General features: G+C 71.4%; 102 protein-coding genes, 3 rRNA genes and 4 pseudogenes (2 of these 109 only partly in view). 66 read left to right on the top strand and 43 right to left on the bottom strand.

Annotation, left to right across the window (positions count from 1 at the left end; all coding sequences use genetic code 11):
• Positions 1-900, top strand: partial view of an FUSC family protein gene (locus D6270_RS14750; RefSeq protein WP_109164975.1) — the 3' end only. It extends 1,239 nt beyond the left edge of the window; 900 of the gene's 2,139 nt are visible here — the last part of the coding sequence; its start codon lies off the left edge, out of view; the stop codon is at positions 898-900.
• Positions 901-912: 12 nt separating this feature from the next.
• On the opposite strand, the gene D6270_RS14745 is transcribed toward D6270_RS14750, so the two are convergent.
• Complete coding sequence (locus D6270_RS14745; protein ID WP_109164976.1) at positions 913-1,431, bottom strand: hypothetical protein; 519 nt, start codon at positions 1,429-1,431, stop codon at positions 913-915.
• Between the two features lie 263 nt (positions 1,432-1,694).
• Between D6270_RS14745 and D6270_RS14740 the strand changes: the two genes are divergently transcribed.
• The gene (locus D6270_RS14740; RefSeq protein WP_031123986.1) at positions 1,695-1,931 is read left to right on the top strand and encodes a DUF397 domain-containing protein; all 237 of its coding nucleotides are present in this window, start codon (positions 1,695-1,697) and stop codon (positions 1,929-1,931) included.
• Between the two features lie 86 nt (positions 1,932-2,017).
• On the opposite strand, the gene D6270_RS14735 is transcribed toward D6270_RS14740, so the two are convergent.
• A complete protein-coding gene (locus D6270_RS14735; protein WP_109164977.1) occupies positions 2,018-2,524 on the bottom strand; it encodes an ATP-binding protein in 507 nt (168 codons plus the stop codon).
• A 348-nt stretch (positions 2,525-2,872) separates the two neighbouring features.
• On the opposite strand from D6270_RS14735, the gene D6270_RS14730 reads away from it, so the two are divergent.
• The 4 genes and pseudogenes from D6270_RS14730 to D6270_RS14715 form a co-directional block, all read left to right on the top strand.
• Positions 2,873-3,754, top strand: a complete 882-nt coding sequence (locus tag D6270_RS14730) for a Sco1979 family transcriptional regulator (RefSeq protein WP_202419447.1) — start codon at positions 2,873-2,875, stop codon at positions 3,752-3,754.
• Positions 3,755-3,812: 58 nt separating this feature from the next.
• On the top strand, positions 3,813-5,270 hold the full coding sequence (locus D6270_RS14725) for an aldehyde dehydrogenase family protein (RefSeq protein ID WP_109164979.1): 1,458 nt from the start codon (positions 3,813-3,815) through the stop codon (positions 5,268-5,270).
• An 89-nt stretch (positions 5,271-5,359) separates the two neighbouring features.
• Positions 5,360-6,001: a PadR family transcriptional regulator gene (locus tag D6270_RS14720; RefSeq protein ID WP_109164980.1), complete on the top strand. Its 642-nt coding sequence runs from the start codon at positions 5,360-5,362 to the stop codon at positions 5,999-6,001.
• 24 nt (positions 6,002-6,025) lie between these two features.
• Positions 6,026-6,280: pseudogene (locus D6270_RS14715) on the top strand (ABC transporter permease); the annotation flags it as partial.
• Positions 6,281-6,286: 6 nt separating this feature from the next.
• Here D6270_RS14715 and D6270_RS14710 read toward each other — a convergent pair.
• The 4 genes from D6270_RS14710 to D6270_RS14695 all read right to left on the bottom strand — a co-directional run bounded on the left by D6270_RS14710 (position 6,287) and on the right by D6270_RS14695 (position 10,413).
• On the bottom strand, positions 6,287-7,714 hold the full coding sequence (locus tag D6270_RS14710; RefSeq protein WP_109164981.1) for a glutamate decarboxylase: 1,428 nt from the start codon (positions 7,712-7,714) through the stop codon (positions 6,287-6,289).
• 38 nt (positions 7,715-7,752) lie between these two features.
• Entirely contained in the window at positions 7,753-8,376 is a 624-nt protein-coding gene (gene wrbA, locus D6270_RS14705) for an NAD(P)H:quinone oxidoreductase (RefSeq protein ID WP_109164982.1), read from the bottom strand.
• A 123-nt stretch (positions 8,377-8,499) separates the two neighbouring features.
• Positions 8,500-9,786 carry an ion channel protein gene (locus D6270_RS14700; protein ID WP_109164983.1) on the bottom strand — a complete coding sequence of 429 codons (1,287 nt, stop codon included), beginning with the start codon at positions 9,784-9,786 and terminating at the stop codon, positions 8,500-8,502.
• A gap of 261 nt (positions 9,787-10,047) precedes the next feature.
• Positions 10,048-10,413 carry a YbjQ family protein gene (locus D6270_RS14695; RefSeq protein ID WP_018514299.1) on the bottom strand — a complete coding sequence of 122 codons (366 nt, stop codon included), beginning with the start codon at positions 10,411-10,413 and terminating at the stop codon, positions 10,048-10,050.
• A gap of 150 nt (positions 10,414-10,563) precedes the next feature.
• Between D6270_RS14695 and D6270_RS14690 the strand changes: the two genes are divergently transcribed.
• Complete coding sequence (locus D6270_RS14690; protein ID WP_109164984.1) at positions 10,564-11,274, top strand: DedA family protein; 711 nt, start codon at positions 10,564-10,566, stop codon at positions 11,272-11,274.
• A gap of 81 nt (positions 11,275-11,355) precedes the next feature.
• Here D6270_RS14690 and D6270_RS14685 read toward each other — a convergent pair whose 3' ends face one another.
• Both D6270_RS14685 and D6270_RS14680 read right to left on the bottom strand, forming a co-directional pair.
• A complete protein-coding gene (locus tag D6270_RS14685) occupies positions 11,356-13,059 on the bottom strand; it encodes a threonine/serine exporter family protein (RefSeq protein WP_109164985.1) in 1,704 nt (567 codons plus the stop codon).
• Between the two features lie 176 nt (positions 13,060-13,235).
• Entirely contained in the window at positions 13,236-13,730 is a 495-nt protein-coding gene (locus D6270_RS14680) for an inorganic diphosphatase (RefSeq protein ID WP_018514302.1), read from the bottom strand.
• 86 nt (positions 13,731-13,816) lie between these two features.
• Between D6270_RS14680 and dacB the strand changes: the two genes are divergently transcribed.
• The 6 genes and pseudogenes from dacB (at position 13,817) to folE (ending at position 21,440) form a co-directional block, all read left to right on the top strand.
• Complete coding sequence (gene dacB, locus D6270_RS14675; protein ID WP_109164986.1) at positions 13,817-15,301, top strand: D-alanyl-D-alanine carboxypeptidase/D-alanyl-D-alanine endopeptidase; 1,485 nt, start codon at positions 13,817-13,819, stop codon at positions 15,299-15,301.
• Between the two features lie 39 nt (positions 15,302-15,340).
• Positions 15,341-16,477 (top strand): zinc-dependent metalloprotease, encoded by a 1,137-nt coding sequence (locus tag D6270_RS14670; protein WP_109164987.1) that lies wholly within the window; start codon positions 15,341-15,343, stop codon positions 16,475-16,477.
• Between the two features lie 187 nt (positions 16,478-16,664).
• Positions 16,665-17,786, top strand: coding sequence for a tRNA lysidine(34) synthetase TilS (tilS, locus tag D6270_RS14665; RefSeq protein ID WP_109164988.1), 1,122 nt, complete (start codon positions 16,665-16,667; stop codon positions 17,784-17,786).
• A gap of 98 nt (positions 17,787-17,884) precedes the next feature.
• A complete protein-coding gene (hpt, locus tag D6270_RS14660) occupies positions 17,885-18,424 on the top strand; it encodes a hypoxanthine phosphoribosyltransferase (protein WP_032754715.1) in 540 nt (179 codons plus the stop codon).
• A 186-nt stretch (positions 18,425-18,610) separates the two neighbouring features.
• A pseudogene (ftsH, locus tag D6270_RS14655) lies at positions 18,611-20,670 on the top strand (ATP-dependent zinc metalloprotease FtsH).
• Between the two features lie 164 nt (positions 20,671-20,834).
• Complete coding sequence (gene folE / locus D6270_RS14650) at positions 20,835-21,440, top strand: GTP cyclohydrolase I FolE (RefSeq protein WP_109164990.1); 606 nt, start codon at positions 20,835-20,837, stop codon at positions 21,438-21,440.
• A gap of 71 nt (positions 21,441-21,511) precedes the next feature.
• Here folE and D6270_RS14645 read toward each other — a convergent pair whose 3' ends face one another.
• The 3 genes from D6270_RS14645 to folB all read right to left on the bottom strand — a co-directional run bounded on the left by D6270_RS14645 (position 21,512) and on the right by folB (position 23,107).
• Positions 21,512-22,003: a DUF3180 domain-containing protein gene (locus D6270_RS14645; protein WP_109164991.1), complete on the bottom strand. Its 492-nt coding sequence runs from the start codon at positions 22,001-22,003 to the stop codon at positions 21,512-21,514.
• A gap of 136 nt (positions 22,004-22,139) precedes the next feature.
• A complete protein-coding gene (gene folK / locus D6270_RS14640) occupies positions 22,140-22,751 on the bottom strand; it encodes a 2-amino-4-hydroxy-6-hydroxymethyldihydropteridine diphosphokinase (protein WP_109164992.1) in 612 nt (203 codons plus the stop codon).
• A complete protein-coding gene (gene folB / locus D6270_RS14635; RefSeq protein WP_093690373.1) occupies positions 22,748-23,107 on the bottom strand; it encodes a dihydroneopterin aldolase in 360 nt (119 codons plus the stop codon). Before folB ends, folK begins: the two co-directional genes overlap by 4 nt.
• A gap of 165 nt (positions 23,108-23,272) precedes the next feature.
• Here folB and D6270_RS14630 point away from each other — a divergent pair, with 165 nt between their 5' ends.
• The gene (locus tag D6270_RS14630) at positions 23,273-23,461 is read left to right on the top strand and encodes a hypothetical protein (RefSeq protein WP_109164993.1); all 189 of its coding nucleotides are present in this window, start codon (positions 23,273-23,275) and stop codon (positions 23,459-23,461) included.
• A 16-nt stretch (positions 23,462-23,477) separates the two neighbouring features.
• Here the strand turns inward: D6270_RS14630 and D6270_RS14625 are convergent, their stop codons facing one another.
• From D6270_RS14625 to D6270_RS14615, 3 genes are all read right to left on the bottom strand, one after another.
• Positions 23,478-23,951, bottom strand: coding sequence for a nuclear transport factor 2 family protein (locus tag D6270_RS14625; protein WP_109164994.1), 474 nt, complete (start codon positions 23,949-23,951; stop codon positions 23,478-23,480).
• On the bottom strand, positions 23,948-24,745 hold the full coding sequence (folP, locus tag D6270_RS14620) for a dihydropteroate synthase (RefSeq protein WP_202419461.1): 798 nt from the start codon (positions 24,743-24,745) through the stop codon (positions 23,948-23,950). Before folP ends, D6270_RS14625 begins: the two co-directional genes overlap by 4 nt.
• 94 nt (positions 24,746-24,839) lie before the next feature.
• A complete protein-coding gene (locus tag D6270_RS14615; protein WP_109164996.1) occupies positions 24,840-26,663 on the bottom strand; it encodes a phosphatidylglycerol lysyltransferase domain-containing protein in 1,824 nt (607 codons plus the stop codon).
• A gap of 174 nt (positions 26,664-26,837) precedes the next feature.
• Here D6270_RS14615 and D6270_RS14610 point away from each other — a divergent pair, with 174 nt between their 5' ends.
• On the top strand, positions 26,838-27,959 hold the full coding sequence (locus D6270_RS14610; RefSeq protein WP_109164997.1) for an alpha/beta hydrolase: 1,122 nt from the start codon (positions 26,838-26,840) through the stop codon (positions 27,957-27,959).
• Between the two features lie 9 nt (positions 27,960-27,968).
• On the opposite strand, the gene D6270_RS14605 is transcribed toward D6270_RS14610, so the two are convergent.
• Positions 27,969-29,135 (bottom strand): ABC transporter ATP-binding protein, encoded by a 1,167-nt coding sequence (locus D6270_RS14605; protein WP_109164998.1) that lies wholly within the window; start codon positions 29,133-29,135, stop codon positions 27,969-27,971.
• A 168-nt stretch (positions 29,136-29,303) separates the two neighbouring features.
• Here D6270_RS14605 and D6270_RS14600 point away from each other — a divergent pair, with 168 nt between their 5' ends.
• The 4 genes from D6270_RS14600 (at position 29,304) to D6270_RS14585 (ending at position 33,143) form a co-directional block, all read left to right on the top strand.
• Complete coding sequence (locus D6270_RS14600) at positions 29,304-30,104, top strand: ABC transporter permease (protein WP_109164999.1); 801 nt, start codon at positions 29,304-29,306, stop codon at positions 30,102-30,104.
• Between the two features lie 3 nt (positions 30,105-30,107).
• Complete coding sequence (locus D6270_RS14595) at positions 30,108-30,782, top strand: ABC transporter permease (protein ID WP_109165000.1); 675 nt, start codon at positions 30,108-30,110, stop codon at positions 30,780-30,782.
• A 78-nt stretch (positions 30,783-30,860) separates the two neighbouring features.
• Positions 30,861-31,832: an ABC transporter substrate-binding protein gene (locus D6270_RS14590; protein WP_109165001.1), complete on the top strand. Its 972-nt coding sequence runs from the start codon at positions 30,861-30,863 to the stop codon at positions 31,830-31,832.
• A gap of 141 nt (positions 31,833-31,973) precedes the next feature.
• Complete coding sequence (locus D6270_RS14585; RefSeq protein WP_225976850.1) at positions 31,974-33,143, top strand: coiled-coil domain-containing protein; 1,170 nt, start codon at positions 31,974-31,976, stop codon at positions 33,141-33,143.
• A gap of 16 nt (positions 33,144-33,159) precedes the next feature.
• On the opposite strand, the gene D6270_RS14580 is transcribed toward D6270_RS14585, so the two are convergent.
• Together D6270_RS14580 and D6270_RS14575 are read right to left on the bottom strand one after the other, a co-directional pair.
• Positions 33,160-34,302 carry an NADH-quinone oxidoreductase subunit D gene (locus tag D6270_RS14580; RefSeq protein WP_109165003.1) on the bottom strand — a complete coding sequence of 381 codons (1,143 nt, stop codon included), beginning with the start codon at positions 34,300-34,302 and terminating at the stop codon, positions 33,160-33,162.
• Between the two features lie 50 nt (positions 34,303-34,352).
• Complete coding sequence (locus tag D6270_RS14575) at positions 34,353-35,339, bottom strand: SAM-dependent methyltransferase (protein ID WP_109165004.1); 987 nt, start codon at positions 35,337-35,339, stop codon at positions 34,353-34,355.
• A 96-nt stretch (positions 35,340-35,435) separates the two neighbouring features.
• Here D6270_RS14575 and D6270_RS14570 point away from each other — a divergent pair, with 96 nt between their 5' ends.
• The 3 genes from D6270_RS14570 to D6270_RS14560 are packed head-to-tail and all read left to right on the top strand — an operon-like array spanning position 35,436 to position 37,988.
• Entirely contained in the window at positions 35,436-36,638 is a 1,203-nt protein-coding gene (locus D6270_RS14570) for a sensor histidine kinase (RefSeq protein WP_109167441.1), read from the top strand.
• Between the two features lie 56 nt (positions 36,639-36,694).
• A complete protein-coding gene (locus D6270_RS14565) occupies positions 36,695-37,369 on the top strand; it encodes a response regulator transcription factor (RefSeq protein ID WP_109165005.1) in 675 nt (224 codons plus the stop codon).
• Between the two features lie 10 nt (positions 37,370-37,379).
• Positions 37,380-37,988, top strand: a complete 609-nt coding sequence (locus D6270_RS14560) for an AAA family ATPase (RefSeq protein ID WP_204117117.1) — start codon at positions 37,380-37,382, stop codon at positions 37,986-37,988.
• A gap of 25 nt (positions 37,989-38,013) precedes the next feature.
• On the opposite strand, the gene D6270_RS14555 is transcribed toward D6270_RS14560, so the two are convergent.
• Positions 38,014-39,126 carry a DUF5937 family protein gene (locus tag D6270_RS14555; protein WP_109165006.1) on the bottom strand — a complete coding sequence of 371 codons (1,113 nt, stop codon included), beginning with the start codon at positions 39,124-39,126 and terminating at the stop codon, positions 38,014-38,016.
• A 104-nt stretch (positions 39,127-39,230) separates the two neighbouring features.
• Here D6270_RS14555 and D6270_RS14550 point away from each other — a divergent pair, with 104 nt between their 5' ends.
• The gene (locus D6270_RS14550) at positions 39,231-39,413 is read left to right on the top strand and encodes a hypothetical protein (RefSeq protein ID WP_109165007.1); all 183 of its coding nucleotides are present in this window, start codon (positions 39,231-39,233) and stop codon (positions 39,411-39,413) included.
• A 126-nt stretch (positions 39,414-39,539) separates the two neighbouring features.
• On the opposite strand, the gene D6270_RS14545 is transcribed toward D6270_RS14550, so the two are convergent.
• A complete protein-coding gene (locus D6270_RS14545; RefSeq protein WP_109165008.1) occupies positions 39,540-40,790 on the bottom strand; it encodes a threonine aldolase family protein in 1,251 nt (416 codons plus the stop codon).
• Between the two features lie 168 nt (positions 40,791-40,958).
• Between D6270_RS14545 and D6270_RS14540 the strand changes: the two genes are divergently transcribed.
• The 10 genes from D6270_RS14540 to D6270_RS14495 all read left to right on the top strand — a co-directional run bounded on the left by D6270_RS14540 (position 40,959) and on the right by D6270_RS14495 (position 49,273).
• Positions 40,959-41,900, top strand: a complete 942-nt coding sequence (locus D6270_RS14540; protein WP_109165009.1) for a Rossmann-like and DUF2520 domain-containing protein — start codon at positions 40,959-40,961, stop codon at positions 41,898-41,900.
• The gene (gene panC / locus D6270_RS14535; protein WP_109165010.1) at positions 41,897-42,955 is read left to right on the top strand and encodes a pantoate--beta-alanine ligase; all 1,059 of its coding nucleotides are present in this window, start codon (positions 41,897-41,899) and stop codon (positions 42,953-42,955) included. The genes D6270_RS14540 and panC overlap by 4 nt, the downstream gene beginning before the upstream one ends.
• The gene (locus D6270_RS14530; protein WP_109165011.1) at positions 42,952-44,637 is read left to right on the top strand and encodes an L-aspartate oxidase; all 1,686 of its coding nucleotides are present in this window, start codon (positions 42,952-42,954) and stop codon (positions 44,635-44,637) included. Before panC ends, D6270_RS14530 begins: the two co-directional genes overlap by 4 nt.
• Positions 44,638-44,706: 69 nt before the next feature.
• A complete protein-coding gene (gene nadC / locus D6270_RS14525; RefSeq protein WP_109165012.1) occupies positions 44,707-45,762 on the top strand; it encodes a carboxylating nicotinate-nucleotide diphosphorylase in 1,056 nt (351 codons plus the stop codon).
• Positions 45,762-46,559, top strand: coding sequence for a type III pantothenate kinase (locus D6270_RS14520; protein WP_109165013.1), 798 nt, complete (start codon positions 45,762-45,764; stop codon positions 46,557-46,559). Before nadC ends, D6270_RS14520 begins: the two co-directional genes overlap by 1 nt.
• A gap of 174 nt (positions 46,560-46,733) precedes the next feature.
• A complete protein-coding gene (locus D6270_RS14515) occupies positions 46,734-47,327 on the top strand; it encodes a hypothetical protein (protein WP_109165014.1) in 594 nt (197 codons plus the stop codon).
• Positions 47,328-47,420: 93 nt separating this feature from the next.
• A complete protein-coding gene (locus tag D6270_RS14510) occupies positions 47,421-47,600 on the top strand; it encodes a hypothetical protein (protein WP_093693369.1) in 180 nt (59 codons plus the stop codon).
• A gap of 145 nt (positions 47,601-47,745) precedes the next feature.
• The gene (locus tag D6270_RS14505; RefSeq protein WP_239476954.1) at positions 47,746-48,204 is read left to right on the top strand and encodes a BlaI/MecI/CopY family transcriptional regulator; all 459 of its coding nucleotides are present in this window, start codon (positions 47,746-47,748) and stop codon (positions 48,202-48,204) included.
• Between the two features lie 9 nt (positions 48,205-48,213).
• Entirely contained in the window at positions 48,214-48,783 is a 570-nt protein-coding gene (locus D6270_RS14500; RefSeq protein WP_202419443.1) for an amino-acid N-acetyltransferase, read from the top strand.
• 154 nt (positions 48,784-48,937) lie between these two features.
• Positions 48,938-49,273, top strand: a complete 336-nt coding sequence (locus tag D6270_RS14495; RefSeq protein ID WP_003968298.1) for a histone-like nucleoid-structuring protein Lsr2 — start codon at positions 48,938-48,940, stop codon at positions 49,271-49,273.
• Here D6270_RS14495 and D6270_RS14490 read toward each other — a convergent pair.
• Positions 49,252-49,875 carry an SCO3374 family protein gene (locus D6270_RS14490; protein ID WP_109165016.1) on the bottom strand — a complete coding sequence of 208 codons (624 nt, stop codon included), beginning with the start codon at positions 49,873-49,875 and terminating at the stop codon, positions 49,252-49,254. The genes D6270_RS14495 and D6270_RS14490 overlap by 22 nt on opposite strands.
• A 450-nt stretch (positions 49,876-50,325) precedes the next feature.
• Between D6270_RS14490 and D6270_RS14480 the strand changes: the two genes are divergently transcribed.
• Complete coding sequence (locus tag D6270_RS14480) at positions 50,326-52,854, top strand: ATP-dependent Clp protease ATP-binding subunit (protein ID WP_109165017.1); 2,529 nt, start codon at positions 50,326-50,328, stop codon at positions 52,852-52,854.
• Positions 52,855-53,392: 538 nt separating this feature from the next.
• Here D6270_RS14480 and D6270_RS33815 read toward each other — a convergent pair.
• Both D6270_RS33815 and D6270_RS14470 read right to left on the bottom strand, forming a co-directional pair.
• A complete protein-coding gene (locus D6270_RS33815) occupies positions 53,393-53,713 on the bottom strand; it encodes a hypothetical protein (RefSeq protein ID WP_318780019.1) in 321 nt (106 codons plus the stop codon).
• Positions 53,710-53,937: a hypothetical protein gene (locus D6270_RS14470; protein WP_109165018.1), complete on the bottom strand. Its 228-nt coding sequence runs from the start codon at positions 53,935-53,937 to the stop codon at positions 53,710-53,712. The genes D6270_RS33815 and D6270_RS14470 overlap by 4 nt, the downstream gene beginning before the upstream one ends.
• A gap of 458 nt (positions 53,938-54,395) precedes the next feature.
• Between D6270_RS14470 and D6270_RS14465 the strand changes: the two genes are divergently transcribed.
• On the top strand, positions 54,396-55,112 hold the full coding sequence (locus D6270_RS14465; protein WP_109165019.1) for a M23 family metallopeptidase: 717 nt from the start codon (positions 54,396-54,398) through the stop codon (positions 55,110-55,112).
• 341 nt (positions 55,113-55,453) lie between these two features.
• On the opposite strand, the gene cseC is transcribed toward D6270_RS14465, so the two are convergent.
• The 5 genes from cseC to D6270_RS14440 all read right to left on the bottom strand — a co-directional run bounded on the left by cseC (position 55,454) and on the right by D6270_RS14440 (position 60,273).
• Complete coding sequence (gene cseC / locus D6270_RS14460; RefSeq protein WP_109165020.1) at positions 55,454-56,791, bottom strand: two-component system sensor histidine kinase CseC; 1,338 nt, start codon at positions 56,789-56,791, stop codon at positions 55,454-55,456.
• Between the two features lie 157 nt (positions 56,792-56,948).
• Positions 56,949-57,662 (bottom strand): two-component system response regulator CseB, encoded by a 714-nt coding sequence (cseB, locus tag D6270_RS14455; RefSeq protein WP_109165021.1) that lies wholly within the window; start codon positions 57,660-57,662, stop codon positions 56,949-56,951.
• An 18-nt stretch (positions 57,663-57,680) separates the two neighbouring features.
• The gene (locus D6270_RS14450) at positions 57,681-58,334 is read right to left on the bottom strand and encodes a hypothetical protein (protein ID WP_109165022.1); all 654 of its coding nucleotides are present in this window, start codon (positions 58,332-58,334) and stop codon (positions 57,681-57,683) included.
• Between the two features lie 107 nt (positions 58,335-58,441).
• On the bottom strand, positions 58,442-59,203 hold the full coding sequence (locus D6270_RS14445) for a SigE family RNA polymerase sigma factor (protein ID WP_109165023.1): 762 nt from the start codon (positions 59,201-59,203) through the stop codon (positions 58,442-58,444).
• 155 nt (positions 59,204-59,358) lie between these two features.
• Complete coding sequence (locus tag D6270_RS14440) at positions 59,359-60,273, bottom strand: iron-sulfur binding domain-containing protein (RefSeq protein WP_109165024.1); 915 nt, start codon at positions 60,271-60,273, stop codon at positions 59,359-59,361.
• Between the two features lie 241 nt (positions 60,274-60,514).
• On the opposite strand from D6270_RS14440, the gene D6270_RS14435 reads away from it, so the two are divergent.
• Positions 60,515-61,351, top strand: coding sequence for a hypothetical protein (locus tag D6270_RS14435; RefSeq protein ID WP_225977055.1), 837 nt, complete (start codon positions 60,515-60,517; stop codon positions 61,349-61,351).
• 15 nt (positions 61,352-61,366) lie between these two features.
• Here the strand turns inward: D6270_RS14435 and D6270_RS14430 are convergent, their stop codons facing one another.
• The 3 genes from D6270_RS14430 to radA all read right to left on the bottom strand — a co-directional run bounded on the left by D6270_RS14430 (position 61,367) and on the right by radA (position 64,906).
• On the bottom strand, positions 61,367-62,029 hold the full coding sequence (locus D6270_RS14430) for a double zinc ribbon domain-containing protein (RefSeq protein ID WP_109165026.1): 663 nt from the start codon (positions 62,027-62,029) through the stop codon (positions 61,367-61,369).
• Between the two features lie 249 nt (positions 62,030-62,278).
• Positions 62,279-63,403, bottom strand: coding sequence for a DNA integrity scanning diadenylate cyclase DisA (gene disA / locus D6270_RS14425; RefSeq protein WP_073874337.1), 1,125 nt, complete (start codon positions 63,401-63,403; stop codon positions 62,279-62,281).
• An 81-nt stretch (positions 63,404-63,484) separates the two neighbouring features.
• Positions 63,485-64,906 carry a DNA repair protein RadA gene (radA, locus tag D6270_RS14420; protein ID WP_109165027.1) on the bottom strand — a complete coding sequence of 474 codons (1,422 nt, stop codon included), beginning with the start codon at positions 64,904-64,906 and terminating at the stop codon, positions 63,485-63,487.
• Positions 64,907-65,103: 197 nt separating this feature from the next.
• Here radA and D6270_RS14415 point away from each other — a divergent pair, with 197 nt between their 5' ends.
• A complete protein-coding gene (locus D6270_RS14415; RefSeq protein ID WP_109165028.1) occupies positions 65,104-66,984 on the top strand; it encodes a BACON domain-containing protein in 1,881 nt (626 codons plus the stop codon).
• 95 nt (positions 66,985-67,079) lie between these two features.
• On the opposite strand, the gene D6270_RS14410 is transcribed toward D6270_RS14415, so the two are convergent.
• The gene (locus tag D6270_RS14410; protein WP_109165029.1) at positions 67,080-67,922 is read right to left on the bottom strand and encodes a DUF3109 family protein; all 843 of its coding nucleotides are present in this window, start codon (positions 67,920-67,922) and stop codon (positions 67,080-67,082) included.
• Between the two features lie 39 nt (positions 67,923-67,961).
• Between D6270_RS14410 and D6270_RS14405 the strand changes: the two genes are divergently transcribed.
• The 4 genes from D6270_RS14405 to ilvD all read left to right on the top strand — a co-directional run bounded on the left by D6270_RS14405 (position 67,962) and on the right by ilvD (position 72,506).
• Positions 67,962-68,912, top strand: a complete 951-nt coding sequence (locus D6270_RS14405) for a Ppx/GppA family phosphatase (protein WP_109165030.1) — start codon at positions 67,962-67,964, stop codon at positions 68,910-68,912.
• Positions 68,913-69,008: 96 nt separating this feature from the next.
• Positions 69,009-69,842 carry a sugar phosphate isomerase/epimerase family protein gene (locus D6270_RS14400; protein ID WP_204117215.1) on the top strand — a complete coding sequence of 278 codons (834 nt, stop codon included), beginning with the start codon at positions 69,009-69,011 and terminating at the stop codon, positions 69,840-69,842.
• Positions 69,843-69,891: 49 nt separating this feature from the next.
• Positions 69,892-70,512 carry a TetR/AcrR family transcriptional regulator gene (locus tag D6270_RS14395; RefSeq protein WP_109165032.1) on the top strand — a complete coding sequence of 207 codons (621 nt, stop codon included), beginning with the start codon at positions 69,892-69,894 and terminating at the stop codon, positions 70,510-70,512.
• Between the two features lie 143 nt (positions 70,513-70,655).
• Positions 70,656-72,506: a dihydroxy-acid dehydratase gene (gene ilvD / locus D6270_RS14390; RefSeq protein ID WP_109165033.1), complete on the top strand. Its 1,851-nt coding sequence runs from the start codon at positions 70,656-70,658 to the stop codon at positions 72,504-72,506.
• Between the two features lie 175 nt (positions 72,507-72,681).
• Here ilvD and D6270_RS14385 read toward each other — a convergent pair whose 3' ends face one another.
• On the bottom strand, positions 72,682-74,862 hold the full coding sequence (locus D6270_RS14385) for a protein kinase domain-containing protein (protein WP_109165034.1): 2,181 nt from the start codon (positions 74,860-74,862) through the stop codon (positions 72,682-72,684).
• A gap of 134 nt (positions 74,863-74,996) precedes the next feature.
• Between D6270_RS14385 and D6270_RS14380 the strand changes: the two genes are divergently transcribed.
• From D6270_RS14380 to D6270_RS14300, 16 genes are all read left to right on the top strand, one after another.
• Positions 74,997-75,335, top strand: a complete 339-nt coding sequence (locus tag D6270_RS14380; RefSeq protein WP_109165035.1) for an SH3 domain-containing protein — start codon at positions 74,997-74,999, stop codon at positions 75,333-75,335.
• 56 nt (positions 75,336-75,391) lie between these two features.
• On the top strand, positions 75,392-75,925 hold the full coding sequence (locus D6270_RS14375) for a hypothetical protein (protein WP_109165036.1): 534 nt from the start codon (positions 75,392-75,394) through the stop codon (positions 75,923-75,925).
• 299 nt (positions 75,926-76,224) lie between these two features.
• Positions 76,225-77,028, top strand: coding sequence for an ABC transporter ATP-binding protein (locus tag D6270_RS14370; RefSeq protein ID WP_109165037.1), 804 nt, complete (start codon positions 76,225-76,227; stop codon positions 77,026-77,028).
• Positions 77,025-77,828, top strand: coding sequence for an ABC transporter permease (locus D6270_RS14365; RefSeq protein ID WP_109165038.1), 804 nt, complete (start codon positions 77,025-77,027; stop codon positions 77,826-77,828). Before D6270_RS14370 ends, D6270_RS14365 begins: the two co-directional genes overlap by 4 nt.
• A 100-nt stretch (positions 77,829-77,928) precedes the next feature.
• Entirely contained in the window at positions 77,929-78,738 is an 810-nt protein-coding gene (gene proC / locus D6270_RS14360) for a pyrroline-5-carboxylate reductase (RefSeq protein WP_109165039.1), read from the top strand.
• 735 nt (positions 78,739-79,473) lie between these two features.
• A 16S ribosomal RNA gene (locus D6270_RS14350) occupies positions 79,474-80,999 on the top strand.
• Positions 81,000-81,297: 298 nt separating this feature from the next.
• Positions 81,298-84,422 (top strand): 23S ribosomal RNA (locus D6270_RS14345).
• Positions 84,423-84,499: 77 nt separating this feature from the next.
• Positions 84,500-84,616, top strand: a 5S ribosomal RNA gene (rrf, locus tag D6270_RS14340).
• The 16S, 23S and 5S rRNA genes sit together here, the layout of an rRNA operon.
• A 71-nt stretch (positions 84,617-84,687) precedes the next feature.
• Positions 84,688-85,332, top strand: coding sequence for an HAD family hydrolase (locus tag D6270_RS14335; protein WP_109165040.1), 645 nt, complete (start codon positions 84,688-84,690; stop codon positions 85,330-85,332).
• A 57-nt stretch (positions 85,333-85,389) separates the two neighbouring features.
• Positions 85,390-86,595 carry an MFS transporter gene (locus tag D6270_RS14330; protein ID WP_109167445.1) on the top strand — a complete coding sequence of 402 codons (1,206 nt, stop codon included), beginning with the start codon at positions 85,390-85,392 and terminating at the stop codon, positions 86,593-86,595.
• Positions 86,564-87,736 (top strand): acetoin utilization protein AcuC, encoded by a 1,173-nt coding sequence (locus tag D6270_RS14325; protein ID WP_109165041.1) that lies wholly within the window; start codon positions 86,564-86,566, stop codon positions 87,734-87,736. The genes D6270_RS14330 and D6270_RS14325 overlap by 32 nt, the downstream gene beginning before the upstream one ends.
• Before the next feature lie 102 nt (positions 87,737-87,838).
• Positions 87,839-88,654: a phosphatase gene (locus tag D6270_RS14320; RefSeq protein WP_109165042.1), complete on the top strand. Its 816-nt coding sequence runs from the start codon at positions 87,839-87,841 to the stop codon at positions 88,652-88,654.
• 129 nt (positions 88,655-88,783) lie between these two features.
• Positions 88,784-88,996, top strand: a complete 213-nt coding sequence (locus D6270_RS14315) for a helix-turn-helix domain-containing protein (protein ID WP_015609302.1) — start codon at positions 88,784-88,786, stop codon at positions 88,994-88,996.
• Positions 88,997-89,148: 152 nt separating this feature from the next.
• A complete protein-coding gene (locus D6270_RS14310) occupies positions 89,149-89,247 on the top strand; it encodes a 30S ribosomal protein bS22 (RefSeq protein WP_003948845.1) in 99 nt (32 codons plus the stop codon).
• Between the two features lie 171 nt (positions 89,248-89,418).
• Positions 89,419-90,507 (top strand): NAD-dependent epimerase/dehydratase family protein, encoded by a 1,089-nt coding sequence (locus D6270_RS14305; RefSeq protein WP_109165043.1) that lies wholly within the window; start codon positions 89,419-89,421, stop codon positions 90,505-90,507.
• 15 nt (positions 90,508-90,522) lie between these two features.
• Positions 90,523-91,620: a lysophospholipid acyltransferase family protein gene (locus tag D6270_RS14300; protein ID WP_109165044.1), complete on the top strand. Its 1,098-nt coding sequence runs from the start codon at positions 90,523-90,525 to the stop codon at positions 91,618-91,620.
• Positions 91,621-91,684: 64 nt separating this feature from the next.
• Here the strand turns inward: D6270_RS14300 and D6270_RS14295 are convergent, their stop codons facing one another.
• From D6270_RS14295 to D6270_RS14285, 3 genes are all read right to left on the bottom strand, one after another.
• The gene (locus tag D6270_RS14295) at positions 91,685-92,911 is read right to left on the bottom strand and encodes a DUF5667 domain-containing protein (RefSeq protein ID WP_109165045.1); all 1,227 of its coding nucleotides are present in this window, start codon (positions 92,909-92,911) and stop codon (positions 91,685-91,687) included.
• A gap of 250 nt (positions 92,912-93,161) precedes the next feature.
• The gene (locus tag D6270_RS14290; protein ID WP_026241604.1) at positions 93,162-93,938 is read right to left on the bottom strand and encodes an ECF subfamily RNA polymerase sigma factor, BldN family; all 777 of its coding nucleotides are present in this window, start codon (positions 93,936-93,938) and stop codon (positions 93,162-93,164) included.
• 276 nt (positions 93,939-94,214) lie between these two features.
• Complete coding sequence (locus D6270_RS14285; RefSeq protein ID WP_109165046.1) at positions 94,215-95,159, bottom strand: HAD family hydrolase; 945 nt, start codon at positions 95,157-95,159, stop codon at positions 94,215-94,217.
• A gap of 136 nt (positions 95,160-95,295) precedes the next feature.
• Here D6270_RS14285 and D6270_RS14280 point away from each other — a divergent pair, with 136 nt between their 5' ends.
• The 6 genes from D6270_RS14280 to hemB all read left to right on the top strand — a co-directional run bounded on the left by D6270_RS14280 (position 95,296) and on the right by hemB (position 101,878).
• Positions 95,296-95,571, top strand: coding sequence for a glutaredoxin family protein (locus tag D6270_RS14280; protein WP_109165047.1), 276 nt, complete (start codon positions 95,296-95,298; stop codon positions 95,569-95,571).
• Between the two features lie 272 nt (positions 95,572-95,843).
• The gene (locus D6270_RS14275) at positions 95,844-96,611 is read left to right on the top strand and encodes a redox-sensing transcriptional repressor Rex (RefSeq protein ID WP_109165048.1); all 768 of its coding nucleotides are present in this window, start codon (positions 95,844-95,846) and stop codon (positions 96,609-96,611) included.
• Complete coding sequence (locus D6270_RS14270; protein WP_109165049.1) at positions 96,608-98,092, top strand: glutamyl-tRNA reductase; 1,485 nt, start codon at positions 96,608-96,610, stop codon at positions 98,090-98,092. Before D6270_RS14275 ends, D6270_RS14270 begins: the two co-directional genes overlap by 4 nt.
• Positions 98,089-99,075, top strand: a complete 987-nt coding sequence (gene hemC, locus D6270_RS14265) for a hydroxymethylbilane synthase (RefSeq protein ID WP_109165050.1) — start codon at positions 98,089-98,091, stop codon at positions 99,073-99,075. The genes D6270_RS14270 and hemC overlap by 4 nt, the downstream gene beginning before the upstream one ends.
• Complete coding sequence (locus D6270_RS14260) at positions 99,072-100,742, top strand: bifunctional uroporphyrinogen-III C-methyltransferase/uroporphyrinogen-III synthase (RefSeq protein ID WP_109165051.1); 1,671 nt, start codon at positions 99,072-99,074, stop codon at positions 100,740-100,742. Before hemC ends, D6270_RS14260 begins: the two co-directional genes overlap by 4 nt.
• A 128-nt stretch (positions 100,743-100,870) precedes the next feature.
• The gene (gene hemB, locus D6270_RS14255; RefSeq protein WP_109165052.1) at positions 100,871-101,878 is read left to right on the top strand and encodes a porphobilinogen synthase; all 1,008 of its coding nucleotides are present in this window, start codon (positions 100,871-100,873) and stop codon (positions 101,876-101,878) included.
• A 6-nt stretch (positions 101,879-101,884) separates the two neighbouring features.
• Here the strand turns inward: hemB and D6270_RS14250 are convergent, their stop codons facing one another.
• The 4 genes and pseudogenes from D6270_RS14250 to D6270_RS14235 form a co-directional block, all read right to left on the bottom strand.
• A complete protein-coding gene (locus D6270_RS14250; protein WP_109165053.1) occupies positions 101,885-102,361 on the bottom strand; it encodes a hypothetical protein in 477 nt (158 codons plus the stop codon).
• An 18-nt stretch (positions 102,362-102,379) separates the two neighbouring features.
• Positions 102,380-102,721 carry a hypothetical protein gene (locus D6270_RS14245; RefSeq protein ID WP_109167446.1) on the bottom strand — a complete coding sequence of 114 codons (342 nt, stop codon included), beginning with the start codon at positions 102,719-102,721 and terminating at the stop codon, positions 102,380-102,382.
• 48 nt (positions 102,722-102,769) lie between these two features.
• Complete coding sequence (locus D6270_RS14240; protein WP_109165054.1) at positions 102,770-104,839, bottom strand: serine/threonine-protein kinase; 2,070 nt, start codon at positions 104,837-104,839, stop codon at positions 102,770-102,772.
• Positions 104,818-105,659, bottom strand: a pseudogene (locus tag D6270_RS14235) (DUF4253 domain-containing protein). The gene D6270_RS14240 and the pseudogene D6270_RS14235 overlap by 22 nt, the downstream one beginning before the upstream one ends.
• 995 nt (positions 105,660-106,654) lie before the next feature.
• Here D6270_RS14235 and D6270_RS14225 point away from each other — a divergent pair.
• Positions 106,655-107,221, top strand: coding sequence for a dihydrofolate reductase family protein (locus D6270_RS14225; RefSeq protein WP_109167447.1), 567 nt, complete (start codon positions 106,655-106,657; stop codon positions 107,219-107,221).
• Between the two features lie 16 nt (positions 107,222-107,237).
• Here D6270_RS14225 and D6270_RS14220 read toward each other — a convergent pair.
• Both D6270_RS14220 and D6270_RS14215 read right to left on the bottom strand, forming a co-directional pair.
• Positions 107,238-107,351: pseudogene (locus D6270_RS14220) on the bottom strand (DUF397 domain-containing protein); the annotation flags it as partial.
• Positions 107,352-107,365: 14 nt separating this feature from the next.
• On the bottom strand, positions 107,366-108,055 hold the full coding sequence (locus tag D6270_RS14215) for a DUF4232 domain-containing protein (RefSeq protein WP_109165056.1): 690 nt from the start codon (positions 108,053-108,055) through the stop codon (positions 107,366-107,368).
• A gap of 198 nt (positions 108,056-108,253) precedes the next feature.
• Between D6270_RS14215 and D6270_RS14210 the strand changes: the two genes are divergently transcribed.
• Positions 108,254-109,606, top strand: coding sequence for a helix-turn-helix domain-containing protein (locus D6270_RS14210; protein ID WP_109165057.1), 1,353 nt, complete (start codon positions 108,254-108,256; stop codon positions 109,604-109,606).
• 63 nt (positions 109,607-109,669) lie between these two features.
• Here the strand turns inward: D6270_RS14210 and D6270_RS14205 are convergent, their stop codons facing one another.
• Positions 109,670-110,815 carry an acyl-CoA dehydrogenase family protein gene (locus D6270_RS14205; protein ID WP_109167449.1) on the bottom strand — a complete coding sequence of 382 codons (1,146 nt, stop codon included), beginning with the start codon at positions 110,813-110,815 and terminating at the stop codon, positions 109,670-109,672.
• A gap of 200 nt (positions 110,816-111,015) precedes the next feature.
• Entirely contained in the window at positions 111,016-112,923 is a 1,908-nt protein-coding gene (locus D6270_RS14200) for a CoA transferase (protein WP_109165058.1), read from the bottom strand.
• Between the two features lie 312 nt (positions 112,924-113,235).
• Here D6270_RS14200 and D6270_RS14195 point away from each other — a divergent pair, with 312 nt between their 5' ends.
• Positions 113,236-114,296: the 5' portion of a phospholipase D-like domain-containing protein gene (locus D6270_RS14195; RefSeq protein ID WP_202419498.1), read on the top strand. The gene runs 187 nt beyond the window's last position; only the first 1,061 of its 1,248 coding nucleotides appear in the window; the start codon lies at positions 113,236-113,238; its stop codon lies beyond the right edge, outside the window.

Below are 114,296 nucleotides of genomic sequence, written 5' to 3'. Positions count from 1 at the left end.
TACGGCCGCTCCGTGGCCCGCTTCTGCGGCACCCTGATCGGGATCGGCCTCGCCACCGCCATCGTGCAGACCGCCCACCCCGACGCCCGGCTCTCCGCGCTCCTGGCGGTGGTCTGCGCCGGGCTGATGTACCTGCTGATGCGGACCGGGTACGCCGTCGGCCAGGTCTGCGTCTCCGGCTACGTCGTCTTCCTGCTCGGCATGGCGGGCGACGACTGGTCCCAGACCGTCACCGAACGCATCGTGCTCACGCTGGTCGGCGGGCTCCTGGCGATGATCTCGTACGCCCTCTACCCGGCCTGGGAGACCCCGCGGCTGCGCAACCGGCTGGCCGAGTGGCTGGTGGCGGACGGGCGGTACGCGGCGACGGTGGTCGACCGCTACGCCGATCCGGCCCACCGCGACCTGGACGAGGTACGGGACGCCCTGATCGCGACCCGGGAGGCCAGGGTCGCCTGGCAGGAGGCGCTGGCGACCGCCCAGCACGAACCCGTACGCCACCGGGGCATCTCCCGGGCCGCCGCCACCGACGCCCAGCACGCCCTGGCCCAGCTCGGCCGCTCCGCGATGGTGCTGGAGGCCCACCTCCCGGCCCGCTCGGCCGACCCGGTGCCCGGCGCCGCCCAGCTGGCCGAGGCGCTGCGCCGGGCCACCGAGAGGGGCGCCAAGGCGGTACGGGAGCGGCGGCTGCCCGACTGGCAGCCGGTGGTGGACGCGGTGGCCCACTGGGATGTGCCGACGCCGGCGCGGGACGGTACGGCACTGGCCGGCGACCCGGTGGTGCGCCGGGGCGCGGCGCTGCTCCTGGAGGCGCTGGAGGAGTTCACCCGCGCCCTGGACGAGCGGGGCGGCTCCACCCGCGTGAGCAGCACCCTCGCGGAGAACCGGGAAGAGGGCTGAGACGCCCGGGCCTCAGGACGCCGGGGGCACCTCGGGCAGCTCCGGCAGCTCGGGCAGCGACGGCAGGTCTGAGGGCAGCGACGGCAGATCCGTCGGCAGCTTGCCTGATTCGGCCTTGGACAGGGTGTCCTTGGCACCGCCGTCCCACGAGACGACCAGCTTCTTCCCGTCGTTGGACTCGATGGAGCCCATGGTGCGGTCGTCGGACCCGCCGGTGCACTTCAGCGCGAGCATCATCTCGCCCATGTCCTTGACGTCGCCCTGGCAGACGGACTGGTCGGCGACGAGGGCGACCTTGCCCGCGGTGATGGAGACGGTGACGTTCTTGCCGTCCGTCAGCCCCACCCAGGTGCCTTCCAGTGCCGCCGCGTCCACGCCGGTGCTCTCCGAACCCTGGTCGCCGCCGGGCGTCGCGGTCGACCCGCCGCCGGAACCCTTGCCCGCGTCGTCGTCACTGCCGCACGCGGTCAGTGCCAGTGCGGCGGCCATGGCGGCGACCACGACACCACCGGTGCGTACAAAGCTGGTCACGTGGAGTTCCCCCTTGCTGTTTTCCGGTCGAAAGACCGCGTCACGTTACCAAGGTTCGTATCCTCAACTCCGTTAAGGGGGAGCGAAATGGGCGTGCTGTTCGTCTCTCCTTCGAGGCATCCTTCAGGGTGTCGTCCCGGAAGGAATACCTGTAGTCAAAGCAACACCCCGTGTGCACGTGCATCTGCTCATGCATCGGCATATGAACAGAGCTATGATCCGACTTAGTTGACACTTGCACCTTGCAACTCGGGGAGCGTCCTGTGCACCACGTGTACAACGGCATGGCGGCCACAGAGCTTCGCGGAGTCGTCTGGCAGAAGAGCAGGCACAGCAACTCCCAGGGATCCTGCGTGGAGTTCGCGAAACTGCCCGGAGGGGATGTCGCGATGCGGAACTCCCGCCATCCCGACGGGCCCGCGCTCGTCTATACGCCGGCCGAGATCGAGGCGCTGCTGCTCGGCGTCAAGGACGGCGAGTTCGACCACCTGACAGCCTGAGGCCATCTGACGGCTGGAGGCTGACTCCGGCGGCCAGTCGGACGGATGATTCCCCTGGCCCCTCGCGGGGCCCAAGTCGCCTTCGCTCACTGTCCGTTCTTCGCGCAGTCCGAGAGCCGGAACAGTGCCCAGACCACCTTGCCGTGCAGGGGCGCGGCCGGGAACTCACCGGCCGGTGCGGGTGAGGGGTGCCAGCCCCAGCTGTCGCTGACGCACTCCACCAGGAACAGGCCGCGGCCCGACTCGGCGGAGTCCGCCGCCTCGCCCGCCACCGGGCTGTCCCGGCTGGGATCGCGCACCGCGCAGACCAGCCGCGAGCTCGAGCGCATCAGATGCAGCCGCACCGGCGGGTCCTGGAACTCCCGGGGCGGATCGCTCGGCAGTGCGTGGCGCAGGGCGTTGGTGACGAGCTCGGACACCACCAGGGCGACATCGTCGAAACGGTCGCCCAGCTCCCACCGGTCCAGGGTGGACCTGGTGAACTGCCGTGCTCCGCCGACCGCTTCAAAACGGGCGGGCAGAGCGCAGGAGGCTGAGCCGGCGACCCCTGAGGGATCGGTCGGGGGAAGCCCCTGCCGTAACGGCTCGAGCATCGTCGATCCATTCGTCCCCATACGAGGCACTCCCGGGATTCGCGGCTGTAGCGGCACTGCCTGTAAGCGGTACTGCGGGGGTACAGCGGCACAACACGAGCACGCAGGTGCGCAGGGGTCATGCTTCCCAATGCGTAGAGCAGATGCAAGGGCAGATGCACGTGCACGCGCCGGACCTGCCCGGTACCGTGGTGATTCCGGCGTATTTCTTCCGTCGGGCAGTTTCGGAGCTTTCCGGACGTCTTCTCATTTCCGTAATCGAATGAGTACGGGCTGAAGCGTTTTGGTGGCAGAATCCTGGCTTCGGGGTCGAGGGGTTCTGGGGGCGCCCCGAGTGCCCGGTAGGCGATGGGGAGGGTTGGGCCAGTGTCGGCAGGCGAGTCGAGTGGATCGGTGGTGCGGCGCATCCTGCTGGGCTCTCAGCTCAGAAGGCTGCGGGAGTCGCGCGGTATCACCCGTGAGGCGGCCGGCTACTCCATCCGAGCCTCCGAATCGAAGATCAGCCGCATGGAGTTGGGACGGGTGAGCTTCAAGGCCAGGGATGTCGAGGATCTGCTCACGCTCTACGGTGTCGCGGACGACGCGGAGCGCGACCCGCTTCTCGGTCTGGCGCGCGAGGCCAATGTGGCGGGCTGGTGGCACAGTTACGGAGATGTGCTGCCCGGCTGGTTCCAGACCTATGTAGGGCTGGAGGGGGCGGCCTCGCTCATCCGTATCTATGAAGTCCAGTTCGTGCACGGCCTGTTGCAGACCGAGGCCTATGCCCACGCCGTCGTCTCCCGTGGAATGCGCGGCGCGTCCGCCGCCGAGATCGACCGCCGCGTCGCCCTGCGGCTGGAGCGCCAGAAGGCCCTCGTATCCGAGCGGGCCCCGGTCTTCCACGCCGTTCTCGACGAAGCCGCGCTGCGCCGTCCGTACGGCGAACGCGAAGTGATGCGCGCCCAATTGCGGCATCTGATCGACATGTCGGAGCAGCCGAACATCACGCTTCAGGTCATGCCCTTCAGTTACGGAGGGCATGCGGGTGAGAGCGGTTCGTTCACCATGCTCCGATTTCCGGAATCCGATCTGTCGGACATTGTCTATTTGGAGCAGCTGACAAGTGCGCTCTATCTGGACAAGGCGGAGGAAGTCGCGCAGTACGAAAAGGCCATGGGCTGCCTGCGCAAGGACAGTCCCGGTCCCGAGGAGAGTCGGGATCTCCTGCGCGGACTCCTCCAACTGACGTGATTTCTCGTTACGATGACGCCACATCAGGAGTCTGCGAACGCCTGCAGTAAGGGATTGCATGTCCTTCTTCCGTGAACTGGCCCACCAGTACATCGACGGCGAGTGGCTGGACGGCAGCGGCTCGTGGGACATCATCGATTTCAATCCCTACAACGGTGAGAAACTCGCCGCCGTCACTGTGGCCACCGCGCTGGAGGTCGACCGCGCCTACCGGGCGGCCGAGCGGGCGCAGCGGGAGTGGGCCGCCGTCAGCCCGTACGTGCGGCGCGCTGTCATCGAGCGCGCGCTCCGGATCACCGAAGAGCTCGCCGAGGAGATCACCGAGGCGATCATCGACGAACTGGGCGGCATCCGGTCGAGGGCGGCGCACGAGGTGCACGCGGCGTCGGAGTTCCTGCGCGAGGCGGTCCGCCAGACTGTGCGGCCCACCGCGAGGCTGCTGCCGGCCGTGGGGGACGGCCGGGAGAACCGGGTCCACCGGCTGCCCGTCGGTGTCGTGGGCGTCATCAGCGCCTTCAACTTCCCTTTCCTGGTGGCGATGAAGTCCGTCGCACCCGCCCTGGCACTCGGCAACGCGGTCGTCGTCAAGCCCCACCAGAACGCGCCCGTCGTCGGCGGCGGGCTGATCGCGAAGATATTCGAGGACGCCGGGCTGCCGGCCGGGCTGCTCAACGTCGTCATCACCGACAGTGCCGAGATCGGCGACGCGTTCATCGAGCACCCCGTGCCCAAGGTGATCTCGTTCAGCGGCTCCGAGCGGGTCGGCCGGCACATCGCCGCCACCGCGGCCGGGGCCTTCAAGCGGACCGTTCTCGAACTGGGCGGCAACAGCGCCCTCGTGGTGCTGGCGGACGCCGACGTCGACCACGCGGTCCGGGCGGCTCTCTTCAGCCGCTTCGTCTATCAGGGGCAGACCTGCCTGGCCGCCACGCGCATCCTGGTGGACCGGGCGGTGGCGGGGGAGTTCGCCGAGGAGTTCACCGCCCGGGTGGCCGCCCTCAAGGCCGGCGACCCGAGGGACCCGGAGACCACCGTCGGGCCCGTCATCAACGCCTTCCAGGCCGATGCCCTGGACGCCCTGGTGGACCGGGCCATCGAGGACGGCGCGACGGCTCTCGTACGCGGCCGGACCGTCGGCAACGTCGTCGCGCCGACCGTTCTCACCGGCCTCGCGGAGGACTCCCCGCTGCTCCGGCAGGAGATCCTCGGCCCGGTGGCCCTGCTGGTGACGTTCGACGGCGAGGACGACGCCGTACGGATCGTCAACGACGGCCCCTACGGACTGAGCGGCGCCGTTCACACCGGGGACGTGGAGCGCGGGGTGCGGTTCGCGCGGCGGATCGACAGCGGGATGTTCCACGTCAACGACTCCACCGTCCAGGACGACCCGCTGGTCCCCTTCGGCGGGGAGAAGGCGTCAGGGACGGGGCGGCTGAACGGCGAGGCGGCGGTGGATGCGTTCACGACGCAGCGCTGGATGTCGATCCAGCACGGCCGCTCGGTCTTCCCCTTCTGAGCCCCTGGAGGTCCGGGGCCCCGGCGGACTCTTCCCTTCCGATCGGCCGGGCTACCCTAGTCAAAGTTGAGTAGGAAGGGGTGGGTGCCATGTCCGCGATCCGGCTGCTGGTCCTCGGCGCTGTGCGCATGCACGGCCGCGCGCACGGCTACCAGGTCCGCAACGACCTGGAGTTCTGGGGCGCCCACGAGTGGTCCAACGCCAAGCCCGGGTCGATCTACCACGCCCTGAAGCAGATGGCGAAGCAGGGCCTGCTCCTGGCGCACGAGACGGCCCCCTCCACGGCCGGGGGCCCGCCGCGTACCGAGTACGAGGTGACGGAGGACGGCCTCGCCGAGTACCGCACCCTCCTGCGCGACGCCATCCGCTCCTACGACCAGAGCCTCGACGTCCTCTCGGCGGCGATCGGGTTCATCGTCGACCTGCCCCGCGAGGAGGCGGTGACGCTGCTCAAGGAGCGGGTGGAGGGCATCAAGGAGTGGCGGGACTCGGTCACCGGGTACTACACGCCCGAGGACGGCCCCGAATCCCTCGGCCACATCGGCGAGATCATGAACCTGTGGGTGCACTCGGCCGACGCGGGCGCGGAGTGGACCCGGGGCCTGATCGCACGGATCGAGGGCGGCGCGTACACCTTCGCGGGCGAGGGCGACCCGTTCGTCGGAGTGCTGGCGGAGGGCGAGGAGAACCCGTACGCGACAGGTGTCCCGGATCCCGGGGACGACGAGTGATCAAGTTTGGCGCATAAGTGAGCCGTCTGGCCGGTCGGCTTCCTCTCCGACGTGTTCGCCGCACCGGCGTCGATGCCGGGCCGGCTGGGCGCGGTGGTCGAGTGGAATCCGATGTCCGCGACCGCCACCGCCGTACGGGAGTTGTTCGGCAACCCGGGCGGCGCCACCGGATCCTGGGCCGCCGAACACGCCCAACTCCTCGCCGTGCTCTGGCCGGTGGCGATCATCGTGGTGTTCTTCCCGCTGGCGATGGGCCGGTTCGCGCGGCTGAGCCGGTAGCGGGCCCTAGTGGTGGAACGCCGTCGGGGCCGCCCGGTCATGGCTCAACGGGTGCTTCTGCGCCCGCAGTTCGGGCAGCAGCAGTTTGAGGTCCTCGATCAGCAGGGCGGCCAGGTCCGAGGAGAACCCGTTGCGGCACACCACCCGCAGCACCGACAGGTCCTGCCGGTTGGCGGGGAACGTGTAGGCCGGGACCAGCCAGCCGTGTTCCCGCAGCCGGCGGGAGACGTCGAACACGTCGTACGCGTGGACCTCCGGCTTGGTCGTGAAGGCGAAGACCGGCAGCTCGTCGCCCCGGGTCAGGAGCCGGAAGTCGCCCAGCTCCTCGATCTCCCGGGCCAGCCCGCAGGCCACGTCCCGGGAGGCCTGCTGGACCGCCCGGTAGCCGTCGTGCCCGAGGCGCAGGAACGTGTAGTACTGCGCGACCACCTGGGCCCCGGGCCGGGAGAAGTTCAGCGCGAAGGTCGGCATGTCGCCGCCCAGGTAGTTGACCCGGAAGACCAGGTCCTCCGGCAGCTCGTCCGCCGTACGCCACAGCGCCCAGCCGACGCCCGGGTAGACCAGCCCGTACTTGTGGCCCGAGGTGTTGATCGAGGAGACCCTCGGAAGCTGGAAGTCCCACACCAGGTCCGGGTCGAGGAAGGGTGCCACCATCGCGCCGGAGGCGCCGTCGACGTGGACGGGGACATCAAGGCCGGTGCGCTCCTGGAGGGCGTCCAGGGCCGCGCAGAGATCGGCGATGGGCTCGTAGGATCCGTCGAAGGTGGAGCCGAGGATGCCGACGACGCCGATCGTGTTCTCGTCGCAGAGCTCGGCGGCGGCCTCCGGGTCGAGATGGAAGCGCTCGCCGTCCATCGGGACCTGCCGGGCCTCCACCTCCCAGAAGTTGCAGAACTTCTCCCAGCAGACCTGCACATTGACGCCCATCACCAGATTGGGCCGGGCGGTCGCCGGATAGCGGTCGGCGTTCCGCTTGGCCCAGCGGCGCTTCAGCGCGAGCCCGGCCAGCATGCACGCCTCACTCGACCCGGTGGTCGAACACCCCACGGCGGTCGCCGGATCGGGCGCGTTCCACAGGTCGGCGAGCATCGCCACACAGCGCCGCTCCAGCTCGGCGGTGCGCGGGTACTCGTCCTTGTCGATCATGTTCTTGTCGCGGCACTCACCCATCAGCACCCCGGCCTGCGGCTCCATCCAGGTGGTGACGAAGGTGGCCAGGTTGAGCCGGGAGTTGCCGTCCAGCATCAGCTCGTCATGGACCAGCCGGTACGCCGTCTGCGGGGGCAGCGGCCCGTCGGGGAGCCGGTGCCGGGGCGGCGCCGTGTTCATCGCGGCCGTCGGATCGGCCTCGCCGAAGAAGGGGTTGAGGGCGAGCCTGCGCCGCTCCTCGGAGTGTTCGTCCCGCTGCGGATGGGCGCCTCGGTGGAGCGGCATGGGGGAGCAACCTTTCTCCGGTCTCGTCTTCTCGTCTCTCAGCTCTCGGCGGCGAGGCCGGCCTTCAGCGCCCGGGTGAACTTCACGACGCGCTCGGCCTGCACACGGGCGGCGGTCAGTGTCACGTCACCGACGGGGAGGTCGCCCTGCCCGGACACGTGCGAGGTGCCGTACGGGTTGCCGTCGACGAACTTCGACGGGTCGGTGTAACCGGGGGAGACGAGGATGCCGCCGAAGTGGTGGATCGTGTTGTAGAGCGCGAGCAGCGTGGACTCCTGGCCGCCGTGGGCGGTGGCGCTGGCGGTGAAGCCGCTGTAGACCTTGTCGGCCAGCTGCCCGGACTGCCAGAGCCCGCCCAGGGCGTCGATGAACTGCTTGAGCTGCGCGGCGACGTTCCCGTACCGGGTCGGCGAACCGAAGATCACCGCGTCCGCCCAGACCATGTCGTCCGGCGAGACCTCCGGGACGGAGGCGGTCGCCTCCAGGTTGGCGGCCCAGGCCGGGTTGGAGTCGATGGCCGCCTGCGGGGCCAGCTCGGCGGCCTTGCGCAGCCGCACCTGGGCCCCGGCCCGCTCCGCGTCCTCGGCGATGGCCCGGGCGATGGTGGCGATCGTGCCGGTGGACGAGTAGTAGATGACGGCGACGTTGACGGGCGTGGACATACGGGACCTCCGTCGGGACAGCATCAGGTCGAAACGGCACACAGCTGTACCAAGCTGACGATACGGATATCCGCCGCACCCGGCGCGCCGGGCGGACCCGCCTCCGTACGCATCACCGTCGTCTCACCGCAGCGCCTTGCCCGCCCCGTCCAGCTGCATCTGCGCCCGCCCGGTCACCAGCAGCCAGGCGGGCAGGGTGGCGGCACAGAGCAGCGGCAGTACGGACGCGTCGCTGACCAGCACCGCCGCCGTGAACAGGCTCACCCACCCCTGCCGGGTCACGGCGAGGAGCACGCCCAGCACCGCGCAGGAGACCGCGAGCGCCGGCGGCACGGCGTCGACCAGGGCGTGGGCGCAGAGGCCGAGCGCCGCCCCCGCGAAGACCGCCGGGAAGATCCGCCCGCCCCGGAAGCCGCACGTCGCCGCGATGACCAGCGCGGCCATCTTCACCACGGCCATCCCGGCGAACTCCCCGGCCGACCACCCGTTCGGGTCCCCGGCGATCTCCTTCACCTCGTCCAGCCCCTTGAAGAGGGTCAGATGGCCGCCCAGCGCCCCGAGCAGCCCCAGCACCAGCCCGCCGAGGGTCAGCGCGAGCACCGGGTACCGCAGCGCGCGGAAGGCCCGGTGCGCCAGCGGGAACACGTACACCGCCGCCAGGCCGAGGAGCGCGCCCGCCGAGGCGATCAGGAGGGCGGAGAGCAGGTCACCCCAGTGCGGTCCGGTGTACGCGGGGAGCGAGAGGTCGAAACTGGGCTCCGCGATCAGCGACATGGTCAGCGCCCCCGCCGTACCGGCCGCGAGCGGCGCGAAGAGCCGGTCCCAGAACGCCCCGGGCCCCGGCTGCGAGGCCAGCGACTCGGAGAGGATCAGCGCGGCGGCGATCGGGGTGCCGAAAAGGGCGCCGACCGTCCCGGCGGCGGCCAGCGCCACCCAGAGCTCGGCAGGCGCGCCTGGAGCGGCCCGCCGGCCGATCCAGTAGGCGAGGGCGATGTTGGCGGCGGTGATCGGGTTCTCCGGTCCGAGGCTCACCCCGCCCGCCAGCGCCAGCACGGTCACCAGGAGCAGTCCGGGGACGATGCCCGGCCGCATCGGCGCGTCCACCAGCCCGGTGGTGGCCGGGTCGGCCCCGCCGTGCCCGGGCACCGCCCGCAGGACCAGCCCCACCGCGAGGCCGGTCGCGGTGAGCATGACGATCATCCAGAGCGAGGAGAACCGCCCTACGCCGAGCGCGTCCGGCAGGGTCTGCCAGAGCGCGTCCTGGAGCCGTTCCGCCAGCAGGCTGACCGCGAGCAGGATCAGCGCGCAGACGATACCGACGGCGATGGCGGGCACCACGAGCGGCAGGAGCCGCCGGGCGGGGGCGGCCGAGGGGTGGGGGTGCGCAGGCGCGGGGGATTCGGGGGCCACCGGCACACCCTAGGGTGACGAAACAGATAAACCAGACCATTGCGCCCTCCAGTGGCACCGCGTCCCGGTGCGCGTCCCGCCCGTGCCACTTCGGTCCGCGTCTCGTCCGCGCCTCCGACCCGAGCCCCCGGCCCGCGCCCCGACCTGGGCCCCGCCCCGAGCCCCCGACCCGCGCCCCGCCCCGCGCACCGGTCCGCGTCTCGTCCGCGCCTCCGGCCCGCGCCACCCCGGCCGCCCCCCCGGGGGTCCACCGGACCCGCCTCACACCTTGCTGATCACCGCCGCCGTCCCGTATGCGCAGACCTCCGTGCCCACGTCCGCCGCCTCCGAGACGTCGAACCGCATCATCAGAACCGCGTTGGCGCCCCGCGCCCTGGCCTGTTCCACGAGCCGCTCCATCGCCTGGTTACGGGTCTCCACCAGGGTCTTGGTCAGCCCCTTCAGCTCGCCGCCGATCATCGACTTCAACCCGGCGCCGATCTGGCTGCCGAGGTGGCGCGACCTCACGGTGAGTCCGAAGACCTCACCGATGACCTGTGTCACCTGATAGCCGGGTACGTCATTCGTGGTGACGACCAGCACGTCCGCCTGGGCCGTCTGGCCGCCGCCGAAATCCTCAATGCCCATGTTTGTGGCACCTCCTGTGGTCAGCCTCGTGCTGCTCCGTAAGATGCGCATTCCCGCCGTCCGCCACTGGAACCAAGGACGTTCACCGGGCGTTGATAGCTTGGGGCGGCCTACAGAGCCCCCACCGCACACATCCTGGAGCCCGGACCCTTGAATACGCTTGCGCTCGGCCCGAGCTGGCTGGACCCGGACTATCTGCTCAATACGTTCGGCCTCCCCGGCCTTCTTCTCATCGTCTTCGCCGAGTCCGGACTCCTGATCGGCTTCTTCCTGCCCGGCGACTCCCTGCTGTTCACCACGGGGCTGCTGGTGACCACGGGACAGCTGAAGTACCCGCTCTGGCTCGTCTGCACGCTGATCGCCGTCGCCGCGATCGTCGGCGACCAGGTGGGCTATCTCTTCGGCCGCAAGGTCGGCCCGGCCCTCTTCAAGCGCCCGGACTCCCGCCTCTTCAAGCAGGAGAACGTCGAGAAGGCCCACGAATTCTTCGAGAAGCACGGGCCGAAGTCGCTGGTCCTGGCGCGGTTCGTGCCCATCGTGCGCACGTTCACACCGATCATCGCGGGCGTCAGCCGGATGAACTACCGCTCCTTCATCACGTACAACATCGTCGGCGCGATCCTCTGGGGCGTCGGCGTCACCGTGCTCGGCGCGATGCTCGGCAAGATCGACTTCGTGCACGAGAACATCGAGATGATCCTCATCCTGATCGTGCTGATCTCGGTGGTGCCGATCGTGGTCGAGGTCCTGCGGGCCCGCAGCCAGGGCAAGAAGGCCGCCGCCGCCGAGGCCGCGCAGAACCCGGACGGCCCCCCGGCCCCCCCGGCCTCCGGCCAGCGCGGCCGCCACGCCAAGCGCTGACCCGTTCCCGTACGGACGCGTACGGAAAGCGCCCCTCCCCGAGTCTCCGGGGAGGGGCGCTTTCCGTGGGCCGGGACAGGCCTAGAACCCCCTGGTCCGCTTCGCCGCCCGGCGGCTCGCCCCGCCGACCGCGCCCGGCACCCCCATGAACAGCCGCGAGATCTCGCTCCCCAGGTTCACCCCGATCGCGATGGCCAGCGCCGTCGCGACCGCCGTGGACAGCGAGGCGAGCCCGGTGTCCAGCTCGTTCTGCGCCACGCCCAGCAGACCGAAGTACGTCGCCGAACCGGGCAGCAGCGGCCCGATCGCCGCCGTGATGTACGGCAGCGAGGAGGTGAACCGGTAGCGCGAGAACAGCTGGCCGAACAGCCCCACCAGACCGGCCGCCACCGCCGTCGCCGCGACCGGCGAGATCTCCCCGGTCCGGGCCATCGCCGCGAAGATGATCCAGGCGACACCACCGTTCAGGGTGACCGCCAGCACGGTCGAGCGCTCCTGCTGGAGCAGCACCGCGAAGGCCAGGCTCAACGCCATCGAGGCGAGGATCTGCACCACCGGTTCGTTATACGCCACGAACCGGGCCTCGGGGTTGAGCTGAGCCCCCAGTTGCAGCCCCAGGTACAGCACGATCAGCACGCCGGCGACGATACCGATGAAGAAGTACATGACCTCCAGCAGGCGGGCGGAGGCGGTGATGTAGTAGCCGGTCAGCCCGTCCTGCACCCCCGCCACCAGCGCCCGCCCCGGCAGCAGCGCGAACAGCCCACCGGTGATCACCGCGGACGGGCGGATGTCCGTCGAATGGGTCAGCGTCAGCGCCACCCCCATCGCGGCGGGCGGCATCGCGGCCACCGTGAACTGGTAGAACTCCGGCAGCCCGCGCCCGGCGCACAGCCAGGCCAGCCGGTCGCCGAGCATCGCGCCCGCCGCCGCCACCAGGAACACCAGCGGCCCACCGCCGACCAGCACGGAGGCCGAACCGGCCAGCAGCCCGGCGGCCGCCGTCAGCACCCAGCCCGGGTACGGGTGCCGGTTACGCCGGATCTCCGCAAGCCGCCGGTAGGCCTCCTCCAGGGAGACCTCGGCGTCCTCGCTGGTGATGTCGTCGACCAGCCGGAAGACCGCCGCCAGCCGGGTGTAGTCGGTGCCCCGGCGGCGTACGGTACGGCTCGCCGTCACCGGGTCGTCGACCAGTGAGGGCTGGTGCGAGATGGACAGCAGTGTGAACGTGACGGTCGGCTCGCTGCGGTCCAGCCCGTAGGAACGGGTCACCGCGAACATCGCCGCCTCGACGTCCTCGGCGCCCTCGCCGCCCGCCAGCAGCAGCTCCCCGATACGCAGCGTCAGGTCCAGGACGCGCGGCACGGCGGGCCCGGTCTCGTCGTCGGTGCGCTGGACGGTCTCCGGGGCCGGGCGCTCGGTCACCGGCATCCGGAGCATCGTGCGCATCCGGTCCTGCCAGGGCGCCTCCTTGGTCAGCTTGACCATCGGAATGCCCTGCGCCGGGGTGAAAGCGGGCGGCGCCTGCTGGGCGTTGTACGAGCTCGGCGGGGTGAAAGCGGAACTCAGCGTGTCCGAGTTCGGGCCGCCCGTGGAGCCGCCGCCGGAACCACCCGAGCCGCCCGCCTCGTGGTGCACCCCGGTCGGGATCGCGAACTCCGATGTCGGGTGGTCCTCCTCGGGCGGCGACACCGGCTGCATCGTCCCGGCAGGCGGGGCGAAAGCGCTCCGCGCCTCGTCGGACTGGGGCTTCTGGTCCTCCGGACCGCCCGATTCCGCCACCACTCGACCTCGCTCCTCCTCGGCTGATCTTCCGGGCGCACGTGTGCCCAGTATGGCCACCGACATGACCCCCGCATGACGAGGCGGTGCGCACAGCGGAACGGGCGGCACACCGGTGAAGGTGTGCCGCCCGTTCGCGTACGGCCGTCCGGCTCACAAGCGGAACCGGAAGAGGTACGTCAGTGCTTGCCGCCCTGGGCCTCAAGACGCTTGTACGAGGCCTCGATCTCGGCCTCCGCCTCGGTACGGCCGACCCAGTCGGCACCCTCGACGGACTTGCCCGGCTCCAGGTCCTTGTAGACCTCGAAGAAGTGCTGGATCTCCAGGCGGTCGAACTCCGACACGTGGTGGATGTCGCGCAGGTGCTCCACCCGCGGGTCCGACGCCGGGACACACAGCAGCTTGTCGTCGCCGCCGGCCTCGTCCGTCATCCGGAACATGCCGATGGCACGGCACTTGATGAGGCAGCCGGGGAAGGTCGGCTCGTCCAGGATGACCAGCGCGTCCAGCGGGTCGCCGTCCTCGCCGAGGGTGTTCTCGACGAAGCCGTAGTCGGCCGGGTAGCTGGTCGAGGTGAAGAGTCGACGGTCCAGGCGGATCCGACCGGTCTCGTGGTCCACCTCGTACTTGTTCCGCGAACCCTTCGGGATCTCGATGGTGACGTCGAACTCCACGGGTGGCTCCTCCATGATCAACACATACGACTGGTGGTTAAGTGTCCCCCACGCAGAAGAGTGCTCGCGAAAGGGGCTGGTCAACGGTGGCCGAGCCGGTGGAAGAACCGTCGAACCGCCCGTCGGACCCCTGGGGCCGGATCAAGAACCTGAAGAGCAAGCGCAACGGGTCCAACACCTGGCAGGTCGTCGCAGGCTCCGCCGTGCTCGGCCTGGTCGTGGCCACCGGCGCCGTCCTCGCCGCCGGTCCCTGGGACAACGGTCAGCGTAAGGCCGAGCGGCAGCTGGCAGCCGCCACGGACCGTACAGGTGGCGTACATCACGGTCGTACGCTGCCCGGCGCCCCGGAACCGGCCCCCAGCGCCGCCGCCGTCCTCGCCGCCCTCGACACGGCCCACACCCGTTCGGCCCCCCAGGACCCCGCGAGTCTGCGCACCGCCCTCGCCCCGCTCATCGGCGCACCCGAACTGGGTACGAGGACGGCCGCCTCCGTCATCGACACCGCCACCGGCAAGGAGCTGTACGGGCGCGGCGCCGCCACCCCGATGACCCCGGCCTCCACCGTCAAGATTGCCACCACCGTCGCGGCGCTCTCCGCCCTGGGCCCCGACCACCGCATCGCCACCACGGTCCGGCTCTCCGAGGACGCCCGCACCCTCACCCTCGTCGGCGGCGGCGACCCCACCCTGAGCAAGGCCGCCCTGAAGTCCCTGGCGGTCTCCGCGGCCAAGGCCCTGGGCGAGGACGGCAAGGAGCCCGTACGGCTCACGTACGACACCTCCCGCTACACCGGTCCCGTGCTCCACCCGATCAGCCCCAACACGAACATCGCCCCCGTCACCGCCCTGATGGTCGACGAGGGCCGCGTCGACGGCACGGACCGCGGACCCGCCACCCGTACGGAGGACCCGGCCCAAGACGCCGCCCGCGCCTTCGCCGCCCAGCTGGAGAAGGCGGGCGCCGAGGTCACCGGCGCCCCCCGTGAGGCCCGGGCGGCCGCCGGGGCCCGTACGGTCGCCACCCACCACTCCGCCCCGCTCTCCGCCCTCGTGGAGCGCACCCTCACCAACAGCGACAACGACATCGCCGAGGCCCTCGCCCGGCAGACCGCCATCGCCAAGGGCGAGAGCGCCGACTTCGCGGGCGCCCGCCGCGCCGTCACCGCCGAACTCAGGAAGCTCGAAGTGCCCACCGACGGGGCCCGCCTCGCCGACGGCAGCGGACTCGACCGCGAGGGCCGCGTCACCCCCGCCCTCCTCACCACCCTCCTGGCCCGCGCCGCCGACCCGGAGCGGCCCGGACTGCGCCACGTCCTCACCGGCCTCCCCGTCGCCGGCTTCAACGGCACCCTCAGCACCCGCTACCGGGACGACACCGGCGCGAGGGGCCTGATCCGCGCCAAGACCGGCACCCTCAGCCGCGTCAACGCCCTCGCCGGAACCGTCGTCGACCCCCAGGGCCGGCTGCTCGCCTTCGCCTTCCTCGCCTCCGGCTCCGAGAACCCGTCCGCGGCCGAATCCGCCCTCGACGCCCTGGCCGCCGCCCTCGCCGGGCCGGTCGACAGGCCCTGAACCCCACCACCGGGCGAATCGCTCACGTACGGTTGACGCATGACGAGCATCGGTGGTGCAGAGATGGTCGACTGGAACCTCGCGGTCGCGACCGCGACCCGACTGGTGCGGCCCGGGCCCGAGATCAGCCGCGAGGAGGCCCGTGCCGTCGTCGCGGAGCTCCGCCGGCACGCCAAGGCCTCCGAGGAACACGTCCGCCTCTTCACCCGGATGATCCCCGAGGGCATCGAGCCGGAGGACACCCCGGTCCTGGTCGTCGACCGGGCCGGCTGGATCAAGGCCAACGTCGCCGGCTTCCGCGAACTGCTGCGCCCGCTGCTCGCCAAGATGGAGAGCCGCCGCTCCGGCGGACCCGGCGGAGCCGTGCTCGGCGCGGTCGGCGGCAAGGTCACCGGTGTGGAGCTGGGCATGCTGCTCTCCTTCCTCGCCTCCCGGATCCTCGGCCAGTACGAGACGTTCGCCCCCGCCACCCGGGAGCTGCCCGGCTCCGCCGACGGCGGCGGACGGCTGCTCCTGGTCGCGCCCAACATCGTCCACGTGGAGCGGGAACTCGACGTCGACCCGCACGACTTCCGGCTCTGGGTCGCCCTCCACGAGGAGACCCACCGCACCCAGTTCACCGGCGTCCCCTGGCTCCGCGACCACCTCCAGGGCGAGATCCAGTCATTCCTGGACGAGACCGACGTCGACCCGATGACCTTCCTGGAGCGGCTCCGCGAGGCCGCCCAGTCCCTCTCCGGGGCCGGCCGCCCCGAGGGCGAGCGCGGCGACGACGGCGGACGCAGCCTCGTCGACGTCGTCCAGACCCCCGCCCAGCGCGAGGTGCTCGGCCGCCTCACCGCCGTGATGTCCCTCCTGGAGGGCCACGCGGACTTCGTGATGGACGGCGTGGGCCCCGAGGTCGTCGGCTCCGTCGCCGAGATCCGGGAGAAGTTCCAGAAGCGCCGGGCCCAGGGCGCCGGCCGCCTCGACCAGGCGCTGCGCAAGCTGCTCGGCCTGGACGCCAAGCTCCGGCAGTACAAGGACGGCGAGAAGTTCGTACGATCGGTCGTCGAAGAGGTCGGCATGGACGGCTTCAACCGGGTCTGGACCTCGCCCAACACCCTCCCGACCAAGGCGGAGATCGCCAAACCCGCGGAGTGGGTCGCGCGGGTGCACCGTAAGGCCGAATCGTGACCCTTCCCCGGCCCAGGACCGGGAAAGTGCCCTCCAATCACCCATCCGAGGGACCATGAGGGCATGGGAAGGCGTGCAATGCTCGAAGGACAGCTTGCCTCTGTCACCATCGACGCACTCTGAGTGACGGGACTTACGCGTTCCGGCGCTCGGCGCTCCTCCCGAACCTCCACGAAGGGCACCGGACATGGGTCCCCATCCTGCGGTCGCGGCGATACGCCTGGCGGTCCGCCGCGTACTCCACGACGTCCTCACCGAATTCCACCGGCACGACGGCCCCGGCCGCCCCGCCGCAGAGGCCCGGCGCACCGCGCCCGCCTCCGCCGCCCCCCGCTACGCCGAAGCCGGTACGGCGGGCAGCCGCCCCCGCACCGCCGCCCTCACCGAACGGCCCGCCGCCCCCCTGGTCCTCGTCGCCTGCTCCGGCGGCGCCGACTCCATGGCGCTCGCCTCGGCCCTCGCCTTCGAGGCCCGCAAACTCGACGTCCGGGCCGGCGGCATCACCGTGGACCACAACCTCCAGTCGGGATCCGGCCTCCGCGCCGCCGAGGTCGTCACCCGGCTCGCCGCCATGGACCTCGACCCCGTCGAGGCCGTCGCCGTGCACGTCGGACGCGAGGGCGGCCCCGAGGCCGCCGCCCGCGATGCCCGCTACGCCGCGCTGGACGCCGCCGCCGAGCGCCACGGAGCCGCCGCCGTGCTCCTCGGCCACACCCGCGACGACCAGGCCGAGACCGTCCTCCTCGGCCTCGCCCGCGGCTCCGGCATCCGCTCGCTCTCCGGTATGGCCGCCGCCTCCGGACCCGCCGGCCGCTACCGCCGCCCCTTCCTCCAACTCGACCGGCAGACCGCGCGCAAGGCGTGCCTGGTCCAGTCGATCCCCGTCTGGGACGACCCGCACAACATCGACCCCGCCTACACCCGCTCCCGCCTCCGCCACGAGGGCCTGCCCGCCCTGGAGAAGGCGCTCGGCAAAGGCGTCGTCGAAGCCCTCGCCCGGACGGCCCAGCTCTCCCGCGACGACGCCGACGCCCTGGACACCTGGGCCGCCGAGGCCGAGCTCGCCGTACGCGACGAGACCGGCCAGCTGGAGTGCGCCAAGCTCTACGTCCTGCCCCCTGCCGTCCGCCGCCGGGTGCTGCGCCGGGCCGTCATCGAGGCCGGTGCGCCCGCCGGCTCCCTCTTCGCCCGCCACCTCGAAGAAGTCGACCGCCTGATCACCGGCTGGCGCGGCCAGCGGGCCATCAACCTGCCCGGCCGCGTCGAGGCCCGACGGCAGGGTGGCAGACTGGTCATTCGGCAGAGCTGACGCGCGAGCGGCCAGCCTCAGGCGAACAGCCGGGCCGGGCCCAGGGCACACCCCCGGGCCCGGCAGGCGAGAAAGAGACGCGGGTGAACGAGAAGGACATGGGCAGCGACCTCCAGTCGGTGCTCCTCACCAAGGAAGAGATCGACGCGAAGCTCGTCGAGCTGGCCGCGAAGATCGACGCGGAGTACGCGGGCAAGGATCTGCTGATCGTCGGCGTCCTCAAGGGCGCGGTGATGGTCATGGCGGACCTGGCGCGCGCGCTGTCCACCCCCGTCACGATGGACTGGATGGCCGTCTCCTCGTACGGGGCGGGCACCCAGTCCTCCGGCGTCGTCCGGATCCTCAAGGACCTGGACACCGACATCAAGGGCAAGCACGTCCTGATCGTCGAGGACATCATCGACTCCGGCCTGACGCTGTCCTGGCTGCTGTCCAACCTGGGCTCCCGGGAGCCGGCCTCGCTGGAGGTCTGCACGCTGCTGCGCAAGCCGGACGCCGCGAAGGTCGCCATCGACGTGAAGTGGATCGGCTTCGACATCCCCAACGAGTTCGTCGTCGGCTACGGGCTGGACTACGCGGAGAAGTACCGCAACCTCCCCTTCGTCGGCACGCTCGCCCCGCACGTCTACGGCGGCTGACCGGCGGGGAACCCTGGCCGCCCGCGGGCCGTTGAAGCTTCGAAAGCGGGTTTCTCCGCCGCAGGCAGCGGTCGCGGGCCCTCTCGCTGGGGTACCGTCCGAAGAGCACTCTTTTCCAACAGAGCTTTCAAACACAGCAGCATTTACCTACGGGCAGGAGGGACGGGGCGTCTTCGCTCCGTATGGATGGACGTGAAGCGATACTTCCGTGGGCCGGTCATGTGGATCGTGCTGGCCGTCCTCGCCGTGGTCGTGTTGATGCAGGTCGTCGGCTCGTCGGGCGGCTACAAGACGGTGGACACCGCGAAGGTGATCCAGGCGATCAGCAAGGACCAGGTGGAGCAGGCCAAGCTGACCACCGGTGACGAGCAAATTCTCAAGATCGAGCTGAAGAAGGGCCAGAAGCTTGCCGGCGAGTCCGGCACCAAGTTCCAGGCGAGCTACATCGGCAACCAGGGCGTCCAGCTCGCCGACACGCTCCAGAAGAAGTTCGAGGCGGGTGACATCGAGAAGGGTTACACCGTCTCGCCGTCGAAGCAGTCCCCGTTCGTCTCGATCCTTCTCTCGCTGCTGCCCTTCGTCCTGATCGTCGTCGTCTTCCTGTTTCTGATGAACCAGATGCAGGGTGGCGGCTCCAAGGTCATGCAGTTCGGCAAGTCCAAGGCCAAGCTGATCACCAAGGACACCCCGAAGACGACCTTCGCCGATGTGGCGGGGTCCGAAGAGGCGGTCGAGGAGCTCCACGAGATCAAGGAGTTCCTCCAGGAGCCGGCGAAGTTCCAGGCCGTCGGCGCCAAGATCCCCAAGGGCGTCCTGCTCTACGGGCCGCCCGGTACGGGCAAGACGCTGCTCGCTCGCGCCGTCGCCGGCGAGGCGGGCGTGCCGTTCTACTCGATCTCCGGCTCCGACTTCGTCGAGATGTTCGTCGGTGTCGGTGCCTCCCGGGTGCGCGACCTCTTCGAGCAGGCCAAGGCGAACGCCCCGGCGATCGTCTTCGTCGACGAGATCGACGCCGTCGGCCGGCACCGCGGTGCGGGCATGGGCGGCGGTCACGACGAGCGCGAGCAGACGCTCAACCAGCTGCTCGTCGAGATGGACGGGTTCGACGTGAAGGGCGGGGTCATCCTGATCGCCGCCACCAACCGCCCGGACATCCTCGACCCGGCCCTCCTGCGCCCGGGACGCTTCGACCGGCAGATCGCCGTCGACCGCCCGGACATGCTGGGCCGGCTGGAGATCCTCAAGGTCCACCAGAAGGGCAAGCCGGTCGCGAAGGACGTCGATCTAGGCGCCGTCGCCCGCAGGACGCCCGGCTTCACCGGTGCCGACCTGTCGAACGTGCTGAACGAGGCCGCGCTCCTGACGGCGCGCAGCGACAAGAAGCTCATCGACAACGAGAGTCTCGACGAGGCCATCGACCGCGTCGTGGCGGGCCCGCAGAAGCGGACCCGGATCATGTCCGAGAAGGAGAAGAAGATCACCGCGTACCACGAGGGCGGACACGCCCTGGTCGCGGCGGCTTCCCCCAGTCGGACCCGGTCCACAAGATCACGATCCTCTCCCGCGGTCGCGCCCTCGGTTACACGATGGTGCTCCCGGAGGAGGACAAGTACTCCACGACGCGCAACGAGATGCTCGACCAGCTGGCGTACATGCTGGGCGGGCGCGCGGCCGAGGAGCTGGTGTTCCACGACCCGACCACCGGCGCGGCGAACGACATCGAGAAGGCCACGGCGACGGCCCGCGCGATGGTCACGCAGTACGGCATGACGGAGCGGCTCGGCGCCATCAAGTTCGGCGGCGACAACTCGGAGCCCTTCCTGGGCCGCGAGATGGGCCACCAGCGCGACTACTCGGAAGAGGTCGCGGCGCTGGTCGACGAAGAGGTCAAGAAGCTCATCGAGACCGCCCACAACGACGCGTGGGAGATTCTCGTCGAGAACCGCGACATCCTCGACGCCCTCGTGCTCGAACTCCTGGAGAAGGAGACGCTCGGCAAGGACGAGATCGCGGAGATCTTCGCCCCGATCGTCAAGCGTCCCGCCCGCCCGGCATGGACCGGCTCCGCCCGGCGCACCCCGTCGACGCGGCCTCCGGTGCTCTCGCCGAAGGAGCTGGCCCTCACCAACGGCGCTTCCACCGCCAACGGCTCGGCCACCCCGCCGGAGATCGCCCCGAAGACGGACCTCACCAAGGACATCGCCCCCTCCACGGAGGCGATCCCCGAGGACCGTCCCGAGAGCTAGCCCCGCACCGCACCCCGGTGAGACCTCCGTCACGGCGGTCCCACCAGGTCCGGAATGGATGCCGCGCCCCCCAGGTTTTAGCCTGTGGGGGCGCGGCTTTTCCGTATGCCTGCGATGTCCACGTGCGAACCGCGCACGGGGCAGCCATGAGGAACGAGGCACAGATGACCGACCCGGTGACGCTGGACGGCCAGGGATCGATCGGCGAATTCGACGAGAAGCGGGCCGAGGCGGCCGTACGTGAACTGCTCATCGCGGTCGGCGAGGACCCGGACCGGGAGGGCCTCAGGGAGACACCGGGGCGGGTGGCGCGGGCGTACAAGGAAATATTCGCCGGTCTGTACCAGCAGCCCGAGGATGTCCTGACGACCACGTTCGACCTGGGTCACGACGAGATGGTGCTGGTCAAGGACATCGAGGTGTTCTCGACATGTGAACACCACCTGGTGCCTTTCAGGGGCGTCGCGCACGTCGGTTACATCCCGGCGGCCACCGGCAAGATCACCGGGCTCTCCAAGCTGGCCCGCCTGGTGGACGTCTACGCCCGCCGCCCGCAGGTCCAGGAGCGGCTGACCACCCAGATCGCCGAATCCCTCATGTCGATCCTGGAGCCGCGCGGAGTCATCGTCGTCGTCGAGTGCGAGCACATGTGCATGTCCATGCGGGGAATCCGCAAGCCCGGCGCGAAGACGCTCACCTCCGCGGTGCGCGGTCAGCTCCGGGACCCCGCGACGCGTGCCGAGGCGATGAGCCTCATCATGGCGCGCTGACGATGAGCCTCACCGTGGCCCGCTGACACGGGCCTGCTCCGCGAACCGACGGCACGGGCGCGGCAGCCGCTCTAGGCGGCGGCCGCGCCCGTGCCGTCGTGGTTGTTCTCGCCGTCCTCGGGGAGGCGGCAGACGCGCTCCAGGAAGAAGGCGGCCGCGATGACGCCGATACCCGCCACCACGGCCGCGCCCGCGTAGATGGCCTGGTCGCGGCGGGGTGGGACGTCGAGGAAGCTGAGCAGGAAGACGCCCGTGCCGCCGTACATCCCGGCGACCAGGGCGGTGACCAGGGCGCTCGCCTGGCCGAAGACGACCGCCCGCGCAGCCATCAGGGGTTCGACGCCCTTGGCGCCGGGGCGGCGCTCCCGCTGGGCGCGGAGACGGGTGCGGATGGAGAGGGCGGTGGCCAGGAGGATCACCGCGATCACGGCGAGCACGATCGAGGCGGCCAGCGGGACGCTCGGGAGGGTGCCGAGGGAGTCCCAGAGGCGGGCGCCGCCCCAGGAGAGGACGCCGGCGGCGGTGAAGAGGCCCGCCAGTACCCCGAGCCGTAGTTGCTTCACCGCGTGAGCCGCCCTTCGTCGCCTGTGTTCCCGAACCCGCTTGCTGGCGAGCCCGTGGGCCCCGGGCCCCTGAGCCGACAGGGCCCTGAGCCCCTGGCCCGCCTGTTCCTGAGCTGGTGCCCGTCGAGCCTAACGATTACTCCGGCAGGCGCAGTTCCAGATCGGCGCGGGCCAGGACGCCTGCGCGGCCGACACCGACGAGGAGGTCGGCGACCGGGCCCGCGCCGGGCAGCTGGGCCTCGGGGTCCATGTCGTGCCAGGGGGCGAGGACGAAGGCGCGCTCGTGGGCGCGGGGGTGGGGGAGGGTGAGCACCGGGTCGTCGGAGAGGACGTCGGCGTACGACACGATGTCGACGTCGATCGTGCGCGGGCCCCACCGCTCCTCGCGGACCCGGTCGAAGGCCTCCTCGACGGCCTGGCCGCGCTCCAGCAGGGAGGCCGGGGGCAGCGTGGTCTTCACGAGGATGACCGCGTTGAAGTAGGAGGGCTGGCTGTCGGCGGCGACGCCCCAGGGCTCCGTCTCGTAGACCGGGGAGACGGCCTTGACCCGCAGGCCCGGGGTGTCCTCCAGCGCGTCGACGGCGCCCTGGAGGGTCTCCAGCCGGTTGCCCAGGTTGGAGCCGAGGGCGATCACGGCCATCTTGGGGTTGGAGAGGGTGATGTCGGCGGCGTCCACCTGCTTGACGACGGCGGTGGGCACCGGCTGGACGGTCGGGTCGCTCTGCCCCTCGGTGGAAAAAGCGGTCATGCTCGGCTCCGGGTGATGGTGATGGTCACGTCGTCGAAGGGGACGGTGATCGGTGCGTCCGGCTTGTGCACCACGACCTCGACCTCCTGGACACCTTCGTGCTTCAGGCACTGCTGGGCGATGCGCTCGGCGAGCGTCTCGATCAGGTCGACCGGTTCGCCCGTCACCACCTCGACGACCTCCTCGGCCACCACGCCGTAGTGCACGGTGCGGGCCAGGTCGTCGGTGGCTGCCGCGGGGCGGGTGTCGAGGCCGAGCACCAGGTCGACGATGAAGGTCTGGCCCTCTTCCCGCTCCCGGGGGAAGACGCCGTGGTGCCCACGGGCCTTGAGGCCGCGCAGCGCGACACGATCCACGCGAATCACTCCTGCTGTCGTTGGTCCAAGAGGCACCCGGCCGCGTGCGGGCGACGAAGTGCCTTCTTCCGAATCTACCTGCGGGCACCGACAGCGCGGGCAGGTAGGGGCCCTGGAGGAGCCCAGGGGGTTGATACCCGCCCGACGTCCTGCGCACCTGTGCGAGTGGATCCGGTCTTCACCATCGGCACCTCGCTGAACTGGACCGGTCTCCTCGCGCCGGACGGCACCGCGACGACCGCGCCGTCGAGGCTCCCGTGGCGGACGCCTGCGAGAAGCCCCACGCGCTCCCAGCCCTTCGTGGACGAACTCCCCGCCAGGAAGCCGCTGATCGTGCCCGGCCCGGTCCGCTGAGCCTGCCCGCCGCCGGTCAGGACGACGGTTCCTCGCCGTCGTCCTCGTCGGTCTCCGCCAGGACCGGCGAGCCGTGGTGGGACCAGAGCTTCCACCCCTCGGGCGTGCGCCGGAACACGTTCGTGGCGACGACCAGCTGGCCCACCAGCGGCCCCAGGTCGTTGCCCTCCTCGGCCGGGCCGCCGCTGAGGATGTTCTCGGTGCAGGTCACCAGGGCGGTGTCACCGGTCATCGCGACGTTGACGTCGGTGAGGAAGAACTGGATGTACTCGGTGTTCGCCATGATCAGGGCGTAACTCCGCAGCACGTCGCCCCGGCCGGTGAGCACCGGCCACCCCGGGTGGACGCAGGAGACGGTGAGGTCCTCGCCCGGCAGCCACCGGTCGGCGAGCGCCGTGTGGTCGCCGCGCTCCAGCGCCTCGTAGAAGGCGGTGTTGGCGGCCTCGACCTCCGCGATGTCGGCGGCGGCCGCCGCGTGGTCCTCGTTCACGCGGCTCCCTCGACGGCGCGGGCGACCCGTACGGCGTCGGCGGTGGCCCCCACCTCGTGGACGCGGACAGCCCAGGCCCCGGCCCGGGCGGCGAGGGCGGAGACGGCGGCCGTCGCCGCGTCACGTTCGCGGGCGGGCGGCAGGGTGGCACCGGGGCCGGCCAGTACGTGGCCGAGGAAGCGTTTACGGGAGGCGGCCACCAGCAGCGGTTGGCCCAGGGCGTGCAGCTCGTCCAGGTGCGCGACGAGGGCCAGGTCGTGCGGGGCCAGCTTCGCGAAGCCGAGGCCGGGGTCGATCACGACCTGGCCCGGGTCGAGACCGCCCGCGATCACCGCGTCCATCCGCTGCCGCAGCTCCGCGAGGACTTCGGCGACCACGTCCCCGTAGACCGCGAGGCTGTTCATCGACTCGCTGAAGCCGCGCCAGTGCATCACGACGAACGGCACCTCGGCGGCGGCGACGGCCGGGATCATGTCCGGGTCCGCGAGGCCGCCGCTCACATCGTTGACCAGGACGGCCCCGGCGGCGACGGCCTTCTCGGCGACGCGGGCGCGCATGGTGTCCACGGAGACGGTGACGCCCTCGGAGGCCAGTCCCTTCACGACGGGGATCACCCGCCGCAGCTCCTCCGACTCGTCCACCCGGCTGGCGCCCGGGCGGGTCGACTCGCCGCCGACGTCGACCAGGTCGGCGCCCTCGGAGACCAGGTCCAGGCCGTGCTTGACCGCCGCCGTGGTGTCGAACCAGCGGCCCCCGTCGGAGAAGGAGTCGGGCGTCACGTTGACGACCCCCATGACCGCACAGCGGTCCCACTCCGGCAGCCCTCGGACCGTGCCCCGCGCGCGTGACGTACTCATGCCTCCAGCCTATGGGGTAGGGGCGGGCCGCCTACGCCGCGCTCACCTCGTGCTCCTGGGCCGTGCGCAGCGCGTGGCCGCACGGGCGCGGGCCGCGGGAGCGGAAGGGGCGGGGGAGCGAGAGGTTCACGAACCCCTCCGCCTGCATCGCCGCGATCCCGATGCGGGGCAGGTCGCGGCTGGTGCGGAAGACCACGAAGCGCGGCTCCCAGCGCGGTTTGAACTTGGCGTTGAACTTGTACAGCGACTCGATCTGGAACCAGCGGGAGAGGAAGATCAGCAGCCCGCGCCAGCAGCGCAGCACCGGCCCGGCGCCGAGCCGCTCGCCACGGGCCAGCGCCGAGCGGAACATCGCGAAGTTGAGCGAGACCCGCTGGACGCCGAGCTTCCCGGCGGCCTGGAGCGAGGCGACGATCAGCAGCTCGTTCATGCCGGGGTCGGCCGAGCGGTCGCGGCGCATCAGCTCCAGGGACATCCCGTCGCGCCCCCACGGGACGAAGTGGAGGACGGCCTTCAGGTCGCCGTGCGGCCCGTCCTCGGAGCCCGGCAGATGGGCGGTGGCGATCACGCAGTCCCCGTCGGCGGGGTCGCCGATCCGGCCGAGCGCCATGGAGAAGCCGCGCTCGGTGTCGGTGCCGCGCCAGTCGGCGGCGGCCCGTCGGATGCGCTCCAGCTCGGTGGCGCCGATGTCACGTGCTCGCCGGACCCGGGTTTCGTAGCCGTTGCGTTCGATGCGCCCCACCATCTGGCGAACGTTCCGCATGGCCCGCCCGGCGAGGGAGAAATCCGCGACGTCCACCACCGCCTCGTCGCCCAGCTCCAGGGCGGTGAGCCCGGTCTCGCGGGTCCAGACCTCCCCGCCGCGCTCGCTGCACCCCATCACGGCCGGGGTCCAGGAGTGGGCCTTCGCCTCGTCCATGAACCGTTCGATGGCGCCCGGCCAGGCCTCCACGTCGCCGATGGGGTCGCCGCCGGCCAGCATCACCCCGGAGACGACCCGGTAGCAGACGGCGGCCTTGCCGCTGGGGGAGAAGACGACGGCCTTGTCGCGGCGGAGCGCGAAGTGGCCGAGCGAGTCGCGGCCGCCGTGGGTCTCCAGCAGCGCCCGCAGCCGGGTCTCGTCGTCCTCGGTGAGGCGGGCGGCCGGGTGTTCGGGGCGGAAGGCGAGGTAGATCGTGGTGACGGCGGTGAGCAGGCCGAGCGCGCCGAGCGAGTACGCCACGGTCCAGCTGGTCCGCCCGGCGTAGTCGACCGGGCCCTCGATGCCGAAGAGGCCGTACAGCACGTGCTGGAGCCGGTCCGCGATGGACGGGTCGCCGACGACGCGGCCGGGGTGGACGGAGACGATGACCAGCCCGAGCGCCAGCGAACTCGCCCCGAGCAGGATGAAGTTGGCCAGCGCCCGCCAGCGGCTGCGCGGGTCGGGCAGGGCCCGGAACTGGTCCCGGTGGCGCACCAGCAGATAGCAGAGCGTCAGGGAGACCAGGACGCCGATGACGGAGTGGCGGTACGCGAACTGGGCCACGGCCCCGGCCGGCAGCAGCACCACCGCCGCCCGCCAGGCGCGCCGCTTGCGCCGCTTCAGCCCGTGCGCGAGCAGGAGCAGCAGCACGCCCGCGCTCAGCGAGAGCGCTGCGGCGAACGGTCCGAGCGCCCCGGGGAGCACCTCGGCGAGGGTGTGCATCCGGCTGTGCCGGAAGCGGGGGAAGACCCCTGCCACGACGTCGATCAGCCCGACGACGGTGCAGGCGGTGCCGACGACGGCCGGTACGGATTCGGGGCGCGGGCCGCGCAGGACACGCCGCACACGTTGCGGAACCGATACCGATTTATCCCCATCTACCGTGACAGACATCGCTTCCGTGGCTCCAGATGAGTTTTCGGGTTGGTGGGTCCGTCGGCCGTTGCCGTTCCGGACGATGTGCTCCCTCTAGGACGGGGGTTGCGTGTCCAGGGTTCATTCACATACCGGGAATTTCCGCCGGGAAGCGCGGAGAAAACACAGAGAATACGCAGAGAAAGCTCACTCATGGGTCTCACCAGCAAGGTAGTTCTCGCGGGCGTGGCGGCCGCCGCCGTGGTGCTGTTCGCGGCCACGGTCTGGCTCTGGCCACGTCTGGCCCGGCGGAGCACCGCCGCTGTGACGGGCCGGGTCGGACTGCTGCTGGCGACCCAGCTGACCCTGTTCGCCGCGGTCGGCCTGGCCGCCAACAACGCGTTTCTCTTCTACGGTTCCTGGGCCGACCTCTTCGGTCAGAAGCAGGAGCTGGGGGTGGTCACCGACCACGCGGGCGGGGAGCCGGGCGCGCGGCACATGACGCGGATCGGCACCCAGCGGCCGGACGTGCCGGGCGGCGGGGTGCCGGCGGCGGGCGGGCGGATCGACAAGGTGGTGGTCTCCGGGCGGCTCTCGGGCATCGATTCACCGGCGTACGTCTATCTGCCGCCGGAGTATTTCCAGAGCGCCTACGCGAAGCGGTCGTTCCCGGCGGTGGTGGTGCTGACCGGCTACCCGGGGACCGCGGAGAACCTCCTCAAGGGGCTGCGTTACCCCCGGACGGCGCACGAGCGGGTGAAGGCGGGCAAGGCGCAGCCGATGATCCTGGTGATGCTGCGGCCGACGGTGGCGCCGCCCCGGGACACCGAGTGCGTGGACGTCCCCCGGGGGCCGCGGACGGAGACGTTCTTCGCGCAGGACCTCCCCGAGGCGATCACCCAGTCGTACCGGGTCGGGAAGCAGGCCCGTAACTGGGGGATCATCGGCAACTCGACGGGCGGATACTGCGCGTTGAAGATCGGCCTGCACCACCCCGACCGGTACGCGGCGAGCGCCGGGCTCTCCGCGTACTACCGGGCCGCCGAGGACCCGACGACCGGCGACCTGTTCCACGGGGACCAGGCGCTGCGGGACCGGGCGGACCTGATGTGGACGCTGGAGAACCGGCCTCCGTCCGGCGGCTCGTTCCTGGTGACGACGTCACGGCAGGGCGAGGGGAACCTGAGGAGCACGATGAGGTTCATCGACAAGGTGAAGGCGCCCGCCGAGGTGTCGTCGATCGTGCTGGACAGCGGCGGGCACAACTTCACGACCTGGCGGCGGGAGATCCCCTCCGCCCTGGAGTGGCTGAGCGAGCGGCTCAGCGGGCAGTGAGATCCCCGGCTATGCGGTGGCGACGGTCTCGACGGCGACCTCCGCGCGCGGCACCGCCTGGGCGTCAGCGTCGATCGACCGGCGCAGCGCCTCGTGCAGCCGTGCGGGGGTCAGTACGCCCAGGAAGCGGCCCTCGCTCTCCTTGTCGATGACCGCGATCCAGCCGGCGTCGTGCTGGAGCATGGTGGAGAACGCCTGTTTGAGCGGGGCGCCGAGCGGCAGCCAGGCCTCCATCCGGCGGGCGTGCTCGCGGACGGTGCCCGTCGCGGCGGTGGCCGCCTCGGCGGGGATCCAGCCGTGCAGGTTGTCCCGGCCGTCCAGGACCACGGCCCACCGGGCGCCCTCGGACCGGAGGCGTGCGGTGGCCTCGGCGAGGGAGTCGTCGAGGTGGACGACCGGGGGCTGGTCGAGGTCGCTCTCCTCGATCGGGGTCACCGAGAGCCGCTTGAGCCCGCGGTCGGCGCCGACGAAGTCGGCCACGTAGGGGGTGGCGGGGGCGCCGAGGACGGTGGCGGGGGAGTCGAACTGGTCGATGCGGCCCTGCCCGTAGACGGCGATCCGGTCGCCGAGGCGGACGGCCTCCTCGATGTCGTGCGTGACGAAGAGCACGGTCTTACGGACCTGGGCCTGGAGTTTCAGGAATTCGTTCTGGAGCCGTTCGCGGACCACCGGGTCGACCGCGCCGAAAGGCTCGTCCATCAGCAGGACGGGCGGGTCGGCGGCCAGGGCGCGGGCCACCCCGACGCGCTGGCGCTGTCCGCCGGAGAGCTGCTCCGGATAGCGGTCGCCGTAGACGGAAGGGTCGAGTCCGACCAGGTCGAGGAGTTCGGCGGCGCGCTCGCGCCCCTTTCCGCGCTTCCAGCCCAGGAGGTGGGGGACGGTCGCGGTGTTCTCCAGCACCGTCTTGTGCGGGAAGAGGCCGACCTGCTGGATCACATAGCCGATGCGGCGGCGGAGCTCGACGGGGTCGATGGCTGATATGTCGTCCCCGTCGAGGAATATCGTGCCCTCGGTCGGTTCGATCAGCCGGTTCACCATCTTCATGGTGGTCGTCTTGCCGCAGCCGGACGGTCCGACGAGCGTGACCAGTTCACCCTCGGCGACCTCGAAGGAAAGGTCGTCGACGGCGGTGGTGCCGTCCGCGTACCGCTTGGTGACGTGCTCGAAACGGATCATGGGTCCCCATTGTGGCGGGTGTTTCGTGAAGGGCATGTTGCCGGAATGCGACAGCCTCCGTGATTGTCAGTGGTCGAGGATAGGCTCGCCAGACATCAGTTCGACACGGGCGCGACGGGGAATACGGGCGCCACGGGGGCATGACAGGGAATCGGGGGTGGGTGCGCGATGGCCGAGGCGAGCTGCCTGGCGACGAACGACTGGATCTGCGGCGAGTATCTGCGTACCCGCAGCCAGGAGCTGACCGACGCGACCGTGCAGCACATCGGGATCACGGTCGTCTCGGTGCTGATCGGGCTCGCGATCGCCTTTCCGCTGGCGCTGCTCGCCCGCCGGGGCCGCGGCTTCGCCGGACCGGTGCTCGGGCTGACCACGATTCTGTACACCGTGCCCTCGCTGGCGATGTTCTCGCTGCTGCTGCCGCTGTTCGGGCTCTCCGCCGCGCTCGTCGTCACGGGCCTGGTGCTCTATTCGCTCACCATCCTCGTACGGAACATCCTGGCCGGCCTCGAAGCCGTCCCCGAGGAGGCCAGGGAGGCCGCCCGGGGCATGGGGTACGGGCCGTGGCGGCTGCTGTGGGAGGTGGAGCTCCCGCTCGCGCTGCCCGCGCTGATGGCGGGGCTGCGCATAGCCACCGTGTCGACGGTCGCGCTGACCACGGTCGGCTCGCTCGTCGGCAAGGGCGGCCTCGGCAATCTCATCGAGGACGCGCTGCCGAGCTTCTTCAAGGCCCAGGTGCTCGCCGCCTCGGTGCTGTGCGTGCTGCTCGCGGTCACCGCCGACCTGCTGCTCCTCGGCCTCCAGCGGTTGCTGACGCCCTGGACGCGTATACCGGCCTCGACGGGGGATACGCGTACGGGTGCGGGCGGTGGTGATGGTTCCGGCGGCCCGGGCGGTGCCACGGAGGGGTCCGGCGGCCCCGGCGGTCCGGCGGGCATACCCGCCCCGGCGAAGGTGGAGGCGGGCTGACCCGTGGGAGTCATCGGCGAAGCCTGGACCTGGCTGATCACCGGGACCAACTGGTCGGGCGACGGCGGAGCCGCGCACCGGCTCGGCGAGCATCTGTACGTCAGCGGGGTCGCCCTCGCGGTGGCCTGCGCCATCGCCCTGCCGCTCGCCCTCTACCTGGGGCACCTGGGCAAGGGCGGCGCGCTCGCGGTCAACATCTCCAACGTGGGGCGGGCCATCCCGGTCTTCGCGGTGCTGGCCCTCTTCATGGTCACCCCCCTGCGCAACTCGGGGTACTGGCCCACGATCATCGCGCTGGTGCTGTTCGCCGTACCCCCGCTGCTGACCAACGCCTATGTGGGCATGCGGGAGGTGGACCGGTCCGTGGTGGAGGCCGCCCGGGGCATGGGGATGTCCGGCGGGCAGCTCTTCGTCCGGGTGGAGCTGCCGCTCGCCTACCCGATGATCATGACCGGGCTGCGCTCCGCCGCCGTCCAGGTCGTGGCCACCGCCTCGATCGCCGCCATGGTCGGTCTCGGCGGCCTCGGCCGGATCATCACCGCCGGGTTCAACACCTACGACACCGCACAGGTCTTCGCGGGCGCGATCCTCGTCGCCGCGCTGGCCCTGCTGGTGGAAGGGGTGCTGGTGGCGCTGGACCGGATGCTGTCACCGCTGCGCCGCCGCCGGACCGCGTGACGGGGCCGGGCGGCTCGGCGACCTCACTTCTTGATCACCCCTTTTCTTCAGTTTCCTTCAGTTCGAACGGAGAGCAACATGAGCAGGACCTCGCGGATAGCCGGAGCGGTCATCGGCATGGTGGCGCTGGCAGGGTCGCTGGCGGCCTGCGGCGGCGACAGCCTGGAGAAGGAGAAGAGCGGCGGCTCGGGCTCCTCGGGCGACAGCAAGAAGGGCTCGCTCGTCGTCGGCTCGGCCTCGTTCACCGAGTCGAAAGTGCTCGCCGAGCTGTACGCGCAGATCCTGGGCGACGCCGGGTACGACACCTCGATCACCACGGTGAAGAACCGTGAGCTGTACGAGCCCTCGCTGGAGAAGGGCGAGATCGACGTCGTACCCGAATACGCGGCCACGATCACCGAGTTCCTCAACGCCAAGGTGAACGGGGCGGAGAAGGCCCAGGCCGCCCCCCTCGCCTCCGGGGACACCGCCGCCACGGTCGCCGCCCTGGAGAAGCTCGCCACCCCGCTCGGGCTCAAGGTGCTCCCGGCCGGGAAGGCCGTCGACCAGAACGCCTTCGCGGTCTCCGAGGAATTCGCCGAGAAGAACAGCCTCAAGACCCTTTCCGATCTCGGGAAGTCGAAGCTCAAGGTGAAGATCGCGGCGGGCGACGAGTGCGAGGTGCGGCCCTTCTGCGCGCCCGGTCTGAAGAAGACGTACGGCATCGACGTCACGGGTATCGACCCCAAGGGCGTCGGCACCCCGCAGTCCAAGCAGGCCGTCCGCGACGGCAAGGTCGAGTTGGTCCTGACGACCACCACGGACGCGGTGCTGGACGGTCTGGTCTTCCTGGAGGACGACAAGAAGCTCCAGAACGCCGACAACGTCCTGCCGGTCCTCAATGCCAAGGACGCGGGCGCACCGGAGATCGCCGCGGCGCTCGGAAAGCTGACCGACACGCTGACCACGGAAGATCTCGCCGAGCTGAACCGCAAGGTCGACGCCGAGCGCGCCAAGCCGACCGATGTGGCGAAGGAGTATCTGGAGTCCAAGGGCCTGATCAAGAAGTAAGGCCCGATCGAGAAGCAGGGGCCGGGCGGGGAGAGTTCTCGATCAAGAAGTAGGGGGCCTCGGAGGGCCGTCAGGTAACCGGCGGGGAAAGATTGCCGGGCGGCCCCCCAAGTGGCGCGTACACACGGTAAATTTCAGGCCATGCCACGTGGACGCCACCGCCATTCGCCACCCCTTCACAGAATCCTGCCGCCCTCCGTGGTGGCGGGAGTGTCGGTCGTCGGTGCTTCCGGCGCCTGGTTCCTCGCCGAACCCATCGCCCTGCGCGGCCTGGTGGCCGCCGTGGCCGCCGCCGCCCTGACCGGCGCGTATCTGATGCGCAGCTGGGACCGGGCGGCGGGGCTGCGGGTCGCCGAGCTGGAGCGGGCCCGCACCCGGGACGAGTGGCGGGCCGAGGAGCGGATAGCCGAGCTGGAGCAGGATCTGGAGGAGTCGCGCGAGCTGCGCACCCGTCTGGAGACCAAGCTCCGCCGCAAGCGGGTGGAGCTCGCCGGACTGCGCGGCGAGCACGCGGGCCTCCTCCGCCGGTACGCCAACGCCGAGACCGAGCGGGCCAGCGCGCTGGAGGGCCGCAGGCAGCTCGCCATCGAGGCCGCCACCCCCGCCGAGCTGCCCACCGGGCGGTCGACGCCCACCCCGGACGCCTACCGCCGCGCGGACGAGGCCCTGCTGAACCTCACCCGCAACGCCGCACTCCAGGAGGCCCGCCGCACCGAGGCCGCCGAGCGGAGCGCGGGACAGGGTGCGGAGGGGGAAGGCCCGCAGGGGAAGGACGCGGTGGCCACCGGGGCGGGTGAACACCACCGGCACCGCCGCCCGTCGACCGCCCCGGCCGCGCTCCCCCCGGCCGCCCCGGCTTCCGCTGCTTCGGCTCCGACCGCTCCGGCCCCAAAGTCCCAGGCCCCCACCGCTCCGGCCCCCACCGCCCCGGCCGCGTCGGCCCCCGTCGCGTCGGCCGCGCAGGTCCAGCCCCTGGCCCTCGGCGCCCGGCCCCGGACCTCCAACATGCCGGTGCACGTGCCGCGTACGGTCCCCGCCGCGTCGGCCGTCGTGCCGTACGCCGCGGCCCGCCGCCACCTCGCCCCCCAGAGCAGCTTCGACTTCTTCGGCACCCAGAACGCCCAGAAGGCGAACGCCGCGATCGAGTCCGTGCAGAACGAGGACCTCGCGGACGTCGTCGGCGAGGAGGCGCTCGCCGCCCACCGCACGGGAGCCGTCCAGAACCGGGCCGTGGGCAAGGTCATCGACCTCACCGCGCACGACGAGACTGAGCAGATCGACGTGGCGGAGCTGCGCGGCGCGGTCTCCTGAGCCCGGAGCAGCGCCGCTACTTGTCGATGTCCCCGACGACGAAGAAGAGCGACCCCAGGATCGCCACCATGTCGGAGACCAGCGTCCCCGGCAGCAGCTCGGTGAGCGCCTGGATGTTGTTGAAGGAGGCGGAGCGCAGCTTCAGCCGGTAGGGGGTCTTCTCGCCCTTGGAGACCAGGTAGTAGCCGTTGAGGCCGAGCGGGTTCTCCGTCCAGGCGTACGTGTGGCCCTCGGGTGCCTTCAGCACCTTGGGCAGCCGCTGGTTGACCGGCCCCGGCTCCAGGCCCGCCATCCGGTCCAGGCACGCGTCCGCCAGGTCGAGGGAGTTGAGCGTCTGCTCCAGCAGGCACTCGAAGCGGGCCAGGCAGTCGCCCTCGGTCCGGGTGACCACCTTCAGGGTGTCCCGGAGCTCCCCGTACGCGAGATACGGCTCGTCGCGCCGCAGGTCGAAGTCGACGCCCGAGGCGCGCGCGATCGGCCCCGACACCCCGTACGCGTGCACGGCTCCGGCGGAGAGCACGCCGACATCGCGCGTACGGGCCCGGAAGATCTCGTTGCCGAGGACCAGGTTCTCGTAGATGTCCATCCGGGAGCGGACCGAGGCGACGGCGTCCCGGACCCGTCCCGACCAGCCCGCAGGTACGTCCTCCTTGAGGCCGCCGACCCGGTTGAACATGTAGTGCATCCGGCCGCCGGAGACCTCCTCCATCACCGCCTGGAGCTCCTCGCGCTCCCGGAAGGCGTGGAAGACCGGGGTGATGCCGCCCAGTTCGAGGGGGTAGGAGCCGAGGAACATCAGGTGGTTGAGGACCCGGTTCAGCTCGGCGAGCAGCGTCCGCGTCCAGACCGCGCGCTGGGGCACCTCCATGCCGAGCATCCGCTCCACGGCCATCACGACGCCCAGCTCGTTGGAGAACGCGGAGAGCCAGTCGTGGCGGTTGGCGAGCATGATGATCTGCCGGTAGTCGCGCGCCTCGAAGAGCTTCTCCGCGCCCCGGTGCATATAGCCGATGACCGGCTCCGCGTGCTGGACGCGTTCACCGTCCAGGACGATCCGGAGCCGGAGCACGCCGTGCGTGGAGGGGTGCTGCGGGCCGATGTTCAGCACCATGTCGGTGCTCTCCGCCGCGCCGCCGATGCCGATGGTCGTCTCCGTCATGGGGCCAGTATTCCTTGCCCGGTCCGTGCCCGCCGCGTCCTTGCCGGCGGTCACCTCGGCCCCGCACCCACCCGGTGCAGCAGCCACCCGAAGTCGCCGAGCCCGCCGCGTGCGGTCAGCTCCGCCGCCTCGCCTGCCCAGGACAGGGCCCGTACGTACGCCGCGGGATCGGAGGCGGCCAGACTCAGCGGCGGCCGCTCCCCGGAGACCCCCAGCCGCCCGAGCGCCGCCCGCTGGTCGGTGAGTTCGGCGGCCCCCCGATCCACCGCCGCCGCGCACGCGTCCAGCGCCACATGCGCGGTCAGGTCGCACGACCCGTCCGGCACCGGCCGCACCTCCCGCCCGCCCCGGAACCCGGTCAGCGTCCCGAACGGCGGCCGTCCGCCCCGTACATGCGCGTAGTCCACCGCCACCGCCAGCCCGGCGCCCAGCGACCGCACAGCCCCCTCCCACGCCGCGTCCCGGGGCCGCCCGACCTCCGCCCGCTCGCCCGGCTCCGACAGCGGCCACCACCGCTCCAGCCACTCCGCGTCCGCCCCGGCCACCGGAGCACCCAGCCGCTCGGCACCGTCCGAGGTCCGCACCTCCACGTACCGGGCGACGCCGTCCCCGTCCACCTCGGCCACGTCCACCGGCACGTTGTCCAGCCACTCGTTGGCGAACAGCACCCCGGTGACGCCGGTCGGCGGCTCGGCGCACCAGACGATCCGGGGATCGAGGCCTGCCGGGCGGGCGGCGACCTCCACCCCGTACGGGATCACCTCCAGTCCCTCCGGGACGGCGGCGAGCACCCCGGTCAGCAGCTCACCGCGCCCGGCCCCGACATCGACCAGGGCGACCGTGCCGGTGGACAGCTCGCTCGCGGTCCGGGCCAGCAGTCCGGCCACCGCCCGCGCGAACAGGGGCGATGCGTGGACCGACGTACGGAAGTGGCCCGCCGGCCCCTCCGGGCTCCGGACCGGACTCCGGTAGAAGCCCTCGTCCCCGTACAGAGCGGTCTGTGCCGCCTCGCGCCACCCGCGCCACTCCTCCGTCATGTGGCCCAGTCTCCACCTTGGGGAGTACGGTCCCAGGATCTGGATCGACCCTCCGGTTGACCCGTGCACCTGTTCACTGTCCTTACGCTGGGCTACGTGCAGCGCCTCTACGATTTTCTCCGCAGACACCCGACGGGCGTCGACGTCTTCTGGGCGGTCGTCCTCCTCGGGCTCTCCGGCATGTCGACGGCGTCGGGCATGTACGACGCGCGGTGGCAGGCGATCCTCTCGATTCCGGTTGCGCTCGGCCTCTCCACCGTGGTGGCGCTGCGCCGACGGTTCCCGGAGAAGATGCTGCTGCTCGCCATCGCGGTGGGCGTCTGCCAGTTGGTCTTCGACGTCCGGCCGGGCATCGGGAACTTCGCGATGCTGGTGATCACCTTCACGGTGGCCACGATCGGGGAGCGCTGGGCCTCCCGGCTCGCCCTGATCTGCAGCCTGACCGCGGCCACCCTCGCGCAGGTGCGCTGGGAGTCCGAGCCGGACGGCTCCTGGCCCCAGCAGGTCTTCGTGACGGTGATCATGACGGTGCCGTTCGTGCTGGCCTGGGTGATGGGCGACTCGCTGCGGACCCGGCGGGCCTACTTCAGCCAGCTGGAGGAGCGCGCCGCCCGGCTGGAGCGGGAGCGCGAGGCCCAGTCCAAGGTGGCGGTGGCCGCCGAGCGGGCCCGGATCGCCCGCGAGCTGCACGATGTCGTCGCGCACAACGTGTCCGTGATGGTGGTTCAGGCCGACGGCGCGGCGTACGTGATGGACGCGGCGCCCGACCAGGCCCGCCAGGCGCTGGAGACGATCTCCTCCACCGGCCGGCAGGCGCTGGCCGAGATGCGGCGGCTGCTGGGGGTGCTGCGGACCGGTGACACACGGGAGAGCGGGGAGTACGTCCCGCAGCCCGATGTGGAGCAGATCGAGGACCTGGTCGAGCAGGTGCGCCGGACCGGGCTGGCGGTGGACTTCAAGGTGGAGGGCACCGCCCGACCGCTGCCGAGCGGCGTGGAGCTGACCGCGTACCGCGTCGTGCAGGAGGCCCTCACCAACACCCGCAAGCACGGTGGCCCCGACGCCGGGGCCAGCGTCCGGCTGGTCTACTTCGACGACGGCCTCGGGCTGCTGATCGAGGACGACGGGCGGGGCGCGGCGCACGAGCTGTACGAGGACGGCGGTGCGGACGGCGCCGGGCACGGGATGATCGGGATGCGGGAGCGGGTCGGCATGGTCGGCGGCACCCTGGACGCCGGGCCACGGCCCGGCGGCGGCTTCCGGATCAGCGCGCTGCTGCCGCTGAAGCCCGCCGACTGACGCCCGGCCCTCCCCGGCGCAACCCCTTATCGCCCAGACAGGACAGGACAGACCCCATGGCCATCCGCGTGATGCTCGTCGACGACCAGGTGCTGCTGCGGACGGGCTTCCGGATGGTCCTGGCCGCCCAGCCCGACATGGAGGTGGTGGCCGAGGCCGGGGACGGCGCCGAGGCGATCGAGACCCTGCGGGCCACGGCGGTCGACGTGGTCCTGATGGACGTCCGGATGCCCCGCCTGGACGGGGTGGAGGCGACCCGCCGCATCTGCGCGCAGCCGAACCCGCCGAAGGTGCTGATCCTGACGACGTTCGACCTGGACGAGTACGCCTTCTCCGGGCTGAAGGCGGGGGCCAGCGGCTTCATGCTCAAGGACGTGCCGCCGGCCGAACTGCTCTCCGCGATCCGCTCGGTGCACAGCGGCGACGCCGTCGTCGCCCCCTCCACCACCCGCCGCCTCCTCGACCGCTTCTCGCCGATGCTGCCCAGCAGCGAGAAGGAGCCGAAGAACAAGCACATCGAGAAGCTCACCGAGCGCGAGCGCGAGGTGATGCTCCTGGTCGCCCAGGGCCTCTCGAACGGCGAGATCGCCGCCCGCCTCGTCCTCTCCGAGGCCACGGTCAAGACCCACGTCGGCCGCATCCTCACCAAGCTGAGCCTGCGCGACCGGGTCCAGGTCGTCGTCCTCGCCTACGAGACGGGGCTGGTGCGGGCGGGCGGGGGAGCGGGCTGAGGGGCCCGGCGTGGGAACGCTGCTGTGGATCAACGGTCCGTTCGGGGGAGGCAAGACGCAGACCGCGTACGAGATCCGGCGGCGGCTGCCGGGCAGCGTGGTCTGCGACCCGGAGCACATCGGCTTCGGCCTGCACCGCACCCTGCCGCCCCACCTGCGCGGTGACTTCCAGGACCTGGCCGCCTGGCGTGCCGGGGTCCGCGAGGTCCTCGGGGTGGCGCTGGCGGGCCACCCCGGCCCGGTGATCGTGCCGATGACGCTGGTCGACCCCGGCTATTTCGCCGAGATCGTCACAGCCCTGCGCGAGGACGGCCACACCGTCCACCACAGCGCCCTGCTCGCCGACCGGGCCACCGTCCTGCGGCGGCTGCGGGAGCGGGGCCTGGGGCGCGGCCTGAAGCGGGAGAGCTTCGCCGTGCGGCGGCTGGACGACTGCCTGGAGCGGCTGGCCCGGCCGGAGTTCGCCCGCCATGTGCGTACGGACGAGGCGACCGTGCCTCAGGTGGCGGACCTGGTCGCCGGCGCGGCGGGCCTGACGCTCACACCGGACACGGACAGCCGGCTGCTCCACCGGCTGCGGCGGACCTGGACGGGACTGCGCCACATCCGCTTCGACTGACGCCCCGCCCCGGCCCGCCCCCGGGTCACCGCAGCACACCCTCCAGGAAGTCGCTGCCGATGCGGGCGACGGCGGTCAGGTCCAGCTGGTGCAGTACGTAGCGGCCCCGGCGGCGGGTCGTGATCAGGCCCGCCTTCTTGAGGACCGACAGGTGCCGGGAGACCTCGGGGGCGGTGATCCGGTGGGAGTCGGCCAGTTCGCCGGTGGTGTACGCCGCGCGGGCCAGGTTGCGGCACAGGCGCATCCGCATCGGGTGGGCCAGGGCCTCCATCCGGAGCTGGACCTGCTCCACGGAGGCGGGGGCCGGCAGGTCGGGAAGGCGGACCGGGTACTGGATCACCGGCCGCCACCCCGGGGCGTACAGCACCACCAGGTGCGGCCAGCCGAAGCTGCTGGGCATCAGGGTCAGGCCGGTGCCGACGTCCGGGTCGACGGCGGTGGTCCGGGCCTCGGCCAGCTTGTCGACGGAGAGCAGGCCCGCCTCCTCGTCCAGGGCCAGGGCGGCGGAGACCGCGCCCATCGCCTCCTGGACGCCCTTGCGCCGCAGCACCTCCGTCTTGTGCCGGGCGTCGGCGACCAGCTGGACGGAGACCCGGCGCCAGGTGTCCGCGAAGAACGCCTGGTCGCAGTCCTCGAAGAGCCGCCGGATCCAGCCGCGTACGCGGACGGGGTCGGCCAGCAGCCGCTCGGCGAACTTCACCTGCCGCGGGCCGCGCGCCGCCGCCATGTCCAGGGCACGGGCCCGCATCGCGGCGTTCGTCAGCGGGGAGGGGTTGCCCGGCTCCACCAGCCCCGCACAGGTGAACTCCAGCGCCGAGGTGACGAACCGTTCGTCGTCGATCCGGTCCAGGATGTCCAGGTCCTCGGCGAGGCTCGCCCCGGGCCTGCCGTCGCCGCCGCGCACCCCGGCGTACGGCAGGAAGATGTCGGAGAAGGTGTGCCGCCAGAGGAACTCCGCCTCCAGCAGCCGGTCGGCGAGATCGGGTTCCAGCGCCGCCGAGGTCGCGGTGGCCCAGCCGTGCACGCCGGGGTGGTGGCCGGGCTCGGAGAGCGCGTGCAGCGCGTCCCCCAGCTCGGTGAGCGGGGAGACCGCGAAAACGATGCGGTCGGAGGGCAGGCCGGCGATGTCTATGTTCACGCTCACGTGTCCCATGGTGCGGGCACGCGGACAGGGCGTCGCCCCATTTGACGGCGGCCGTCAATCGACGCGCGGACCTGGGGTGACGGGCGGACGCTGGATACATGGACGCCATCCAGCAGCACATGCTCGACACCTACCGCGCGGCCCGCCTCGGCGAACCGGCCCCGCCCCCACCGGGCCGCCACGACCGCAGAACGCTGCGCGACCTGTACCGCCACTGGCTGACCCACCCACCGACGCCCCGTCAGCCCGTCCGCGGCCACTCCAGCCCGTCCGGCGCCTGAGGACGGAACCTTGGGCCCGGGCCTCCCGAGCCGGGCGACCTCCCCGTCCGTCCGGCGCTTGAGGACGAACCCCGGCGCCGGAGGGCCGGCCGCTCGGCAAGGCCCTTGCCCAGGAAAGACAAGGCCCTACTCCAGGAGCCCCACGAACACCCCCACCGCCTCCCGCACGTCCTCCGCCGACCATTCGAGACCCGCCCCGGAAACCGTCACCTCGGTCACCGAAACCCCCGGCGGCAACCCGGCCGCCCCAGCCCCCCACCGCCGGAACAACGTCACCCCCGTCTCCTCCGCCTGCCGCACCGACGCCTCGTCCAGCACCTCCGCCCCGTACGGCAGCCAGACCTGGAACTGGTGCGTGTGCGGCGGCTGCGGACACACCCGGAACCACGGCACCCCCGCCGCCGCGAACCCCTCCGCCATCGCCGAGGCGACCACCTTCGCGTGCGCCACGTACGACGGCAGCCTGGGCAGCTCCTTCTCCAGCCCGATCAGCGCGGAGAGCGCCGCCGGGTACTGCTGGAAGACCTGGCCCCCGTACCGGTGGCGCCACACCCGCGCCTCCTCCACCAGCACCGAGGGCCCCGCCAGCACCGCCCCCGACAGCCCGTCCAGCGACTTGTAGAAGGACACGTACACGCTGTCCGCGAGCGCCGCGATCTCCGGAAGGCCCCGCCCGAAGTGCGGACCGCACTCCCACAGCCGCGCCCCGTCCAGGTGCACCACCGCATCCCGCTCCCGGGCCGCCGCCACGACCGCCTCCAGCTCGTCCCACGTGGGCAGTACGAACCCGGCGTCCCGCAACGGCAGCTCCAGCATCAGCGTGCCGAACGGCTCCGGGTGCTCCCGTACCTCCTCCGCGCTCGGCATCCGGGGCGCCGACGTCAGGTGCGCCGTCCGCAGCCCGCTCACCGCCCCCAGCGCCCCCTCCTCGTGCAGCTCGGGGTGGGCCAGCGGGTGCAGCGCCACCGTCGCGTTGCCCGTACGCCCCGCCCAGCACCGCAGCGCGACCTGCTGGGCCATCGTCCCGGTCGGGAAGAACGCCGCCGCCTCCGTCCCCAGCAGCCCGGCCACCCGCCGCTCCAGATCGGCGACGACCCCGCCCCCGTACACATCCACCGCACCGTCCGGATCGTGTACGAAACCGGAACCGGCTTCGGAGCCAACCCCGGCCCCGGGACCGCCCCCGATCCCAGAACCGGAACCGACCCCGGAAGCGCTCCCGGCCCCAGAGCTGGAACCGCCCCCGATCCCGGCCAGCAGCGCCGCGAGCCCCTCCGCCACCGTCCCGTCCGTGCTCCGGCGCTCCAGCACCCGGTGGGACCCTCGCCACGCGGCCATTCGGCGCCGGCGCTGCTCCTGCTCATCCATGGCTGTCATGGGACGATCATCCCCCGGACCGCTGACGGCACGCCCCACGATTCCCGCCCGCCCCGCGGAGTTATCCACAGGCTGTGGGCAGTGGGCGGGCTTCGTCGAAACGCTGGCGTAGCATGCAGAGAAATCGTCCGGTACCCCCCGCGGACTGGAACGGAAGGCCATCGCCGCGTGAATACGACAGTTCCGAAGGAACCCCTCGACGCGAGGGACCGCCCTGCCCGTCTCACCGTCGGTGTCGTGGGAGCGGGCCGGGTCGGCCCCGCACTCGCCGCCGCGCTGCAGCTCGCCGGTCACCGCCCGGTGGCCGTCTCGGGCGTCTCCGACGCTTCCCGGCGCCGCGCGGCCACCCTGCTCCCCGACGTCCCCGTGGTGACGCCCGCCGAGGTCCTCGCCCGCGCCGAGCTGGTGCTGCTGACCGTGCCCGACGACGCGCTGCCGGGTCTGGTCGAAGGGCTCGCCGAGACCGGTGCCGTACGGCCGGGACAGCTCCTCGTCCACACCTCCGGGCGGTACGGGGCCCGGGTCCTGGACCCCGCTCTGCGGGCCGGGGCCCTGCCGCTCGCGCTGCACCCGGCGATGACGTTCACCGGCTCCTCCGTGGACGTGCAGCGGCTCGCGGGCTGCTCGTTCGGGGTCACCGCCCCCGAGGAGCTGCGGCTGGCCGCCGAGGCGCTGGTCATCGAGATGGGCGGCGAGCCGGAGTGGATCGCGGAGGAGTCCCGCCCGCTCTACCACGCGGCCCTCGCCCTCGGTGCGAACCACCTGGTCACCCTGGTCGCCGAGTCGATGGAGCTGCTGGCCAAGGCCGGGGTCACCGCCCCGGACCGGATGCTCGGCCCGCTGCTCGGCGCCGCCCTGGACAACGCCCTGCGCTCCGGCGACGCCGCGCTGACCGGCCCGGTGGCCCGGGGCGACGCGGGCACGGTCGCCGCCCACGTCGGCGAGCTGCGCGCGCACGCCCCCCAGATGGTCGGGGGCTACCTCGCGATGGCCCGCGCCACGGCCGACCGGGCGCTGGCCCACGGCCTGCTCAAGCCGGAGCTGGCGGAGGACCTGCTCGTCGCCCTGGCCGACCAGGAGAGCCGCCCCGGACCTGGGGAGACCCGATGACCACCAGCAGCCGCACGGGAAGCACCGGCCCCCCCGCCCCCCAGGGCGCCACCCCCGCCCTCCTCCGCACCGCCGCCGAGCTGGACGCGCTGCCCCGCCCCGCCGGGGCCGAGCGGGCCGTCGTCATGACCATGGGCGCCCTCCACCAGGGCCACGCCACCCTGATCCGCTCCGCCCGCGAGGCCGCGGGTCCGCGGGGCCAGGTCGTGGTCACGGTCTTCGTCAACCCGCTCCAGTTCGGCGAGGCCGCCGACCTCGACCGCTACCCGCGCACCCTGGACGCCGACCTGGCCACCGCCGCGGCGGCCGGCGCCGACGCCGTCTTCGCCCCCGGGGTGGACGAGGTCTACCCCGGGGGCGAACCGCAGGTCCGGATCACCGCGGGCCCCATGGGTGAGCGGCTCGAAGGTGCCTCCCGCCCCGGCCACTTCGACGGCATGCTCACGGTCGTCGCCAAGCTCCTCCACCTGACCCGCCCCGACGAGGCGTTCTACGGGCAGAAGGACGCCCAGCAGCTCGCCCTGATCGCCCGCATGGTCCGCGACCTGAATTTCGGCGTCCGGATCACCGGCGTCCCCACCGTCCGCGACCCCGACGGCCTCGCGCTCTCCAGCCGCAACCGGTTCCTCTCCGCCGACGAGCGGCACACCGCCCTCGCCCTGCCCCGGGCCCTGTTCGCGGCCCGCGACCGGCTCGCCGCCCAACAGGCCCTGCACGAGCGCGCCAAGGCCACCGCCCCCGGCGGCGACCGGGCCGCCGGGCTCAACAAGCTCGGCGAGGCCCGGGCCGCCGCCGACGCCCAGGCCGTCGCGCTGGCCCGGCCCAACGGGGCGCCCGCCGCCGTGCGGGCCACCGCGCGCGCGATCCTGGAAGAGGCCGCCACCCGGGGCAGCCACCCGCTCGTCCTGGACTACCTGGCCCTGGTCGACCCGGCGGACTTCACCGAGATCGCCGACGACCGCGAGAGCGGGGACGCGATCCTCGCCGTCGCGGCCCGGGTCGGGGAGACCCGCCTCATCGACAACATCCCCCTCACCTTCGGAGCCCTGACGTGACCGGAATACGGCTGACCGCCCCCGCCCCCGGCTGGGCCATCGACGCGGACGTCGTGGTGGTCGGCTCCGGGGTCGCCGGTCTCACCACCGCCCTGCGCTGCGCCGCCGCCGGCCTGGACACCGTGGTCGTCACCAAGGCGCGCCTCGACGACGGATCGACCCGCTGGGCGCAGGGAGGTATCGCCGCGGCCCTGGGCGAGGGCGACACCCCCGAGCAGCACCTCGACGACACCCTGGTCGCGGGCGCGGGCCTCTGCGACGAGGAGGCCGTACGGACCCTGGTCACCGAGGGCCCCGACGCCGTACGCCGGCTGATCACCACCGGCGCCCACTTCGACACCACCGACAGCGGCGACATAGCGCTGACCCGCGAGGGCGGCCACCACCGCCGCCGCATCGCCCACGCGGGCGGCGACGCCACCGGCGCGGAGATCTCCCGGACCCTGGTCGAGGCGGTCCGCGAGGCCACCCTGCACACCATCGAGAACGCGCTCGTCCTGGACCTGCTCACCGACGCCGAAGGCCGCACGGCCGGGGTCTCGCTGCACGTCATGGGCGAGGGCCAGCACGACGGCGTCGGCGCGGTCCGGGCCCCCTCGGTCGTTCTCGCCACCGGCGGTATGGGCCAGGTCTTCTCCGCCACCACCAACCCCTCGGTCTCCACCGGCGACGGCGTGGCGCTGGCGCTGCGGGCCGGGGCGGAGGTCTCGGACCTGGAGTTCGTCCAGTTCCACCCGACCGTCCTCTTCCTCGGCGCCGACTCCGAGGGGCAGCAGCCGCTGGTCTCCGAGGCGGTACGCGGCGAGGGCGCCCACCTCGTCGACGCCTCCGGCACCCGCTTCATGTTCGGGCAGCACGAGCTGGCCGAGCTGGCCCCGCGCGACATCGTCGCCAAGGCCATCACCCGCCAGATGCACGAGCACGGCACCGAGCACATGTATCTGGACGCCCGGCACTTCGGCGCCCGGATGTGGGAGCAGCGCTTCCCGACCATCCTGGCCGCCTGTCGCACCCATGGCATCGACCCGGTCACCCAGCCCGTCCCGGTCGCCCCGGCCGCGCACTACGCCTCCGGCGGCATCCGCACCGACCTGCGCGGCCGCACGACCGTCCCCGGTCTGTACGCCTGCGGCGAGGTCGCCTGTACGGGGGTGCACGGCGCGAACCGGCTGGCGTCGAACTCCCTCCTGGAGGGCCTGGTCTTCGCCGAGCGCATCGCCGCCGACATCGCCGAGACCCGCCCGCCCCGCACCGAGCCGGTGGAGGCCGCGAGCGAGGGGGGCCACGCCCCCGTCCCGCTGCTCGCTCCCGAGGCCCGTACGGCGATCCAGCGCACCATGACCCGGGGCGCCGGAGTCCTCCGCTCCGCCGGGTCCCTGGCCACCGCCGCCGAGGAGCTGGAGGCCCTGCACCGCAGCGCCGCCGCCGACGCGGACCCGAAGGACGCGGTCCCCGGGGTCGACGCCTGGGAGGTCACCAACCTGCTGCTGGTCTCCCGGGTCCTGGTGGCCGCCGCCCGGGAGCGCGAGGAGACCCGCGGCTGCCACTGGCGCGAGGACCGGCCCGACCGCGACGACGCGCACTGGCGCCGCCACCTGGTCGTCCGGATCGCCGCCGACCGCACCCCGGTCGTCCACCGTACGGAGACCGCCGCATTCCCGCCCGTACGCGCGGCGGATTGAGCAGACTGCACAGAGCAGCGGCGCGAGCCGCACCCGCACCACCCGCCACGCCCCCGAGGAGCCGCAACCGTGTCCACGCCCGAAGAGAATCCGCGCCCCACACCTGTGGACGTACCGCTGATCCGGGTCGGCGCGCCCGCACCTTCCGCGCCCGCCGAGGGCTGCGGCGACGACTGCGGCTGCGGTGACGGCTTCGACCCCGACGCCCTGGAGTGCGGCCTGGACCCCGCGCTCGCCCTGCTCCTGGCCGAGGCGGGTCTCGACCCCGTCCAGGTCGAGGACGTCGCCCATGTGGCGATCGAGGAGGACCTCGACGGCGGGGTGGACGTCACGACCGTGGCGACCGTCCCCGAGGACGCCGTGATCACCGGTGACTTCACCGCCCGGGAGGCGGGGGTCGTGGCCGGGCTGCGGGTCGCCGAAGCGGTCCTGTCGATCGTCTGCACCGACGAGTTCGAGGTGGAGCGGCACGTCGAGGACGGCGAGCGGGTCGCCCCCGGCCAGAAGCTGCTCACCGTCACCACCCGCACCCGCGACCTGCTGACCGGTGAGCGCAGCGCGCTGAACCTGCTCTGCCGCCTCTCCGGCATCGCGACCGCCACCCGTGCCTGGGCGGACGTACTGGAGGGCTCCAAGGCCCAGGTCCGCGACACCCGCAAGACGACGGCGGGTCTGCGCGCCCTGGAGAAGTACGCCGTACGGTGCGGCGGCGGCGTCAACCACCGGATGTCGCTCTCCGACGCGGCCCTGGTCAAGGACAACCACGTCATCGCGGCGGGCGGTGTCGCCGAGGCGTTCAAGCGGGTCCGCGCCGAATTCCCCGACCTGCCCATCGAGGTCGAGGTCGACACGCTGGAGCAGGTCCGCGAGGTGCTGGAAGCGGGCGTCGACCTGATCCTGCTGGACAACTTCACCCCGGCCGAGACCGCCGAGGCGGTGGCCCTGGTCGACGGCCGCGCGGTCCTCGAATCCTCCGGCCGCCTCACCCTCGACTCGGCCCGCGCCTACGCCGACGCGGGCGTGGACTTCCTGGCCGTCGGGGCGCTCACCCACTCCTCGCCGATCCTCGACATCGGCCTGGACTTCCGCGACGCGTCCGCCACCAGTGACGGGGCCGACGCCTGATGCTGCTCACCATCGACGTCGGCAACACGCACACGGTCCTCGGCCTCTTCGACGGCGAGGAGATCGTGGAGCACTGGCGGATCTCCACCGACGCCCGCCGCACCGCCGACGAGCTGGCGGTCCTGCTCCAGGGCCTGATGGGCATGCACCCGCTGCTGGGCATGGAGCTGGGCGACGGCATCGAGGGCATCGCGATCTGCGCGACCGTCCCCTCGGTCCTGCACGAGCTGCGCGAGGTCACCCGCCGCTACTACGGCGACGTCCCCGCCGTCCTGGTGGAGCCCGGCGTCAAGACCGGCGTCCCGGTCCTGATGGACAACCCCAAGGAGGTCGGCGCGGACCGCATCATCAACGCGGTCGCCGCCGTCGAGTTGTACGGGGGCCCGGCGATCGTCGTCGACTTCGGCACGGCCACCACCTTCGACGCGGTCTCCGCACGCGGGGAGTACACGGGCGGGGTCATCGCCCCCGGCATCGAGATCTCCGTGGAGGCGCTCGGCGTCAAGGGCGCCCAGCTCCGCAAGATCGAGTTGGCCCGGCCGCGCAGCGTGATCGGCAAGAACACCGTCGAGGCCATGCAGTCCGGCATCGTCTACGGCTTCGCGGGCCAGGTCGACGGGGTGGTGGCCCGGATGAAGAAGGAGCTGACCGCCGACCCGGACGACGTCACCGTCATCGCGACCGGCGGCCTTGCTCCGATGGTGTTGGGGGAGTCCTCCGTCATCGACGAGCACGAGCCGTGGCTGACGCTGATCGGGCTGCGCCTGGTCTACGAGCGGAACGTGTCCCGCTCATAGCCGGTCCGGCTCGCTCCGGCCGCACGGGCGCGGCGTACCAGCGGGAACGGCTGTGGGCGGCGGCCCCAGGACACCGTGCGCGGGCGCCGCGCCACCGACGACCAGTTAAACGGATTTTGTCCATTTAGCACGTATTGTCGCGTCATGCCCACGCCCTACGGTTCACGAGGCGGCATGGCGTTCAGCGCGGACGAGCTGCGGGTGCTCCGACGTGCCCTCGCCATCGCCCTCCACCCCATGCCCCTGTCCGACGAGGATGTCCAGGACTGCCTGCGGCTCGCGGGCTCCGTGGACGAGGCGGTCGGGGAGGCGGGCCGGCTGCGAGCGTTCCTCCTCGCCGACCTGGCCCGCTACCGCGCCGCCCTCCCCGGCTCCGTCACCGGCTATCTGGAGCTGCTCCAGGACGCCCTGGCGGCCGGTTACGACCCCCGTCCCGACGATCTGGCGGCCCTGCGCGCGCTGCGCGGCAAGCCGCTGGCGGCAGCCCTGCTGGAGCGGTGCCAGATCCTCGCCGAACGTTCCGTACGGGCCCGGCTCGCCGGCCGCTCCGCCGCAGCGTCGGCCCCCGGCCCCCGCAACAGGCTGCTGGCCCTGCCCGGCGGCCGGACCGCCGACCGCGAGCCGGAACGTCCCAAGGCCCCGGCCGCCCCCGTCCCGGGCCGCGCCCCGGCCCCCGGCCAGCGCCCGGCGCCCAAGCCGTCCGAGGTCTTCCCGCCCCGGCGCCGGCCCACGCCGCCGCCCTCGGAGGAGGAGCGCGCCGCGGGCTGACCCGCCCGCATCGCACGCCCCCGACGCGGCGCCCTCCCGAAGACACGGGAGGGCGCCGCGTCCCGTCGTGCGGGGCTCGCTACTCTGGACGGCATGGACTACGTATCCGCGCTCGTGCCCCCCGTGGTGATGGCCATCTTCTTCATCGGCCTGGTCGTGACGATCGTCAAGAGCCAGGGCGGTCCGAACAAGGCCAAGGAGGACGAGGCCGTGGACGCGGCGATCGCCCGCGCGGAATCCGTAAAGCAGACCGCTCGTCCGGAGAACGCCTGATCACGCGGTACGCCCCGCACACCTGGAGCGCACGGCCCATGAGAGCCGTGCGCTCTTTTGGCTCTGTAAATAACCAGTCATTCGGGACATGTGGCACTAAAGTGATCCCGTGCCCCGCCAATTGGGAGAGCTGGAAGACGCCGTGATGACACGCGTCTGGCAATGGAACCGTCCGGTCACCGTGCGGGAAGTCCTTGAGGACCTCCAGCGGGAACGGTCCATCGCCTACACGACGGTGATGACGGTAATGGACAATCTCCATCAGAAGGGCTGGGTCCGCAGGGAAGTGGACGGCCGGGCATATCGATATACGGCCGTCTCCACCAGGGCCGCCTACTCGGCCGCACTGATGAACGAAGCCTGGTCGCGCAGTGACAACCCGGCCGCCGCCCTTGTCGCGTTCTTCGGGATGATGTCGCCTGAGCAGCGCGAAGCACTTCAGGACGCTGTTCGCATGGTTTCCCCGAACCCGGTGGACAACTCCGCGGACAATCCGGCAGGCGGCCCGACGGGCAATCCGGAGGACGACCCGCCGGAACCGACCGCCGGGGCCGCCGAAGTCACCGCCCCGGCCGATGACACGGAGTCCGAGAGCGGGCGATAGCGTCGAGGCATGTCCTCAGAGCAGCCGCAAACCGAACCGGATACCGACTTTCATACCGACCCGTCGGTAAATAAGCCCGCCATCACCGTCCGCCGGGCGAGGACGAGTGATGTGTCATCCGTACGTCGGCTCCTCGACGGTTACGTGTCCGGCGGCATCCTCCTCGACAAAGCCACCGTCACCCTTTACGAGGACATCCAGGAGTTCTGGGTCGCGGAACGCGACGAGGATGCCCGGGTCGTCGGCTGCGGCGCTCTCCATGTGATGTGGGAAGACCTCGCCGAAGTCCGGACTCTCGCCGTGGATCCTCGCATCAAGGGGGGCGGGGTGGGGCATCACGTTCTGGAGAAGCTCTTGCAGACCGCCCGCTGGCTCGGGGTGCGCAGGGTTTTCTGCCTCACCTTCGAAGTGGACTTCTTCGCGAAGCACGGGTTCGTCGAGATCGGAGAGACTCCGGTCGACACCGATGTCTACAGTGAGCTGCTGCGTTCCTACGACGAGGGTGTCGCCGAGTTCCTCGGTCTCGAACGAGTGAAGCCGAACACCTTGGGCAACAGCCGGATGCTTCTGCACCTGTGATGCGTGGATGATGTGCAGAAGCCCAGCATCCCTATGTCCGAATCGCGCACGTTTCCCGTGTTCTCGCGCTCCTGAACCTCTCCCGGGGGTTTGTGTTTTCCCGAGAAAAGCGGTTTCCTTTCCGCGTACTCCATTTTCGATGAAAGGAAATCCCGTGGCACAGAAGGTTCAGGTCCTTCTTGTCGATGACCTCGACGGTGTCGAGGCGGACGAGACCGTGACGTTCGCGCTTGACGGCAAGACGTACGAGATCGACCTCACCACGGCCAATGCGGACAAGCTTCGCGGCCTTCTTGAGCCCTACACCAAGGGTGGCCGCCGCACCGGTGGCCGCGCCGCCACGGGCCGCGGCAAGGGCCGCGCAGTGGCCGGTGGCAACAAGGACACCGCGGAAATCCGCCGGTGGGCACGGGAGAACGGCCACAACGTGAATGACCGAGGCCGCGTTCCCGCCGAGATCCGCGAGGCTTACGAGAAGGCCAACGGCTGATCCGCCGGACTGCTGTTACGCAGCCCGGCCCGGGCACGCGACAACCGGACCCGATGGCATTCCGCCGCCGCGGCGTCCACCAGGCGTACGAGATCGGGGGCATCCTCACCGCTGCTCCCGAAGCCCGTGAATATGGGAAGGGTCGCCCCGGGCGTTCGCCTCGGCTCGGGGGGCCGCAGCCAGACAGCGGCCCCCGACGAGCCCGCACCACCTCGGGGTGACGGGGCCACGATCCGGCCCCCCGCCCCCACGGCGGTCAGATCCAGGGCGATCGGGCCCCACTCCAGCCAGTCGAGAAGCGCCGGCAGCTCGTCGGCGCCGCCCGCGGCGATCAGCAGCCCCACGCGTCCGCCGCTCAGCAGTACGGGACCGGTCCGCACGGGGCGGCGCAGCAGGGCGTGACCGGCTTCGGCGGGAAGCTCCAGCACGTCGAAGCCGATTCCGGTGAGCAGCCGCACCGGAGCGCCCCCCTCGGTCGCCCAGCCGAGCTCCCGCTCGTACCAACGGGCGAGAGCGGCGGGGTCCGGAGCGACGGGACCCGGGCCCGCACGGCCGGGACCGGCGTCGGGTGACGATCGGGGCGGCGGAACGGTGAAGGCCATGTCCGATGAACCGCTGAACCGACGGCGAAGTTACGCAGAGCTCCCGGACGATCACCTTGTGTCCGGCTTTCGGGGGCGCGCGGGAGCGTGTGGCAGCGCAAGGTTGTTCGCCCGTAGCGGAGGGAACCGGGGCGCGCCGCATGGACTGTCAGTGATTGCGGGTAAGACTTTCCTAGTGGGAAGGGGCGACACACAGGCCGGGGCGTCTCGCGTTCGCCATCGGCGTACTGGCGAAAGGGGTATCTGCCTGGCCTGCGGGAACATCGTCTCGCACCATCGGGTTGGAGCAGTTGTCAGCTGTTCGGCAGTAAGAATCCCCGCCCGGTGCGGGGTGATCCGGACGGATGTCGGCAGTTGGAATGAGCTGTCCCGTCCTGCGGGACTAGCATGCGGAAGGACTGGGAGGGGACCGACCCCTCACTGACCGACCGCTCTGAGGAGCGATTAACGATGTTCGAGAGGTTCACCGACCGCGCGCGGCGGGTTGTCGTCCTGGCTCAGGAAGAAGCCCGGATGCTCAACCACAACTACATCGGCACCGAGCACATCCTCCTGGGCCTGATCCACGAGGGTGAGGGTGTCGCCGCTAAGGCCCTGGAGAGCCTCGGGATTTCGCTCGAGGCGGTCCGCCAGCAGGTGGAGGAGATCATCGGGCAGGGGCAGCAGGCTCCTTCCGGGCACATCCCCTTCACCCCGCGAGCCAAGAAGGTCCTGGAGCTGTCGCTCCGCGAGGCCCTTCAGCTGGGCCACAACTACATCGGCACCGAGCACATCCTGCTCGGCCTGATCCGCGAGGGCGAGGGCGTCGCCGCCCAGGTCCTCGTGAAGCTGGGCGCCGACCTGAACCGGGTCCGGCAGCAGGTCATCCAGCTGCTTTCGGGCTACTCGGGCGGCAAGGAGACGGCGGCCGCGGGCGGCCCCGCGGAGGGCACGCCCTCCACCTCCCTGGTGCTCGACCAGTTCGGCCGGAATCTCACCCAGGCCGCTCGTGAATCCAAGCTCGACCCGGTCATCGGGCGCGAGAAGGAGATCGAGCGGGTCATGCAGGTGCTGTCCCGCCGGACCAAGAACAACCCGGTCCTCATCGGCGAGCCCGGCGTCGGCAAGACGGCGGTCGTCGAGGGCCTGGCCCAGGCGATCGTCAAGGGCGAGGTGCCCGAGACCCTCAAGGACAAGCACCTCTACACCCTGGACCTCGGCGCCCTGGTCGCCGGTTCGCGGTACCGGGGTGACTTCGAGGAGCGCCTGAAGAAGGTCCTCAAGGAGATCCGCACCCGCGGCGACATCATCCTGTTCATCGACGAGCTCCACACGCTCGTGGGTGCGGGTGCCGCCGAGGGCGCCATCGACGCGGCTTCGATCCTGAAGCCGATGCTGGCGCGCGGTGAGCTCCAGACCATCGGTGCCACCACCCTCGACGAGTACCGCAAGCACCTGGAGAAGGACGCGGCCCTCGAGCGCCGCTTCCAGCCCATCCAGGTCGCGGAGCCGTCGCTGCCGCACACCATCGAGATCCTGAAGGGCCTGCGCGACCGTTACGAGGCCCACCACCGGGTCTCCATCACGGACGAGGCCCTCGTCCAGGCCGCGACCCTGGCCGACCGGTACATCTCGGACCGCTTCCTGCCGGACAAGGCGATCGACCTGATCGACGAGGCCGGCTCCCGGATGCGCATCCGCCGGATGACCGCGCCGCCGGACCTCCGTGAGTTCGACGAGAAGATCGCGGGTGTCCGCCGCGACAAGGAGTCGGCCATCGACTCCCAGGACTTCGAGAAGGCGGCTTCCCTCCGCGACAAGGAGAAGCAGCTGCTGGCGGCGAAGGCCAAGCGGGAGAAGGAGTGGAAGGCCGGCGACATGGACGTCGTCGCCGAGGTCGACGGCGAGCTCATCGCCGAAGTCCTGGCCACGGCCACCGGTATCCCGGTCTTCAAGCTGACGGAGGAGGAGTCCTCCCGTCTGCTGCGCATGGAGGACGAGCTCCACAAGCGCGTCATCGGGCAGAAGGACGCCATCAAGGCCCTCTCGCAGGCGATCCGCCGTACGCGAGCCGGTCTGAAGGACCCCAAGCGCCCCGGTGGCTCGTTCATCTTCGCCGGCCCGTCCGGTGTCGGTAAGACGGAGCTCTCCAAGACGCTCGCCGAATTCCTCTTCGGCGACGAGGACGCGCTGATCTCCCTCGACATGTCGGAGTTCAGCGAGAAGCACACGGTTTCCCGCCTCTTCGGTTCGCCCCCCGGCTACGTGGGTTACGAAGAGGGCGGCCAGCTCACCGAGAAGGTGCGCCGCAAGCCGTTCTCCGTCGTCCTCTTCGACGAGGTCGAGAAGGCCCACCCCGATATCTTCAATTCCCTGCTCCAGATTCTGGAGGACGGTCGCCTGACCGACTCCCAGGGCCGGGTCGTGGACTTCAAGAACACGGTCATCATCATGACGACCAACCTCGGGACCCGGGACATCTCCAAGGGCTTCAACCTGGGCTTCGCCGCCCAGGGCGACGTCAAGACCAACTACGAGCGCATGAAGGTCAAGGTCAACGAAGAGCTCAAGCAGCACTTCCGGCCGGAATTCCTCAACCGTGTCGACGACACGGTGGTCTTCCACCAGCTGACCGAGGAAGACATCATCCAGATCGTCGACCTCATGCTCGCCAAGGTCGACGAGCGGCTCAAGGACCGGGACATGGGCATCGAGCTCAGCTCCGAGGCCAAGTCGCTCCTGGCGAAGAAGGGCTACGACCCCGTGATGGGCGCCCGGCCGCTGCGCCGGACGATCCAGCGCGAGATCGAGGACATCCTCTCCGAGAAGATCCTCTTCGGTGAGCTGCGCCCCGGTCACATCGTGGTCGTCGGCGTCGAGGGCGAGGGCGACGACAAGAAGTTCTCGTTCCGCGGCGAGGAGAAGTCGGCTCTGCCCGACGTCCCCCCGATCGAGCAGGCGGCAGGCGGCGCCGGCCCGAACCTGACGAAGGACGCGTGACTCCCGTATAGGGCGTGACGGAAAGGGGCTGCCCCGGAATCGGCTTTACGGCCGGTCCGGGGCAGCCCCTTTCGCGCGTTCGTCGGCCGGACGGGGCGTCGAGCCGGTCGCCCAGCTCCTCCGCCCCGATCAGACGCTGCCGGGGCCGCCCGGTGACCAGCACCCGCGAGCCCGGCCAGGAGTGCGGCGGCGCGAGATCCGGCGTGCGCAGGGCGGAGGCGTCCAGGGAGAGGTCGGGAGAGCCCGGGGAAGAGCGGGCGCGGCACCCCGAGATCCTCGCCGTGGTCGGGGGCATGTGTGGACAGAACCTTGACCGAGGGGGCGGATACCGCACCTGTGGGCCGTGCGCCCAGGTCAAGGCGGTGAGGCGGAGACCGGTGATCCCGGCGTGCTCGCGCAGCGCGTCGAGCGCGCCGTCGGGCGCGACGAGTTCCCCGGCCGGGCTGGCGCAGCGCCTGCTCCCGGGTGAACTCCGACTGGCCCTCGCGGACCAGCCAGACCGCGATGCGCTGGAGGAGCTGGGTGTGTTCCTCGACGCTCAGGTCGACGCCCTCGGGGTCGCCGGTCCGGCCGCACCGGACAGCTCCGCCGGGCCCGGGAATCCGCCGCCACGGGCCGCAGGGCGCGCAGCGGTACGACAAAGGGGGACCAGGCCGTTCGGCGGGGCCAGGTCCTTGTCCGGGGTGCGGGCCGACGTGTGGGCGGCCAGCCGCCACAGCAGGGTCGTCTTGCCCGCGCCCGCCTCGCCGCGCAGCAGGACCCGGGCGGTCGGTGAGGAGGACGCCGCTGCCCTGGCGGGAGCCGAAGACGGCCACCGTGCGGTCGGCGGGCTGTTGAGGCGTACGGACGGGACGCTCACCGGCGGACCGCCCCCCCGCCCCCGAACCCCGCCGTGGACCCGTCGTCCTCGGTCCCGATCGCCCACGCCTCCCCGGTCACCGCGGTCCGCGGGCTCAGCGTGAACGCCACCTCGTGCGTGCGGCCGGTGGCCCGGGCCACCGCCTCCACCAGTTGGTTCCGGATGGATCCGACGGCATCGGCGAGCTCGACGCCGCCCGGGTCACGGGCGTTCTCGGCCGTCATGGTGGTCCCCTCGGGGCGCGGATCCCCTTGCCCGCCAGCGTAGTGATGTAGCAGGCCGAAGGTCCCGAATCGGAAGGACCTAGGTCCCACCGGCGGTGACAAGGCGCACAGGCCGAAACAGGCCTACTACCCGCGCTAGGAGATGGCGTCACGAGGGGTGGAGGGACCTTCGGCCCGGCGAGGGGAGGAGGCTCCGGCTCGGCGGGCGATACGAGCTGTTCACGGTGCCATGTCCGGAAAAGTGCTCCCAGAACAGCGTTTAAACCTCATTCGGGTGAGGGATTTCGTCGCCCGGTCCCGCCTCCCGAAACGGGACAACCGAGGCGAATTCCCGCCCCCCTCGCTACGGCTTTTCTTCGTAGATGGGGTGTTTGAGCACCGGTGGGGGTGCGGGTTACCAAGGTGGAGCAAGCCCGGACAGCACGCCGGGTCCACTCACCTTCGGAGGACTTCACCGTATGAAGCGCGCAACGAACCAGCACCCCATCCGCCCGTCCGCCTCCCGCATCCGTGGCGCGGTCCTGGCCGCAGGCCTGGGAGCGTCCGTGGTGCTGGGTGCAGGCTCGGCGTTCGCGGCCGGCAACGCCGACGCTGCCGCCGCTCCCCTCGCCGCGGGCACCACCGCCCAGTCGGTCGCCCAGCAGGCCACCGCCCAGAGCAAGGCCGCCGAGACGGCCAAGAAGACGGCCGCGAAGAAGGCCTCCGACGCGAAGAAGAAGGCCGAGGACAAGAAGAAGGCGGCCAAGAAGAACGCCGCCTCCTGGAAGACCCCGGTCAAGAAGTACACGCTGTCCGCCAGCTACGGCACCGGTGGCGCCCGCTGGGCCGCCAAGCACTCCGGCCAGGACTTCGCCGTGCCGATCGGCACTCCGGTCACCGCCGCCCACACCGGCACCATCGTGAAGGCCGGCCCGAACGGCGCCGGCGACGGTCCCGCGTACGGCAACGCCATCGTGGTCAAGCACTCCAACGGCAAGTACTCGCAGTACGCGCACCTGTCGAAGATCAACGTGAAGATCGGCCAGCAGGTCAAGACGGGCCAGAAGATCGCCCTGTCCGGCAACACCGGCAACTCCAGCGGCCCGCACCTGCACTTCGAGATCCGCACCACCCCGAACTACGGCTCGGCGCTGAACCCGGCCGCGTTCCTCCGCTCGGTGCACGTCTCCATCTGATCCGGCCGGCGTAACCGCGCGGACCCGCCGGGGAGACCCGGCGCCCGTGCAGCACAACCGAAGAGAGTTCAGTGGACCCGTTACACCCCGGTACCCGGGGCGTGCGCCCGGGTCACCCGACCGACGGCGACGTCGAGGACAGCCTCACGGCTCACTCCTCGGGGTCGCCGTCGGCGTCTCCCGAAAGGACCGGCGAGCGGCCTCGCTGTCGGCGTTCCGTGCGCGACCGACGAGCGGCCTCGCGTCGGCGTCACCCGCGAGACCCACGAGCGGCCCCGTACCCGGAGGGCCGAAGGGCGGCCTCGCCAGCGGCGTCGTACCCCGGAGAAGCCCGGGCAGCCTCACCCCTGCGGCTGCCGCTCGTCCGCGCCCCGCAGCATCGGGAAGCTCCCCGTCGCCGTCGGCGCGTGTTCCGGCAGCCACAGCACCGCGATCGCCCCGCCCGTGCCCTCCGCCGCACCCACGGGCGCCGCGTTCCGGAAGGTCAGCCGGGCCCCCAGCACCCGCGCCTGGCCCGCCGCGATCGTCAGACCGAGACCGTGCCCGTGCCCGGCCCGGTCCATCGACCCCGTACGGAACCGGCTCGGCCCGTCCCGCAGCAGCTCCTCCGGGAACCCCGGGCCGTGGTCCCTGACCCGTACCACCCGGCCCTCCACCGTGACCTCCACCGGGGTGGACCCGTGCTTGGCGGCGTTGCCGAGGAGGTTGCCGAGGATGCGCTCCAGGCGGCGCGGGTCCGTGGAGACCCAGGACTCATGCACCACCTGCACGGTCACATCCGGGTCCAGCAGCCCGATCCGCCGGCTGACGAACTCCCCGAGCGGCAGCTCCTGGAGCTCGGCCCGCTCCGACGCGCTGTCCAGGCGGGCCACCTCCAGCACGTCCTCGACCAGCGTCCGCATCGCCTGGGCCCGGTCCCGTACCAGCTCGGTCGGGCGGCCCGGCGGCAGCAGCTCGGCGGCGGTGAGCAGCCCGGTCACCGGCGTACGCAGCTCATGGGCGATGTCCGCGGTGACCCGGCGCTCCGCCTCGATCCGCTCGTGCAGCGCGTCGGTCAGCGCGTCGACCGCCCGCGCCAGCTCGTCCGTCTCGTCGCGGACGACCCCGCCCACGGCCTCCCGGACCCGTACGTCGGTCTGGCCCTCGGCCACCCGGCCCGCCGCGGCCGCCGCCTTGCGCAGCCGGCGCGAGAGCTGGCCGCCGATGAGGACCCCGAGCGCGCAGCCGCCGAAGACGACGGAGACCGAGCCGATGATCAGCGCCCGGTCCAGGTCGTCCATGATCGTGGCGGACCGGTCGGCGAACCGGGTGTGCAGCGAGAGCACGTCCCCGTTGGCCAGCGGAACGGCCGCCCAGACATCGGGCACCCCGTCGGAGGTCTCCGTCACATGTGTGGCCCGCCGGTTCTTGCGGACCTCGTCGCGCAGGCTCGGCGGGATCGCCGGGTCGTTGAGCTTCGCCCCGAACTTGGGCCCGCCCTTCTGCATGCTCGTCGCCTCGTAGAACCGCTGCGCGCCCAGCAGCCGCTCCAGCTGCACCTCGCGGGCGTTCTCGATCATGGAGACCCGGGCCGCGTTGTGGACGACGAGGCTCAGCGCCACCGCGATGAGCGCGCCGACCGCGGCGATGGCGATGCTGATCTTCCAGCGGACCCCGGTCCGCAGCGCCAGACGCTTCATGGCCGAGTCACCGGTCGCCCCATCCGCGGAAGTCCCATCCCCGGGCGTTCCATCCGCAGAAGCCCCGTCCCCGGGCGTCTCATCCCCGGGCGTTCCATCCGCAGAAGCTCCATTCCCGGGCGTCCCCTCCCCGGACGCCTTGTCCGCCGTAGCCCTCTCATCCGCGCAGCTTGTAGCCGAAGCCGCGGACCGTCTCGATCCGGTCCTGGCCGATCTTGGTGCGCAGCCGCTGGACATGGACGTCCACGACCCGGGTGTCGCCGCCCCAGCCGTAGTCCCAGACCCGCTCCAGGAGCTTGTCGCGGGAGAGCACGGTGCCGGGCGCGGAGGAGAACTCCAGCAGCAGCCGCATCTCGGTGGGCGTCAGCGCCACCTGCTCACCGCCGCGCCGCACCTCCATGCCGTCCGTGTCGACCTCCAGATCGCCGAAGGCCAGCACCCCGCCGAGCCCCTCGGCCTCCGCCTCCGTACCGCTCCGGCCCGTGCCCTCCGGCCCGGCAGCGTGGCCGAAGCGCCGCAGCACGGCCCGGATGCGGGCGACCAGGACGGCGCCGTCGAAGGGCTTGGTGACGTAGTCGTCCGCGCCGGCCTCCAGGCCGAGCACCACGTCGATCGAGTCGGCCCGCGCGGAGAGCATGATCACCGGCACGGTCGACTCGTCCCGGATGCGGCGGCACAGGCTCACCCCGTCCAGCCCCGGCACCATCACGTCCAGGAGGGCGATGTCGGGCCGGTCGGCCCGGAAGGCCTCCAGGCCGGAGAGCCCGTCGGGCATCGCGGTGACCGTGAAGCCGACCCGCTCCAGGGCGAGCTGGGTGGCCTCACGGATGACATCGTCGTCCTCGACGAAGAGGACGTGGGTCTCGGCCATGGACGTTGCGTCTCGCTTTCAGTTCCCGCTCGGGTCGGCCGGTTCCACCGGCTCCGCCTGGGTGGGCGCCTCGATGTCGCCGCCGCCGTCGACGGCACGGCTGAAGTCGTTGTGCACCCGGTCGTGCTCGGTGAAGCGCTCGTCGGCCCAACGGTAGGTGACCACCTCGGAGCCGGACGGATAGGCCAGCGGATCCTTCGACCCGTAGACCTGCGTCGTCACCACCAGATCGCCCCGGTCGATGGTTCCGTAGACGGCCGGCACCTCGGCCATGAAGACGTTCTCGTACGAGCCGTCCTCGCGGGCCCGGTAGACATACGTCCCCACCCCCACCGAATCGGCGCAGCTCATCACGTTGACCACGACATCGGCGGACGGGCCGCCGGTCATCGACCCGTAGGAGGTGTCCACCGGGTAGGCCTTGCCGGCGCAGGGCCGGAGCCCCTCCCGGACCCGCTCGCTCACCGTGGGGTCGCGCTTGAGGAGGGCCACGGCGTCGACGCGCCTGGTGGGCGGGGCGGTGCCGGAGACGGTGGGCCGGGGGGAGAACTGGGCGACCGGCTGACTGCCGGCGGGGCCCTCGTCGCGGGTGCCGGTGCCGCCGGTGGCGCAGCCGACGCAGAACAGCCCGAAGGCGGCGAGTCCGGCCAGGGCCGTACCACTCGCCGCCATACCTGCCCGGAACCCGCGGTTCCGGCGGGGTCTCCCGGAGGTTCCCCCGTCGTCGGTATCCGCCCGGCCGCTCCCGCCGCCGTGCTCGCTGCCGTCGCTGCTGGCTGTCAGGCCGCGCACCGCTCCCGCCCCCGCTCGTCGTGACGCCCGTCGTGCCGCGCCGCCGTGTGTCCCCGCGCCGCCGTGACGGAGGTGACCTTCGCCGTGCCGGCGGCGGCCCTCGTCCGCTGGGCCGGAACCCGGCCGGCGGCAGGCGCCGCACTCCGGTGGCTCCCGGTCTCCCGGCGGGCTCCGGTCTCCCGGTTTCCCTGGGGCTGTCGGCGGTCACCGGTCTCCCGGCGTCCCTCGGTCTCCCGGGCGACCGCCTCGCGGCTCGTCAGCTCACGGCTCTCCAGCTCCTGCCGCAGGCGCGCCAGCGCCCGGTGCAGGGTGCTCTTGACCGTACCGGCCGACATGCCGAGCGCCGCGGCAGTCTCCTCCGTACTCATCTGCTCCCAGTGTCGCAGCACGACGACGCTGCGCTGCTTCGGAGCCAGGATCCCGAGGATGTCCATCAGCAGGGCGCGGTCCGCCCGCTGCTCGCTGCCGTCGTCGACGCTCGCGTCGGGCAGCTGCTCGGTGGGCACCTCGTCCAGCTTCCGCGCCCGCCACCACTCCGTACGGGTGTTGATCATGACGCGGCGCAGATAGGCGTCGGCGAGGGACTTGTCGGCGATGCCGTCCCACCGGCCGTACGTCCGCACCAGGGCGGTCTGCAACAGGTCCTGCGCGTCCACGGGGTCCGGGACCAGCCGCCGTGCGCTGCGCAGCAGCGCCTCCTGCCGTGTCCGTACGTAGTCCTCGAACGCGAGCACCTCGCCCTGCGCCATGACAACCGCCTCCGTCCCCGTGAATCCCCGTGTACTGCTGTCGGAGACGCTACGGAGGCGTTGTCACGAGGTTGTGCGGAGCAGCCGTACGCCGACGCACGGCTGTCCATCGGTTGTGTAACAGCGCAGGTTCAGGCCGGTGTCACATCGGCGGTTCAGGTCAGCGGCAGCCGGTACCGGCCGTCCGCCAGCGGTTCCACGAGACCGTCGGCGACCAGCCCGTCCAGCGCCCGGGCCCGCTGCACCGGCTCCTCCCACACCGCGTCCAGCGCGGCCTGGGTGACCGGGTTCAGCGCGTCCCGCAGCACCGCGAGGAGCCGGCCGCGCACCTGCCGGTCGGTCCCCGCGTACGTCTGGCCCTTGCGGGGCGGCCCCTCGTGCGCGGGCTTCCCGGCCAGCCGCCACGCGCACTGCGAGGCGATCGGGCAACGGTCGCAGTCCTCGTTGCGCGCGGTGCACACGAGCGCGCCCAGCTCCATCGTGGCCGCCGCCCACCGCGCCGCCCGCTCGTCCTCGTCCGGCAGCAGGGCCCGGGCGAGCTTGCGCTCGGCGGCGGTGGTCGCGTTCGGCGGGTACTGGATGCCGTTCGCGGCGCGGGCGAACACCCGGCGGACGTTCGTATCGAGTACGGCGTGCCGCTGCCCGTACGCGAACGAGGCCACGGCCGCCGCCGTGTACTCGCCGATCCCGGGCAGCGCCAGCAGCTGGGCGTGCTCACTCGGTACGTCGCCGCCGTGCCGTTCCGTTATCGCCTGCGCGGCCCCGTGCAGCCGCAGCGCGCGGCGGGGGTAGCCGAGCCGGCCCCAGGCGCGGACCGCCTCCCCGGGCGCCTCGGCGGCCAGGTCGGCGGGGCGGGGCCAGCGGGCGAGCCACTGCTCGTACACCGGCAGGACCCGGCTCACCGGGGTCTGCTGGAGCATGAACTCGCTGACCATCACCCCCCAGGCGCCCGCTTCGGGGCGGCGCCAGGGGAGATCGCGGGCGTGCTGCTCGAACCACCCGATCACGGGGGTGTGGAGGGAGGCGGCGGCGGGGGGCGTCTGGGGAGAAGTCGAAGTCATGGCAGTCATGGCACTGACGATCCTGGCACGGAAGCGGCGACGGGCGTCACGGGTGCGGGGGTGTCGGCCCGCGCGGCGGCCCGGAGCGGAGGGAACGCCACCCGTTCTGTCCCCTGTGACCGGGTCCTGCGACCGGAAGCCGTGATGATCATCGGCAAAACTTGATGATGATCGGCAAAACTTGTGACCGGAGCGGCGGGTGGGGCCTGAGACGGCCCCGATCTCTCGTACAGTTTGGCCCGTGGGATCTATGCGCAATCCGGTCGGTCCGCTTCCCTCCAGCATCTACTGGCGCCGAAGGGCGGTAGCGGGGCTTCTGGTTGCGCTGCTCGCGGTGCTGATCGCCTGGGCGGTGACCACCACCGGAGGCGGCACCAAGGACGACGGCAAGCCCGGCGGCTCCGACCCGGTGAAGTCGATCACCCCGGGGCCGGGCAGCTCCGGCCCGGCGATCAGCCAACAGCCGGGCGGCCGCGACGAGTCGGACGACTCCGAGGGTTCGGACGGTTCGGGCGGCGGGAGCGGCTCCGGCGGTGACACGGGCGCGGGTTCCGGCGGCGCGAGCGACGGTGCGGGATCCGGCTCCACGTCAACGAGCGGTGCGGACACGGCCGGTTCGGGCACGGGCGGTACGGGCTCCGGCGGCTCGGCGGCGGGCCGGCAGGTCCCGGCCAACTCCCCGCTCCCCGCATGCGAGCCGGGCGGGCTGGAGTTGACCCTGCGTACGAAGGTCAGTTACGGCCCCGACGACCGGCCCAAGTTCGACATCATCGCCCGCAACACCTCGTCGGTGACGTGCAAGGCCGACCTCGGGCCGAAGAACGTGGTGCTCACGGTCACCGAGGCGAGCGCGGACGACGACGTGATCTGGTCCTCGAAGGACTGCCCGGCGGTCCCGGGCGCGCTCTTCCTCCAGGTCCCGGCCGGTGCGACGGTCGTGCACACGGTGGACTGGAACCGGGTCCGCTCCACCCCCAACTGTGCGACGCCGCCGGCAACGAAGGCGGGTCCGGGGACGTACCTGCTGGAGGCGGAGACGCCCGGCACGAAGATCCGCCCGGCCTCCTTCGTCCTGAAGAAGGACTGAGGGCCGGACCGCGGTTCAGCCGCGGGTTCCGCAGGCGGGGCAGAAGGCCGCGCCGGTCGGGAGCGCCTGGCTGCATCCGGTGCAGTTGGCGGCCTGCGCGAGATGGTGGCCGCAGGACATGCAGAAGGCTCCGCCCCGGGTCTCGGCGCTGCACTGCGGGCAGACCAGTTGCCGTGGCGTGGTGGCGTCGTAGCTCGAACCGCGGCGTCGGACTTCGTCGTAGGCGCGCTGGCCGGCCATGTCGTTCAGACCGCGCTGCCGTGCTGCCTGGGCCTCGGCGGCCGTGTCGGGCGAGCAGTGCAGGCAGAGGCCCTGCCCGGGGTTCCAGCAGCGGTCGCGGACGTGGCTGGTGCAGCGCGGGCAGCGGTTGAAGTGGCCCTCGGCGTTGGCGATGGCCCGGCTGAACGCGGCGTCCTTCTGACCGCCGTAGCTGTGGCCGGCCAAGCCGTCGGCGGCTTCGGAGGCCCCCCTGGTGGCGGCTCCGCCGATGACCGACCACGCGGCGTTCATGCCCTTGGAGACCCATCCGGCGACCTGGCCGGCCCGGAAGGCCTCGAACGGGGAGCGCCAGGTGTCGTAACAGCGCCCGCAGGAGAACTCGAACTGGAAGCCGGCACCGGTGCCGCGCTCCACGCACAGATCACGGTGGTTGTTGCTGAAGTAGATTTCGCCGCTCACAGTTCCCCCGACTCGCCCCAGGCCCCAGCGCACCGCGAGCCCCAACACCGGCCTTCAGTAAGGCAGCTGGGTTTTCGCCAGTTGGGATAAGAGCGTTTTCCGCCACTTTCCAGCGCGGGAAGGGAGAAGCCGTTCGGTTCCCGGCCACGGGGTGGTGAAGCGGCTGGTCCCTGGCCACGAGGTGTGAGGTGGCTGGTTCCTGGCACGGGGCGGTGAGGGCGGCCGGAACCACCGGTGGTGCGGCCCGGCTCAGACGTACCGTTCCAGGATCGACGACTCCGCCAGCCGCGAGAGCCCCTCCCGCACGCTCCGGGCCCGCGCCTCCCCGACGCCGTCCACGGTCTGGAGGTCGTCCACGCTCGCCGCCAGCAGCTTCTGGAGCCCCCCGAAGTGCTCGACCAGCCGTTCGATGATCGCCCCCGGCAGCCTCGGCACCTTCGCCAGCAGCCGGAAGCCCCGCGGCGAGACCGCCGAGTCCAGCGTCTCCGGCGAGCCGCTGTACCCCAGCGCCCGCGCCACCACCGGCAGCTCCAGCAGCTCCGTGTGGCTCAGCGCGTCCAGCTCCGTCAGCGCCTCCGCCACCGTGCGCGATCGTTTCGCCGTCGGCTCGGGCACATAGTCGCGGACCACCAGCTCCCGCTCCGGCTCCACGCCCGCGATCAGCTCGTCCAGCTGGAGCGAGAGGAGCCGTCCGTCGGTGCCGAGCTCCACCACGTACTCAGCGATCTCCGTCGCGATCCGCCGCACCATCTCCAGCCGCTGCGCCACCGCCGTGACGTCCCGGACGGTGACCAGGTCCTCGATCTCCAGCGCGGAGAGCGTGCCGGCCACCTCGTCCAGGCGGAGCTTGTACCGCTCCAGCGTGGCGAGCGCCTGGTTGGCCCGGGACAGGATCGCGGAGGACTCCTCCAGGACCCGCCGTTCCCCGTCCACGTACAGCGCGATCAGCCGCATGGACTGGGAGACCGAGACGACGGGGAAGCCGCACGCCTTGGAGACCCGGTCCGCCGTACGGTGCCGGGTCCCCGTCTCCTCCGTGTGGATCGAGGCGTCCGGGACCAGCTGCACACCGGCCCGCAGGATCTTGGTCATGTCCTTGTCGAGGATCAGCGCCCCGTCGAGTTTGCACAGCTCGCGCAGGCGGGTCGCGGTGAACTCCACGTCCAGCACGAACCCGCCGGTACACATCGATTCGACGGTCTTGTCCATGCCCAGGACGATCAGCCCCCCGGTGTTGCCCCGGAGAATGCGCTCCAGGCCGTCCCGCAGGGCCATTCCGGGCGCGACCGCGCTCAGCGAGGCGCGCATCAGCGCCTCGTTACCGGTGCCTTGGCCGGACTTTCCGGGCGCTGTCGCCCGGTCGTTGGCTGCCACTGCACTCCTCCGGTCGACAGGTTTGCGATGCCCTGGCGTCCCCCGTGCCGTGTCCACGGGCGGGCGAGACCAGGGCAAAGTCTACCGGCGCGCGTTGTCTTCCTGACGAGACTGCGGCGCCTCTTGACGAGACCGGCGCGGGAGGACCCGCAGAGCATCCCCCATGTCGGCGACTTCTGTGACCTTCATACCCGATGGAACCCTTCCCGGGTCGGTCGGGACCAAGGCGTGGGTGAAGCCGAGACGGTGCGCCTCGGCCAGTCTCCGCTGGACTCCGGTGACCCTGCGGACCTCGCCCGCGAGCCCCACCTCACCGATCGCGACCAGGTTCTTCGGGAGCGGGGTGTCGCTGGCGGCACTGGCCAGCGCGAGCGCGATCGCGAGGTCTGCGGCGGGCTCGGTGAGCTTCACACCGCCGACCGTCGCGCTGTAGATGTCGCGCTTGCCGAGCGCGCTGATCCGGCCGCGCTGCTCCAGCACGGCGAGCATCATCGAGACCCGGGAGGTCTCCAGACCGGAGGTGGTGCGCCGGGGCGAGGGGATCTGGGAGTCGACGGTGAGCGCCTGGACCTCGGCGACCAGGGGCCGCTTGCCCTCCAGCGTCACCGTCAGACAGGTGCCGGGCACCGCCACGTCGCGCCGGGTGAGGAAGAGGCCCGAGGGGTCGGCGAGGCCGGTGATGCCCTCGTCGTGCAGCTCGAAGCAGCCGACCTCGTCGGTCGCCCCGTAACGGTTCTTGACGCCGCGCACCAGGCGCAGCCGGGCGTGCCGGTCGCCCTCGAAGGAGAGCACCACGTCGACCAGGTGCTCCAGCAGCCGGGGTCCGGCGATCGCGCCGTCCTTCGTGACATGGCCGACCAGCAGCGTGGCCATCCCGCGCTCCTTGGAGGCCCGGATCAGCGCCCCGGCCACCTCCCGGACCTGGGCCATCCCGCCGGGCGCGCCGTCGATCTCGGGCGAGGCGACCGTCTGCACCGAGTCCAGGATCAGCAGGGAGGGCTTCACCGCGTCCAGATGCCCGAGCACGGCCGACAGATCGGTCTCCGCCGCGAGGTAGAGGTGGTCGTTGATCGCCTTGATCCGGTCGGCCCGCATCCGGACCTGGCTCGCGGACTCCTCGGCGGTCACATAGAGCGTGCGGTGGTCGTCGCTCGCCGCCTTGGCCGCCACGTCGAGGAGCAGCGTCGACTTGCCGACGCCCGGCTCGCCCGCCAGCAGCACGACGGCCCCCGGCACGAGCCCGCCGCCGAGCACCCGGTCCAGCTCACCGACGCCGGTGGACCGGGCGGTGGCCTGCCGGCTGTCGACCTGGCCGATGGGAACGGCGGCGGTGGAGACCCGGCCGGCCGCGGTGGTGCGCACGGCGGGGGCGCCGCCGAACTCCTCGACCGTCCCCCACGCCTGGCACTCGGGGCAACGGCCGAGCCATTTGGCGGTGGTCCAGCCGCATTCGGTGCAGCGGTAGGACGGCCGGTCCTTCGCGGATTTCGTACGGGCAGCCATGGCGTCACCGTATAGGTGGGGTCTGACACCGCCGCCCGCGCAGGGGGCGCGGGGAGCACTCCGCACGGAGGGCGCACGGAAGCACTTCGGGCGGAATCCATGATCCCCGTCCCCTTTCGAGGGATACGTTCACCCGTAAGGATTAAATGTGCTCAAGGGGCACCAAGGGCGCGTACTCCTCTGTTTACGGTCGCCGGGTGACGAGCAGCAGGCTGCAGACCCCCACGGACACCACCGGCGCACACCGGGCGCACCGGCGAGCACCTCACGCCCCGGCCCAGCGGCCGGCCGCACGTTACGAGCCGTATCTCGACGGCCTCTTCACCTACTGCCTCTCCGTGCTCTGCGACCACGACGCGGCGGCCGAGGCGCTCGGTACGGTCCTGGCGATTGCGGACCGGCACGACACGCGGTGCCCCGAGGCCGAGGAGGAACGTCAATCCTGGCTCTACGCCCTGGCCCGCTGGACCTGTCTGCGCAGCCTCACCGAGCGCAGGCGAGGCCGCCAGGCCCACCGCAGGCCCCCGGCACCGGCCAGGGGCACGGGGCCCGCAGAACGCTCCTCGGCCGCCGTGGAACGCTCCTCGGCCGCCGCGTCGGTCATCGCGTCGGCCGCCCCCTCGGCCCCTGTGAAGGGCCCGGAGGACCTCGCCCCCGCCACTCCCGAGGAGGCCACCACCCCCGACCCCGCCGAGTCCCCGGCCGTCGAGGCCCGCCGACGGGAGCTCGCCACCCTCGCCTGGCCCGAGGCCGCCGGCACCACCCCGGAGCAGCGCGAAGCGCTCGAACTGGCCGTACGCCACCGGCTCACCCCCCGCGCGGTCGCCTCCGTGCTCGGCCTGGAGCCGGTCGCCGCCCGGGAGCTGCTGGCGGCGGCGGCCTGCGAGGTCGAACGGACCCGGGCCGCGCTCGCCGTCGTGGAGACCGCGAACTGCCCCACCGTCGCCCGCCTCACCGGGGACCACCAGGTGCTGCTCTCCGCCGCCCTCCGCCGCGAGCTGGTCCGGCACGTCGACGACTGCCCCCGCTGCCGCCGTGCCGCCGAACGGGTCGACGCGGCAGGCCCCTGGCCCGGCGCCACCGTCGCCCCGGCCGCCCCGTTGCCGCTGGTCGAGGCGCCCCGCCCCTCGGTGCACGTCGCCCTGGCCCAGGCCCGGCGCTCCCGCTCGGGCGGCCCGCGCTTCGGCCGCACCGGCTATCCGCTGGACCCCAAGGACCACGCCGCCCGCCGGGACCGCGTGCGCGCCCGGGTCGTGACGACGACGGTGGTCGCCACCGTGGTCGCCGCCCCGGTGATCGCCCTGTGGGCCGCGTACCGGGGCGCTCCGCTCACCGGAGAGGGCCACGACGGCTCCAAGATCACCGCCACCGAGATCGAGGGCGCGGGCGAGATCAGCGGCGACCCGGGGGCCCCGCACGAGGAGGCGGGCAGCGCACGCTCCGGCGACCGGCGCGGTATCCACTCCCCGGACGTCACGGCCGAGGTGATCAGCACCGGCGCCGACCGGGAGGGCGAGGGCCGCCTGACCGTCACCGCCCGGACCTCCGGCGCGCTCACGACGATCACGCTGACCGCCTCAGCCCAGGGGCCGGTCGACTGGGCGGCCACGACGGACGCACGGTGGCTGCGCCTGAGCCGTACGTCGGGCACCCTCGCGGCCGGGAAGTCGACCACCGTCACGGTCGCGGTGAACCACGCGGCGGCCCCGCGCGGCCCGTGGCGGGCCCGGATCGCGCTCAGCCCCTCGGGCTCCGCCGTGATCATCGACGGTCATGGTGCGACGGCCCCGCCGACCGGCACCACCCCCGATCCGACGCGCCCCGCACCCGGCTCACCCGGCCCCACGAACCCGCGCCCGACCGACCCCGGCCCCACCCGTCCGGGCCCGAGCCCGACCGATCCCGGCCCGACGGACCCCGGCCCGACCGACCCGGGCCCCGGCCCCACCGACCCGGGCCCCACGGACCCGACCCCCACCGACCCCACCCCGACCGACCCGACGACCCCGCCCGGCCCGGACCCCACGGACCCGGCCCCGACCGATCCGGGCCCGAGCGCCCCGGACCCGACGGAGTGACGACGTAACGCCTGGTCGTACTCCAGGACCTGCGTAGGGCCCTGCTCTCGGCCCTACGACGGCTCTTGCTCCCGGACCTGCGCCGGTTCTCGCTCTCAGACCTGCGGGTCCGCCGGATGCGGGGCCATCGGGAGCAGCGAGGCCAGCCGCTGCTCGCACAGCTCCACCAGCCGGTCGTACCCCTCCTTGCCCATCAGCTCGACCAGCTCCGGCCGGTAGCTCACGTACACCGGGTCCCCGGCTCCGTGCGCGGAGGTCGCCGAGGTGCACCACCAGTGCAGGTCGTGCCCGCCGGGACCCCAGCCCCGCCGGTCGTACTCACCGATCGTCACCTGGAGCACCCGGGTGTCGTCGGGCCGGTCGATCCAGTCGTACGTACGCCGTACCGGCAGCTGCCAGCACACGTCCGGCTTGGTCTCCAGCGGCTCCTTGCCCTCGCGCAGCGCCAGGATGTGCAGCGAACAGCCCGCCCCGGCGGCGAATCCCGGCCGGTTCTGGAAGATGCAGGACCCCTCCCAGCGGCGCGTCTGGCGTTCGCCGTCCTCGTCGACGCCGACCCAGCCCGTCTCCGTACCGACGTCGTGGAACTGCCACAGCTCGGGGGTGAGCCGCGCCACGTTCTCGGCGACCCGCTTCTCGTCGTCCTCGTCGGAGAAGTGCGCGCCCAGCGTGCAGCAGCCGTCGTCGGCGCGGCCCGCCTGGATGCCCTGGCAGCCGCTGCCGAAGATGCAGGTCCAGCGTGAGGTCAGCCAGGTCAGGTCGCAGCGGAAGACCTGCTCGTCATCGCCCGGGTCGGGGAACTCCACCCAGGCCCGCGCGAAGTCGATGCCCTTCTCGTCGGACGGGTCGGGTCCGTTCGCCTCCGGCTGTGATGTCTGCTTGTTCGACTTCGGCTTCTTCGTGGCTTTGTCCTGCTTAGCCTTTTTCGTCTTTGGCACGCGGACAGCGTAAGTCCCTTGGCGCAGTAGCGTTCCCCCATGAGACTCGGAGTCCTCGACGTGGGATCGAACACGGTTCACCTGCTGGTGGTCGACGCCCACCCCGGCGCCCGCCCGCTGCCCGCGCACTCGCACAAGGCGGAGCTTCGCCTCGCCGAACTGCTCGACGCGGGCGGTGCGATCGGCCCGCTCGGCGTGGACCGGCTGGTGGCGACGATCGCCGGCGCGGTCCAGGCCGCCGAGGACAAGGGGTGCGAGGACGTGCTGCCGTTCGCCACCTCCGCGGTGCGCGAGGCGACCAACGCGGATGAGGTCCTGGAGCGCGTACGGGTCGAGACCGGCGTCGACCTCGCCGTCCTCAGCGGCGCGGAGGAGGCCCGGCTGACCTTCCTGGCCGCCCGCCGCTGGTTCGGCTGGTCGGCGGGGAAGCTGCTGGTCCTGGACATCGGGGGCGGCTCGCTGGAGATCGCCTTCGGGATGGACGAGGAGCCGGACACCGCCGTCTCCCTGCCGCTCGGCGCGGGCCGCCTCACCGGCGCCTGGCTGCCGGACGACCCGGCCGACCCGGAGCAGGTGCGGGCGCTGCGGCGGCATGTGCGGGCCAGCATCGCGCGGACGGTGGGCGAGTTCAGCCGGGCCGGCCGCCCGGACCGTGTCGTCGCCACCTCCAAGACGTTCAAGCAGCTCGCCCGGATAGCCGGCGCCGCCCGCTCCACCGAGGGCCTCTACGTGCAGCGCTGCCTCAGCCGCGACGCCCTGGAGGAGTGGGTCCCCAAGCTCGCGTCGATGACCGTCGAGGAGCGCGGCCGCCTCCCCGGAGTCTCCGAGGGCCGGGCCGCCCAGCTGCTCGCCGGGGCGCTGGTGGCGGAGGGCGCGATGGACCTGTTCGGCGTGGAGGAGTTGGAGATCTGCCCCTGGGCGCTGCGCGAGGGCGTCATCCTGCGCCGTCTGGACCACCTCCCGGTGGGGCGGGCCGCGCTGGAGGGGTGAGGCGCCCTCCCGCCCCTCCATGGCCCTGATCACTTTCCGCCAGGGCCCCTCGGGGATGCGCACCACTGCCCGTACGCTGTCCAGGTGGCAGAACCAGTGGTGCGCATCCCCGATGCGAAGGTCGCCCTGTCAACGGCCTCGGTCTACCCCGAGTCCACCGCGACGGCCTTCGAGATCGCCGCACGCCTGGGGTACGACGGCGTCGAGGTCATGGTCTGGACCGACCCCGTCAGCCAGGACATCGAGGCCCTGCGCCGGCTCTCCGACCACCACCGGGTCCCGATCCTCGCGGTCCACGCCCCCTGCCTCCTGATCACCCAGCGCGTCTGGTCCACCGACCCCTGGGTCAAGCTCCAGCGGGCCCGGGCCGCCGCCGAGAAGCTCGGCGCCTCCACCGTCGTGGTGCACCCGCCGTTCCGTTGGCAGCGCAACTACGCCAAGGACTTCGTGAGCGGGATCTGGCGGATGGCGGACGAGACGGACGTCCGCTTCGCCGTCGAGAACATGTACCCGTGGCGCTACCGGGACCGTGAGATGCTCGCGTACGCCCCCGACTGGGACGTCACCAACGACGACTACCGGCACTTCACGGTCGACCTCTCGCACACCGCGACCGCCCGCACCGACAGCCTCGCCATGGTGGACCGCATGGGCGACCGGCTCGCCCATGTCCACCTCGCCGACGGCAAGGGCTCGGCGAAGGACGAGCACCTGGTGCCCGGCCGCGGCGACCAGCCGTGCGCGGAGCTGCTGGAGCGCCTCGCCCGTACCTCGTTCGACGGCCATGTCGTCATCGAGGTCAACACCCGCCGCGCGATGTCCTCCGCCGAACGCGAGGCCGACCTCGCCGAGGCGCTGGCCTTCACCCGCCTCCACCTCGCCTCGGCCCCCGCCACCCCGGACCCGGCCCCCGAGACCCGCCGCCCGTGACCGAGGACCGCCGGCACCCGCGCCCGGCATCCCGCACCCCGGACCGCCCGTGACCGAGGACGCGCCCGCGCCCCGGCGCCGGGGCCGCCCCTCCCGCCGGGCGGCCGCCGAGGGGCCCGACTCCCGCACGCGCATCCTGGAGGCGGCCCGTACCGAGTTCGCCCAGCGCGGATACGACAAGACGTCGGTCCGGGGCATCGCCAGGGCCGCCGGGGTCGACGCGGCCCTCGTCCACCACTACTTCGGCACGAAGGACGAGGTCTTCGCGGCAGCGGTGGAGCTCTCCTTCGAACCGGCCCTGGTCATCCCCACGGTCCTCGGCGGCCCCCCGGAGGGCCTGGGGGAGCGGCTGGCCCGCTACTTCCTCTCCGTATGGGAGAACCCGGCGACCCGCGCCCCGCTCCTGGCGATCCTGCGCTCGGCGCTCACCCACGAGGCGGCGGCGAAGGTGCTGCGGGGCTTCGTCCTGCGCCGCCTGCTGGAGCGGATCGCGGCGGAGCTGGACGTCCCCGACGCGACGTTCCGCGCGGAGCTGGCCGCCTCGCACATGATCGGCATCGCGATGCTGCGGTACGTGATCCGGGCCGAGCCGCTCGCGTCGGCGGACCCGGAGGAGATCGTCGCGATGGTGGCACCGACGCTCCAGCGATACTTGGGCGGCGAGGGCTGACGCGCACGGCGCGTGCCCACGTACCGACCATCCCATCCCGTATTCCGGACAGCCTGTCCAGATCTTGGATCCGGGGCGTACGCTCGAAGACAGTCTTTCCGTAACTGTCGGAGGCAGCACCCCTGCCGAAGGAGCGAGCGACGATGCCCCAGCTGAGGTCCCGCACGGTCACCCACGGACGCAACATGGCGGGCGCGCGCGCCCTTATGCGCGCGTCGGGCGTAGCGAGCGCGGACATCGGCAAGCCGATCATCGCGGTCGCCAACTCGTTCACCGAGTTCGTCCCCGGCCACACCCACCTCGCCCCGGTCGGCCGGATCGTCTCGGAGGCGATCCTCGCGGCGGGCGCGGTCCCGCGTGAGTTCAACACCATCGCCGTGGACGACGGCATCGCGATGGGCCACGGCGGCATGCTCTACAGCCTGCCCTCCCGCGACCTGATCGCCGACTCCGTCGAGTACATGGTCGAGGCGCACTGCGCGGACGCGCTGATCTGCATCTCCAACTGCGACAAGATCACCCCGGGCATGCTGATGGCCGCGATGCGCCTCAACATCCCGACGGTCTTCGTCTCCGGCGGCCCGATGGAGGCCGGCAAGGCCACCCTCGTCGACGGCACCGTGCGAAAACTCGACCTGGTCAACGCGATCAGCGACGCGGTCGACGAGTCCATCTCGGACGAGGACATCCTCCGTATCGAGGAGAACGCCTGCCCCACCTGCGGCAGCTGTTCCGGCATGTTCACCGCCAACTCGATGAACTGCCTGACCGAGGTCCTCGGCCTCTCCCTCCCCGGCAACGGCTCGGTCCTCGCCACCCACACCGCCCGCAAGGCGCTGTACGAGACCGCCGGCCGCACGGTCGTCGAGATCACCAAGCGGTACTACGAGCAGGACGACGAGACGGTCCTGCCGCGCTCCATCGGCACCCGCGCCGCGTTCGACAACGCCATGGCGCTCGACATCGCGATGGGCGGCTCCACCAACACGATCCTCCACCTCCTGGCCGCCGCCGAGGAAGCGGAGCTGGCGTACGACCTGGACGACATCAACGAGGTCTCGCGCCGCGTCCCGTGCCTGTCCAAGGTCGCCCCGAACGTCGCCCCCGGCGGTACGTACTACATGGAGGACGTCCACCGCGCCGGCGGTATCCCCGCCCTCCTCGGCGAGCTGCACCGCGGCGGACTGCTCAACGAGGACGTCCACTCCGTGCACTCCGACACCCTCGCCGAGTGGCTGAAGAACTGGGACGTGCGCGGCGGCTCCCCGTCCCCCGAGGCCGTCGAACTGTGGCACGCCGCCCCCGGCTGCGTCCGCTCCGCGACCGCCTTCTCCCAGTCCGAGCGGTGGGACACCCTCGACCTGGACGCGGCGGGCGGCTGCATCCGCGACGTCGAACACGCCTACTCCAAGGACGGCGGCCTCGCCGTCCTCAAGGGCAACCTCGCCGTGGACGGCTGCGTCGTGAAGACGGCCGGTGTCGACGAGTCGATCTGGACCTTCGAGGGCCCGGCCGTCGTCTGCGAGTCGCAGGAGGAGGCGGTCGACAAGATCCTCCGCAAGGAGATCCAGCCGGGCGATGTCGTCGTCATCCGCTACGAGGGCCCGCGCGGCGGCCCCGGCATGCAGGAGATGCTCTACCCGACGTCCTTCCTCAAGGGCCGGGGCCTGGGCAAGGTCTGCGCCCTGGTGACCGACGGCCGCTTCTCCGGCGGTACGTCGGGCCTCTCCATCGGCCACGCCTCACCCGAGGCGGCCTCCGGCGGCACGATCGCCCTCGTCGAGGACGGCGACCGCATCCGCATCGACATCCCGGACCGCTCGATCGAGTTGCTGGTCGACGACACCGAACTGGCCACCCGCCGTGCCGCGCTCAACGGCGTGTACGCCCCGAAGTCCCGCGAACGCAAGGTCTCGGCGGCGCTGCGCGCCTACGCGGCGATGGCGACGAGCGCGGACCGGGGCGCGGTCAGGGACATCTCAAAGCTGGGCTGACATCTGGGGGCGGGGACTGGGGGAGCCGCTTCCGGCTCCCCTTCGCCGAGCGCCTGGGGCACCCGCACCCTCCAGCCCCCGGCGCCGGTGCGCCCCATCCCAGCGCCTCCGGCGCTTGAGGGGCACCGGCGCGGGGCAGGGCCCCGGGTGGACCCCGCCACCCGGTACCCGTCCCCTACCAACCCCCAGGCTCCACCCCATCCACAGCGAACACCGACCCGTCCGGTGCCGTCCCCACGACCACCCGCCCCGCCGCCACCGGCGCAGGCAGGTCGGACGCGTACGTCAGCTTCCCCCCGCTCAACCGCGCCCGCGTCTGCCCCACCAACGTCCCCCGCCCCGTGTCGACGGCCAGCAGCCGCCCGTCCGCGGCCGAGAAGTACAGGTGCCCGCCCTCCCCGAGCACCGGCGCGGACCCCCGCCCCACCCCGGTCTCCAGCCGCCACAGCTCGGCCTTCCCGCCGCCCGCCGCCGTGTCCACGGCCACCAGCGAGCCGCCCCGGGCCAGCAGATACGCCGCGTCCCCGCCCATCACCACCTGCGGCTCGTCCAGCCGGAACGGCAGCGCGATCCGGTCGGCCGTCCGCTTCCCGGGCGCGTACCGCACCAGCCCGACCGTCTGCATGTCCGCGTTCATCTCCGTCAGGACCAGCTCCCCGGCCCCGGCGGTGGAGACCGGCGTCAGCATCCCGTCCAGCCGCCGCTGCCACGCCGCCCGCCCGCTCGCCGCGTCCACGGCGGTCACCAGGGTCGAGGTGCCGGCCGCCGAGTGCTCGGCGGCGTACACGAGGCCGGACGCCTCGTCGTACAGCCCGAAGTCCGGCCGCGTGTGCCCCTTCAGCGGGTGTTCCCACAGCTCCACCCCGCTCGCGCCGTCCAGCGCCGTCACCGTGCCGTCGTCCGCGACGACCAGCAGCGTGGACCCGGCGGGGAACGCGGAGCCGGGGCTGGCGGAGAGGCCGGTCTCCCGGACCGGGACGCCCTTCACCGGGTCGTACGCGCGCAGCTTCCCGTCCGGCCCCGCCGACAGCACCACCCCGCCCGAGACGATGGGCGCCGAGGCGTCACGGAGCGCGGTGTTCCGGTCCGACCAGACCACGCGCCCGTTCGCCGGGTCGATCCGCGCGGTCCCGGTCCCCGCCACCGCGCAGTACAGGGCCGCGCCCGCCCCGGCGGAGGCGCAGACCGGCGTGGCGCTGCCGGAGGTCCGCAGCGTGGTCCTCCACGGCGAGAAGGCGGCGTCCTCCGCCGCCTTCTCCTCTGTCGTACGCTCCGCGGCCGCGGCAGCCCCGCCGTCACCACCCCCGTCACCGCCCCACAGCGCGAACCCCCCGGCACCCGCCCCCGCCACCACCAGAAGCAACGCGGCCGCGAGGACCAGCCGCCCACGCGTCGGCCGCCACCACCGGCGGGGGACCGCCCCACGCACATGCGTGGCGTCCTCGGCGCCCGCCCGCTCGGCGGCGTCCTCCACCGCCCGCGTGACCGCCGCCGGCCGCCGCTGGGCCGGTATGAACGCGGCGGCCTCGTACGACGGCGGCCGCAGCGCCGCCATCACCTCGTCCGGGGTCGGCCGCGCGGCCGGGTCCTTCGCCAGGCACCGGCCCACCAGCTCCGCGAGATCCTCCGGCACCCCGCTCAGATCCGCCTCGTCATGCACCACCTGGTACGCCACGATGTACGGGCTGTCCGAGTCGAACGGCCCCCGCCCCGTCGCCGCGTGGACGAGCACCGCCCCCAGCGCGAACACATCGGCCGCCGGCCCCACCTCACGCGGCCGCTGGAACTGCTCGGGCGCCATATAGGGCGGCGAGCCGATCAGCTTGCCGGTCTCGGTGCGCAGATCACTGTCGTACGGACGCGAGATCCCGAAGTCGATGACCTTCGGGCCCGCGTCGGAGAGCAGCACGTTGCTGGGCTTGAGGTCGCGGTGGATGACACCGGCCCGGTGGATGTCCCGCAGCGCCTCGGCCAGCCCGGCGGTCAGCCTGCGCAGCTCGGCGGGGGCCAGCGGCCCGTTCCGCTTCACCTGCTCGGCGAGGGTCGGCCCGGGGACGTACAGGGTGGCCATCCATGGCCGTACGGCCTCCGGATCGGCGTCCACGACCGGCGCGGTGAACGCCCCGCTGACCCGCCGAGCGGCGGCCACCTCCTGCCGGAAGCGGGCCCTGAACTCGGGGTCCGCCGCATACGGCCGGTGCACCACCTTCACCGCGAGCTGAAGCCCGGAGGCGGACCGGGCCAGATGGACGACGCCCATGCCGCCCGAGCCGAGACATGCCTCAAGGCGGTAGGTACCCGCATATTCCGGAAACTCCGCTTCCGGATGCGCTCCGGCCCCTGGCAGCGGCGGCATCGCCCACCCCCGTGTGTTGATGCGCAAGCGCGACGCACGGAGCCTAGTCGATGGTGCGTGCGAGTGGCGTGGGGGTTGTTAGCCTGCGCCTCGTACGGCTTCGTACACATCGTTCTTCGACGGGGGAGGCCCTCATGGGCGTTGACGAGCAGACCACGGACGCGGCGGCGAGAGCGGCAGCGGCACCGGAAGAGAACACCACCGCCGCCGCGACACCGGCCTCTTCGCACAGATACCCGATCGCCCCCGGCTACCGGGTCAACGTCCGCACCGGCCCCGGTACCAGCTACCGGATCGTGCGGACGCTCCCGGTCGGGATGAAGGTCCCGATCTACTGCCAGAAGCCGGGGGAGCGGGTCACCGGCCCGTACGGCACGTCGAACCTCTGGTGCAACATCGCCAACGGCGAGTTCATCTCCGACACCTACGTCCACACGGGCAGCGACGGCTACGTCGCTCCGCGCTGCGACTGACCGGACCGCCGAGCCGCTCGCTCACGGGGTGCCCCCGCCCGGGGATAATCGACCCCGTGAGCGAGAACAGCGAAACACCCGGCACCTCCACTGCCCCGGGCATGCCCCAGGGCACACCCCCCGGCCCGCAGCCTGAGCCGATCCGCTTCTTCGGGACGACCTGGGTCGACCACGACGGCGGTTACGGCCTGCGCCGCGTCGGCGTCGCCGTCGGCTCGCTTGCCACCGCCGTGGGCGCCTGCTTCGTCCTGCGCTTCGCCTTCGAGGGCCTGGAGATCGCGAAGGTCGGCAGCCTCGTCGGGATGCTGGTGATCGTGATGTTCGCGGTCTGCAGCGCCATCGCGTTCCGCAAGACCTGGGAGGGCTTCGGCGCCCGCCCCAAGGACCCGGCCCGCGAGGACACCTTGCGCGGCCTGAAGTCGATCGGCTTCATCGGCTCGCTGCTCGCCTACTTCTTCCGCTCGTTCATCGAGGCTCCGGGTGAGAAGCTGCGCCGCGCGGAGTACGAGAGCGCCCGCGCCCAGTTCGAGAAGCGCCGCGCGACCCGCACGGGCAACCCGGCGACCCGCAAGCGCCCGAAGCGCCGCTGACGCGCGGAAGACCCCTTGCGCGGGAACGCTCCTGACGTCACGGGTGACGTCAGGGGGCCGAGCGGACCGCCTCCTCCCGCTGCCCGTCCCCTCACCCAGGCGCGTTCCGCGAAGACCAGCAGGCGGAGCCCGGGCCGCACCCGGGCCGCCCGCCGCCACCGAGGCCGGAGAAGCGGCACGGCCACGGTCCGCGCGCCCACCGCACGGGCCGGACCGCACACCCCCGTACCGCTCGCGAGCCCCGACACTCCCCGCCCCCCCCTTGACGACGGGGCCCACCCAGGCCTGTAATTCATCACATGATGAATTACGAACGGAGTGAACCGGGCAACCCCGGAGGAGACCGCCCACCCCCAACCGTCGAGGCCCGCCACCTCACCGTCGTACGAGGCGACCGCACCGTCCTGCGCGCCCTCGACTTCACCCTCGAACCCGGCACCATCACCGGCCTCCTCGGCCCCTCGGGCTGCGGAAAGACCACCCTCATGCGCGCGGTCGCCGGCACCCAGGCCAAGGTGACGGGCACGCTCACCGTCCTCGGCCACCCCGCCGGAGCCCCGGCCCTGCGCGCCCGCATCGGCTACGTCACCCAGGCGCCCTCCGTCTACACGGACCTCACCGTCCGCCAGAACCTCGACTACTTCGCCGCCGTCCTGCACCCCGGCCGCGCCCACCGGGACACCCGCCGGGCCGCAGTGGCACGCGCCATCGAGGACGTGGACCTCACCAGCCACGCCGACGCGCTGGCCGCCACCCTCTCCGGCGGCCAGCGCGGCCGCGCCTCACTGGCCGTCGCCCTGCTCTCCACCCCCGACCTGCTGGTCCTGGACGAACCGACGGTCGGCCTGGACCCGGTGCTCCGCCGGGACCTGTGGGACCTCTTCCACCGCCTGGCCACCGACCGGGGCGCCACCCTCCTCATCTCGTCCCACGTGATGGACGAGGCCGAACGCTGCCACCGCCTCCTCCTGATGCGCGAGGGCCGCATCCTCGCCGAGGACACCCCCGACGCACTCCGCACCCGCACCGACACGGAGACGGTCGAGGAGGCCTTCCTCCACCTGGTCGACGAGGCGAACCGACCCGAGGAGCCCACACCATGACCACCCCCACAGCGCCCCCCACCGGGACCACCGCCACAGCTCCATCCACGGGCCGGCGGCCCCTGACCCCCTCCCGTACGACAGCCACCGCCGCCCGGGTCCTGCGCCAGCTCCACCACGACCCGCGCACGATCGCCCTCCTCCTGATCGTCCCGGTCGCGATGATCACGCTGCTCCGTTACGTCTTCGACGGCGCCCCCGACACGTTCGACTCGATCGGGGCCTCGCTCCTCGGCATCTTCCCGCTGATCACGATGTTCCTGGTGACCTCGATCGCCACCCTGCGCGAACGCACCTCGGGCACCCTGGAGCGCCTCCTCGCCCTCCCGCTCGGCAAGGGCGACCTGATCGCCGGGTACGCCCTCGCGTTCGGCGCGATCGCGGTGGTCCAGTCGGCCCTGGCCACCGCCGTCTCCGTCTGGCTGCTCGGCCTGGACGTCATGGGCTCACCGTGGCTGCTGCTCCTGGTCGCACTTCTCGACGCCCTGCTCGGCACGGCGCTGGGCCTGTTCGTCTCGGCGTTCGCCGCCTCCGAGTTCCAGGCCGTCCAGTTCATGCCGGCGGTGATCTTCCCGCAGCTCCTGCTCTGCGGCCTGTTCATCCCGCGCGACCAGATGCACCCGGTCCTGGAGGCGATCTCGAACGTCCTCCCCATGTCGTACGCCGTCGACGGCATGAACCAGGTCCTCCACCACCCCGACCTCACCGGCGACTTCCTCCGGGACATCGCGGTGGTGGCGGGAAGCGCACTCCTGGTCCTCTGCCTGGGCGCGATCACCCTGCGCCGCCGCACGCCCTGAGACACCACCGCATGACCCGGGGCCCCGGTGCGAGGATGACGTGAGGGGCGGCAGCCACGCCCCTGACCCCGAACCTGAGCACCGCCCGGAGGGTGAACGCATGACCCAGACAGTCGCAGTCCTCGGCACCGGCAAGATCGGCGAGGCCCTCCTCAGCGGCATGATCCGGGCGGGCTGGCGACCGGCCGACCTCCTGGTGACCACCCGTCGCAGCGAGCGGTCCGAGGAACTGCACACGCGGTACGGAGTCGAGTCGGTCAGCAACGCCGAGGCGGCCAAGGGCGCGGACATCCTCATCCTGGCGGTGAAGCCGCAGGACATGGGCAAGCTCCTCGACGAACTGGCCCCCCACGTCAGCGCCGACCGCCTGGTCATCAGCGCCGCCGCCGGTATCACCACCGCCTTCATCGAGGACCGCCTCACCGCGGGCACCCCGGTCGTGAGGGTCATGCCCAACACCCCGGTCCTGGTCGACGAGGGCATGTCCGTCATCTCGGCGGGCCACCACGCCACCGGCGCACACCTCACCACCACCGAGGAGATCTTCGGCGGCGTCGGCAAGACCCTGCGCGTCCCGGAGTCCCAGCAGGACGCGGCCACCGCCCTCTCCGGCTCGGGCCCCGCCTACTTCTACTTCCTGGTCGAGGCCATGACCGACGCCGGCATCCTGCTCGGCCTGCCCCGTACCCAGGCCCACGACCTCATCGTCCAGGCAGCCATCGGGGCGGCCGTGATGCTCCGGGACAGCGGCGAACACCCGGTCAAGCTCCGCGAGGCCGTCACCAGCCCCGCCGGCACCACGATCAGCGCCATCCGCGAACTGGAGAACCACGGCGTACGGGCCGCCCTCATCGCCGCCCTCGAAGCCGCCCGCGACCGCAGCCGCGAACTGGCCTCCGGCAACGGCTGACCGTCCCCGAGCCACCACCCGGACCCCCGGCCGCAGCACCGCAGGCCGGGGGTTGACACACCCGAACCGGAACCGTAATGTGCTCCGAGTTGTCCGACGTGAGCGCCGACCTCGGTCGGTCCCCGGACAGCCATTCCGCAGTGACCACGACCAGTAGCGACCTCGTGTCGCATGCTTTTTCGTGCGTATTCGCGAAATGAGGAATCCGCGTTCGAAGGGACGCACCCCGATTAGCGTCGGGGGCCAGGAATCCGCTAAAGTCTCACTCGTCGGAACGGCCCAACAGCCGGGAAGACAAGCCCCGCTGACTGGGAATCAGGCCCGAGAGGATCTGATAGAGTCGGAATCGCCGGAAAGGGAAAACGCGAAAGCGAAGAACCTGGAAAGCAACCCGCTTGACCCGCTTCGACCGGGAATCGGACACGAAAGAGTCTGATAGAGTCGGAAACGCAGGACAGCAAGACAAAGAAACACGAAGGGAAGCGCCCGGAGGGCCCCGGTGATACGGGACCGAAGGAAGCGTCCGTTCCTTGAGAACTCAACAGCGTGCCAAAAGTCAACGCCAGATATGTTGATACCCCGGCCTGCTTCGGCAGGTTGGTGGTTCCTTTGAAAGTCCTACCGGCTCACTTCGGTGACGGTAGGCAATTACACAGCGAGGACGCTGTGAACAACGGGTCTTATTCCGACCGGTTGTTCCGCTCTCGTGTGTGTGCACCCGATTACGGGTAAACATTCACGGAGAGTTTGATCCTGGCTCAGGACGAACGCTGGCGGCGTGCTTAACACATGCAAGTCGAACGATGAAGCCTTTCGGGGTGGATTAGTGGCGAACGGGTGAGTAACACGTGGGCAATCTGCCCTTCACTCTGGGACAAGCCCTGGAAACGGGGTCTAATACCGGATAACACTCTGTCCTGCATGGGACGGGGTTGAAAGCTCCGGCGGTGAAGGATGAGCCCGCGGCCTATCAGCTTGTTGGTGGGGTAATGGCCTACCAAGGCGACGACGGGTAGCCGGCCTGAGAGGGCGACCGGCCACACTGGGACTGAGACACGGCCCAGACTCCTACGGGAGGCAGCAGTGGGGAATATTGCACAATGGGCGAAAGCCTGATGCAGCGACGCCGCGTGAGGGATGACGGCCTTCGGGTTGTAAACCTCTTTCAGCAGGGAAGAAGCGAAAGTGACGGTACCTGCAGAAGAAGCGCCGGCTAACTACGTGCCAGCAGCCGCGGTAATACGTAGGGCGCAAGCGTTGTCCGGAATTATTGGGCGTAAAGAGCTCGTAGGCGGCTTGTCACGTCGGATGTGAAAGCCCGGGGCTTAACCCCGGGTCTGCATTCGATACGGGCTAGCTAGAGTGTGGTAGGGGAGATCGGAATTCCTGGTGTAGCGGTGAAATGCGCAGATATCAGGAGGAACACCGGTGGCGAAGGCGGATCTCTGGGCCATTACTGACGCTGAGGAGCGAAAGCGTGGGGAGCGAACAGGATTAGATACCCTGGTAGTCCACGCCGTAAACGTTGGGAACTAGGTGTTGGCGACATTCCACGTCGTCGGTGCCGCAGCTAACGCATTAAGTTCCCCGCCTGGGGAGTACGGCCGCAAGGCTAAAACTCAAAGGAATTGACGGGGGCCCGCACAAGCAGCGGAGCATGTGGCTTAATTCGACGCAACGCGAAGAACCTTACCAAGGCTTGACATATACCGGAAAGCATCAGAGATGGTGCCCCCCTTGTGGTCGGTATACAGGTGGTGCATGGCTGTCGTCAGCTCGTGTCGTGAGATGTTGGGTTAAGTCCCGCAACGAGCGCAACCCTTGTTCTGTGTTGCCAGCATGCCCTTCGGGGTGATGGGGACTCACAGGAGACTGCCGGGGTCAACTCGGAGGAAGGTGGGGACGACGTCAAGTCATCATGCCCCTTATGTCTTGGGCTGCACACGTGCTACAATGGCCGGTACAATGAGCTGCGATGCCGCGAGGCGGAGCGAATCTCAAAAAGCCGGTCTCAGTTCGGATTGGGGTCTGCAACTCGACCCCATGAAGTCGGAGTTGCTAGTAATCGCAGATCAGCATTGCTGCGGTGAATACGTTCCCGGGCCTTGTACACACCGCCCGTCACGTCACGAAAGTCGGTAACACCCGAAGCCGGTGGCCCAACCCCTTGTGGGAGGGAGCTGTCGAAGGTGGGACTGGCGATTGGGACGAAGTCGTAACAAGGTAGCCGTACCGGAAGGTGCGGCTGGATCACCTCCTTTCTAAGGAGCACTTCTTACCAAACCTGGTTTGGTCAGAGGCCAGTACACCGGCGAGTGTTCGGTGCTGGTTGCTCATGGGTGGAACGTTGACTATTCGGCACGATGGTTTGTTGGTCACTAGTACTGCTTCGGCGTGGAACGTGGTGAACGGATCGTCGGGTCGGGCACGCTGTTGGGTGTCTGAAGGTATGGCCGTGATGGCTGCCTTCTTTCCGGCCCCGGTGAACTCGTCCGCAAGGACGGGGTGGTGGGTGGCTGGTCGTTGTTTGAGAACTGCACAGTGGACGCGAGCATCTGTGGCCAAGTTTTTAAGGGCGCACGGTGGATGCCTTGGCACCAGGAACCGATGAAGGACGTGGGAGGCCACGATAGTCCCCGGGGAGCTGTCAACCAAGCTTTGATCCGGGGGTTTCCGAATGGGGAAACCCGGCAGTCGTCATGGGCTGTCACCCGCTGCTGAACACATAGGCAGTGTGGAGGGAACGAGGGGAAGTGAAACATCTCAGTACCCTCAGGAAGAGAAAACAACCGTGATTCCGGGAGTAGTGGCGAGCGAAACTGGATGAGGCCAAACCGTATGCGTGTGATACCCGGCAGGGGTTGCGCTTACGGGGTTGTGGGATCTCTCTTTCATAGTCTGCCGGCTGTGAGACGAGTCAGAAACCGTTGGTGTAGGCGAAGGACATGCGAAAGGTCCGGCGTAGAGGGTAAGACCCCCGTAGCTGAAACATCAACGGCTCGTTTGAGAGACACCCAAGTAGCACGGGGCCCGAGAAATCCCGTGTGAATCTGGCGGGACCACCCGCTAAGCCTAAATATTCCCTGGTGACCGATAGCGGATAGTACCGTGAGGGAATGGTGAAAAGTACCGCGGGAGCGGAGTGAAATAGTACCTGAAACCGTGTGCCTACAAGCCGTGGGAGCGTCGCTGGCAGCACTTGTGCTGTCAGTCGTGACTGCGTGCCTTTTGAAGAATGAGCCTGCGAGTTAGCGGTGTGTAGCGAGGTTAACCCGTGTGGGGAAGCCGTAGCGAAAGCGAGTCCGAATAGGGCGTTTGAGTTGCACGCTCTAGACCCGAAGCGGAGTGATCTAGCCATGGGCAGGTTGAAGCGGAGGTAAGACTTCGTGGAGGACCGAACCCACCAGGGTTGAAAACCTGGGGGATGACCTGTGGTTAGGGGTGAAAGGCCAATCAAACTCCGTGATAGCTGGTTCTCCCCGAAATGCATTTAGGTGCAGCGTCGTGTGTTTCTTGCCGGAGGTAGAGCACTGGATAGGCGATGGGCCCTACCGGGTTACTGACCTTAGCCAAACTCCGAATGCCGGTAAGTGAGAGCGCGGCAGTGAGACTGTGGGGGATAAGCTCCATGGTCGAGAGGGAAACAGCCCAGAGCATCGACTAAGGCCCCTAAGCGTACGCTAAGTGGGAAAGGATGTGGAGTCGCAGAGACAACCAGGAGGTTGGCTTAGAAGCAGCCACCCTTGAAAGAGTGCGTAATAGCTCACTGGTCAAGTGATTCCGCGCCGACAATGTAGCGGGGCTCAAGCGTACCGCCGAAGTCGTGTCATTCCAGCATGTACCCCCAACGGGGGCTGGGATGGGTAGGGGAGCGTCGTGTGCCGGGTGAAGCAGCCGCGGAAGCGAGTTGTGGACGGTTCACGAGTGAGAATGCAGGCATGAGTAGCGATACACACGTGAGAAACGTGTGCGCCGATTGACTAAGGGTTCCTGGGTCAAGCTGATCTGCCCAGGGTAAGTCGGGACCTAAGGCGAGGCCGACAGGCGTAGTCGATGGACAACCGGTTGATATTCCGGTACCCGCTTTGAAACGCCCAGTACTGAATCAGGCGATGCTAAGTCCGTGAAGCCGGCCCGATCTCTTCGGAGTTGAGGGTAGTGGTGGAGCCGATGAACCAGACTTGTAGTAGGTAAGCGATGGGGTGACGCAGGAAGGTAGTCCAGCCCGGGCGGTGGTTGTCCCGGGGTAAGGGTGTAGGACGCACGGTAGGTAAATCCGTCGTGCATGATGTCTGAGACCTGATGCCGAGCCGATTGTGGTGAAGTGGATGATCCTATGCTGTCGAGAAAAGCCTCTAGCGAGTTTCATGGCGGCCCGTACCCTAAACCGACTCAGGTGGTCAGGTAGAGAATACCGAGGCGTTCGGGTGAACTATGGTTAAGGAACTCGGCAAAATGCCCCCGTAACTTCGGGAGAAGGGGGGCCATTCCTGGTGATAGCACGTGCTGCTTGAGCTGGGGGTGGCCGCAGAGACCAGCGAGAAGCGACTGTTTACTAAAAACACAGGTCCGTGCGAAGCCGTAAGGCGATGTATACGGACTGACGCCTGCCCGGTGCTGGAACGTTAAGGGGACCGGTTAGTGCACTTTCGGGTGTGCGAAGCTGAGAACTTAAGCGCCAGTAAACGGCGGTGGTAACTATAACCATCCTAAGGTAGCGAAATTCCTTGTCGGGTAAGTTCCGACCTGCACGAATGGCGTAACGACTTCTCGACTGTCTCAACCATAGGCCCGGTGAAATTGCACTACGAGTAAAGATGCTCGTTTCGCGCAGCAGGACGGAAAGACCCCGGGACCTTTACTATAGTTTGATATTGGTGTTCGGTTCGGCTTGTGTAGGATAGGTGGGAGACTTTGAAGCGGCCACGCCAGTGGTTGTGGAGTCGTCGTTGAAATACCACTCTGGTCGTGCTGGATGTCTAACCTGGGTCCGTGATCCGGATCAGGGACAGTGTCTGATGGGTAGTTTAACTGGGGCGGTTGCCTCCTAAAGAGTAACGGAGGCGCCCAAAGGTTCCCTCAGCCTGGTTGGCAATCAGGTGTTGAGTGTAAGTGCACAAGGGAGCTTGACTGTGAGACCGACGGGTCGAGCAGGGACGAAAGTCGGGACTAGTGATCCGGCAGTGGCTTGTGGAAGCGCTGTCGCTCAACGGATAAAAGGTACCCCGGGGATAACAGGCTGATCTTCCCCAAGAGTCCATATCGACGGGATGGTTTGGCACCTCGATGTCGGCTCGTCGCATCCTGGGGCTGGAGTCGGTCCCAAGGGTTGGGCTGTTCGCCCATTAAAGCGGTACGCGAGCTGGGTTTAGAACGTCGTGAGACAGTTCGGTCCCTATCCGCTGTGCGCGTAGGAATATTGAGAAGGGCTGTCCCTAGTACGAGAGGACCGGGACGGACGAACCTCTGGTGTGCCAGTTGTCCTGCCAAGGGCATGGCTGGTTGGCTACGTTCGGAAAGGATAACCGCTGAAAGCATCTAAGCGGGAAGCCTGCTTCGAGATGAGTATTCCCACCCTCTTGAAGGGTTAAGGCTCCCAGTAGACGACTGGGTTGATAGGCCAGATGTGGAAGCCCTGTAAGGGGTGGAGCTGACTGGTACTAATAGGCCGAGGGCTTGTCCTCAGTTGCTCGCGTCCACTGTGTTAGTTCTGAAATAACGAACGGCCGTGTTTTTGTCCGGTGTTCTAATTTCATAGTGTTTCGGTGGTCATTGCGTTAGGGAAACGCCCGGTTACATTCCGAACCCGGAAGCTAAGCCTTTCAGCGCCGATGGTACTGCAGGGGGGACCCTGTGGGAGAGTAGGACGCCGCCGAACAATTTTTCCGGGAAAGCCCCGCACCGTATGGTGCGGGGCTTTTCTGCGTTCCGAACGTCTAGGGTCGAACCATGCGCTACGAACTGGTCATCTTCGACAACGATGGTGTGCTCGTCGACAGTGAGCCGATCGCCAACACCATCCTCGCCGGCTACCTCACCGAGCTCGGGCACCCCACCTCGTACGAGGAGTCCCTCCGCGACTACATGGGGGCCGCCGTGCACCGGGTGCACGACCTCGTCGAGGAACGGGGTGGCGAGAAGCTTCCCGCGGACTTCGAGGACACCCTCCACGCCCGCACCTTTGCCGCTTTCCAGCGGGAGTTGGTGGCGGTGGACGGGGCCGAGGAGCTGCTCGGCAAGCTCGTCGCCGACGGGGTCGACTACTGCGTCGCCTCCTCCGGGAGCCACGAGAAGATCCGGGTCGGGCACCGCAGGACCGGACTCGACCAGTGGTTCGAGGAGGAGTGGATCTTCAGCTCGGAGGATGTCGGGCGGGGCAAGCCGGCGCCGGACCTGTTCCTGTACGCCGCCGAGCGGATGGGCGTCGCGCCGGAGCGGTGCGTCGTCATCGAGGACAGCCCGCTCGGGGTCGAGGCGGCCCGGGCCGCGGGGATGGACGTGTACGGGTTCACGTCCATGATGCCCGCCGACCGGCTCACCGGGGTGACCGGTCACTTCTCGGACATGGCCCAACTCCCGGAACTGCTCGCCTGATCCATCTACCCATGGGTAGATGCTGGGCTTACGCTCGCGGCCATGACAGACGCGGGCATGACCGATCGGGGCTTGCGGCACGGCAGGGCTTCACTGGCGCTCAGCTTCGGCGTCCAGGGGGTGGCGTTCGCGCTCCTGGTGACACGTATCCCCGCCCTTCAGGACCAGTACGGGATATCCGACGGGCTGCTGCCCGCCTTCCTGGCCGCTGTCCCGATCCTGGCGGGCGTCGGCAGCGTACTCACCGAGAAGGTGGTCGCGCGGGTGCGGCCCGGTGTCGTCCTGCGGTGGGCGCAGCCCCTCGTCCTGCTCTCCCTGCTGGGGGTGGGCGCCGGGCGCCAGCTCTGGCACATCGCCGTGGCGCTCGGGGTCTTCGGGCTGGCGGTCGGGGCGCTGGACGCCTCGATGAACATGATGGGCGTCAGCCTTCAGCGGGCGTACGGGCGCTCCATCATGCTCGGGTTCCACGCCGCGTACAGCCTCGGGGGGATCGCCGGGGCGTCGCTGGCGTGGGTCGGGGCGCGCTGGGATCTGTCGCTGTTCGCGTCCTACCTGCCTGTGGTGGCCGTCCTGCTGCCGGCCGCGCTCCTCGGCAGCCGGTGGTACACGGAGGGAAGAAGTCCGGACGCGGGCGGTGCCGACTCCCTGAAGGCGGGGAGTGGGGCTGTCTCCTTCAAGCTGTTGCTGCCGCTCTGCCTGGTGATGTGTTTCGCGTACATCGGTGACTCGACCGTCTCCAACTGGAGTGCCAAGTACCTCCAGGACGTGCTCGGCAGCTCGGAGCAGATGTCGACGCTTCCGTACAACGTCTACATGGTGACGACGCTGCTGGGGCGGGCCGTCGGGGACCTCGGGGTGCGGCGGTTCGGGGCTGCGGCCGTGGTGCGGGGCGGGAGTCTGCTGGCGGCCGGGGGGTTCGCGGTGGTGGCGGGGGCGCCGGGGGCCTGGGTGGGGATGGCCGGATTCACCATGCTGGGACTCGGGCTCTGTGTGATCGTGCCGCAGACCTTCGCGGCGGCCGGGCGGCTGTTCCCGGGGAACAGCGATGCCGCTGTGGCCCGGCTCAATATCTTCAACTATGTCGGGTTCCTGGTGGGTTCGCCGCTGGTCGGGGTTCTGGGCGATGCGTGGAGTTACCGGGGGGCCATGCTCGTACCGATGGTTCTGGTGCTGGCGACACTGGTGTACGCCCGCTCGTTCGCGTCGGAGCCCGCCCGATACGGTGGCGGGCATGAGCGGCCGCACACAGCTGATGTGGGATGACGCAGTTACGGGATACGACTTCGGGGAGAGCCACCCCATGGACCCGGTCCGGCTGGCCCTGACGATGGGGCTGGTGCGGGCGTTCGGGCTGGACGAGGTGGTGGATCTGCGGGCGGCGAAGGCCGTGGGGGACTCGACCCTGCGGCTCGTGCACCGGCAGGACTACGTGTCCGCCGTACGGGCCGCCTCCGCCGATCCCCGGGCCGCCGACCAGGACTACGGGCTCGGCACCGTCGACGATCCGGCGTTCACCGGGATGCACGAGGCGTCCGCGCTGATCGCCGGGCTGTCGGTCGGGGCCGCGGAGGCCGTGTGGCGGGGGGAGACCGCGCACGCCGTGAACTTCACCGGGGGGCTGCATCACGCCATGCCGGGCGCGGCCGCCGGGTTCTGCATCTACAACGATCCGGCCCTGGCCATCGCCCGGCTGCTGGAGCTCGGCGCCGAGCGGGTCGCGTACGTCGATGTGGACGTCCACCACGGGGACGGGGTGCAGGCCGCGTTCTGGGAGGACCCGAGGGTGCTGACCATCTCCCTGCACGAGCACCCCCGGACCCTCTTTCCGCAGACCGGGTGGCCGGAGGAGACCGGGGCCGGGGCGGGCGAGGGTTCCGCGGTGAACCTCGCGCTGCCCGCCGGGACCGGGGACGCCGGGTGGCTGCGGGCCTTCCACGCCGTCGTACCCGAGTTGCTGGCCGAGTTCCGGCCCCAGGTGCTCGTCACGCAGCACGGGGCCGACACCCACTTCGAGGACCCGCTCGCCCATCTCGCCGTCTCGCTGGACGCGCAGCGGGCGGTGATGGAGTCCTGTCACGAGCTGGCCCACCAGTACGCCGAGGGCGGGCGGTGGGTGGCGCTCGGCGGGGGCGGGTACGCGGTGGTGGACGTCGTACCCCGGTCGTGGACGCATCTGGTGGGGATCGCCGCGCACGCGCCCGTCGATCCGGAGTCCGTGGTGCCGCCGTCGTGGCGTGATCTTGTCTACGCCCGTACACGGCAGTTGGGCCCCGGCCGGATGACCGACGGGCGTACGCCCTCCTGGCAGTCCTGGGAGGACGGGTACGACCCGGCGGACCGGCTGGACCAGGCCGTCATCGCCACCCGTAAGGCGGCCTTTCCGCTGCGGGGGCTGCTCGCCTGAGTCCGGCGTACCGGGTGGGCATTGTGCCGTGCGTTACGCCAACGGTGGGGCGTACGGGGAATCCGGCCCGCCGGAGGGGGCCCGTACGGCAGCATCCCCAGGGTGTTGAGCACCGGGGCGTTACGCGCCCATCTGCTGGCGGCCCGGCTGGCCGGGCCCGTGGCCACCTCGCGCGAGAACAGTCTGCGCAGCTACCGGCTGTTCGCCGCGCGCGATCCGCGGGTGATGCTCGGGCTCGCGCCCGAGCGGGCCTGGGACGAGCCGGACGTCCTGCGGTTGATGGCGGAGCGGTGCGGGGTCTCGGCCGACCCCGCGCATGTGTCGGGTCCGGACGCGATCGATCCGGAGCGCACGGTGGCGGCGTTGGACGCGTTCGCGGAGCGGCTGGGGCGGGCGGCGTCGCTGCGGGCCCCGGTGCTGCTGGGGACCGGGCATCCGCACCGGCTGCTGGGGTTCTACGCCGGGCTGGCAGACGCCTTGTCGTCGGCGGGATGTCCTGTCCTCACCCCCGCGCAGGGGCGATCTATCGACATGACGACCCGGTTCGGCGTACGCACGTACCGTCTCGACCACGTTCGGGGGGTCGCGCTGGTCCGCGAGCCCGGGGGGCGGCCCTCGGGTGGTGAAACCGGCGCGCATACGCATTCGCCGCTGCCGGTCCGGATGGCGCTCCAGGACGCGGCGGAGCGGTACGGGGTGCTTCCGGAGCTGGTGATCGGGGATCACGGGTGGGTCTGCGGTGCAGGTCAGCTCGGTATCGAGGCGATCGGGCCGGCGGATACGGACGATCCCGCGCTCTTCGTCGGCGAGGCCGAGGGGCGGGTTTCGGTCGTCGTGCCTCTCGACGACGGGGTCCGGTCGCACTACTACCGGCCGCTGACGCGCTACGTGCTCCACCGGGCGGGCCTGTCGTCGTAAGTGGCCTGGTCGTCCCTCCTCTTCCCCACTCGCACCACCCGCCCCTAATCTGGGGAGTGAGCGCACAGCGACGAAGAGTCACCGGAGGGGAAGCCGGTGCGCGTCCGGTGCGGAAGGTACAGGTGGGTCATGGCTGCTGACAACGAGAGGCCTCTCAACGAGGTCAGGTTTCTGACCGTGGCGGAAGTCGCCTCGGTCATGCGAGTGTCGAAGATGACCGTGTACCGCTTGGTGCACAGCGGTCATCTGCCGGCGATCCGGGTGGGCAGGTCCTTCCGGGTGCCGGAGCAAGCGGTTCACGCGTATCTCCGCGAGTCCTTTGTGGGGGTGGAATCAGCCTGAGGCCGCCTTCGGAACGCCGAGGAAGGCCGTCGGACGCCTGGGGTCTGCCCTCGGATTACGTCCCTCACCCGGTGGCGGGTAGGCTAGGCCGACGTAGGTCGTGTGGGCCCAGACGCCCCGCACCAGTGAAGATGAAGTGAGCGAGGGTAGTCGTGGGCTCTGTTATCAAGAAGCGGCGCAAGCGGATGGCCAAGAAGAAGCACCGCAAGCTGCTCAAGCGCACGCGCGTTCAGCGTCGCAACAAGAAGTAAGCGAACGCAGTTCGTGAGATCCGCAGCCCTCCCGCCGTTCCGGCGGGAGGGCTGCGGTGCGTTTCGGGGCATGGGGTCGTCACAGGGCGGCGTCCACCCGCTACGGTGACGGCCAGGGAAGTTACCGCGGGAAGCAGGTACCGCTTCCCGGTCCGACGGAAGGCGCTGGTCTTGGGGAAGGTCGTCCTCGTCACAGGAGTGGCCCGGCAGCTGGGTGGCCGCTTCGTCCGGCGCGTCCAGCGGGAGCCGGGTGTGGACCGGGTGATCGCCGTGGACGCGGTCGCGCCCTCGCATCCGCTGGGCGACGCGGAGTTCGTGCGCGCGGACATCCGGCAGTCCGCCCTGGCGCGGATCCTGGCCGAGTACGCCGTCGACACGGTCGTGCACCTGGACGTCTCCGGCAAGGCGCTCGGCGCCGGCGGCCGGACGGCGGTCAAGGAGACCAACGTCATCGGCACCATGCAGCTGCTCGGTGCCTGTCAGAAGTCGCCGACCGTGCGGCGGCTCGTGGTGAAGTCCAGCACGAGCGTGTACGGGTCGGCGCCCCGCGATCCGGCGGTGTTCACCGAGACCACCCCGCCCAAGTCGCTGCCCAGCGGCGGGTTCGCGAAGGACGCGGTGGAGGTCGAGGGGTACGTACGGGGCTTCGCCCGGCGCCGCCCGGACGTCGCGGTCTGTGTGCTGCGGTTCGCCAACATCCTGGGGCCGTACCCGGACTCGCCGCTGGCGGACTATCTGTCGCTGCCCGTCCTGCCGACCGTCTTCGGCTACGACCCCCGGCTCCAGTTCGTGCACGAGGACGACGTCGTCGACGTCCTGCGGATCGCCGCGGGTGAGCCCCGGCGCGGGACGCTGAACAGCGGGACCTTCAACATCGCCGGGGACGGCGTGCTGTTGCTCTCCCAGTGCTCGCGGCGGCTGGGGAAGCCGACCGTGCCCCTGCTGCTGCCCGCCGTCACCTGGGTCGGCTCGGCGCTCCGTACGATCGGGATGACCGACTTCTCGCCGGAGCAGATCCGGCTGCTGACCCACGGCCGGGTGGTCTCGACCGTGCAGATGCGCGAGACCCTCGGTTTCCGGCCGGAGTTCACCACGGCCGAGACCTTCGCGGAGTTCGCGCGGAGCCGGGGGCCGGGGCTGCTGCCGCCGGAGACGGTGGGCAGGGCGGTGGACCGGCTGGCGGAGCTGCCGCTGCCGGGAGGTGCCGGGCCGCGGGAGCGCGGGACCGGTGCGGTACAGACGACTCACGGCGCCAGGTAGAGGAGCGCGGTCACGATGGCGGACGCCAAGGTCATTCCGTTCGACGACGACCGTTCGCGGTCCGGTGGCGGCTCGCGTCCGGCCCGGCGCCGGACCGGGAGCGGCAGCGGTGGGCGGGGCGACGGCTCCACGGCCCCTGTGAGCGCCCTGCCGGGCGGCCGGCTCCCCGAGCCTTCGGAGAGCGCTCCGGAGGCTGCGGAGGGGGCTGCGGCGGGGGCACAGGAGCCCCGGCAGTCCCCGGGGGCCCAGGAGGTTTCCCCGGATGGGTCCGGTGGCGGCTGGGACCGGCGGATCGCGGGCGGGCTCGCGTTCCTGCGGCGCCGGGTGACCGGCGACTACGAGGTCGACGAGTTCGGTTACGACAAGGAGCTCACCGACCAGGTCCTGATGTCGGCGCTGCGGCCGCTGGCGGACAGGTACTTCCGGGTCGAGGTGAAGGGGATCGAGAACATCCCGTCGGAGGGCGGGGCGCTCATCGTGGCCAACCACTCCGGGACGCTGCCGCTGGACGGGCTGATGCTCCAGGTCGCGGTGCACGACAACCACCCGGCCGAGCGCCATCTGCGGCTGCTCGCCGCCGATCTGGTCTTCCACCTCCCGGTCGTCAACGAGCTGGCGCGTAAGGCCGGGCACACGCTGGCCTGTGCGGAGGACGCGCAACGGCTGCTGGAGCTCGGCGAGATCGTCGGGGTGATGCCCGAGGGGTTCAAGGGGATCGGCAAGCCGTTCGGCGACCGGTACAAGCTCCAGCGGTTCGGGCGGGGCGGGTTCGTCTCGACGGCGCTGCGGGCGGGGGCGCCGATCGTGCCGTGCTCGATCGTGGGGGCCGAGGAGATCTACCCGATGATCGGGAACGCGAAGACGCTGGCGCGGCTGCTGGGCTTCCCGTACTTCCCGATCACGCCCACGTTCCCGTGGCTCGGGCCGCTGGGTGCGGTGCCGCTGCCGACGAAGTGGACGATCCAGTTCGGTGAGCCGATCCCGACGGACGGCTATCCGCCGGAGGCGGCGGAGGACCCGATGCTGATGTTCAACCTGACGGACCAGGTGCGCGAGCAGATCCAGCACACGCTGTACAAGCTGCTGGTGCAGCGCCGGTCGGTCTTCTTCTGAGGGCTCGGGTACGCGAGAGGGGGCCGGTGCGCTGATCGCGTACCGGCCCCCTCCGACGCAGGGCCTACGGCTTGGGCTTGAGGTTCTCCCCGTCGATCCCGAGGCCGGGGAGGAGCCCGGGGAGCAGCGGGGGGAGGGTGACGTCGGGGGCGGGGCGGGGCGAGGTGCTGGGGCGGCCCTCCGGGGACGGCTGGGTGAGCCCGTCCGTGGGGAGCTCGTCCAGCAGTCCGTCCGTACCGCCGAGGAGGCCGTCGTCCGGGGTCGCGTCGGAGGAGCCGGAGGAGCCCGAGGGGCCGGACGGCTTCGGTGCGGTGCTGGAGTCGGTGCGGCCCTCGGACTGGGAGGGGGGCGCGGGCGCGGGGTCGTCGGTCCGGGGGGATCCGGTGTCCGGGGTGGTGGTGTCGGTGCGTCCGGTGTCCTCGCTGCCGCCCGGGGGGCGGGGGAGGAGGGACTGGAGCGGGGCGACGTCGTCCTCTATGGCTTCGAAGACGGAGCTGACCTGGTCGCGGATGTCGGTGAGCTGGACGGGGAGCCGGTCGCGGAGGCTGCTCCAGGTGGCGCGGTGCGAGCGGGAGAACGTGTCCAGGGTCTGGATGGGGCCGATGGAGCCGTCGCGCTGGTAGGCGGCGTGGAGCAGACGGTGGCCCTCGGAGGCGTCGTGGGACATGCCGTTGAGCGCGCGTCTGACGGCGCCGAGGGACTCGTGGTCCAGCTCGCCGACGCGGCCGCGCTCCATGAGTCTGCGGGCCTCGCTGAGCCGGGTGGACGCCTGGTCGAGGTAGGCCTCGCCGCGGCCTGCGTCGCCCTTGGTCATGCCGAGGCTGATGTCCTCCATCCCGCGCTTCAGCCCGTACAGCGAGTCACCGGGCAGGGCGTCGGAGCTGGCAGCGGCCACTCCGCCGAATGCCCCGGCTGCCACACCCACGGTGAGGCCACCGGCGGTGAGCCCCTTCGCCCAGCGGGAGCGGGGACGCAGTTTGCGCAGTGGCGAGGCCCGGTGGGCCCCCTTGCCCCGTTGCACGGGCACCGTAGGGCCCGTCGATGCGCCGCCCTCGGCGAACATGGCCTCCATGGCCGCGACGAGCTGGGCTCGCTGCACCACTTTGACCTCGGGGTCCAACTGCGGCTTCGGTAGCTCACCGAGGCCGTTCGCCAAGGCCAACAGCGGTCCGCGGTCGGCCTGGTCGGCCGGCTCCTCGGGCTGTACGGCCGCCGCACCCTGGGGGGTCTGCTCCTCCAGGGCCTGGGCGAAGGCGTTCGCCCGCCGGTGTGCCGAAACGTTTGCGATCACTGGCGGCACCTCCTCTCGTCATGACGGTCGACTCCCCTGGCGGTCCGGAAGGTTGCACACCTTGAACGTTTCCACTCGATGGAGTGAGTGGCTACGGACATGGGGTGACGACAGGGGGCCTGCAACCGGCACAACGAGCGCCGCGGCACTTGGGTTACGCACGAAAGATGATCGGACCAGTGCGTGAGGGGACGGTCACTTACGGACATCGGATACGGCGGATATCGGGGGTCGGGGTCGGTGGCTCGGGTCAGCGGGCGTCGTCCGGCAGGAGCCGGGCGAGCGTCCGGACGGCGCGGTACTGCAGGGTCTTGATCGCGCCCTCGTTCTTCCCCATCACCCGGGCCGTCTCGGCGACCGAGAGTCCCTGGAGGAAGCGCAGGGTGACGCACTCCTGCTGCTGTGGATTGAGTCGGCGCACGGCCTGGAGCAGTGCGGCGTTGGAGAGGGACTCCAGGACGGAGTCCTCGGGGGAGCGCGCCACCTCGTTGGCGTCGAGCATTTCGCCGGTGGTCACTTCCAGTCGGAACCGACTGGATTTGAAGTGGTCGGCGACCAGGTTGCGAGCGATGGTGACCAGCCAGGCGCCGAAGTCGCGGCCCTGCCAGGTGAACGTGGAGATACGGCGCAGCGCGCGGAGGAAGGTCTCACTGGTGAGGTCCTCCGCGGTCGCCTTGCCGCCCACGCGGTAGTAGATGTACCGGTACACGGTGTCGCTGTACTGGTCGTACAGGCGGCCGAAGGCGTCGGCCTCGCCGGCCTGCGCGCGCTCGACGAGATCCATCATGCGCGCGCTGTCGCTGTCCGCCGTGGGACGGCGGACGGTCGACGTGGTCGAGGCGGCGCGGGTGCTGCGTCTTCCGACCGCCGCACTGCGTTCGGCCATGGCGTAGCAGGGGCCGGCAGGTGCAGGGGTGGCAAAGGCGGGGACGGCGTACGCGGTGGGGACGAAGCCGCGCAGGCGGTCAATGACCGATGCGCGCAGCGTAGCCAGGCCCGAGGCGTCAACCCCGACGTGTGGGTACACGGGACTCCCAGAGGCAGAGCTTCCATCACGAGCAGTTCGAAAAACGTCACTCGTCGTAGCGAGCGGCGGTCTCCGTGATGCGTCTGAGGAGAATAACGCTTCGTGCAGGCGGCACTACACCCAGTTGTCTAAATCATCGATTACGTCGTTTCTTATATCGCTAAGTGACGCATCGAGCAGCACATCGTGACCACTTGTTGATCGGATTGCTTCGGGATCTGTCGCTCTACCGTCTGGCGCCCGGTTGACGGGCACAGCGCGTTGTCTGGGGCGCGGTCAGCGGCGGCGACGGTGCAGGGCGAGCGCCGCGGCGGTGCCGCCCGCCAGGGCGCCGACCCCGGCCGCGGCGGGGATGCCGACCTTGGCCGCCTTGCGGCCGGTGCGGTAGTCGCGCAGCCGCCAGTCCAGGGCGCGGGCGTGCTTGCGGAGCTTGGTGTCCGGGTTGATCGCGTAGGGGTGGCCGACCAGCGAGAGCATCGGGATGTCGTTGTGCGAGTCGCTGTAGGCGGCGCACCGCTCCAGATCCAGGCCTTCGGCCGTCGCCAGGGCGCGGACGGCTTCGGCCTTGGCGGGGCCGTGCAGCGGCTCGCCCACCAGGCGGCCGGTGTAGACGCCGTCGACCGATTCGGCGACGGTGCCGAGCGCCCCGGTCAGGCCGAGGCGGCGGGCGATGATGGTGGCGGTCTCCACCGGGGCGGCGGTGACCAGCCAGACGCGCTGGCCGGCGTCCAGGTGGGCCTGGGCCAGGGCGCGGGTGCCGGGCCAGATGCGGTCGGCCATGTACTCGTCGTAGATCTCCTCGCCGATGGACATCAGCTCGGAGACGCGGTGGCCCTTGACGATGGACAGGGCGCTGTCGCGGGCGTCCTGCATGTGCTCGGGGTCCTCGACGCCGGCCAGCCGGAACCATGCCTGCTGCCAGGCGAACCGGGTGAGTTCGCGGCGCTCGAAGAACTTCCTCTTGTACAGGCCCCGGCCGAAGTGGAAGATCGCGGCGCCCTGCATGACGGTGTTGTCGAGGTCGAAGAAGGCGGCGGCGCGGTCGTCCCCGGCGACGGGGAACGCGGGCTCCTCGGGCGCCTGGTCGGGTGCTCCGGTCAGGAGGGCGGATTCGTCCTCGGCCGAGGTCTTGCGCGCGGCCTCGGCCGCGGCCTCGCCTGCCAGGACGCTCCGTGCAGTCGCGGAACGCCTACGGGGTGTGAGCCATCCAAGAGCGGCCATGCGGTGAGCATAGCCAGTCCGCCGGTACGTGCCCGACCTGCCGGGATGCGGTGGCGTGAACTCTGCGGGACCGAATCGTTAATCGGGCGATTCCGGGCGGTCCGCCGGTGCGGTGGGCGGGCGCAGAATGAGAGGCATGAGTCCTCTGCTGCGCCGTACGAAGAAGAAGCCCGCCGAGCGGGTGGTCACCCTGGTGGGGAAGCCCGGCTGTCATCTGTGCGAGGACGCGCGGGCGGTGGTGAGCGCGGTCTGCGAGGAGGCCGGTGCGTCGTGGGTGGAGAAGGACATCACCGAGGACGAGGAGCTGCACAAGGAGTTCTGGGAGCAGATTCCGGTGGTGCTGATCGATGGCGAACAGCACACGTTCTGGCGGGTGGACCCGGAGAGGCTGCGCAAGGCGCTGGGGCTGTGAGGGGAACGCGGTTAACATCGTGGGCGTTTTGAGTGATCTCGGGGGCGTAGATGTGAGGAGTGTGTACTGCTTTGCCCCCTTCGAGGCTGCAACGGGCTGATGCGGTCCCTGGTTCCGGGATCGTGCGGACGATGTGCGTGACCCCGGTCACTTTGACCGGACAAAACGGACACCATCTTTGTGCACGCGTTCACAAAGACATAGCCTGCATTCGACGGGGCGGTCTTGGGACATACGGCCGCCTGCAGCCCCGCTCATCCCGCAGGAGCACCGTGGCAACTGGCCGAACTCACCGACCGGCGACCCGTAGCCGAGGAATTCCCGAGGCCACCGTCGCCCGACTTCCGCTGTATCTGCGCGCACTCACCGCGCTCTCCGAGCGATCCGTTCCCACGGTCTCCTCCGAGGAGCTGGCCACCGCAGCCGGGGTCAACTCCGCGAAGCTGCGCAAGGACTTCAGCTACCTGGGGTCCTACGGCACCCGCGGGGTCGGGTACGACGTCGAGTATCTCGTCTACCAGATCTCCCGTGAGCTCGGCCTCACCCAGGACTGGCCCGTCGCCATCGTCGGCATCGGCAACCTCGGCGCGGCCCTCGCCAACTACGGCGGCTTCGCCTCCCGCGGCTTCCGCGTCGCCGCGCTGATCGACGCCGACCCCGCCATGGCCGGTACGCCGGTGGCCGGGATCGCCGTCCAGCACACGGACGACCTGGACCGGATCATCAGCGACAACGGTGTGTCCATCGGCGTGATCACCACCCCGCCCGGCGCCGCCCAGCAGGTCTGCGACCGGCTCGTGGCCGCCGGGGTGACCTCCATCCTGAACTTCGCGCCGACCGTTCTCTCGGTGCCCGAGGGCGTCGACGTACGCAAGGTCGACCTCTCCATCGAACTGCAGATCCTGGCGTTCCACGAGCAGCGCAAGGCCGGTGAGGACGCGTCCGTGGAGGGCGAGGACCCCGAGGCCCCGCCGATGCGTGCCACGCCCGCGAGCCGGAAGGGACCCGACGGGGACATGCCCGCCGTGATGCCGGCATGAGCCTCCTCGTCGTCGGACTGAGCCACCGCAGCGCCCCCGTCTCCGTACTGGAGCGGGCCTCCCTCGCTGCCGACACCCAGGCCAAGCTGCTCCAGGACACCCTCGCCGCGGAACCCGCGACCGAGGCCGCCGTGCTGGCCACCTGCAACCGCATCGAGTTGTACGCGGACGTGGACAAGTTCCACGCGGGCGTCGCCGAGCTCTCCACCCTGCTCGCCCAGCACAGCGGCGTCGGGCTGGACGAGCTCACTCCGTATCTCTATGTGCACTACGAGGACCGGGCCGTCCACCACCTCTTCTCGGTGGCCTGCGGGCTCGACTCGATGGTCGTCGGCGAGGGCCAGATCCTCGGCCAGATCAAGGACGCGCTCGCGCGCGGCCAGGAGCTGCACACCGCCGGACGGCTGCTCAACGACCTCTTCCAGCAGGCCCTGCGGGTCGGCAAGCGCGCCCACAGCGAGACCGGGATCGACCGGGCCGGGCAGTCGCTCGTCTCCTTCGGCCTCCAGCAGCTCGCCGCCGGCGCCGACCCGGGCCTCTGGGCCCAGGGCAAGCGCGCCCTGGTGATCGGCGCCGGCTCCATGTCCTCGCTGGCCGCCGCCACCCTGGCGCGTACCGGCGTCGCCGAGATCGTCGTCGCCAACCGGACCCGCTCCCGCGCCGACCGGCTGGTGGAGATCCTCCAGCAGGGCGACGACACCACCGTTCGCGCGCACGCCGTCGAGATGTCCGTGGTCGGCGACGAACTGACACGTGCCGACATCGTCGTCTCCTGCACCGGCGCCACCGGCCTCGTCCTCACCGCCGACGCCCTGGCCGACGCCCTCGGGGTCACCCTGGACGCCCCCGCCGAGCCGGAGACCGTGACGGCCGTCCCGGCCCCGGCCGACGTCGACCAGCACGCCGCCTGGGTGGAGAACGGTTCCGCCGCCTCCGCCCCGCGCCGTGTCACGCTGCCCGCGCAGTCCACCGGACCGGTCAGGCTCGCCCTCCTCGACCTCGCCATGCCGCGTGACATCGACGGCGCCGCCCACCGCATCGACGGTGTGCGCCTCGTCGACATCGAGTCGCTCGCGGAGGCGTCCGCCGACGCCCCGATGGCCGCCGATGTGGACCGGGTCCGCACCATCGTGTCCGACGAGGTGGCCGCCTTCGGCGCCGCCCAGCGCGCCGCTCATGTCGCCCCGACCGTGGTCGCCCTGCGCACCATGGCCGCCGACGTGGTCGCCGGCGAGATCGCCCGGCTGGACGGCCGCCTCCCCGATCTGGACGAGAAGCAGCGCGCCGAGATCACCCAGACCGTGCGCCGCGTCGTCGACAAACTCCTGCACGCGCCCACCGTGCGGGTCAAACAGCTGGCCAGTGAGCCCGGCGGCGCCGGGTACGCGGACGCGCTGCGCGAACTCTTCGACCTCGACCCGCAGACGGTGGCCGCCGTCTCCCGGGCCGACCTGAACGACCCGAATAGAGGGCGGTCATGACCGACAACTCATCGCCGGGCGCGGGCACCCCCGCGCCGCTCCGGCTGGGCACCCGGCGCTCCAAGCTCGCCATGGCCCAGTCCGGCCTCGTGGCCGAGGCGGTCCGCGAGGTGACCGGGCGCGCCGTGGAGCTCGTCGAGATCACCACGTACGGGGACGTCTCCCGCGAGCACCTGGCGCAGATCGGCGGCACCGGTGTGTTCGTCGCGGCCCTGCGCGAGGCGCTGCTGCGGGGCGAGGTGGACTTCGCCGTCCACTCGCTCAAGGACCTCCCGACCTCCCAGCCGGACGAGCTGGTGCTGGCCGCGGTGCCGCAGCGCGAGGACCCGCGCGACGCCCTGGTGGCCCGCGACGGGCTGACCTTCGAGCAGCTGCCCGACGGCGCCCGCATCGGCACCGGTTCGCCGCGCCGTATGGCGCAGCTCAACGCGTACGCCCGCTCCCACGGCCTGCGGATCGAGACCGTCCCCATCCGGGGCAACGTCGACACGCGCATCGGGTTCGTGCGCGACGGGGAGCTGGACGCGGTGGTTCTCGCCGCGGCCGGGCTCAGCCGTCTGGGCCGTACCGGTGAGGTGACCGACTTCCTGCCGGTCGACACCGTTCTGCCCGCTCCCGGCCAGGGAGCACTGGCGATCGAGTGCGCTGCGTCCAGCGCCGACCTCGCCGCCGCGCTCGCCGAGCTCGACGACCCGTACACCCGGGCCGCCGTGACCGCCGAACGTGCCCTGCTCGCCGCCCTGGAGGCCGGCTGCTCCGCACCTGTGGGTGCGCTGGCCGACCTCCTGGTCGACGGACAGGTTGTCAACGAACTGCGCCTGCGCGGAGTCGTCGGTTCCACCGACGGTTCCTCGCTGGTGCAGCTGTCCACCACCGGTCCCGTCCCCACGTCGCACGACGACGCGGCGGCCCTCGGTCGCGAACTCGCGGCCGAGATGCTCGCCAAGGGTGCGGCCGGTCTTATGGGGGAGCGAGCACTTTGAGCCCCACCGGCCCCGCCGTATCCGACTTTCCTGCCCTGTCCCCACAAGGGCAGGTCACCTTCCTCGGCGCCGGTCCCGGCGACCCGGGACTGCTGACGCTGCGCGCCGTCGAGGCGCTTGCGAGCGCGGACGTCCTTGTCGCCGAACCGGACGTTCTCGACGTCGTTCGCGGCCATGCGCGGGCAGGCGTAAGCACGCCTGAGCTGACGGTTGTTGACGTGGCGTCAACAGCCGCCGGAGTACCCGTTCTCAGGGATGCGGCCAATCTTGTCATGGAGGCTGCGAAGGGCGGCAGGCGGGTGGTCCGTGCTGTCGCGGGCGACCCGGGCCTGGACGGCGACGCGGGTGCGGAGATGCTCGCCTGCGCCGCCGCCGGGGTGCCCTTCGAGGTCGTCCCCGGGGTCGCGAACGCCGTCGGCGTGCCCGCGTACGCCGGGGTGCCGCTGCGTGACGCACAGGGCGCGGACGTGCGCTTCGTCGACGCCCGTACCGCCTCGGACCGGTGCTGGAGCGAGGTCGGCGCGAGCGACGCGACCGCCGTCGTCTCCACCACGCTGGACTCGGTCGCGGCCGCCGCCGGTGAGCTGGTCTCGGCAGGCCGCAAGCCCGACACCCCGCTCACCGTGACGATCGCGGGCACCACCACCCGCCAGCGCACCTGGACGGCGACCCTCGGGACGATCGCCCAGACCCTCAAGCAGGCCAAGGTGCTGCCGTCCCCGGAGGGGCACCGGCCGGTCATAGCCGTGGTCGGTGAGCGCAGCTCCGCCGCCCAGCGCGACCAGCTCGCGTGGTTCGAGTCCAAGCCGCTGTTCGGCTGGAAGGTGCTCGTGCCGCGTACGAAGGAGCAGGCCGCGTCGCTCTCCGACCAGCTGCGCTCCTACGGCGCGGTGCCGCACGAGGTCCCGACGATCGCCGTCGAACCGCCGCGTACGCCCCAGCAGATGGAGCGTGCGGTCAAGGGCCTGGTCACCGGGCGCTACGAGTGGATCGCCTTCACCAGCGTCAACGCGGTCAAGGCGGTCCGGGAGAAGTTCGAGGAGTACGGTCTCGACGCCCGCGCCTTCGCCGGGATCAAGGTCGCGGCGGTCGGCGAGCAGACCGCCGCCGCCCTGGTCGACTTCGGTGTGAAGCCGGACCTGGTGCCCTCCGGTGAGCAGTCCGCCGCCGGGCTGCTGGAGGACTGGCCGCCCTACGACCCGGTCTTCGACCCGATCGACCGGGTGTTCCTGCCGCGCGCCGACATCGCCACCGAGACCCTGGTGGCCGGGCTGATCGAGTTGGGCTGGGAGGTCGACGACGTCACCGCGTACCGCACGGTCCGCGCCTCGCCGCCGCCGGCCGACACCCGTGAGGCGATCAAGGGCGGCGGCTTCGACGCGGTCCTGTTCACCTCGTCCTCGACGGTCCGCAACCTGGTCGGCATCGCGGGCAAGCCGCACAACGTGACGGTCATCGCCTGTATCGGCCCGGCCACCGCGAAGACCGCCGAGGAGCACGGCCTGCGCGTGGACGTCCTGTCCCCGGAGCCGTCCGTGCACAAGCTCGCCGAGGCGCTCTCCGCCTTCGGCGCGCAGCGGCGGGACGCGGCGAAGGAGGCTGGCGACCCGGTGACGCGGCCGAGCGAGCGGCGCCCGGGCGCGCGTCGGCGCCGGACGACGACGTAGGCGTTGCCCGGACCGTGGGCCCGGTCGCTTCGGCGGCCGGGCCCACTGCCGTCACCGGGGTGCCGGTGGTGTCTTTGCCGGTGACGGTGTCGGTAAGACCGTGGTGCGTACGGGTCTATCGTCGAAGGATGACTGCGTACGGAAACTTCCCCGGCTCCCGCCCCCGGCGGCTGCGGACGACCCCGGCGATGCGGCGGATGGTCGCCGAGACCCGTCTCGACCCGGCGAACCTGATCCTGCCCGCGTTCGTACGGGAGGGCATCGACGCCCCGGTCGCCATCTCGGCCATGCCCGGCGTGCACCAGCACACCCTGGACACCCTGCGGAAGGCGGCCGTCGAGGCGGTGACGGCGGGGGTCTCGGGGATCATGCTCTTCGGGGTGCCGGAGGACGCGAAGAAGGACGCCCGGGGCACGGCGGGCACCGACCCCGACGGCATCCTCCAGCTGGGGCTGCGGGCGGTGCGCGAGGAGGTCGGGGACGACCTGGTCGTGATGTCGGACCTGTGCCTGGACGAGTACACCGACCACGGCCACTGCGGGGTCCTGACCGACGACGGCCGGGTGGACAACGACGCGACCCTGGAGCGGTACGCGGAGATGGCCCAGGTCCAGGCGGACGCCGGTGCCCATGTGGTGGGGCCCAGCGGCATGATGGACGGCCAGGTCGGTGTCATCCGGGACGCGCTGGACCAGACCGGGTACGAGGACGTGTCGATCCTCGCCTACACCGCGAAGTACAGCTCCGCCTTCTACGGCCCCTTCCGCGAGGCCGTCGGCTCCTCGCTGACCGGTGACCGCAAGACCTACCAGCAGGACCCGGCCAACGCCCGGGAGTCGCTGCGGGAGCTGGCGCTGGACCTGGAGGAGGGCGCCGACATGGTCATGGTGAAGCCTGCCGGACCGTGTCTGGACATCCTCGCCAAGGTCGCGGAGTCCGTGGACGTGCCGGTGGCGGCGTACCAGATCAGTGGCGAGTACGCGATGATCGAGGCCGCCGCCGAGAGGGGCTGGATCGACCGGGACAAGGCGATCCTGGAGAGCCTGACCGGCATCCGGCGGGCCGGGGCGCAGATGATCCTCACCTACTGGGCGACCGAGGCCGCCCAGTGGCTCAAAGGACCCGGCAGGAGCTGAGAGCCCTCAGGGTCCAGCGGCTCCGGTCTCCTGGAGCCGGTGGGCCTCCTTGATGGAGAACCGGGCGCTGTCCCGTACGAGCGGGTCCTGGTCCGCGCGGGCGGTGGAGTCCAGGGCCATCGCGACCAGCGGGTCCGAAGTGTAGGGCGCCAGGGACATCGCCGCGTACTGGCGGACCAGGTCCTCCTCCGGCTCCCGCAGGGCGGTGAGCAGGGCGCGGCCCGCGCGGCGGCGGAGGTCGGGGTCGTCCGGGGGCCAGACCCGCAGGACGGTGGCGCTCTCCACGCGGGCGAGGCCGTACTCCTCGGCGTCGGCGACCACCGAGACGAGAAACGGCAGCGCCTGCGCGTTGGCGTCCAGCTCGGTGATGATCTCGCGCTTGCGGTCACTGCCCGGGGGCAGTGCGCGGTACTCGGCTATCAGGCGTTCGGCGGCCTCGGCCGCTGCCGCGGCTGCCGTGGTCGGAGGGTTCGTGTCGTTCATGGGGGTGGACACTTTCTGTCAGGGCCAGTCGACCAGTGCCATGAATGCTACGAAAGTGACCATCGTGGTGGCGGGTGCGGCCAGGGACAGAACCACGCGCCGGGCCGTGTTCCGCATCTGCCAGGGCATGGACCAGCTCGCGACCAGCACCATCGCGGTCAGCAGCAGGCCCACGCAGAGCACGGTCCACGCCGGGGCGAAACTCGCGTCGAAGCGGGCCGCCTCCGCCCCGTCGCAGGGATCGCACGCCATCGGGGTGAGACCGCCGATGAAGAGGGCTACGAGCCCCATCGGCAGCGTGACGAGCGTGCAGACGAGCGGGGCGATCCAGGCGCGGGGGTCACGGGTGGTGTCGGGCATGCGTACGAGTGAACCGTGCGGGGCGGGGGCCCGCATGAGTACGGGGACTCAGCCGGCCACTGGGGTTCGTGTCGGTGCCGTGGGGTCCTCCGGTGGGTCCGTCCTCGCCCTGAGCCAGGCGCGGGCCTCGGCCAGCTCGCGGTCCGTGAGGGGTGGGCGGACCTGGTCGGGGTGGCGCAGGACGTGGTGGTCGCGGGCCGTGCGCAGCCCGATCGCGCGGGCCGCCGGGGAGAGCCGGGGGTCGTCCGCCACCTCCTGGGCGCGCCGCCACCAGCTGTGGCTGCGCGGGTCGACGGCGTAGTGCCAGAGGGGCTGGTCCGGGTCGGCCACGCCGATCAGGACCCGGTGCAGGACGTACTCCCGGACACCGGGCCGCCCGATCAGCCGCTCGGCCACGTGCAGGGGGTGGGTGCCGTCGAGGCGGGCGCGGAGCAGCACCCAGGTCATCAGGTGACCGGTGTCGTGCCCGCCGGAGACCACGAACTCCCACAGCTCGGCGGCCTTGGCCTCGTCGGGGGCGCCGAGGTGGGTGAGCAAGCGGAGGGGGGCCTTCCAGAGCGGCTTGGGCCGCGCCCACCAGGCCAGCAGCCCGGCGGCGGCCGGGTGGCCCAGGTCCTGGGCGAGGCAGGTGAGGGTGACGAGGGGGTGGCGCCACTCGGTGTAGGTGGTGCGGTACTGCTTGGCCAGCTCCTTCTGCCGGCGCGGGAGAAGGGCGTCGACCTCCGCCGCCCCGGCCGCGCCGTGGGCGTACAGCAGCTCCAGGCAGAACGCGATGCCCTGGACGCCGGTGGCGGGGTCGGCCACCTGCTCCTTCAGCCACCGGAAGTCGGCGGGGGAGGGGGCGCGGTAGCGGTGCCAGAGGTCGCCGAGCGCCCCTTCGTAGACGGTCAGGTCCGGGCCGGTGCCCGCCAGCAGCTCGTCGCGGGCGGCCTCGTACCGGTCGGCGGCGGCGAGTGCCTCGGCCGCTTCGGGGCCGGTGGCGCGGGCCGCGCGCTCCCGGACATGGGCGACCTGGTCGTACGCCGCCCGTGCCGCCACCACGCGCAGGGGGCGGGGGAGCCGGTCGTCCGTGGTGAGCCGGACGGCGGTGAGGGCGGCGGCGGACCGGGCGGTTTCGTGGTCGGCGTCCGGGTGGGTGGCGCGCCACTCCTCGGTGACGGCGGTGCGCACCGCGCCCAGCAGCGCGGCCCGGGCGGTCTCCCGGCCGGGCAGCTCCGCCCAGAGCGCCTGTGCGGCGGCGTACGGGTCGGGGCCGTGGAGCGTGCGGTACGTACGGAACCAGGCGGGGACGGCCTCGTCGTGACCGGCGAGCGCCGTCGCGCGCAGGGCGGCGAGGGCCTGCGGGGAGGGGTGGTCGGCCAGGGTGCCGGCCGCGGCCGGGCCGAGGGCGGCGGCCAGCTCCCAGGCCTCCGCGCGCCCCTGACGCAGCAGCGCGTTCAGCACGGGCCACCAGCCGCTCCGGGCGGCGGGCCGCCCGGTGTGCTCCGCCTGCCCGGCGGCCAGCAGCCGTGACGCCTCCTCGGGTGTCAGCGCCTGCCGCAGCTCCAGGGCGGTGGCGAAGCGGTCGGCGGTGGCCGTCCCGACCGGCCCGGCCAGCCGGTCGTGGAGCCAGCGCTCCTCGGGTCCGGTCAGCGGGGAGGCGCCGTCGTGGCGGTCGGCGCCGATCCGGTCGAGGAACTGGCGTACGCCTGCCTCGTCCTGGGGGTCGGGCAGCCCGTCGGCGTCCGCAGCGGTGACCCGGTCCAGCTCGAACGCGGCCTGCGGCCCGTTGTCCACGAGCCGGTAGCCGTCCGGGCCCGCCCCGAGACCTGCGGCGACCGTGGCGTGGTCGCCGCCCCAGTGCAGATACAGCCGGCCCCGCAGCGCGCCGGTGCGGTCGAAGGCGGAGTGGGACTGCCAGTGCCAGTACGCGAAGGAGGCGCGTCCGGTGATCCCCCGGGCCGCGAACAGCTCGGCGGCGTCCTCGTGGCCGTCGGACTGGGTGTAGCGGCTCCGGGTGGGCGGGGGCAGGGCGACGAAGTCCGCGCCGCCGAGCCCGCGCCACCACTCCTTGATCCGGGTGAGGTCCGAACGCGCTCCGGCCCCACGGTCCGAGGTCAGTCCCACCAGAACGACCACACTTCCTGGTCGAGAAGCCGCTTCCGCGCGTAGACCTCCAGGTCGTACGGCGGGGACTGGTCGACGTTGTCCGGGCAGAAGGCGTAGTGCTCGGCGGCGAGCGCGCGGGCCTCCTCCGGGGTGGTCGGCGGGCGCCCCACGGAGACGATCATGGTGTCGAAGCCGAGCGCCACGACCCGGGCGTCGTAGCGGTCCTCCCAGGAGCGGAGCACCGCGGAGAGCCGGGCCACGTCGTTCTCGTGGTTCATCGGGCCGGACCAGCCGATGGCCGCCGGTATGTCCGCGCTGCGGCGGGCCGGGACGAGGGCCATCCGGGCCCCGCCGAGCCAGCTGTCCGGGTCGGCCGTGATCACGCCCGCCAGGCCCGCGGCCGCCTCGTCCGGGTCCTCGCCGGACTCCTCCGCCGGGGCCGGGGCGAGACCGGGCCAGGGCCCGGGGCCGCCGGTCCGCTCCCCGCCCCCTCGCCGGGGCCCTTAGCCGCCGCGTCGTCGCCCGGCTCGTCTTCCGCGTACTCCGTCCAGTAGCCCGCGAGGACCTCGTCCGCGTCGTGGTCGCCGGGATACGACGTGCTGTCCGGGCACAGGTCCCAGTCCTCGGGCCACTGGGCCCGGTGGCCGCCCGTGACCAGCACCGGCAGCAGCCCCACCCGCCGCCCGGCCGCCCTCAGCCGCGGCCAGTCGGGCGGGGCCGCCGGACCGTCCGCGTACCAGAGCAGCGGCTCGGGCCAGGGGCCGTCCAGCGTGGCATCCACCAGGGAGCCGGGCGGGAGTTCCAGACCGGAGGAGGTCAGGTCGGGCAGAGGGTTCGGGAGCGTCGCCATGGTGGGGAGCCTAGGGGGCGGCACTGACAACGCCCCGTGCGGTCGGGGCGGTGGTCCGTGAAACAGGGCGGCCCGCCGGGCACCCGGAAAAGCTGGTGCCGTGCGGGAGACGACGGAGGAGACTCGGCCGGGTGATCGTGATGGAGGCTGTCCTGGAGACGTACCGCCCTGATGACTTCACGCTCTGGCCGGTCGTGGAGCCGGTCCGGCCTGCCGCCGGCGGCGAGTCGCCCGGATACCTGGCACTCAGCGGTCGGCTCACTCCCGCCGAGGTCGGGACGGCACTCATGCTCATCGCCGGGTGCAACGGCCTCGATCCCGGTGCCGATGCGGGGGACGACCGACCGCCACGCCCGGCGGACCCACTCGCCTCCTTCCTGCACGGGCTGTTGACCTTCGACGGCCTCTGCGCCGCCGGTGGCCTGCGAGTGGTGGACAACTCGACCGGGGTCACCCTGCTCCCCGGCTGCTGCAGCGGGCTGGAGGACTGGCGCGATGTCCACAAGGCCATCGACGGCACCGGACAGGTCTTCCTCGGACACGACCCCGGCCCCGTCGTCGAGGTGTCCGGCGACTCCGTCCGGCTGGTCGTGGACATGGAGCGGAGCGACAGCCCCGCCATCGAGGTGTCCGCCGCCGAACTGCGCCGGCTGCTGGACGGGGTGGGGCGCGATCTCGCCGACTTCCTCGGTCTGGTCACCGGCTGGGCCCGTGTCCACCTGCCCGACCGCGCCGAGCCCGTCACCGACGCTCTCGCGCGTCTCCTCGCCGTACGGCCGACCGGCGACCGGCGATCGCCGGTCGGCCGTGGGTGGACGGGGTACCGCATGACGCGGATGATCATGCGTCCACGGCAGGCCGGGCCGCCTCCCGTGCGCCGACGCCGGTCGTGGGAGGGCTCATCTCCCGGTGGGGCGGGTGGCGGGGACGTATCGTCAAGCCCCGTTGTGTGGAGCCCGGCCACCGCCGGCCGGGCCGATCCGGCAGGAGCCGCCGTGAACAGGATCATCACCTCCATTTCGCTCTCCCTCGACGGATTCTTCGAGGGGCCCGATCACGACATCGACTGGCACACCGTCGACGAGGAGCTGCACCAGCACTTCAACGACTACTTCCGGACCATGGGCGGGTTCGTGGAAGGGCGTGTGACCTACGAGTTGATGGAGGAGTTCTGGCCGACCGCCGATCAGGACCCGGCGAACGAGGGCCCGATGGCCGAGTTCGCGGGGATCTGGCGGGACACGCCGAAGTTCGTCTTCTCGCGGACGCTGGAGCGCGTGGGCCCGAACGCGACGCTGTTGCACGAGGTCGACCCCGAGCAGGTGCGCGGTCTGCGGGACGCCGCCTCGGGGGACCTGGCGGTCGGCGGGGCGGAGCTGCTGGAGTCGTTCCGGCAGGCCGACCTGATCGACGAGTACCGGGTCTACGTCCACCCCGTCGTCCTCGGCCGGGGCCGCCGCTTCTTCCGGGACACCGAGGAGCGGCAGATGCTCCGGCTGCTGGAGGCCCGGACCTTCGGGAACGGGGTCGCGATGCTCCGTTACGAGACGGTCCGGGCATGAGGAGGGCGGTGAGGGGTCAGGCGGTGGCCGCGTAGGCGGCGAACGCCGTCCAGGCCCTGGGCGCGACGGTGAAGGCCGGGACCTCGGTGACCTTCGAGTCACGGACGTGGACGGCGGCGGTGTTCCCCGACGACGCCTCTCGGCTCAGAACATCAGTGCGGTCTCGATGTCCGACTGCCAGTGGGTGACGAAGCCCCGGCTGTCGGTGTAGGTCTTCGCCGGGAGCTTCAGCGTGGCCTCGCCCTTGGGCTCGCTGTTCCTGTCGACCATGATCACGCCGAGGTTGTCGCTCCTGACCGGCTTGTCCTCGCCGGGCTCGCCGAGCAGCGCGATGCCCGCGTACGCCTTCTCGCCGGGGGAGAGCAGAACGACGGCCTGCGGCTTGCTGTCGTCGAGGATCGGGTACACCGCCTGCGCGTCGTCGAAGCGGAGGTAGGGCGCGTGGTACGCGGCACAGTCCTTGGAGCCGGTGTTGGTCACCGTGAGCAGCAGGTGGTTGATCGGGCGGCTCACCTTGGAGACCTTGACCGTCGCGTTCTTGGGAGTGCAGGCCGGGATCGGGGCCGCCGCTCCCGGCTTCCCGCTCCGGGGCCTGCCGTCGCCGCCGACGCGCTTCCCTTCGGCGGGGACGGTCTGCGTCTCGGGCGCGCCGGCCTCCGGCGCGTCCATCCGGGCCTGGTCGTCGGTGCTCGTCGCCGCGGGGGCCGCCGTCCCGGCGGAGCCGGCCGACCTGGTCCCCATGGCCCGGTCCTCGCCGCCGCAGGCGGTCAGCGAGAGGGTGGCCACGAGTGCGGTGGCGGCGAGTGCGGTGGTGCGGATGCGGTTGGTGCGCATGGTGCTGGTGCTCCCCGTGTTCGGTGGATCGGCCGGTGCTGCGGTCTGGTCTGGTCCGAGCTTGTGGGGTGGCTGATTCCGGCCGCAACGCCTGGCGAACCATTGGGGACGCTGGAACGTCTACGCATACGGTGACCTGCGGGAATTCTGCGTCCCTGGAACGCCGTTCCGGGACGGACCAAGGAAGGGAACGCCGTCGTGGCGACGCCGGAGGCCGAGCATTTCGCGGCCCTGCTGAAGGAACTGAAGGACCGTTCGGGGCGTAGCTACGGGGTGCTGGCGGGGAGACTGCACGTCAGTACGTCGACCCTGCACCGGTACTGCAACGGTGACGCGGTGCCGAACGAGTACGCCCCGGTCGAGAGGTTCGCCCGGCTGTGCGGGGCGGCGGGGGACGAGCTGGTGGAGGTGCACCGGCGGTGGATCGTGGCGGACGCGGCCCGGCGGCGGCCTGCGGTTGCGGGAGCGGAGGCGGTGGGGCCGGTTCCGTCGGCGTCCGTGCCCGCGCCGGTGTCTGCGCCCGTGCCTGAGCCCGTACCGGCGCCCGTGCCCCCCGTCGTCACGGTTGAGCCGTCCGCCGATGGAGCGGGTGGCCGCTCCCCCTGGGCCCGGCTCTCCCGGCGTACGCGGGTGCTCATCGCCGCCGCCGGGGTCGCCGCCCTCCTGGTGCCCACCGGCGTCGTCGCCGCCGACCTCGTCGGGTCGCGGGCGGAGGGCGGCGCCGCCGCTGAGCGCCGGGGCGTCCGGGCGGACGACGACACCTCCGTGCCGCCCACCGCCACCGACCCCCGGCCCTCCGGCTTCCCCTCGGTGAGCGCCTCCCCGTCCGCGTCGTCCGGCACCCCGTCCGCAGCGCCCCCGGCGGAGCCCGGCACACCCGGCGGCTCCGGTACGAAGCGGTCCCGGGGCGGCGCTGGTACGGGCCTCGGCGCGCCCCCGGCCGTCACCATCTCCTCGTACAACTGGGAGGAGCCCTGCGGGCAGTTCTACCTGCTGAACCGGGGGCCGGAGGGCATCGATCCGCCGCCGCCTCCGCAGGACCGGCGCGGCTGGGCGCGGAAGTACGGCGGGGTCGAGGGCGGGAACACGCTCCTCCAGCTGACCGTGCAGGGCACCGCGCGCGAGGCGGTCGTCCTCAAGGGCCTGTTCGTGCGGGTGGTGTCCCGCGAGACTCCGCTGCCCTGGCCGGCGTATCTGATGGGGAACGGCTGCGGCAGCGGCATCTCCCCCCAGACGTTCGCCTCCGACCTCGACGCCGGGCACCCGGTCGTCACCCCCGTGCCGGGGACGCAGGGCGACCGGACGCTCCCGGCCCGGCCCTTCCCGTTCAAGGTGACCTCCGAGGACGTGGAGGTCTTCGACCTCGACATGAAGACCACCGGGTACGACGTCACCTGGTACCTGGAGCTCAAGTGGAGCAGCGGCGGGCGTGAGGGGACGCTGCGGATCGACGACCAGGGGAAGCCGTTCCGGACGAGCGGGATGCGCGGGCGGCCGATGTACACGTACGGCAACGACGAGGTGAAGTGGGAGCCGTACCGGGCGGGTTGACGGAGGCGGGGGAGGGGCGGGCCGCTGTCCGTGGCAGCGGTCCGCCCCCGTTCGGATGGCCCCTCAGGAGGGCGTCGCGCCCCAGCGGCGGAGGTCGAACGCGGGGTGCTGGGCGGCCGCGTTGGCGTCGCGCCAGATCCGCTGGACCGGTGCGTCGTCGTAGATCACGGCCGAACCGGACGCCTCGTACACCGCGTTGACGACCTCCCGGCACCGCGTCCCCGCGTACGCGATGTCGCGGCGCATCCGGGCCCGCTCCTCCGGGGTGCCGCCCGGGGCGGAGGAGACGGCGAGGGTCTCCAGGTCGGCGAGGAGCAGCGCCCGTGCGGTGTCCACCGTGGCGGTGAGCGCGGAGACGTCGAGGCGTCCCGTACCGCCGCCGCTGCCCAGTGAGCCCGCGTAGCCGTCCAGGGCCGCCCGTGCCGCGCCCAGGAGGACGCCCGCGAGCGCCACCGTGCCGACGGCCGCGAACGCCATCCGGTACGGGACCGTCCTCGGGCGGCCGTGCGGCGAGGGGTTGACCGGGTCGAGGGCGCTGAGCGGGAGCACCCGGTGTTCGGGGACGAGGAGTTCGGGGACGGTGAACGAGCGGCTGCCCGTACCGCGCAGGCCGCTGGTGTGCCAGTCGTCGATGCCCACGGTCCGCTCCTGCGGGAGGAGGACGACGTGGGGCTCCGGTCCGGCGCCGGGTGCGGGCGGTGCGCTCACCCCGGCGACGATCCACTCGGCGTGGTCGATGCCGGAGCAGAAGCGGCCCCACATCCCGCGCAGCAGATAGCCGCCCGGGACGCGCCGGGCGGGCGGCCCGGCGAGCTTCAGCTGGAGGGCGACGCGGCTGGAGGCGGCGGAGAAGACCTCCTGGCGCGCCTCCACGGGGAACTGCGCGACGGCCCAGGTGTTGCCGCCCATGACCGCGCGCAGCCACCCCACCGAGGCGCAGCCCCGGGACAGCTCCTCCGTGGTGAGGAGCGCGGTGGCGAAGCCGAGACCGCCGCCGCCCCAGACCCGCGGGGTCAGGACGTCGAAGAGGCGCGCCTCGTCCAGGAGCCGGACGGCCTCGGCGGGCAGGGTGCGCAGCCGGTCGGCCTCGGCCGCGTACGCCGCGAGCCGGGGCGCGATCGCCCGGGCGGCGGCGACCGCCTCGTCGTGCGAGAGCGCCGGGGCGGGCAGCCGGAGGCCGCCCTCGGCGCGCTGCGGGTCGGGGGACACGGGGGTGGTGGTCGCGGGGCGCCGGAGGCCGGCCGGGCCGGCATCGGTGGGCTGCGGACCGGGGCCCTCCTCGGTGCGCTGCGGACCGTGGCTGCCATGGGCGCGCTGCGGGTCGGCCGGGCTGTCGTGGTGGCGTTGCGGGTCGGCCGGGCTGCCGTCGGCGGGCTGTGCGTCGGTCCGTACGGGGGCGGTGGCGGCGGTCACGAGAAGCTCCAGGGGGGTGTGGGCCGGGCGCAGCCGTCGTGGGTGAAGTACGCGGAGAGCGCGGGGTCCTGGGGGAGCGAGGCGATGTCGGTGACCACCTCACGGGCCGGGACCCCGGCCGCGTGGAACCGCTTGAGCCAGGTGGCGGAGGGCGCGGCGGCGAGTTCGGCCGGGGTCGTTCTGGCGTCCGCGCCGACCGCGATCAGGCCGTCGGCGGTCGGGGCGACGAGACCGGGCGCCGTCGGTGGTGTCCCGGGGCTCTCGTCCAGGCCGCGCAGCAGGGGCCGCAGCAGCACCCGGGAGGCGCCGAGCAGCGAGGAGTCGACGCGCAGCCGCCCCCTCGCCGCCCCCGACTCGCGGGCCAGCAGAGCCGCCAGGACGGATTCGGCCGCCAGGTGGCCGCCCAGGATGTCCAGCAGGGTCACCAGCGAGGGGGCCGGGTTCCCGTCGGGCGTCCGTACGGTGTCGGCGACCCCCGACCACGCCTGGACCATGGGGTCGGTCCCCGGCGGGCGCGGCCCGTCGGGTGCGCGGTCCCAGGCGGAGGCCCAGGCGTAGATCAGCCCGGGGCGGGCGCGGGCCAGGTCCGCCTCGTCGAGGCGGAGCCGGGCCGCCTCGCCGGGGGCCCAGGTGTGCAGGAAGACGTCCGCCTCCGCCACGGTCTCGGCGACCGCGCGGCGCCCCGCCGCCGTACGGATGTCGATCTCGCGGACCTCCTTGCCCGCGTTGAGCGCCGTGAACCGGGCCGAGACCCCGCCCGCCGACGGTGCCGCTCCGCGTGCCGGGTCGCCGCCCGGCTGTTCGATCCGGACGACGTGGGCGCCGAGCGCCTGGAGCACGGAGGTGGCCAGCGGGCCCTGGACGTGCCGGGTGGACTCGACGATGCGCAGGCCGCCGAGGGGGAGCTGCGGGAAGCCGGTGTGGGGGCGGGAGGCGGCGTACGGGCGTGGTGTCGGGCCGTCGCCCTCGTCGCGGGGGAGTTCGCGCAGCTCCCAGGGGTCGTCGTCGTACCGTACGTCGCTGTCGGCGCGCCGGTCCGCGAGCGTGCGCAGGGCGCAGATGCCCATCCCGGTCCGCTCGGCGAGGAGCTGGAGATCGGCGTAGCGGTGGCGGGCGGCGCACTGGGCGAGCGTCGTGATCAGCGGGGACGCGGCCCGCGAGGAGCGTGCGGCGAAGGCCCGCCAGCTGTTGGCGATGTCCTTGGCGGGGGCTCCGGCCGCCTTCCAGAAGTCGCGCCAGGGCTGCACTTCGAGCGCCTCCACCTCGAACCGCACCCCGTCGGCCGAGCGGAACGGTGGCCGGGCGGCGCGGCGGTAGGGCGGGGTGGGGACCTCCTCCGGCTGGTCCCCGGCCGTGGCGGCGGCCACGTACGGGCCCAGCGAGAACAGCGCCGCCTCCGCCACGCTGACCCGGGCCGAGCGGACGGGGGTGGAGCGCAGGCCGGAGAGGGCGGCGGCCAGGAGGGCCTGGGTGGCGACGGTTCCGGCGAGGGTGGAGAGGTAGTCGGTGCCGAGCGGGCGGGGGCCGCCGTTGGCCCGGCCGTGGAGGGCCATCAGCCCGGTCGCCGCCTGGGCGGTGGTCTCGTCGAACGGGGTCGGGTCGCCGGTGGGCCAGCCCCGCAGCGTCAGGTCCGTCCCCCGGGAGTGGTGCGGGCCGCCGAGGCCGATGACGGTCTCCGGGCCGGTCGTCCCGTACCGGTCGTGCGCCGTGTGCGGGCTTCCGCCCCCGTGCCAGGGCCCGGCATCGGGGCCGAACCGGGCGCCGAGCCGGGTGAGGTGGTCGCGGACGACCTCGGTCGCCGTGGCGAGGCCTGCGGGTGGGGCGGGCGGCAGGTGGACGAGGTGGCCGTCGAGGGGGAGGGCTTCGCTGGTGGTGAGCGGGGAGAGCGGTGGCGCTGAGGTCAACGGGTCCTCCGGGTGGTCCGGTGCGGTGGTCCGGTGGTGGGTGTCCGGGGGCGGGCGGCGCGTTTCGGACGACCGGAGACGAGCCGTTTAGTTAGGTTAGGCTAACCATACTCATCTTGGCGGCCGAGTGGAGGATTCCGGCCGGATCAGGGCGCGTGGCGGGGGAGTTGAGGCCAGGTGAGCCCGAAGGGTGGAGCGGGGCAGACCCTTGCCCGTACCGAGGAGTACAGTCTCCGACGCCCTGGCATCCCGTCCCGGTGCGGCGACGCTCCGGACAGCGGGCCGCCCCGCCCCCGTACCCCCAGGTGACCGATGTCCGGCATAGCCGAAGCCTCCGAACGAGCCGAACGACCGAGTGACCGCACGCAGCCGCTTACGCGGGAAGAACTCGACCCGGACGTGTGCGAGAAGCGCTCCCGGCGTCTCAGACGCAGGCTGGAGCGGCTGATCGGGATCGCGGCCACCGAGGGCAACTCGCTGCTCCCGCTCCGCAACGGCGACCAGATCTTCGGCGCGATGCTGAAGGCGATCCGCGAGGCGGAGCACACCGTCGACATGATGACCTTCGTCTACTGGCGGGGTGACATCGCGCAGAAGTTCGCCGAGGCGCTCGCCGAGCGGGCCAGGGCCGGTGTCCGGGTCCGGCTGCTGCTGGACGGTTTCGGCTCCCGGCTGATCGAGAAGGGCCAGCTGGACGTGATGGACGAGGCGGGGGTGACGGTCGCCTGGTTCAGGAAGCCGCTCTACCTCTCGCCGCTCAAGCAGAACCACCGCTGCCACCGCAAGGTCCTCATCACCGACGAGTCCACCGCGTTCACCGGCGGCGTCGGCATCGCCGAGGAGTGGTGCGGCGACGCCCGCAACGAGCACGAGTGGCGCGACACCCACGTCCAGGTGCGCGGGCCCGCCGTGGACGGGCTGGCCGCCGCGTTCGCGCAGAACTGGGCCGAGTGCCAGGACGAGCTGTTCGACGAGCGCGACCGGTTCGTGGCGGGTGACCAGCACGGTGACGCGGTCGTCCAGGTCGTACGCGGCTCGTCCTCCTTCGGCTGGCAGGACATGCAGACCCTGATGCGGGTCGTTCTCGAATCCGCCGAGGAGCGCATCCGCCTCACCACGGCCTACTTCGCGCCCGACGACTACTTCACCGGACTGCTCTGCGCCGCCGCCCGGCGCGGGGTGGAGGTGGAGATCCTGCTGCCGGGCCCGCACACCGACAAGCGGGTCTGCCAGCTCGCCGGCCAGCGCCACTACGAGGAGCTGACCGCCTGCGGGGTGAAGATCTACCAGTACCAGCCGACGATGATGCACACCAAGACCGTCACCATCGACCGGATCGCCTCGCTCATCGGCTCCACCAACTTCAACCGGCG

This window comes from Streptomyces griseus subsp. griseus, assembly GCF_003610995.1.
Taxonomy (GTDB): Bacteria; Actinomycetota; Actinomycetes; order Streptomycetales; family Streptomycetaceae; genus Streptomyces.
The sequence above is the reverse complement of the archived record's forward strand: the minus strand, read 5'-3'. Positions and strand labels throughout refer to the sequence as shown.

What these genes read in the sequence shown, in the direction of transcription:
- D6270_RS14450 (WP_109165022.1), bottom strand. Translation starts at nt 58,334, where the DNA reads ATGGCGGCGAGTGGTACGGCCCTGGCCGGACTCGCCGCCTTCGGGCTG.
- D6270_RS14580 (WP_109165003.1), bottom strand. Translation starts at nt 34,302, where the DNA reads ATGACGGAGACGACCATCGGCATCGGCGGCGCGGCGGAGAGCACCGAC.
- D6270_RS14575 (WP_109165004.1), bottom strand. Translation starts at nt 35,339, where the DNA reads ATGACGGAGGAGTGGCGCGGGTGGCGCGAGGCGGCACAGACCGCTCTG.
- D6270_RS14695 (WP_018514299.1), bottom strand. Translation starts at nt 10,413, where the DNA reads ATGGGCATTGAGGATTTCGGCGGCGGCCAGACGGCCCAGGCGGACGTG.
- D6270_RS14735 (WP_109164977.1), bottom strand. Translation starts at nt 2,524, where the DNA reads ATGCTCGAGCCGTTACGGCAGGGGCTTCCCCCGACCGATCCCTCAGGG.
- D6270_RS14480 (WP_109165017.1), top strand. Translation starts at nt 50,326, where the DNA reads ATGTTCGAGAGGTTCACCGACCGCGCGCGGCGGGTTGTCGTCCTGGCT.
- D6270_RS14385 (WP_109165034.1), bottom strand. Translation starts at nt 74,862, where the DNA reads ATGCCGCCGCTGCCAGGGGCCGGAGCGCATCCGGAAGCGGAGTTTCCG.
- D6270_RS14610 (WP_109164997.1), top strand. Translation starts at nt 26,838, where the DNA reads ATGGGTCTCACCAGCAAGGTAGTTCTCGCGGGCGTGGCGGCCGCCGCC.
- D6270_RS14590 (WP_109165001.1), top strand. Translation starts at nt 30,861, where the DNA reads ATGAGCAGGACCTCGCGGATAGCCGGAGCGGTCATCGGCATGGTGGCG.
- D6270_RS14330 (WP_109167445.1), top strand. Translation starts at nt 85,390, where the DNA reads ATGACCGATCGGGGCTTGCGGCACGGCAGGGCTTCACTGGCGCTCAGC.
- D6270_RS14470 (WP_109165018.1), bottom strand. Translation starts at nt 53,937, where the DNA reads ATGACGGCCGAGAACGCCCGTGACCCGGGCGGCGTCGAGCTCGCCGAT.
- D6270_RS14280 (WP_109165047.1), top strand. Translation starts at nt 95,296, where the DNA reads ATGAGTCCTCTGCTGCGCCGTACGAAGAAGAAGCCCGCCGAGCGGGTG.
- D6270_RS14725 (WP_109164979.1), top strand. Translation starts at nt 3,813, where the DNA reads ATGTCCTTCTTCCGTGAACTGGCCCACCAGTACATCGACGGCGAGTGG.
- D6270_RS14670 (WP_109164987.1), top strand. Translation starts at nt 15,341, where the DNA reads ATGACGAGCATCGGTGGTGCAGAGATGGTCGACTGGAACCTCGCGGTC.
- D6270_RS14440 (WP_109165024.1), bottom strand. Translation starts at nt 60,273, where the DNA reads ATGACTGCCATGACTTCGACTTCTCCCCAGACGCCCCCCGCCGCCGCC.
- D6270_RS14615 (WP_109164996.1), bottom strand. Translation starts at nt 26,663, where the DNA reads ATGTCTGTCACGGTAGATGGGGATAAATCGGTATCGGTTCCGCAACGT.
- folP (WP_202419461.1), bottom strand. Translation starts at nt 24,745, where the DNA reads ATGGGGGTCGTCAACGTGACGCCCGACTCCTTCTCCGACGGGGGCCGC.
- D6270_RS14435 (WP_225977055.1), top strand. Translation starts at nt 60,515, where the DNA reads ATGCGCAATCCGGTCGGTCCGCTTCCCTCCAGCATCTACTGGCGCCGA.
- D6270_RS14565 (WP_109165005.1), top strand. Translation starts at nt 36,695, where the DNA reads ATGGCCATCCGCGTGATGCTCGTCGACGACCAGGTGCTGCTGCGGACG.
- D6270_RS14315 (WP_015609302.1), top strand. Translation starts at nt 88,784, where the DNA reads ATGGCTGCTGACAACGAGAGGCCTCTCAACGAGGTCAGGTTTCTGACC.
- cseB (WP_109165021.1), bottom strand. Translation starts at nt 57,662, where the DNA reads ATGGCCGAGACCCACGTCCTCTTCGTCGAGGACGACGATGTCATCCGT.
- D6270_RS14335 (WP_109165040.1), top strand. Translation starts at nt 84,688, where the DNA reads ATGCGCTACGAACTGGTCATCTTCGACAACGATGGTGTGCTCGTCGAC.
- D6270_RS14710 (WP_109164981.1), bottom strand. Translation starts at nt 7,714, where the DNA reads ATGCCGCTCCACCGAGGCGCCCATCCGCAGCGGGACGAACACTCCGAG.
- wrbA (WP_109164982.1), bottom strand. Translation starts at nt 8,376, where the DNA reads ATGTCCACGCCCGTCAACGTCGCCGTCATCTACTACTCGTCCACCGGC.
- D6270_RS14585 (WP_225976850.1), top strand. Translation starts at nt 31,974, where the DNA reads ATGCCACGTGGACGCCACCGCCATTCGCCACCCCTTCACAGAATCCTG.
- D6270_RS14545 (WP_109165008.1), bottom strand. Translation starts at nt 40,790, where the DNA reads ATGACAGCCATGGATGAGCAGGAGCAGCGCCGGCGCCGAATGGCCGCG.
- D6270_RS14490 (WP_109165016.1), bottom strand. Translation starts at nt 49,875, where the DNA reads ATGGCCTTCACCGTTCCGCCGCCCCGATCGTCACCCGACGCCGGTCCC.
- D6270_RS14465 (WP_109165019.1), top strand. Translation starts at nt 54,396, where the DNA reads ATGAAGCGCGCAACGAACCAGCACCCCATCCGCCCGTCCGCCTCCCGC.
- folK (WP_109164992.1), bottom strand. Translation starts at nt 22,751, where the DNA reads ATGACCGCTTTTTCCACCGAGGGGCAGAGCGACCCGACCGTCCAGCCG.
- D6270_RS14250 (WP_109165053.1), bottom strand. Translation starts at nt 102,361, where the DNA reads ATGAACGACACGAACCCTCCGACCACGGCAGCCGCGGCAGCGGCCGAG.
- proC (WP_109165039.1), top strand. Translation starts at nt 77,929, where the DNA reads ATGACCCAGACAGTCGCAGTCCTCGGCACCGGCAAGATCGGCGAGGCC.
- D6270_RS14600 (WP_109164999.1), top strand. Translation starts at nt 29,304, where the DNA reads ATGGCCGAGGCGAGCTGCCTGGCGACGAACGACTGGATCTGCGGCGAG.
- tilS (WP_109164988.1), top strand. Translation starts at nt 16,665, where the DNA reads ATGGGTCCCCATCCTGCGGTCGCGGCGATACGCCTGGCGGTCCGCCGC.
- D6270_RS14720 (WP_109164980.1), top strand. Translation starts at nt 5,360, where the DNA reads ATGTCCGCGATCCGGCTGCTGGTCCTCGGCGCTGTGCGCATGCACGGC.
- hemC (WP_109165050.1), top strand. Translation starts at nt 98,089, where the DNA reads ATGACCGACAACTCATCGCCGGGCGCGGGCACCCCCGCGCCGCTCCGG.
- D6270_RS14215 (WP_109165056.1), bottom strand. Translation starts at nt 108,055, where the DNA reads ATGCGCACCAACCGCATCCGCACCACCGCACTCGCCGCCACCGCACTC.
- D6270_RS14505 (WP_239476954.1), top strand. Translation starts at nt 47,746, where the DNA reads ATGACACGCGTCTGGCAATGGAACCGTCCGGTCACCGTGCGGGAAGTC.
- D6270_RS14380 (WP_109165035.1), top strand. Translation starts at nt 74,997, where the DNA reads ATGGGCGTTGACGAGCAGACCACGGACGCGGCGGCGAGAGCGGCAGCG.
- D6270_RS14300 (WP_109165044.1), top strand. Translation starts at nt 90,523, where the DNA reads ATGGCGGACGCCAAGGTCATTCCGTTCGACGACGACCGTTCGCGGTCC.
- D6270_RS14500 (WP_202419443.1), top strand. Translation starts at nt 48,214, where the DNA reads ATGTCCTCAGAGCAGCCGCAAACCGAACCGGATACCGACTTTCATACC.
- D6270_RS14405 (WP_109165030.1), top strand. Translation starts at nt 67,962, where the DNA reads ATGAGACTCGGAGTCCTCGACGTGGGATCGAACACGGTTCACCTGCTG.
- D6270_RS14365 (WP_109165038.1), top strand. Translation starts at nt 77,025, where the DNA reads ATGACCACCCCCACAGCGCCCCCCACCGGGACCACCGCCACAGCTCCA.
- D6270_RS14515 (WP_109165014.1), top strand. Translation starts at nt 46,734, where the DNA reads ATGGCGTTCAGCGCGGACGAGCTGCGGGTGCTCCGACGTGCCCTCGCC.
- cseC (WP_109165020.1), bottom strand. Translation starts at nt 56,791, where the DNA reads ATGAAGCGTCTGGCGCTGCGGACCGGGGTCCGCTGGAAGATCAGCATC.
- D6270_RS14370 (WP_109165037.1), top strand. Translation starts at nt 76,225, where the DNA reads ATGATGAATTACGAACGGAGTGAACCGGGCAACCCCGGAGGAGACCGC.
- D6270_RS14285 (WP_109165046.1), bottom strand. Translation starts at nt 95,159, where the DNA reads ATGGCCGCTCTTGGATGGCTCACACCCCGTAGGCGTTCCGCGACTGCA.
- D6270_RS14550 (WP_109165007.1), top strand. Translation starts at nt 39,231, where the DNA reads ATGGACGCCATCCAGCAGCACATGCTCGACACCTACCGCGCGGCCCGC.
- radA (WP_109165027.1), bottom strand. Translation starts at nt 64,906, where the DNA reads ATGGCTGCCCGTACGAAATCCGCGAAGGACCGGCCGTCCTACCGCTGC.
- D6270_RS14445 (WP_109165023.1), bottom strand. Translation starts at nt 59,203, where the DNA reads ATGGCGCAGGGCGAGGTGCTCGCGTTCGAGGACTACGTACGGACACGG.
- D6270_RS14325 (WP_109165041.1), top strand. Translation starts at nt 86,564, where the DNA reads ATGAGCGGCCGCACACAGCTGATGTGGGATGACGCAGTTACGGGATAC.
- D6270_RS14510 (WP_093693369.1), top strand. Translation starts at nt 47,421, where the DNA reads ATGGACTACGTATCCGCGCTCGTGCCCCCCGTGGTGATGGCCATCTTC.
- folE (WP_109164990.1), top strand. Translation starts at nt 20,835, where the DNA reads ATGACCGACCCGGTGACGCTGGACGGCCAGGGATCGATCGGCGAATTC.
- hpt (WP_032754715.1), top strand. Translation starts at nt 17,885, where the DNA reads ATGGGCAGCGACCTCCAGTCGGTGCTCCTCACCAAGGAAGAGATCGAC.
- D6270_RS14605 (WP_109164998.1), bottom strand. Translation starts at nt 29,135, where the DNA reads ATGATCCGTTTCGAGCACGTCACCAAGCGGTACGCGGACGGCACCACC.
- D6270_RS14730 (WP_202419447.1), top strand. Translation starts at nt 2,873, where the DNA reads ATGGGGAGGGTTGGGCCAGTGTCGGCAGGCGAGTCGAGTGGATCGGTG.
- D6270_RS14245 (WP_109167446.1), bottom strand. Translation starts at nt 102,721, where the DNA reads ATGCCCGACACCACCCGTGACCCCCGCGCCTGGATCGCCCCGCTCGTC.
- panC (WP_109165010.1), top strand. Translation starts at nt 41,897, where the DNA reads ATGACCACCAGCAGCCGCACGGGAAGCACCGGCCCCCCCGCCCCCCAG.
- ilvD (WP_109165033.1), top strand. Translation starts at nt 70,656, where the DNA reads ATGCCCCAGCTGAGGTCCCGCACGGTCACCCACGGACGCAACATGGCG.
- D6270_RS14520 (WP_109165013.1), top strand. Translation starts at nt 45,762, where the DNA reads ATGCTGCTCACCATCGACGTCGGCAACACGCACACGGTCCTCGGCCTC.
- D6270_RS14270 (WP_109165049.1), top strand. Translation starts at nt 96,608, where the DNA reads ATGAGCCTCCTCGTCGTCGGACTGAGCCACCGCAGCGCCCCCGTCTCC.
- hemB (WP_109165052.1), top strand. Translation starts at nt 100,871, where the DNA reads ATGACTGCGTACGGAAACTTCCCCGGCTCCCGCCCCCGGCGGCTGCGG.